This is a genomic window from Pseudarthrobacter sp. 05T312 (assembly GCF_056396685.1).
In genome coordinates this window covers 279191-394533 of record NZ_JBFTLY010000002.1, presented here as the reverse complement: position 1 = coordinate 394533, position 115343 = coordinate 279191, and the positions used below count along the sequence as shown (strand labels likewise).

Sequence of the window (115343 nt, the reverse complement as noted above, 5' to 3'; positions counted from 1 at the left end):
ACCGCCAAGTACCCGGGCATCAACACCACCCTCGGGGTCTCCAACGTCTCCTTCGGCCTCAACCCCGCCGCGCGCATCGTGCTGAACTCCGTGTTCCTGCACGAAGCCGTCCAGGCGGCCCTAACCAGCGGCATCATCGACGCCGCCAAGATCGTTCCGCTCGCCTCCCTTCCGGAGGAGCAGCGCAAGGTGGCCCTGGACCTGGTCTGGGACCGCCGCGAATACGACGCCGACGGCAACACCACCTACGACCCTCTGGCCCGCATGCTCGACATGTTCGCCGGCGTCGACACCGCAGCGCTCAAGGACCAGCGCGCCGCCGAACTCGCCGCGCTGCCCACGGGCGCCCGCCTGGAACGCCGCATCATCGACGGCGAAGGCAAGGGCCTCGAGGAGGACCTGGACCTGGCCCGCAGCGAAGGCATGACCCCGCTCGGCATCATCAACGACCACCTGCTCGAGGGCATGAAGGTGGTGGGCGAACGCTTCGGCGCCGGCGAAATGCAGCTGCCGTTCGTGCTGCAGTCTGCCGAAGTCATGAAGAACGCCGTGGCACTGCTGGAACCGCACATGGAGAAGTCGGACTCCTCCGGCAAGGGCACCATGGTGATCGCCACCGTGCGCGGCGACGTGCACGACATCGGCAAGAACCTGGTGGACATCATCCTCACCAACAACGGCTACAAGGTCATCAACATCGGCATCAAGCAGGGCATCGCCGAGATCATCGCCGCCGCCGAGGAGCATAACGCCGACGTTATCGGCATGTCCGGGCTGCTGGTGAAGTCAACCGTGGTGATGAAGGAGAACCTCGCGGAGCTGCAGTCCCGCGGTCTCGCCAAGAAGTGGCCGGTCATCCTGGGCGGCGCCGCCCTCACCCGCGCCTACGTGGAGCAGGACCTGGCCGAGCAGTTCGACGGCGTGGTCCGCTACGCCAAGGACGCCTTCGAGGGCCTCTCGCTCATGGAACCGCTGGTGCGCGTAGCCCGCGGAGAATCACCGGACGACGTCGGCCTGCCGCCGCTGAAGAAGCGCATCCACAAGGGCGGGGCGAAGTTCACCATCACCGAGCCCGAAGCCATGCCCGGCCGCTCCGACGTCGCCAGCGACAACCCCGTGCCCGTGCCGCCGTTCTGGGGTACCCGCATCGTCCGCGGCGTCTCGCTCCACGACTACTCCGCGTTCCTCGATGAGCGCGCCACCTTCATGGGCCAGTGGGGCCTCAAGCCCGGCCGCGGCGAGGACGGCGCCTCCTACGCGGAACTCGTGGAACGCGAAGGCCGCCCGCGCCTGCGCTACTGGCTGGACCGCATCCTCGGTGAAGGCATGCTGGACGCCTCCGTGGCCTACGGCTACTTCCCCGTGGTCTCCGAGGGCGAACAGGTGGTGGTCCTGCACCACGGCGAGGATCCCGACGGCGTCTTAGGCCAGGCAGGCCTGCTCGCCCCGGACGGTGGTTCAGGCGGACCCATCGGCACCGACCGCCTGCGGTTCGACTTCCCGCGCCAGCGCCGCGACCGGCACCTGTGCCTGGCAGACTTCGTGAAGTCCCGCGAGTCTGGCCAGATCGACGTGCTGCCCGTGCAGCTGGTCACTGCCGGCTCCAAGATCGAAGAGTTCACGTCCAAGATGTTCGCGGCCAACCAGTACCGCGACTACTACGAGCTCAACGGCCTGGTCATGCAGCTCACCGAGGCGCTGGCGGAGTTCTGGCACGCCCGTATCCGCAAGGAGCTCGGCTTCGCCGCCGAGGAGCCCAAGGACACTGCCGGGTACTTCAAGCTGGACTACCGCGGCGCCAGGTTCTCACTCGGCTACCCCGCCTGCCCGGACATGGAGGACCGCCGCAAGGTCACCGAGCTGCTGAAGCCCGAGCGCATGGGCGTCATCCTGAGCGACGAGCTCATGCTGCACCCCGAACAGTCCACCGACGCGTTCGTGTTCCACCACCCGGAGGCGAAATACTTCAAGGTGTGAGCTGGGCCGGGCCGTGGCCTGGCCTTCCTACCAGGCAGGGTTCGAGCCCCGAAAGGCTCGTGGAAGCCAAACGGCGGGCGGCTGTTGCAGGCGTCAAGGGGTTTGTCGCCTCAGTCCACCTCGAACAGCTCGTCGCGTCTAGTTCGGGCGCTGGAGCGCCGGCGCGATCGCGGTGTTGTGGGATGGTTCGGGCCACTCCAGGAGTGCGTAGGGGTTGATGGTCATCATGCGGTTGAGCTGTTCTTCTCCTGCCAGGTTTCGGGACCATACCAGGAGTTCCTGGTAGGTGTTCTCTTCATGTCGGGTGAACGGCCAGTCGCTGCCGAACACGAGGCGGTCGGGCGAGCCTTGCTCCAGCAGCCGGGAGAACATCACCGCGGCCTGATCATAGGAGGATCTGTACGGGGCGGAGACCTTGACCCAGGTCGTAGTCTTCCCGGCCAGGTCCAGCACGGCCTCGGTGGCTTCAGGGTGTTGGCTCTGGGGCAGTCCGAGGTGATCGATGACCAGTCTTGTTGGCCATGCGGCCAGTGCGGGGGCAAGGTCGAGCCACTGCTGCCCTGAGGCTTGAATTTCCAAGTGCCAACCACGGGCTGCCATCACCGAACCCGCCGCCTTCCACGCTGTGGAGAAGAGGTCGGGGACAGGGCGCCCGACAAGGTTCAACCGCACGCCCCGCACGCCGGTTTCGTGCAGAACGCGCACCCTCTCCTGGGAAAGTTCGCGCCGGAGATCGTCAGTGGACACCACGATCACGCCGCGAAGGGTGTCCGGGGCGACGGCAAGGCCGGCCAGAAGGTAGCTGTTGTCAGAGCCGAGGAAGCTTGGCTGAACGAGCACACCGCGACCCACCCCATTGGTGGCAAGGACGTTCAGGTACTGGTCCAGCGTCGCCTCATAGTCCGGGACATACCGTGCGCCATCGGTTACGCGAAGCCGTGGATGGAAAATGTGCGCGTGAGTATCAACCAGCGGGAGGCCGTTTCCGTTCATGGTCCCACCATAACCTGAGAACAATAAACCTTTATAGGACTAGACCTATAAAGGAATCTCGTTTAGGCTGTGAGGCATGACACAACCTTCCAGCTCCCCGGCTTTGGCTCAGACCGACCAGCGACTGCCGCTTCACGCCCGGGTCAAAGATGACCTGATCCGGCGCGTTCGGGCAAACGAATGGGCCAGCACAACACCGCTGCCGCCCGAGTCTGCCTTGGCTGAGGAGTACAGCATCTCGGTGGGAACGCTGCGGCGCGTCCTTGCGGAGCTGGCCGCTGACGGGATCCTGGAACGCCACCAGGGGCGCGGTACTTATGTTCGTCGGGCTACATTCCAGCACTCCCTGTTCCGTTTCTTCCGGATGCAGGGCGGCGCCGGACACGCCCCCGGCAGCCGCATCCTCGAACGGACCACGCAGGCCGCACCCATCCACGTCGCCGCCGCCCTGAACGTCCAGGAAGATTCCCCTGTCCTGCACCTTCATCGTCTTCGTTTGTGGCAGGACACCCCTTTCCTGGTCGAAGACATTTGGCTCCCGCTGCCGCAGTTTCAGCCGATCGCTGACGTTGATCTCGAGGAGCTCGGCAGCCTGCTGTATCCGGAATACGAAAACCGGATCGGCATCATTATTGGCTCGGCAACCGAGGAACTTTCGGTCACCCAGGCGGCAGGCGGCCAGGCCGCACTTCTGAACTGCAAAGGCGGGGACCCCCTCGTCAAAATCAACCGCACCGCACGAACCCACACCGGCGACGTCGCCGAGTACCGCGAGTCCTATGGGCTGGCATCATCATTCCGATACCAAGTGGAGATCAACTAAGCCATGCAAGAACTTGTGGCCGTTTCCGGCCTCGTCCTCATCTTCGGCCTCTCAATGTGGCGCAACATCAACATGGGCGCCGTCGCCCTGGTTGTTACCTTCCTGCTCGGCGTACTCTATTTCGGCCAGACGGCCTCCGATCTTGCATCCGGCTTCCCGGGCAGCCTCCTTATCACCCTGCTGGGCGTGACCTACCTCTTCGGCATGGCACGGGCCAACGGCACCATCGATCAGATCGTCGGAGGAGCCGTGGGAGCCGTGCGGGGACGGATCGCCCTGGTCCCATGGGTCTTCTTCATCCTCGCCGCCATTATTACCGGCTCCGGAGCGCTGTCTGCAGCCACCAACGCCATTCTTATCCCCGTGGGCCTCGCCTTCGCCCAGCGGTACAGGATTAACCCGCTGCTGGTCGGGCTGTGCATCATCAACGGCACCAACGCAGGCGGATTTTCCCCCATCGCCGTCTACTACAACATCGTCAACGGAGTCTTGGCGAAAGTTGGCGTCTCCGTGGACGCCGGTCAGCTCTTCCTCTGGACCTTCATCGCCAACGTTGTCATCAACGCTGTCGCGTTCATTCTGCTGGGGGGACCTGAACTGATGCGCCGCGGACGCGAAGAAGAGACCGCGGACACCACCACCTCATACCTCGGCGGCGGCACCGCAACCATCACCAAAACCGCTACCTGGACGGGCCAGAAAATCGTCACTGTGGTGCTCATGGTCAGCATCCTTGTCGGCGCCCTGGGCTTCAAGCTCGACGTAGGATTCCTCGCCCTCGCGGCTGCCGTGGTCCTTTCGGCACTGTACCCGCAGCACTCCAAGGAAGCCCTCGGCCACATTGGCTGGAACGTCATCCTGCTGATCGGCGGAATCGTCACCTACATCAGCATGCTCGAAAACGCAGGCGTCATCAAAGGCCTCGCCAACTCCGTCGCGGGCATCGGGACGCCGCTTCTCGCCGCACTCATGATGCTCGCAGTGGCCGGCGTCGTCTCAGCCTTCGCCTCCACCAACGCCATGTTCGTCGTCCTGGTCCCCCTCGCAGCCCCGCTGCTTGTCACAGGCTCCGTCGCTGTCCTGGGCTTCGTGATCGCGCTGTGCATCGCCGCCTCTGCTGTCGATTCCAGTCCCTTCTCCACCGGCGGGGCACTTGTCATCGCCAACACAGAGGAAGAAAAACGCGAAAAGACCTTCCGCGGCATGATGATCTGGGGCATGTCAATGATCGTCGCAGCACCCCTGCTGGCCAGGCTCCTGTTCGTAGTCATCTAACCCAGGACACCCAGGGAAGGCGGGCTGAGCTCTCAGCCCGCCTTCAGCAACTCCCGAGCTCCCAACAACGACGTGAGTATGAGTCCGCTGCACCGTCAGATCAGCACACTAAAGGATGACCATGCCAGCTCGCCGAACAGAACCAGTCCCGAACTGGACGAAACTGCGACTCGGCGATCAAATAGATGTTTACAAAAACGGGACATTATTAGCGTCGGGAATCGTCGACATGGTCGCCTTAGATGGCGCCGTCTTCTGGCTAACCCAAGACGGCGTCTCCGGCCGCAGCCTTTTCCTCCACGCCGACAAACTCACCGTCCTAAAACGACCTTAGAAATGCCATGATCCCGGTGCAGGGCCTCGCTTGCAACACCCCCAGACCCCAAAGACGGGATCTCCGCCCCGTTATTCAGGGCAATCAATTTCTCTGCCACGTCAATCCTCTCGTTTCCCACATCCCGTCAACCCGCTGGTTCGACTTCCCGGAAGGGCGGGATGAACAGCGGTCTGCCAGACCATCCCATCTCGGCCTCGAAACGCTTCGGATGGCCTGCGGTAGGAGGAAGCCACTTCGCATCGAGGTTCGCGAGTAGCGCGTCGAGGTTCCCGGACAGCGTGCGGGTTGGGATTCCCGTCGGTGTCCTCAGACCCCGAGGTGAAGCCGGTCCCTCGCCTGGCCGGATAGAGCTTGCGAAGGTGGCCCGCCCCCGCTTGACACCGGCTTCACCCGCCGGAGCGAGACGAGCACGGCACGCCCCACCACGGCGACGCCGATCACCGTGGTGATGGCTCGCAGGGTGTCCCAGCCCGCCGTCGACGTCAACAGCGAATACAGCAGGAAGCTGCTGAGGTTGGTGCCCAGCGGCGCGCCCGGAACGTAGGAGATGCCGGTGCCGCCGCCCACCGCAAAGGGCCAGAACCAGAGGTTCAGCAGTAGCCCGAACATGTAGGACGCCACCGCGCCGTAGGCCGCGAGCATCCACAGTTCGGCCCTGCCGCGCACCCGGCGGGGGAGCAGGCCGGCTCCGGCACCCACCCACGCGCAGGCGAAAATCTGGAACGGCGTCCACGGTCCGATGCCGCCCCACAACGCACTGGAAACGGCGATGGTCGTCGCACCGAGCAGCAGCCCGAACCGGGCACCGAACGCCCGCCCGGCCAGGATCAGCAGGATAAACACCGCTTCTACGCCGCCGACGCCGGTGCTCGCCACACGGACGGCGGAACCGACGGCGGCCAGGACGCCGAGCAGGGCCACGGTATGTGCCGAGCGGACCGATCCGTCCAGGGACACCACGACGGCGACCGCCGCCACGGGTGCGATGGCCAGCGCCGCGTAGGGCAGGGCAGCAGTGGCGTCCTGGGGGAGCGCCGCGGCGAGCAGCGGCCAGCAGAATGCTGCAAGGGACAGCAGGTTTGCGGCGGCGAGGACTGCCAGCTCGACCAAGCGCGGCATCCGGAGGCGGCGGGGCTTTACAGTGTCCCGGGAGTCAGCCCGCTCGTCGAGGGTCGCTGGCTGAGGCCCTGCAACTGCCGGCCGGGGTGGGAGGATAAGCAGCTCGGGGCTTATGGCTGGTTCGGCCGCCGGCGCCACACCGTCCCGCATCGGCAGGATCCGGGCGCCCAAGCCGTGGGCGAAATCGAAGTCGTGGGTGGCGATCAAGACTGCCGTGCCGTCGTCCGCCGCTGCCCGGAGTGCGGCCGAGACGGCTGTCCGGGCCGTGGGATCAAGGCCGCGGGTGGGCTCATCGATCAGCAGGACCTTCGGACGGTCCATGGTCTGCAGCGCGATGGCCAGGATCCTGCGCTCGCCTGCGGACAGGTCCCGGGGATGTTCGTGGCCAATGGGAAGGCGGCCATCTCCCCGCAGGAGGGCCAGCCGCGACGCCGCGCAGCCGGGCGCGATCGGCCCACCCTTTTTGCCCCGAGCCAGGCGCCGCTCGGCGGCGCGGAGCTCTCCCGCAACAGTGTCCCTGGTGAAAAGGTCGTCGGAGGCGTCCGGCACCAGGGCCACCCTACCGCCGTCGACCTTGCCTTCAACAGCTCCCTCACCCAGGGCCAGCGCCACCAGGAGGGACGACTTCCCGGCCCCGTTCGGGCCCACCAGCGCGACAATCTCACCGTGCTGCAGGGCCAGGGACGCGTCACGCACCAGCGGCTTGCCGTCGCGGTGCACCGAAAGGTTTGCAGCCGTGAGCACGGGCACGGAGGGCACCCGCTCCGGGGCCGGACCGGGCTGAGGATGGCCAGGAGCCGCGGACGGCGCAACGCCAGGCACCAGGGCATCGCGCTCGATGGTCCACCACGAATTGGCAATAGTGACCAGCGCCGCCGCGCGGTGCTCCGCCACGACGACGCACACCCCCTCCTCCCGGGCGAGGGCGCTGAGCACGGTGATGACGCGTGCGCGTGCCGGGGAGTCAAGGTCGGCCAGGGGCTCGTCAGCAAGGAGCAGTGCCGGATGATCCACGACGGCGGCGGCGATGGCCACGAGCGTCGCCTCACCGGCCGAGAGGGTGCTGACGTTGCGGTCCATCAGCGCGGACACCCCGACCCGATCCGCCACCTCTCGCACCCGCGCCTTCACAGCAGCGCTGGGTACGCCGCGCAGCTCAAGGGCCAGGGCAATGTCGTCGCGGACCCGGGTGGTGGCGAATGCGGCCCGGGGATTCTGCAGGACGACGCCAATAAGGCGGGCCGTGTCACGCGGCGGCGCAGCAGCGCGGTCCAGCCCGCCGACCCGTACGGTGCCTGAAACCTCTCCACCGTCAACGTGGGAGAGCAAGCCGGCGATCCCCCGCAGGATGGTGGACTTGCCGGAGCCGGTCGGCCCGGTGATGACGGTGACGGACCCGGCCTGCGGCACAAACCGGTCCACCTCTATGCACACGTCAGCGATCCGGAACCGTGCGTACCGGACCTCAAGCGGCGCGCCGCCGTCGTTCTTCCCCTTCTGCTGCGCTCCCCGGCTCCCGAAGCCGCGCAGCTCCAGTGCCGCGGCGACCCGCCCGGCGTGTTCGAGGGTGCGTTCCAGCACGGGCACCAGGGCACGGGGGCCAAAGCGTTCGCCCCGCAACCGGAACGCCAGGCGTACGGAGGCCACGGCGTCGGCCAGCGCAGGGAGCGCCGCCCACGCCACTACCAGCATGCGGGCCACGCCCTGCAGGGGACCGCCGCGGGCCAGGCGGACAAAGCCGCGGGACACATCCACCCAGGCGTTGAGCAGGCCGAAGCCGAGGATCGTTGCGGCTATGGGCAGGGCGGACAGCGCCGCCGCCCACAGTCCCGGCCCGGTGACCGGGCCGAGGAAGACTACATGGGCATAGGGGGCGGGAAGCCGCAGCGGCGGCAGGTCCAGCAGGACCGGGGCGCCGGTGGCCGCCCCGTTGAAAAGGGCCCGGTAGGCGACCCGCGCCGTGATGAACACAGCAGCGAGAACCGCCGCTGCGCGCAACGGCGCGGGCCGGAAGGTCATGCCGCGGGGGCGGCCGGCTCGCCGTCGACCGTGAAGAGCAGTTCCAGGCTCTCGCCCGGCTTGACCTGCTGGGTTGCCGCGCCTTCCTGCGCGTAGGCCCAGTCGCCCGAGGCCGGCTTGACCCACAGTGACCAGTAGGCGAAGGCCGCGGGCATGCCCTTGCACTCTTCGCGGTAGGTGCCGTCCTTGTGCTTGATGTCGAAGTCGGCCGCGGGAACGCCGTTCACGCGGCACACCAGTTCGTTGGGGTACTGCGTGGTGCCTTCGGTCTTGATCTTCGCCTGTTCGAGAACCTTGGCGGCCACGGTGGGTCCGTCCACGGATACGCAGGTGGAGGTATCGGCGGCGGACTGCTTCAGGGCGCCGGAATCGACGATGACCTTCACGCCGGCGCACGGGCCGGCAGAGGTCGAAGCGGCGCTGGCACTCGATGAAGCAGCGCTGGCCGAAGCCGATGCTGACGACGCGGGCGCAGAGGCACTTGGCTGGTTGGCGGCCGGCGTGGAACAGGCGGCGAGGGAAAGCAGGAGACCGGCGGCGGCGAGGGAGCCCGCGGCGGCGGTGCGGATCGTAGTCAAAGTCACCTGTCAAGGGTAGGGCGTTGCCGGTCCGGATCCGCTGGCCATTCCGTTGTGTGACGCCGGTTCTCAACATGACGGGGCTGGCAACGCGGAAAGGCCGACGACGGCACCCGGGTGAGTGCCGTCGTCGACCCTTAGATGCAGCGTTAGTTGGCCTCGGTTGCCATGACCGCGTTGGCCGGCACTGCTTCCTCCGGCGCGTCGTACCGCGGGTCGTTCGACGACGGGTGGGCGGCGACTGCCGCGGCGTGCTCGGCCAGCACCCCGGTCTGGTGGCGGATCTTCAGGCGGTAGAGCAGTGCCCCGCCAATCACCACGGCGGCCACGAAGAACACGCCGCCCCACTGCAGGTACCACTCGAACGGCGGCACCGAGTTGTAGATTTCCGGGCGGGGCCAGACCAGGTTCACCGTCATCGCCGCGCCCCACAGGACGGCGAGGATGTTCACGGGAAGGCCCCACTTGCCCATGGTGAACCCGGGCTCGGACCCGTCTGCGGCCAGCGGCCACTTCTTCAGGAACCGCTTGCGCAGCAGGGGAACCGTGACCAGGAGGTAGGACAGGTAGATCAGCACGATGCTGATGCTGGACAGGATGGTGAAGATGGCCGGCTGCATGACATTGACCAGCAGCGGGATGACGGCCAGGACGCCGATGACGATCGCCGCCACCGTGGGCGTCCGGCGGACCGGGTCCACCTTGCTGAGCTGCCGGCTGAAGGGCAGGTTGTTGTCCCGTGCCATGGCGAACATCATCCGGATGGCGGCGGCGTGCACGGCCAGGGTGCAGACCACCACGGCCACCACGATGCAGGCCAGGAAGGCCTTGCCGAACGGGCCGCCCAGGACGGAGAGCACGATGTGCTGCAGGCCGCCGTCGGGGGAGCCGATCTGCGGGTCGGTAAGGTCCGGTGCTGCCAGGATGCCGAACAGCAGAATTCCGCCGCCCAGCAGGAAGGACGCCGTAACAGCCCGCAGGATGGCCTTGGGAGCGGTCTTCTTGGGGTCCTTGGTTTCCTCGCCCAGCGAGCTGGCGGTGTCGAAGCCGTACATCACGTAGCCGGAGGCCATGGCACCGATCAGGAAGACGCCGAAGAAGCCCAGGTCCTTCCCTTCGCCGAAACCGGCCGTATCAAAGAAGACCTCCGGGCCGCGGACCACATGCCAGGCCAGAGCCAGGATCAGCAGCACCGCGGCGATCAGCTCCACGAAGACGCCGACGCTGTTGATCCGGGTCATCAGCTTCACGCCGAACGCGTTGATAAGGGTGGAGATGGTGATCATGATGGTGGCCAGCACCACGCCGTTCATGGCGAAGTCGTAAGGGCCGGTACCGTCACCGACGAACTGGAAGCCGGACCACAGCTGGGGGAGGGTGATCTGCAGGGCCAGTGCCACCGAGCCCAGCGCCATGATGGAGGACAGCAGGAGCAGCCAGCCGGCCAGCCAGGACGAGGTTCCGGAGGACAGCCGCTTGGCCCAGTTGTAGACCGAGCCCGCCACGGGATAGCGGCCGGCCAGCTCGGCAAAACAGAGGGCCACCATCAGCTGGCCGACGAACACGATGGGCCAGGACCAGGCGTACGCCGGGCCGGCCATGGAAAAGCCGAAGTAGAACAGTTGGAAAACACCGGTGAGGATGGAGATGTAGCTGACACCTGCCGCGAAGCTGGCAAACTTGCCGATGCTTCGATCCAGCGTCTGGGTGTAGCCAAATTCGTCCATGCCGCTTGAATCAATACTCTTGCTGGGTTCCAATATGGACTCCTAGTTCAGAAAAGCACGATGGGAACGGCCGCCCTGGGGTGCGGCGGGATAAACGTTCTGCGAGTGGGCCGCCGCTGTTGGGAACGCGGCCCCCTTTCTTCCTGCCGCTTAGGCGAGGGACGTGGTGAGCTCCTTCTCTTCCAGGGCGTCGGCGCCGGCATAGTCCGCCTTGATGAGATCGGCACAGCGCTCGCCGATCATCATGACGGTGATGTTGGGGTTGACGGTGACGTGTTCGGGCATGACGGACGCGTCGGCCACGCGGAGGCCGGTGACGCCCTTGACCCGCAGCTGGGGATCCAGCGGCGACATGTCGTCGTCGGCTGGCCCCAGGCGGACGGTGCCCACCGGGTGGTAGACGGTGTTGTGGGTCTTGCGGATGTAGTCCTGCAGCTCCTCGTCGGTCTGCGCCCCGGTTCCGGGCGAGAGCTCGCGGCCGGTCCATTCCGCCATGGCGGGCTGGGCGGCGATCTCGCGGGCCTTGCGGATGCCGGCCACCATGACGCGCATGTCGTGGCCGTCCGGGTCCGTGAAGTAGCGGGGGTCCACCATGGGCTTGTCGCGGAAGTCGCGGCTGCGCAGCCGGACCGTCCCGCGGGACCGCGCATGGGTGACATTGGGGGTGAGGCTGAAGCCGTTCTCCGTGGTGGGGTAGCCGTGGCGAAGGGTGTTCATATCGAACGGCACGGAGCCGTAGTGCATCATCAGGTCGGGGCGGTCCAGGCCGTCCTCCGTGGGGGTGAAGATGCCGATTTCCCACCACTGGGTGGAGGTCTGCACCATCGGCTGTTTGGCCTCGAACTGCACCACGCCTTCCGGGTGGTCCTGCAGGTTCTCGCCCACGCCGGGGGAGTCCACCAGCACCTCGATGCCGTGCTGGGCCAGGTGTTCCGCCGGCCCGATCCCGGAGAGCATGAGCAGCTTGGGGGAGTCGATGGCGCCGGTGGACACGATGACTTCCCGGTGCGCGGTGAGCCGGTGGGTCCGGCCAAATGCCCCGTCCACCACGTCCACGCCGGTGCAGCGCTTGTCCGCGTCGATCACCAGCTGGCGGGCGCGCAGGCCGGTCAGCAGGGTGAAGTTGGGGCGGTCCACAATGGGGTGGATGTAGGACACGGAACTGGAGGAACGCGTGCCGTCCGCGCGGCGGTTGATCTGGAAGAAGTTGGCGCCGTTGACCACGGTGGTGCCGGTGTTGAACTTGGCCCGCGGGATGCCGGCCTGTTCGCAGGCGTCCAGAAGCGCGACGCCGGCAGGATCCGCCGGGGGCACGTTCATCAGGTGCACGGGGCCGGAGTCGCCGTGGTGCGGTGCGTCCGGCCCGGCGTCCTGGTTGGTTTCCAGCCGCTGGTACAGCGGCCAGGCGGCATCGGCGTTCCAGCCGGCGGCGCCGTACTTGGACTCCCATTCGTCCAGGTCCTCGCGGGGCGCCCAGAAGGCGATGCAGGAGTTGTGGCTGGAGCAGCCGCCCATCACCTTGGCGCGGGCGTGGCGCATGAAGGAGTTGCCGTTCTCCTGCGGCTCGATGGGGTAGTCCCAGTCGTAGCCGGATTCCAGCAGCTCCATCCAGCGGTCCAGCTGCAGGATCTCGGGGATATTGCGGTCATCCGGGCCCGCCTCGACGAGGGCCACGGTGACGTCCGGGTCTTCGCTCAGCCGGGCGGCCACCGCCGCCCCCGCGGACCCGCCGCCGATGACGACGTAGTCGAACCCGCGTTCGGCCACGTCCTCGATGTTGTCGTAGTGCATCTAGTTCTCCTTGCCGTGGTCAGCAAACCAGCCGGTGACCTGTGGGCTGGTGTTCTGGTAGATGTGCTTGGCTTCCTGGTACTCGCCCAGGCCCGTGGGGCCCAGCTCGCGGCCGACGCCGGACTGGCCGAAGCCGCCCCACTCGGCCTGGGGGAGGTAGGGGTGGTAGTCGTTGATCCAGATGGTGCCGTGCCGCAGCCGGGACGCCACGCGCTGCGCCTTGCCGGCGTCCTGGGTCCACACCGCGCCGGCCAGGCCGTAGATGGTGTCGTTGGCGGTGGCCACGGCCTCGTCCTCGGTGCGGAAGGTTTCCACCGTGACCACCGGGCCGAACGCCTCGTCGGTGACCACGGACATGCCGCGGGAGACGCGGTCCAGGATGGTGGGCTGGTAGTAGAAGCCGGCGTCGTACTTCTCCCCGGAAGGTGCGGCGCCGCCGGTGCGGAGCCGGGCGCCTTCCTGGGTGCCGCGCTGGACGTAGGCGTGCACCTTGTCGCGGTGCGCTGCGGAGATCAGCGGGCCTGTTTCGGCCTCGTCATCGAAGGGGCCACCGATCCGGATGTTCTCTGCGCGGCGGACCAGTTCGTCCACGAAGCGGTCGGCGATGGACTCCTCCACCACCAGCCGGGCGCCGGCGGAGCAGACCTGCCCGGAGTGGACGAACGCGCCGTTCAGGGCGTTGTCCACGGCGGCGTCGAAGTCCGCGTCCGCGAACACCACGTTGGGGTTCTTCCCGCCGAGTTCCAGGGCCACCTTCTTGACGGTGGCGGCAGCGGAAGCGGCGATGCGCTTACCGGTTTCCAGGCCGCCGGTGAAGGAGACAAGGTCGACGTCGGGGTGTTCCGAGAGCGGGGCGCCCGCCTGTGCGCCGGCACCGGTGACGAGGTTGGCCACGCCGTCCGGCAGGCCGAGGTCCTGCAGCAGCTGCATGGCCAGGATGCTGGTGGACGGCGTCAGCTCGGAGGGCTTGAGGACGAAGGTGCAGCCGGCGGCCAGCGCGGGGGCGATCTTCCACGCCGCCTGGAGCAGGGGATAGTTCCACGGCGTGATGAGCCCGCAGACGCCCACGGGTTCGTAGACGATCCTGCTGACGACGGCGGCGTCCCCGGCGTCCACCACCCGGCCCGCCTGCTGCCCGGCGAGCCTGCCGAAGTACTCGAAGCAGGCGGCGATGTCGTCCATGTCGATGCGGCTTTCCACCATCCGCTTGCCGGTGTCCAGCGATTCCGCGCGGGCAAACTTTTCCCGGCGCTCCCGCAGTCCGGCGGCGACCTTCAGGAGGAAGGCGCCGCGCTCCGGTGCCGGGACGCTGGACCAGGCGCCGGAATCGAAGGCGGCCCGGGCCGCTGCGATGGCACGTTCGGCGTCTTCCCGGCCCGCCTCGGAGATGGTGGCCACCAGCTCCCCGTCTGCAGGGTTGCGGATTTCGCGCACCGCGCCGGACGCCGCCGGCTCCCACCTGCCGTTGATGAACAGGGAGGAGGCGGGCTTGGTTTCAGTGCTGCTGGCGGCTTCCGGGGCCGCTGTGGCGTAAGTCATAGGAAGGACAGTAATGCACGTTGAACGAGTGTTCAATACTTTTCTTGAACACTTGTTCAATGCTCATCGCGCGGCTACTGTTGCCCCTGGAGCGGCTGTTTCAGTGCTGTGAGGGGACCTGGCCGCCGCCGTTTTCGTCCGGAACCGCTGCGAAAGCGATCTGCTCCGTGCGCGCAATGCTCCGCTGGATGGAGGCCTTGTCCACGCCCAGCAGCGCGGTCAGCCACACGCCATTCTGGATGACCACGATGTCCGAGGCGCGCTCCCGGGACGCCTCCCAGGACAGCCCGGGCCTGGCGCTGGACACCAGCGCCGCGAGCCCGTCGATGTACCGGTCGAAGGCGGCGGCGTTGATCTGCGCGTAGTCCTCGTCCGCCTGGGCCAGGGCCCACAGGTGCAGCCGCAGCGACAGGTAGCGCGTGGTCAGCAGGTCTGCGCCCGCAACGCGCCGGAGCGCCCGGCGCAGCTGCTCATCGGGGGTAACCGACGGGTCCGGGGCGACAAGTAAAAGGTCATGCTCGTCCACCCGGCGCAGGGCGGCGCGGATCAGGGTGGTCTTGTCGTCGTAGTAATAGTTGACCAGGCCCAGTGCCACGCCGGCTTCCCGCGCCACGGCACGCATGCTCACGCCCGAAATCCCGTGGCGGGACAGCAGGTCCATAGCCGCTTCGAGGATGCGGGTCTGCCTGTCCACTTGTTCGCCGGAAGTCACGGCACTGGTCCCCATCTGGCCAGACTATTGCCTAACACTGCACGTGCCTAACGCGGTACCGCCACGCCCTCCCGGCGGCCGGATGGGCCTGCGGATGGTGTTTGAAGCGTTCGTCCGCAGGGCACGGTGGTTGTACAGCGGGATTGACCTGTACAGCTTGGAGAACGATGGAAAGCGCAAGCCTGATTGCCCTCCTATTCGCCGGCGCGTTCCGCGTTGGCGAATCCGCGCAGCCCCACGCGCCGCAACTCAGCGCCACGCCCGGGCGGAAGCGGACCGCATGGCTGGCGTTCAGGAGCAGGGCCGCGACTTCCCTGCACCGGCTGGCCTGGGCGCTGGAGCCGGACCCGCGCTGACGCAGAAAAAGCCCTGCCGGGCGCCGTAACATGCCCGGCCGCTCAGGGCTGGGCGTGGTCGGCGCGCTCCAGCAGGCGGGACACCCCGTAGCCAATCACCAGGCCCCAGAACGCTGCGTGGATGTTGAAGAGGTTCATGCCGGAGATGGTCACCACGAACGTCACCAGCGAACCCAGGGTGAAGCTGGTGGCGAAGGCCGTGACGAACGCCTGCTGGAGCGCCCGCAGCATCGCGATGCCGCCCAGTGCCAGGACGAATTCCTTGGGCGCGGCCAGCATCAGCCGGGTCAGCGTGGGGGCAAACGCTGCGAACACCAAGGCCAGCAGCCCGTACGCCACGGCAGCCGTGTACTGGCGCTCCCTCTTCCCGGACGAGGTCAGCAGGGCGTTGGTGGGGCCCGTAACGCAGGCCGACACGGCGCCGAAACCGGCATTCAGCACCGAAAAGGCGCCGGAAGCTATGGCGAAGGCATTCACCGGCGGACGGTGCCCGGCGGCGCGGAGGACGGCGATGCCCTGGCCGTTTTGGACGAACAGGACGGTGAGGGCCAGCGGAACCACCAGTTCGAGCTGGGCGGCCCAGGTGAATTCGGGGGCGGTGAAGACCGGGGTGGCCAGGAGCGGTCCGCCGGGCGGCAGGTTGAACTGGCCGCTGGCCGCCACGGCGATGCCGCCTGCCACCAGGGTGCCCAGGACCGGCGGCAGGTACCTGCCAAGCCTGGGAACCGCGGTGAGGACCAGGAACGCAGCCACCATCGGGGCAGCCACGGCCGGGTTGTCCTGGGTGGAGGTGACGATGTCCGTGCCGAACTTCAGGAAGACCGCGGCCACCATGGCCATCACCAGCGGCATGGGCACCAGTGCCATGGCTTTGCGCACCACGCCGGTGGCGCCGAGGGCGAGGATCAGCACGCCGGAGGTGAAGAAGGCCCCGACGACTTCGGGGAAGGCCAGGTGCTGCAGGGACGGTCCCAGGAGCACCGTGCCGGGGATGGACCAGGCGAAGCCAAGGGGCTGCCGGTAGACCAGTGACATCAGCAGCGTGGCGGCCCCGCCGGAAAACAGGATGCCAAAAACCCAGGACGACAGCTGGCCCTGGGTCAGGCCGCCGGCCGTTCCGACGGCCAGGGTGACGGCGATGGGCCCGGACGCCGCGAAGATGAGTCCTATGGCTCCGTTGGAGACATAGGACAGGCCCAGATCGCGAAGAATCCGGCGGGGGCCCGCAGGCCGGACCCCCGGACGTTCCAGCAAGGGTTCCGGCGCCGGTACCGGCGGGGCTGGCTCGACGGAGCTGGCGGTCGGATGGTGGCGGGGGTGGCTCATCGGGGCTCCTGGCTGGGGCGGAAAAACCGGAAGCGCTCCGAAGCATCAGCTCCGGAGCGCCTCCGTGCGGGGGTATCTCCCAGTTTGCGTGCTACTTCTTCTGGCCCTGCTTTGCCAGGACGTAGTCATAAACTACTTCCTCGCCCTTTCCGTCGGTTCGGGGGCGGGGGTCCAGCATCAGTTCAGGCTTCACTGCCGAGGCGATGTCGTCGGCGTTGTGGGGATCGCCGGGGAAGTAGAGCTGCTGGGTGACCGGCTCGTAGCCCGGTGCGGACACCTTGATGTGGATGTGCGCCGGACGCCAGGCGTGCCAGCCCGCGGCACTGATCAGCTGCCCGCAGGCCCCGTCCGTGGGGATCTGGTAGGGCGCCGGACGCATCGTGTTGATCTCGAACCGGCCGTCGTCCGAGGCCTTGACGGTGGCGCGGAAAAGCCACTCGGGCAGGCCCGGGGCGTACTGGGAGTAGAAGCCGGCGGCGTCAGCGTGCCAGATCTCCACCTGGGCGCCCTGGATGGGGTTGCCGTCGGTGTCGGTGAACTGGCCGCTGAAGCGCAGCGGGGTGCCCTCTTCGCCGTCGCGCATTTCAACCGTAGCGGGCGTCTGGAGTTCCGGGGAGTTGGGAACGTAGTAGGGGCCTTCAATGGTGCCCACGGTGCCGGGACGGTCCTGGGAGTTGACGTCCTCAACGGTGTGCTCAAGCCAGACGTCGAGGAACAGCGGCCATTCACCGTCCGTGCCGACCTTGATCAGCCAGGCTTTGAGCGCGTTGTATTCCTCGTAGGTGACCTGGTGTTCCTCGACGATGTCGTTGGCGGCCTTGATCAGCGCGCCGGCCAGCAGGCTCACCCGTTCCTTGGATACGTCCACCTTGGAGAGCTTGCCCGACGCTGCGAACCGCTCGGTTGCCTTGGTGCCTGCTTCGACGGCGGTGCCTTCGTTTTCCGTGCGGCTGTCCGTTGGGGTCTGGGTCATGACAATGTCCACCTTCCTCATTGAATGGGGACAGGAAGGGCTCCTGCACCCGACGCGGGCTGCGGGGCCAGTGGTTGGGCCCTGCGCCGCACCGCGTGATGTCGGTCTCAATCGTAGGCCCGCAGATAAGGACGCTACAAATATCAACTAGGCGTCTTTTGAGTCATTATCAGTACATAAAGACACCCTTGGTGGAACCTAGGTATTTGCCTGATGTGAGGCCAATCACGAGCGGCAAGAATTGCTGGACAACGTCCGCCGCAGAAGCCTCTTCCCGAGTGGACCTCCGCCCATCCGTCCAGCAATCTCCAATGAAGGAGCACGCCATGACCGAGAACCTGATCCATGCCCGCGAGGTCCTTGCCGACGCCGTGATCGACGACCGCGAGAACGGCGTCATCCGGGCCAAGCGCGAGATCTTCACCGACCAGGAGATCTTCGAACTCGAGATGAAGCACATCTTCGAAGGCAACTGGGTGTACCTGGCCCACGAGTCGCAGATCCCCAACGTGGGCGACTACTTCACCACCTACATCGGCCGCACCCCCGTGATGATCACCCGGGACAAGGACGGGCAGCTGAACTGCCTGGTCAACGCCTGTTCGCACCGCGGCGCCATGCTGTGCCGCCGCAAGACGGACAACCGCACCACCTTCACCTGCCCGTTCCACGGCTGGACCTTCAAGAACTCCGGCGAGCTGCTGAAGGTCAAGGATTCCCGGAACGCCGGCTACCCCGAGACGTTCAACAAGGAAGGCTCGCACGACCTCACCAAGGTGGCCCGCTTCGAGTCCTACCGCGGCTTCCTGTTCGGCTCGCTGAAGGCCGACGTGCTCCCGCTCGAGCAGCACCTGGGCGATGCCACCAAGGTCATCGACTCGATCGTCGACCAGTCACCCGAAGGCCTGGAAGTGCTGCGCGGCTCCTCCACCTACACCTATGACGGCAACTGGAAGGTCCAGGCCGAGAACGGCGCGGACGGCTACCACGTCACGGCCGTGCACTGGAACTACGCGGCCACCACCGCCCGCCGCAGCGCCGGAGACTCCGCCAACAAGACCAAGGCCATGGACGCCGGCAAGTGGGGCAAGGTCAAGGGCGGCTTCTACTCCTACGACCACGGGCACCTGCTGCTGTGGCAGGAATGGACCAACCCCCAGGACCGTCCGCTCTGGGACCGCCGGGACGAGCTTGTGGCCAAGTACGGCGAGGAGATGGCGAACTTCATGATCAACATCTCCCGCAACCTCTGCCTGTACCCGAACGTGTACATCATGGACCAGTTCTCCTCGCAGATCCGCCACTTCCGGCCCATCTCCGCGGACCAGACCGAGGTGACCATCTACTGCATCGCCCCCAAGGGGGAGTCCCAGGAGAACCGTTCCAAGCGCATCCGCCAGTACGAGGACTTCTTCAACGCCACGGGCATGGCCACGCCGGACGACCTGGAAGAATTCCGCTCCTGCAACAAAACCTACTGGGCCACCAGCGCCCCGTGGAACGACATGACCCGCGGCTCCACCCACGAGATCACCGGACCGGATGAGCAGGCGCAGGCCCTGGGCATGACCCGGGTGATCGCCTCCGGCGTGCGCACCGAAGACGAAGGGCTCTACCCCATCCAGCACGGGTACTGGAAGGAAGTCATGGACCGGGCCCTGGCGGAGGAAGAGGAGCGTTCCGCCCTGGAATCCGTTCCCGTCACCGCCTGAGAGAGCCCGCCGCAACCACAGAGAGCGCAGAACCCATGACCAACCTGACCCACACCGCCCCGGCCCTGAAGACCGCGGAGGAGATTGCAATCCTCGAAACCGTCCGGGCGTTCCTCTACCGGGAAGCCCGCCTGCTGGATGACCGCCAGTTCGATGAATGGCTGGAGTGCTACCACCCGGACTCCGAATTCTGGATGCCGGCCTGGGACGTGGACGACCAGCTGACGCAGGACCCCCAGAACGAGATCTCCCTGATCTACTACGACAACCGCGGCGGCATCGAGGACCGGGTGTTCCGGATCAAGACCGACAGGTCATCGGCCACCTCCCTCCCGGAGCCGCGCACGGGCCACAACATCACGGACGTCGAGGTGTTGTCGAACGACGGCGGCACGGTGGAGGTGCGCTTCAACTGGTTCACCCTTTACTTCCGCTACAACACCACGGACACCTACTTCGGCACCAGCTACTACACCCTGGACCTCTCCGGCCCGCAGCCGGTGATCCTGAAGAAGAAAGTGGTCCTGAAGAACGACTACATCCACCACGTGGTGGACGTCTACATGATCTGACCTGCCCGCAGCCGGCGCCCGGGACGAACGGGCGTCGCACGGCAGCTCCCACCCCTGTGCCCGACGGGCACGCCCCAACTTTTCCCCGGACGCGACGACGCGCCCGCCCAGTCAGGAGGACCCCATGGGCCACAAAGTAGCCCTCAGCTTCGAAGACGGCGTTACGAAAGTCATCAAGGTCGGCGACTATGAGACCGTCATGGACGCGGCCTACAAGGCGCGCATCAACATTCCGTCGGACTGCCGCGACGGCGCCTGCGGGACCTGCAAGGCGTTCTGCGATTCCGGCTCCTTCGACCCGGGCGACTTCATCGACGACGCCATGACGGAGGAGGAACTCGAAAAGGGCTACCTGCTCACCTGCCAGGCCGTCCCGGAGTCTGACCTCGCCATCCAGATCCCGGCCACGTCCGAATCGGCGAAGACGGCGGCCGCGTCCTTCACCTCCACCATCAAGGAGCTCAACCGGCACACCGACACCACCGTGTCCTTCACCCTTGAGGTGGAGAACCGCGACGCGCTGGCCTTCCTCCCCGGGCAGTACGTCAACCTCAAGGTCCCCGGCACCGACGCCGAGCGCTCCTACTCCTTCAGCAGCGGCCCCGAGGTCCAGGACGCGTCCTTCATGGTCCGGGTGACCCCGCAGGGCGCCATGTCCGAGTACCTCCGCGACCGCGCCGCGGTGGGCGACACCATCGACTTCACCGGCCCCTACGGCTCCTTCTTCCTCCGCGAACCGAAGCGGCCCCTGCTGCTTCTGGCCGGCGGCACCGGGCTGGCCCCGCTCCTCTCCATCCTGGAAAAGCTCGCCGAAAACCCGCCCTCCAGCCCGGTCCACCTGATCTACGGGCTCACCCGTGAGGCGGACATCGTCGGCCTGGACTGGCTCCGCGCCTACGAAGCGAAACTGCCCGGCTTCACCTGGGACTACATTGCCTCCGAGCCGGGCACCTCCGCTCCGCACACCGGCTACGTCACCCAGATCATCGAACCGAAGCACCTCAACGACGGCGACGTGGACATCTACCTCTGCGGCCCGCCGCCCATGGTCAACGCAGTCTCCAAGTGGCTGGACACCGAAGGCATCAAGCCAGCCAACTTCTACTTCGAACGTTTCGCACCGAAGGAAACCACCGGGGGCGACGCCGAAACGGGTGCCCCGGCTCCGGTTGAGAAAATCCAGGCCGAAGGCGACACCATGACCCGCGGCGAGGCCGTGTCCTCGCTGGAGACCGGCCGGCTGGATTTCCGCAAGGAGGACAGCTTCGCCCAGCTGGACGCCCGCATGGGCCTGGAGCTTGCGGTCAGCGAACTGCTGCTGGGAAGGCTCAGCGGGGAGCAGCTGCGCCAGTTCCGCCGCCTGGCCGAAGCCACCACCGGTTCGGTGCAGGAGGGGAACATCACCGATCCCGACGAGTTTGCACGCACCAACGAGGAATTCCACGAGTACCTCTTCACGATCTGTGACAACCCGATGCTCCTCGAGTCCTACCGCCGCCTGGACGTCCACGCCCAGATGGCCGCGGCCTTCGAAGCCGGCACGCCGATCTTCGAGCGCGTCACGCAGGACCACCTTGACGTCGTCGACGCCTTTGAACGCGGGGACAAGGCCAGGCTGCGCGAAGTCATCACGGCCCACGCCCAGGACGCCAAGGGAACCATGGTCGGGGCCATCGACGCCAAGGCTGCCCACTGATGGCTGCGCCGTACGCCGGGCAATACGTGACCCCGGGCAGGTTCGGCGGCAAGGTCGCCGTCGTCACCGGGGCTGCCCAGGGAATTGGCCAGAAGGTGGCTGAACGCATCGGCGCCGAGGGCGGCGCCGTGGTCCTGGTGGACCGCGCGGACCTGGTCCACGACGTTGCCCGCGGCATCGGGGAAGCCGCCAAGGCATCGGGTTCAGGAGGCTCGGCCACGGCCGTCACTGCGGACCTGGAGACCTTCGCCGGCGCCACCCAGGCCATCAAGGCCGCGCTCGCGGCCCACGGACGGGTGGACGTCCTGGTCAACAACGTGGGCGGCACCATCTGGGCCCGCCCCTACCAGGAGTACGACGAGGACAAGATCGAGAAGGAAATCCGCCGCTCGCTCTTCCCCACGCTCTGGACCTGCCGGGCAGTCCTGCCGGCCATGATCGAGCAGGGCTCCGGCACGATCGTGAACGTCTCCTCGGTAGCCACCCGGGGAATGCACCGGGTGCCCTACGCCGCGGCCAAGGGTGGCGTGAACGCCCTGACCCAGTCGCTGGCCATGGAGGTGGCCGGGGACGGCATCCGGGTGGTGGCCACCGCCCCGGGCGGCACGGAAGCCCCGCCGCGGAAGGTCAAGCGCGGGCCGGACGCCGAATCCGCCACCGAGAAGGACTGGTACCAGACCATCGTTGACCAGACGGTGGAGTCCTCGTTCATGAAGCGCTACGGCACCCTGGACGAGCAGGCGGCGCCCATCGTGTTCCTTGCCTCGGACGAGGCGTCCTACCTGACCGGCAGCATCCTCCCGGTGGCCGGCGGCGACCTGGGGTAGGGGCAGGTGCTCGACGCGCGGCACCAGGGGCGCCCGGGCCGCTCCGATAGGATGGCGGCCATGACAGCGGGCTCCACCCAGGGCGAGATGGCGGAGGACTTCCCGCTGGCGGGCCGGGCCGCGGCGTTCGAGCAGCTGCTGGAAATCCTCCGCACCGTCCGCAAGGGCAAGGTGGGCACCGTGGTCCTCTCCGGACCGTCCGGGTCCGGCAAAACCGCGCTCCTGGAACTCTTCCTTGACCACTGCCGCACGGCAGCCCGCGGCGTCCGCGTGCTGTCCGCCATGGGGGACGACTGGGAAGCCCAGTTCGCCCTGGCCGGCTACTCCCAGTTGATGCGGACCCTGCCGCTCCGGACGGCAAAGGATTACGACGGCGGCCCGGCCCCCGCGCCGGGGCCCGTCGCTTCCCTGACCCCCGACCAGGTGGTCAACTACGCCTCCACCCTCAGCACCCATCTCGAAGGCCTGCAGACGCACGGCAGCGTGGTGGTCGCCGTCGACGACGTCCACAAGCTCGATGAGGAGAGCCTGCGCATCCTCACCTTCGTTATGCGCAGGCTGCACGACAAGCGGGTCCTGTTCCTGCTGACCCTCAACCCTGTGGACGCGCCCCGTGTCCCCGCCGGCGTGCTCGACTTCCTCACCGGCCACCAGGTAGTCCGCATTCCGCTGGAGCCCCTCTCGCCGCAGCAGGTCCAGGACGTGGCCCGGAGCCTGTTCGGCCTGGACCTCAGTGCGACGGCGGCCCACGGCCTGGTGACACACACCGGCGGGATAGCCCAGTCCATCGTGGAGCTGCTCCGTGAACTGCCCCCGGAAACGTGGCAGTCGTGGTTCCCTTCCCTGCCGCCCACCTCCCGGGTGCGTGCCAGGGTCCGCAGCGTCCTGGCCGCCGCGTCCCCTGCCCTGGTGGCCGCCGCGGAAGCCGCAGCAGTGCTCGGCCCCGGCGCGGGACTGGCCGAGGTGGCCAGGGTGGGCGGCCTGGAATCCGTCATGCCGGCCCTCGATGAGGGCCACCGCGCGGGGTTGCTGGGCCTGTCCGTGGACCAGTCCCGCTCCGCCGTCGCCTTCCTCGAACCCGGCACGGCGGAGGCCGTTTACGAACAGATCGTCCCCAGCCGGCGCATTGCCCTGCACTGGAAGGCCGCCGAGGTTGTCCAGTCCGAGGGCGAACAGCTGGGCCACCGCGTTGCCGCCACCCCGGCCGCAGACGAAACCCTGGCCGCGGAACTGGAAGGGTTCGCCCGGCGGCAGGCCACGGTCGGTGCCTGGCAGGATGCCTCCACCGCGCTGTTCTCCGCCTCGCGGCTGTCCCCCGATATCCGTGCCCGGAACCTCCGGCTCCTGAAAGCCGTCGACGCCCTGGTGGGCTCCGGCAACGTGGCCCAGGCGCAGGCCTGGGCCGGGGCAGTGGATGCCCTGCCGCCGTCGCCCCTGCGCTCCTCGGTGCTGGGGTACCTGTCCACGGTGTCCGGCCAGAATGACAGCGCCCAAAGCCAGCTGGAGATGGCCTGGCGTACCAGCAATCCGCAGCATGAACCCGCTGCGGCAGCGCAGGTGGCCCAGCGGTTCGTCCTCCACGGGGTGGCCTCGTGGGACGGGCCGATGATCACCGGCTGGGCCGAACGCGCCATGGCCCTGACCGAACCCGGAACTCCGGCGCATATCGAGTCGGAGGCCATCTATGGCCTGGGCCTGTATGCCCAGGGCCGGATAGCGGACGCCGAGGCCTCCTACCAGCGGGCCTCTGCCCAGGCGGCCGAGAATGCCCAGAAGCAGCGGGTGCAGATGGGCGCCGGCTGGCTGGCCCTGCGCCTGGACAACGCCGAATCCGCGTTGGTGAACTTTGAGTCGGCCGCCCCCACCGAATACCGCGGGGGATCGCTGCGGATCTCCCTGTGGGCCGAGGCCTGGCTGGCCCGCACCCACCTTGTGCTGGGCAACTGGGACGCGGCCGCCGCCACCATCTCCCGGGCAAGCGTGCGGCTGGAGACCTCGCGGATGCCGCTGATCCGGCCGCTGCTGTACTGGACGGCCGCCGAACTGTGGTCCATGCGGGGCGACTGGGACCGGGCACGCTACTACGTTTCACAGGCCGCGGTGCAGCCGGGAACCTACCGGGCAATGCAGGTCCCGGCCAGCCTGGCCCGCGCCCGCTTCCACGAGGCGCGGGCCGACTACGAAAGTGCCCTGGCCGCCCTGCAGCCGCTGACCGAGCTGGACCCCTGGACCGATCAGCGCGTGTCCTTCTGGCCGTGGCAGGACACCTACGTCAATGCGCTGGTCATGACCGACAAGCTCGATGCCGCCGATACGTTCCTCACCGCGTTCGAAGGAGTGCACCGCGAGCGGGAAGTCCCCTCCGACCTGGCCCGCGTGGCGTGGGCCAGGGGCCGGCTGCTGGCCGCACAGGGGGACCCGGACACGGCGAGGGAGTACTTCGAGGCGGCGCTGGGGCACCTCCGCGGGCTCAACCGGCCCTATCTGCGGGCGCGGATCAGTTTCGCGTTCGGGCAAAGCATGCGCCGGGCCGGAAAGCGCCGCCTGGCGTCATCGGTGCTGCGGGCAGCGCGGGACCTGTATGACACCCTCGGCGCGGCAACCTACGTGGAACGGTGCGACCGTGAGCTGAAGGCCACCGGCCTGGACGTGGGGAACCTGCCCGACCCGGCTGACCCGGTGCTTTCTTCGGTGGGCAGCCACCATCAACAGCTCACCGCCCAGGAACAGGCCGTGGCCCAGCTGGTGGCTGCGGGGGCAACCAACAAGGAAGCGGCCCGGGCCCTGTTCCTGGCCGAAAAGACGGTGCAGTACCACCTCACGCGGCTGTACCGGAAGATGGGAATCCGGTCACGCAGCGAACTCGCCGCCGCGTTCCGGGCCAAGGACTGATCCGGCTACTTCACGTCCGAGGGGTGCTTGGCCAGCGGAACCACGGTGATGTCCATGTACGGGAACAGCGGAAGGCCCTGCAGGATGCCGTGCAGTTCGTCGTTCGATTCGACGTCGAAGATGGAGTAGTTGGCGTACTCGCCCACCACACGCCAAATCTCGGGCCATTTGCCGGAGCGCTGCAGTTCCTGGGAGTAGGCCTTCTCTGTGGCCTTGATTGCGGCGGCTTCGTCGGCGGGCATGCCGGCGGGCAGGTTGACGTCCATATGGACCAGGTACTTCATGGATGACCTCTCGTGGAAGGGATGGGTGTCAGTCGGTGCGGTAGTGGGCGAGCTTGTCGTCGTCCACGTCCGTGCCGGCGCCGGGGCCCTCGGGAACGTGGATCCGGCCGTCCGTGATGGCCAGCGGCCGGGCCAGCAGGTCATCGGTCATGTCGAGGTAGTTGGAGAGCTCCGCCGCGCGCTTGGCGGTGTGGGCGAAGGCTGCGCCGAACACCACGGAGGCCACGGTGCCCACCTGCGTGTCGATCTGGTTGCCGATGTAGACGTCGATGCCCATGCCCTCGGCCATGCCAACGATCTTGGCGGCTTCGGTGAAGCCGGACCGGGCGGTCTTGACGGACAGGAGGTTGGCCCCACCGGTGAGGATTTCGCGGGCAGCCTCGCCCAGGTTGGCGGCGGATTCGTCCGCGGCAATGGGGATGGGGGAGTTGGTGACCAGGCGGCGGCGGCCCATGACTTCGCGGGCGTCGTCCGGTTCCTCCAGGAACTGCAGGCCGAGGTCGGCGGTGCGGCGCAGCACCTCGGCGGCCTCGTTCGCTGTCCAGCCGCGGTTGGCGTCCATGTACAGCTCGGCGTCCTCGCCCAGCCCCTCCCGCAGCACCCTGGCGGCCTCGATGTCCAGGTTCAGCGGACGGCGGCCGGTCTTCAGCTTGAAGGTGTTGATGCCGTAGGTTTCCCGGAACTCCAGGGCCAAGGCCAGGAGCTCCTTGGCGGGTTTGAAGCCGAGCATGTGGGAGACGCGCAGCGAATCGGTGTAGCCGCCCAGCAGCTTGGTGACGGGCTGCCCCAGGGTCTTGCCGATGACGTCCCAGACGGCAATGTCCACTGCGCCCTTGGCCGTCTGGTTATGGATGGTCCGCGCCATCACGGCCTGGATCTTTTCCCGGTCAAAGGCATCGATGCCCACCAGCTGCGGGGCGAAGACATCCTGCACCACCGCGACGATGGACTTCTGCGTCTCACCGTAGGTGTACGGGCGGGGCGGAGTGTCTGCGGTCCCCACCACGCCGTCGTCGGTGTGGACGCGGACCAGGACATGGTCGGCCTCGTGCACGGAGCCGGAGGCGAAATGGAGCGGGTGGCGGTATGGGATCGAGTAGGGGATCGCCTCGATGGCTGCGATCTTCATGATGGGAGGAGCCTTTCAGCAGCGGGAGCGGGGGTGGCGGCATCAGCGGTTGCCGTCGCCACGATGTCCAGGAAGTTTTGCAGCAGTGCGGACCGGTGGCCGCGCAGCCAGGCGACGGCGAGTTCCACCGGGGGAACATTGTCGATTTCCCGGTACGCGACGCCTTCGAGCTGGAAGGCGCGCACACTGGAGGGCATGACGGCGATGCCGCCGCCCGCGGCCACGAACGCCAGCATCGTGGAGGTCTCACCCACCACTTGCGTGATCCGCGGCTGGAAACCCGCCTGGCGGCAGAGGTCCGAGGTGATGCGGTTCAGCACGGACTCCGGTGCGTAGGCGATGAAGTCCTGGTCCTGCAGTTCGTGCATGGCCACGGGACGGTCCACCGCCAGGGCGCTGAAGGAGGGAAGCGCGACGACGAGCGGCTCCTGGGTGACCACGCGGTAGTCGATTTCCTCGGAGGCGACGGGTGGACGCAGCAGCGCCGCGTCCAGGGTCCCGTTCCGCAGCCCCGCCTCCATGGACGGCGTCAGCATCTCTCCGTTCAGCGCCAGCGACAGGCCGGGAAGGACCTGTTTGGTGAGCCGCGCGATCCGCGGCATGACGCCGTAGGTTGCCGAGCCGGAGAACCCCACCCGCAGGACGCCGGTGGCGCCCTTGCCCACCTGGTAGACGTCCGCGCGGAGCGTCTCGACGTCGTTGACGATCTGGCGGCCGCGGTCCAGCAGGAGCTGCCCCGCCGCCGTCAGGTCCACCCGGCGGGTGGTGCGGTTGAGGAGCTGGACGCCCAGCTGGTCTTCCAGCTGGCGGATCTGCTGGGACAGGGGCGGCTGCGCCATGTGCAGGCGCTTGGCCGCCCTGCCGAAGTGCCGCTCCTCCGCGACCGCGATGAAGTAGTTCAGCTGGCGGATTTCCATCCGGTGCCACCTTTCCAACGGGCCGGGGGAGGCGCGGCGCGGCCTCATTGATTCATAGAATAACCATAAAAAGCCTTACTTAGATACTTTTTCGACGTAATCTTGCGGCTCTTCAACCGCGGGCAGTGCTTCCTCCAGCCCGTGCTGGCGCGGTACCAGGATGGTGACGGCGCCACCGAGCAGGGCCACCGCGCCGTAGATGTAGAAGGCTGTTGCCCCGCCGATCCCCGCCGCGGCCAGCCAGCCGCCGATGATCGGGCCCAGGACCCCGCCCAGCCGGCCGACGCTGGCACACCAGGCGACGCCGGCTGCCCGGGCATTGGTGGTGAAGTAGTTGGACTGGAAACCGTGGACCAGGACCTGGGTGCCCAGGGTTCCCACCCCCGCGGTGGCGATGAAGGTGAAGAGCAGTGGCAGCGGGAAGCTGAAGGTCATGAGTCCAAGGGAGATGGTGGCGAGGGCGAACGTTGCAGCGATGACCCGCTGGGGTCCGTTCCGGTCGGCCATCCGGGAGGCCACCAGTCCGCCCACCACGGCGCCGAGGTTCAGGGCCAGCGGGAAGAACAGGGCGTAGGTGCGGCCGTAGCCGTAGCCCTCCATGATCTTGGGAAGCCAGGTGTTGAGCCCGTAGGTCAGGAGGAGGCCGCAGAAGGACATCAGGCCCAGCAGGATGGATGCTGCGGCAAACTGGCGGGAGAAGACGGCGGCGAATCCGGACTTCCGTGGTGCGGCGCCGGCCTCCCGGATCACCTGCTCTTCGGCGAGCGGCACTCCGGTGCGCCAGGCAGCGGCCAGGGCTTCCTCTTCCCGGCCCCGGGCCAGCAGCCACCGCGGGGATTCCGGAAGCTTCCGCCAGGCAATGGGCAGGATGACCAGGAGGGGCAGGGATCCAATGATGAAGAGGCCGCGCCAGCCGATGCTGTCCAGGAAGGCGATGCCCAGGATGGAGGCCAGCACACCGCCCGCGGGGACCCCGGAGTAGACGATCGCGTTGTAGAACTGCCGCCGTCCCGCGGGTGCGAACTCGGCCATCGTGGCGCCGGCGCTGGCGATGACGACGCCCAGGCCCAGCCCGGTGGCAAACCGGAGGGCGCCGAAGGCGGTGACGTCCGTGGCCAGGGCGGTGGCGAACATGCCCAGGGAGAACCAGGCGATGCCCGCGAGCATCAACCGGCGGCGGCCGAAGAAGTCACCGACGGCGCCGCATGCCAGCGACCCCACCAGCACGCCAATGAGGGCCCAGGATCCCAGGAGCCCGGCAGTGGCCGCATCGAAATGACCGATTTGGTCCGCGTCCGCGAGCAGTCCCGGAAGGACGGTGCCATAGACCACCAGGTCGTAGCCATCAAACAGAAGGGCGGCGCAGATGACGAAGGCCACCCAGTTGGCTGTCCGGGTCTCCTTTCCCGGGTTTCCGGAGATCGTGGATGGGAGGTGCGGCAACGTCATGGCGCAGGTCCTTTCAGGGGAGCGGGTGTGGAGGCGTTGCGGTATTCGGATGGATCCGTACCGGGGCCCTCGGCAACCCAGCCTGACAGGCAATGTGACGCACGGCATATGAGGGGAATACCCGGTTTCCCGCCGGGGGTGCATTGTGCCGTTTCCGCATATCAAAGGGACTGTATTTGTGATGGATCCAGCGGGAGCAGGCCCAATGCGCCCGGCGGCATCGGCCCGCCGGCGGTGCCCGGACGACCAGCCATAGTCCATACGCGGCGGGTATGAACCAGGCAGGCCGTAACCATGGCCGGGGGCATGGCGCCCCGGTTAGGCTGGCGGAATGATCAATCCAGCACGGCTGCACTCAGACCTGTCCCGCCTGGGCCGGGAGACGGACATGTTCCTTGCCACGGTCTCCTCCTTGTCCGATGAAGAACTGGCTGCCCCTTCGCTGTGTGAAGGGTGGACCCGCGCGCATGTCATCGCGCACGTCGCATCCAGCGGACGTGCCCTGGTTGGGCTGATCGACTGGGCCACGTCCGGGGAGGAACGCCAGCTGTACGCGTCCCCTGAAGCGCGATCGCAGCCCATTGCCGCCCTGGCTGCCCTGCCGCGGAAGGAACTCGTGGCTGAAGTGCGGGCCTCGGCCGCCGCTTTCGCCGGTGAAGCCCAGCGGTTGACCGGTGAACTTGCGGCTCCGGAAGTAAAGGTGGGTGGCCGGGAACTGCCGGCCACGTCCATCGTGGCGCTGCGGATTGCCGAGGTGGTGGTGCACCACCACGACCTGGACACCGCCTGGACCATCGATGAGGCCGACCCCGATTCGCTGTTGAACGCCATCGAGGCCGTGGTCCGTGCCATGCGTGCCAAGGGGGCGCCGGGGATGACGCTGGTGACCGAGGAACGCGATGAATGGGTCATCGGTGACGGTGCCCTGCGGATTGAGTCCGACCGGGAGGGCCTCCTGAAATGGCTGGCACGCGGCGACGCAGATGATGTTGAGGCGGCAGGCCCGGTGCCCGCCCTGCCGGCCTGGTAGAGCCAAAGAAAAATCCCCGCCGGGCACACACGAATGTGCACCAGGCGGGGATTCCTTCGTCGGCGGGTGCCCTACGTCCTGGGCAGGCCCGCCGGGTTCAGTTCGGACTTCTGGATGGCCTCGGAGGAGAGGCCCCAGCGGTCCAGGATTTTGGCGTAGGTGCCGTCGTCAATCAGGTGGTTCAGCGCAGCCTGCGCCGCCACCGCCAGCCCGTTGCCCTTCTTGGTGGTAAACGCGATCTCGGCCTTCAGCGGCCAGCCGCCCTCCAGCGTGCCCACCTGCTTCGTCTTGCCGTCCTGCGCCGCCTTGTACGCGGCGGCTGCGTTGGGCCCAAACGTCAGGTCCGCCCGGCCTGACTGAAGGGCCAGGCTCGAGGCCGAGTCGTCGTCGTAATACTGGAACTGGACCGGCGCCAGGCCGGTCTTCCGGTTCTCCTCGTCCCAGCGCACCAAGATGGCTTCCTGGTTGGTGCCGGAGCCCACGATGATCCTCTTGCCGGCCACGTCCTTGGCTTCCTTGATCTTCCCGATGCCCGAATCACTCTTGGCGTAGAAGCCGAGGAGGTCGTTGCGGTAGGTGGCGAAGTCGAACTTTTCCTTGCGCGCCTCGGTGACGGTGACGTTGGAAAGCACCGCCTCGTATTTGGACGATTCGATGCCCAGCGGCCAGTCTGCCCACGCCACGGGCAGGACCTCGACCTGCAGGCCCAGCGACTCGCCCACGGCGTAGGCAATGTCCACCTCGCTGCCGATCAGGGTCTTGTTGTCGGTGGCGAAGAGGCTGAGCGGAGCCGCCCCGCCGGTGGTCACCACGGTGAGCTTGCCGTCGGCCTTGATCGCTTCCGGGACCAACGCGGCAGCGGCGGGGTCCGCGGAGACCTTGAAGCGGTCCTGCTCCGGGGACAGATTGAAGGTCTTGCCGGCGGAGTTCGTGGCGGACGCCGACAGTGCCGGCGCCGCCGAAGCGCCGGGATCGGAGCAGGCAGCCAGTCCCAGCAGTGCTGAAACGGTAAGGGCCACGACGGCGGCCGGCCTGGTGGTGATGGCCATGGTTCCTCCTTGGAACGGGGGTGGAAGATGCAACGGGGTGTGCGCGTTGCAGCCACTATCCGGCAGCTCCGGAGGCGGAACCAAAGGACGTGAAACCGGGGGATACAGGGAGTAACGACAGTTCACCGGAGGACCGCGGCGGTCATATTCATCGGCCATATCTCCGCCGGACACCCGCCCGTCACTCATCCAGCAGAAAGCGAGTACTGGGGCAAAAAAGACAAGTGGTGATTACGCGTGCCCTCCGCCCATGGCGACTCATACGGTGAAGTACGTTGCGGCCCGGGTGGGCCGCAGGCAAATGAGGGAGGCAACACATGAATCACTCGCCAGGCGGGAAAACTACTGCTGGGGGAACAGGCCTGCTCAGGCGAACCAGCACCAGGACAGCAGCGGCACTCGCTGCGGGAAGCCTGCTGCTTACGGGCGGCGGGGTGGCGTTCGCGGACGACATCTTCAACAACCTCGACGCCAGCATTGACTCGGTGGCAGAGGTCATGCCACTCAACGAGGGCGGTGCCAGCGGCAGCACCATTCTGGCGGTAGACCCCACCAACGACGATGTCAAAAACGGCTGCAACCTGACCGGGTCAACAACGCTGACCCTTGACCTGGTGTCCAGCAATCCGGCCGTCGCCACGGTTTCACCCTCCAGGGTCACCTTCGACTCCTGTGGCGCCCAGCGGACCCTGACCGTAACCCCTGTGGGTGCTGGTTCGGCCACGGTAAGCGCCAGGCAAGTCAGCAACAACACCGATGGTACTTTCAACCTTGCACCGGCCACATTCACCGTCAACGTGGCAGCGCCAGCGCCGTCCAACACGGCACCCAGGCTCAATATCACCGGCGTCACCGCTGGCGCCTTGTACACGAAGGGCGATGTCCCGGCAGCAACCTGTAATGTCACCGACACCGAAGACGGCCCAAGCTCCTTTCCCGCTGACGTCAGTGCCCTCACGGGACCTGACGCCGCCACCGGCATCGGTTCACAGACGGCATCCTGCCGCTACACCGACAAGGGCGGCCTGACCGCGTCAAGCTCCATCACCTACAGCATCACCGACGCCTCCGCGCCCAAGATCTCCTACACGCTCTCGCCCGCCAACCCGGACGGTTTGAACGAGTGGTACAAGAGCCCCGTGGTCCTGCACTGGATCGTCACCGAAGCCGATTCGCCCAGCACCCTCAAGCTGACTGGCTGCGAGGACCAGGCCATCACCGCTGACCAGGTGGCCACTGACTACAGCTGCTCCGCCACAAGTTCCGGTGGCACCGCAGTTCCAGTAACCGTGAACCTGGGGAAGGACGCCACGGCCCCCACGGTCGCGGCAAGCGGCGGGACGGGAACTGAGGGGAGTAACGGCTGGTACATCTCCGACGTCGTGGCCTCCTTCACCGGCACCGACGCCACCTCCGGGCTGCTCGCCGCAACCCAGACGGTCACTACGTCAGCCGAGGCCGCCAACGTCAAGGTGGATAGCCCGGCGTTCACCGACCTCGCCGGCAACACCACCGCGGCGGGCACGGCCTCGCAGGCCTTCAAGATCGATAAGACGGCTCCGGCGGTAAGCAACGCCGGTGCCACGACGAAGCCGAACGCCAACGGTTGGTACAACACGGACGTCACCGCGTCCTTCACCGCCACCGATGCCGTATCCGGCCCGGCCACGGCAACCCAGTCGGCAACCTCATCCGGGGAGGGTGGCGCGGTTGAGGTCCTGAGCCCGGAATTCAGGGACAACGCCGGCAACACCACGCCGGCGGGGACAACCTCCCAGGCCTTCAAGATCGACAAGACGGCCCCCACCGTTACCTTCGACTCGATCATCGCGGACAGCTACTTCGGTTCCACCGCTGCTGCTCCGACTTGTACGGCCACTGATGGATTGTCGGGCGTCTCGGGTAGCTGTGTGGTCGCCGGATACGGCACAGGAGTCGGCCCGCACACCCTGACGGCCACAGCCACGGACCTTGCCGGCAACAGCACCACGGTGACCCAGTCCTACACGGTCAAGGCCTGGACGCTGAAGGGCTTTTACCAGCCAGTCGACATGGGCGGTGTGCTGAACACCGTCAAGTCCGGCAGCACCGTTCCCGCCAAGTTCGAAATCTTCGCGGGTGACACGGAACTGACGGATCCGGCACTGGCCAAGTTCACCATGCAGCAGATCACCTGCTCGCTGACGTCTCCGACGGATGCGATCGAAACCACCGCAACGGGCAACACCTCGCTCCGGTACGACGCTACCGCCGGCCAGTTCGTCTACAACTGGAAGACGCCCACAGCGGCCGGAACCTGCTACAGGCTGACCATGACGGCGAATGATGGGACCTCCATCAGTGCCAACTTCAAGCTGAAGTAGCACGGGAAGCCGGCGCCCAACGGCGTGCGCCGAAAAGAGGGGACCAGTCCAACGGGCTGGTCCCCTCTTTTAGTGCGTCACGACCGGTTGCTTACGCCAGTGCCGCGAGGACTTCCTTTGCCACGTCCTCGCTTGACTGCGGGTTCTGCCCGGTGATGAGGTTGCCGTCCCGCACCACGTTGGAGGACCAGGTCGCGCCGTTCTCGACCACGGCACCCTTCTCCTTGAGCGCGTCCTCCACCAGCCACGGCGTGTTCTCGCCGGTGCCGCCGCCAAGCTCTTCCTCGTTGGTGAACACCGTCAGGCGCCTGCCCTTGAAAGTGAACCCGCCGTCGTCGTCCGTTGCGCTCAGCAGCCCCGCGGGACCGTGGCAGAACGGTGCAATGATCTTGCCGGCCTTGTTCGCTGCGACCAGCAGCCGGCCCAGGTCGGCGTCCTTGTACAGGTCCGCCATGGGACCGTGCCCGCCGGGCATCACCACGGCGTCGTAGCCGGCAATGTCGACGTTGGCAAGGACCAGTGGGTGCGCCAGCTCGCCGTCGATCTTCGCGATGTAGTCCCGGAAGCCTTGGGCGCGTTCCTCGCCGCCGGCCGACTCGGGAGCCAGGCTTACCTGGTCCACGGTGGGTTTCCTGCCGCCGGGGGTGGCGATGTGGACCGTGTTGCCGGCGTCGGTCAGGGTCTGGTGGGACACCACCAGTTCCTCCGCCCAGTAGCCGGTGGGGTGTTCGCTGCCGTCCTTCATGGTGAGGGAATCTGCGGCCGATACGACCATCAAAATGTTTGCCATGGTGTTTCTCCTGTCTTAGCTGACGTGAGTGGCTGGAAGCCGCTTGCTACTTTCCTGCTGCTTCCAGCTCAGCGTACGTGGCGTCGTCGAGCGTGATGCCCGCGGCGGCCAGGTTCTCTTCGAGGTGCTTCACCGAGCCCGTGCCGGGGATCGGCATCATCACGGGCGAGCGGCGCAGCAGCCAGGCCAGGGCCACCTGGGAGGTGGTGGCGCCCAGGCGCTTGGCCGCCTCATCCAGCGGGCCGCCCGGCTGGGCGAGTTCGCCCGCGGAAATCGGAGCCCAGGGGATGAAGCCGATGCCGTTCTCCTCGGAGTAGCGGAGTACGTCCTCGGAGCTGCGGTCGGTCAGGTTGTAACGGTTCTGGACCGTGGACACGGTGAAGTGCTTCCCGGCCGCTTCCAGCTGCTCTACGCTGACCTGCGACAGGCCCAGGGCCCGGACCTTGCCTTCGTCCTGGAGCTCGCGCAGCACGCCGAACTGCTCCTCGGCGTCCACTTTGGGATCGATCCGGTGCAGCTGCAGCAGGTCCAGGGTGTCCACCTTCAGCTTGCGCAGGCTCAGCTCGGTCTGCTGGCGCAGGTATTCGGGCCGGCCCACAGGCACCCATTTGTTGGGCCCGGTCCTGGTGAAGCCCACCTTGGTGGCGATCTTCAGCCCCTCCTTGTACGGGTGCAGGGCTTCGGCGATGATTTCCTCGCTGATGTTCGGTCCGTAGGAATCGGCGGTATCGATGAAGTCGACGCCGAGTTCGACGGCGCGGCGCACCACCGCCACGGCCGCCCGGCGGTCTGCGGGCTCGCCCCAGACACCGTCACCCACGATGCGCATGGCGCCAAAGCCAAGCCGGTGCACGGTACCCAGGTCCTTGAGCTCGATGGTTGCGGACAATTCCAGCTGGTTCGTTGAATCATGGCTCATAGGGGCGGCAACATCATCAGTGTGCTGAGTATTCCGGGAAAGACGAAATAACCCGGGCCCCGCCGTCGTTATGCCTCAAGTGCCCGCCGCGATCCGGCCGGCGATTCTTACGAAACGTTCCTGAAAGGCCGCAACTGACGTGACTCTTCCCCTTTCCATCCTTGACCTGGCAACCATCGGCAAAGGCCAGACGGCGGCGGAGAGCTTCGCGGGCAGCGTGGCCATGGCGCAGAGCGCCGAAAAGCTGGGCTACCGGCGCGTCTGGTACGCCGAGCACCACAACATGTCCTCCATCGCCTCCTCCGCCACCAGCGTGCTGATCGCGCACGTGGCCGCGCACACCGAAAGCATCCGGCTGGGCGCCGGCGGCATCATGCTGCCCAACCACTCGCCGCTGACCATCGCAGAACAGTTCGGCACCCTGGAAACCCTGCATCCGGGCCGGATCGACCTGGGGCTGGGCCGGGCGCCCGGCAGTGACCAGAACACCATGCGGGCGCTGCGCCGCGACCCGATGTCCGCGGACAGCTTCCCGCAGGACGTCCTTGAGCTGCAGGGCTACCTGACCGGCCCCACCCGCATCCAGGGCGTCGAGGCCACCCCGGGCAAGGGGACCAACGTCCCCCTGTACATCCTGGGCTCGTCCCTGTTCGGCGCCCGCCTGGCCGCTCAGCTTGGCCTGCCCTACGCCTTCGCCTCGCACTTTGCCCCGGCCGCGCTGCAGGACGCGGTGGCCATCTACCGGCGCGAGTTCAAGCCGTCCGACCAGCTTGACGCCCCGCACGTGATCGCCGGCGTCAACGTGATCGCCGCCGACTCCGCCTCCGAAGCGCAGGCCATGTTCCAGGCCACCAAGCGGGCGCGCGTCTCCCTGTTCTTCGGCGGCGGCCGCGAGTTCACCGACGACGAAGCGGACATGATCCTGGACTCGCCGCAGGGACAGCACATGGCACAAATGATGACGTACTCCGCCGTGGGGACGCCGGACGCCGTCATCGATTACCTGGAGGGCTTCGGCAAACACGCCGACGCCGACGAACTCATCGTGGCGCACCAAAGCCCCGGCACCCGGGACCGGCTGCGGTCCGTCGAACTGCTGGCGGAAGCCGCCGGGCTGGTCCGGGTCTGACATGGCGAACACAGCCACCGCAAAAGACGGCGTAGGGTTCCGGTCCGAGCGCGGGCCCATCCTCATCGCCCTGATGCTGTCCACGGGCCTCGTGGCCATCGATTCCACCATCGTGGCCACGGCAGTCCCCTCGATCGTCCGGGACGTGGGCGGCTTCGCATCCTTCCCCTGGCTCTTCTCGGCCTACCTGCTGGCGCAGGCGGTGTCCGTGCCCATCTACGGCAAGCTCTCCGACATGGCAGGGCGCAAGCCCATTATCCTGATCGGGATTGGCCTGTTCCTGCTGGGCTCGGTGCTCTGCGGGGTCGCGTGGAGCATGCCCTCGCTGATCGCCTTCCGGGCCCTGCAGGGGCTCGGTGCCGGTGCGGTACTGCCGGTCGCCGTCACCATCGCCGGCGACATCTACACCCTGCAGGAGCGCGCCAAGGTCCAGGGCTACCTGGCCAGCGTCTGGGCCATCTCCTCCGTGGTGGGCCCCAGCCTGGGCGGCGTTTTTTCTGCCCTCGGCATCTGGCGCGGCATCTTCCTGGTGAACGTGCCGCTCTGCCTGCTGGCCGGCTGGATGCTGATCCGCACCCTGCACGAAAACGTCGAACGGGCCACCCACAAAGTGGACTACGCCGGCGCTGTCCTCCTGGCCGGATCGCTGGGCCTGCTCATCCTCGGAGCGCTCCAGGGCGGCCAGGCGTGGGCCTGGAATTCGCCCATCGGTATCGGCGTCTTCGTTGTCGGGGCGGTGCTGCTGGTGGCCTTCCTGCTGGTGGAGCGGCGGGCGGCGGAGCCCATCCTCCCGGCGTGGGTGGTTTCCCGGCGCCTGCTGGCCACCACGGCGCTGGTGTCCTTCGGCGTGGGCGCCATGATGATCGGACTGACCTCCTACGTGCCCACCTTCCTTGAAGGCGCCCTGTCCTCCTCGCCGCTGGTGGCCGGCCTGGCGCTCGCCGCACTGACCCTTGGCTGGCCGCTCAGTGCCTCGCAGGCCGGGAAGTTCTACCTGCGGATCGGGTTCAAGTCCACCGCCCTGATCGGTATCGCCATCGCCGTGGCGGGGCTGCTGATCCTGTCGCTGACGGCCTCAACGCCCAACGTGGCGCTGATCGCGGTCAGTTGCTTCGTCGTCGGGCTTGGCCTGGGCCTGCTGGCCACCCCCACCTTGATCTCCGCCCAGTCCAGCGTTCCCTGGCACGAGCGCGGCGTGGTGACCAGCACCAACATGTTTGCCCGCTCCATCGGCAGCGCCTTGGGCGTGGCCGTGTTTGGTGCCGTGGCCAACTCCATCTACGGCGGCAGCAGCGGTGGCGACGCCGATCCCGCCACGGTCATCAGCGCGTCCGGTGCCGTGTTCCTGGCCGCGCTCGTGGCCGGCCTGCTCACGGTGGCAGCGGTGCTGTCCATGCCCGCCGTGAAGGCCGAAGACAGCGGCAATCCCGATGCGGAGCCGGTGCCCACCCAGGCGGAAGGCAGTTCCAGCTAAGCTGCCGCCCGCGGAGATGTTCCTACAGACAAGACCTGAGGGCGAATGTGTGTTTTCTGCCTTAGTGCTATTTGTTTTTTCCGCGAGCGGCTACGCGCCAGCGGTCCACGACCTTGCCGCCGCTGACGACGGTGATGTCGTCAACGAGATTCACGGCCACGCAGACGTGGTTCGGTATGACCCGTAACCGCTCTCCGAGAGGCGGGAGCTCTGCAGCTGCTGGCCAGACCACGGTCGCGTGATGTTCCGAGAGCGCAGTGATGCGTGCTTCGGGATAGTCGAGCAGCCGTCCAAAGCCGGTGGCCCACGCAGGCCGGTCGCCGCCCAGGATTTTGCTGCCGGAGTCCAGGACGATCCTTCGCGGTATGACGTCGTCGCCCTCATGCCGGCTTACCACTGTTGCGGCGACGGTCAGCGCGATGTCTTCAGCGGCGCATCGTTCCAGTTCCAATTGCTGGGCGTCATTGAAGACATAGACTCCCGGCCGGACCTCGGTGGCTGCGGAATCACCGGTGAGAGTGGCGGTGGGAGTTGAACCGCCGCTGCGATGCAGCATTTCAAAGCCTGCTTGCGTGAGCAGGTTCGAGGCCTGCGTGAGGGCCAACCGTTCTTCTTCGGCTGCTTTCAGGGGCATCCCGGGGGCGTAGCTGTGGCCCGGGAAGGTGAAGACGCCTATGACCCTCAGGCCGGCGCGTGCCGCGGCGTGGGCCACGTCAACCACCGCACCTGGGGCGATTCCGCTTCGGTGATGGCCACTGTCGATTTCCAGCAGCACGTCAAAATCGCCGGCCGCGTCACCCAAGGACGCTCCCATGGCTTGGGCGGCCTCCCGTGAATCCAGTCCCACTGAGATCTTTGTGGTGGCATCAAGCCGGCGCAGGCGTTCGGCTTGGCGGGGACCGACCCAGACGGGGTAAGCGATAAAGATGTCGGTCGCTCCCTGTCCTGCAAAGACTTCAGCCTCCCCGAGGGTCGCTACAGTGATGCCGACAGCACCCGCTGCCAGCTGCAGTTGCGCGATTTCGGGCACCTTGTGGGTTTTCACGTGTGGCCGGAGGCTCAAGCCTTTCGCATGGACGGCAGCGGCCATGCGGTCGATGTTCCGCTGGAGCACATCCCGGTCCACCAGGATCTCTGGAGTGTCGACTTCTTCTGGGATTGTCATCACTGGTTCTCTTTCTCTAGGTTGGGCCGCTAGCGGGACGCCCGGAAGATCGACGGCGCGGGCCGGGTCCCGGTGGCAAGGTCGGCCAGGATCCGCCCCACCACCGGGGTGAACTTGAAGCCGTGGCCGGAGAAGCCCGCACCGATCACCACGGGCCCGATGCGGTCCAGGACAAAGTCCTCGTCCGGGGTGGTGGTGTACGTGCAGCTGATGGCCTCGAACGAATCGGGGTCCACACCGGGCAGCCACTGCCGTGCATAATCCTGCAGGGCGGCGAGCTGTTTCGGTTCCGGCAAAAAGTCCCACTGGTCCGGGTCCACTACCGGGCCTACCCCGTGCCAGCCGGCCTTAATGCCTTCGCCGGGGGTCAGCATCCCGTACACGGGGGAGTACCAGCCCTGGTAATCCGGGCCCGGGTAGTGGTTGAAGCCGGGCCACACCGCGCCGGGGTCCGCCACCCGGAAATGCGCCGGCTGCTCCTGCGTCACCGTGAGCTTCGGAAGCCGCAACGCGCCGCCCGTGCCCGCAACGCGGGCCAGCAGCTTCTCCGTCCAGCCGCCGGCCGTGACCACGGCCTGGGCTGCGGTGACCACCTCCGAGCCCGCCGCCGATTCAAGCACCAGCCGCACGCCGTCGTCGAACACCTCGAAGTCCACCACCTTGGTGTGGTGCCTGATCTCGGCGCCGCGGGCTGAGGCCAGCCGCTGGAAGGCGGGCAGCGCCGCCTCCGGGTTGAGCTGGCCGCCGTCGGGCATATGCAGGACCTGCTGGTCGAACCGGATGCCGCGCCAGCGTTCGGCCGCCTCGGCAGGGTCCAGGAATTCGGCGCTGATGCCGGCCTCGGTGAGGGCCTCGGCAACCCTGGGGAGGTCGCCGCCCGGACCATGGGTTACCACGCCGGTGCGTGCCAGCAGCTGCACGCCGCTGTCCTGCTCCAGCTCGTCCCATAGGGCCAGCCCCTCTGCCAGCATCGCCACGTAGTCCGGCTGCTGGTAGCCCGGGTTGAGGTTCCGGGTGGCGCCGTGGGACGCGCCGATCTTGTGCCCGGGGCCGAACTGTTCCACCAGCGTCACCTGCCGGCCGCGGCGGGACAGGGCCCATGCGGCCGCCGAACCCATGGCCCCGCCGCCGATCACAACGGTATCCAGCACAGTATTCATCAGCCCTCCAAGCTGCAGGTAAATCTGTTTGCCGGCGCTCAGGCCAGCAGCAGGGCCACGCCGATCATTGCCGGCACCGCCACCACGGTGGTGATCAGCACGGTGTCCTTGGCGACGGTGAGGCCGGTCTGGTACCGGCTGGCGGCCACAAACACATTCTGCGCGGTGGGCAGCGAGGACGTCACCACCACCGCGAACAGGGCGTGCCCCTCCATCCCGAGCGCGAAGCGGGCAAAGGCATAAGCCAGGGCCGGCTGGACGGCGAGCTTGAAGCCGCTGGCCAGCAGGGTGTCCACGCGCCGCCCGGCGGAGGCCTGCAGCGGGCGGGTGCCGTTCAGGCTCATCCCGAACGCCATCAGCATGGCCGGAATAGCGGCCCCGCCGATCAGGTGGATCGGCTCCATGACCAGCGCCGGTACCTGGAACCCGGTGCCTGCCACCAGCAGCCCCAGTCCGGAGCCGACGATCATGGGGTTGCGCAGGATCATCAGGAAGAAGCCCAGGACGGTGGTCCGGTGCGTGCTGGTGCTCGAGTCCAGGATCATCAGGAACGCGGGCGTGAAGAAGGCCAGCTGGAAAATCAGCAGCGGCGCCACATAGCTCGCATCACCCAGGACATATACCGCGATGGGAATACCAAGGTTCGCCGAGTTGGCCAGGGACGCGGACATGGCGGACATCAGCGATTCCGGAAGGTCCCGCTTCAGCCAGAACCTGGCCAGGACCAGGTAGATCCCGGCCGTGGCAATGGCTGCCACCGCGGTGACCAGCAGCGGTTCGGCGAAAACCTCCTGCAGGCGGGCCTTGCCCAGGGTTTCAAAGAGGAGTGCCGGGCTGGCGACGAAGAACGTCAAGCCGCTCAGGACGGGTCGGGCGTTATCACCCAGGATCCGCTGCCGGCCCACGAACCATCCCACCAGGATGATGCACCACACGACGAAGAATCCCGCGAGCACCCCTAGCAAGGATCAGCCGTTCGGGCGCGGCGGAGGCAGGGACCGGGACGCACGCTCCGGTTACAGGGTGGCGTTGTTAAGCGCGAAAGGGGGGCGCATCATGCCGGGGGTGAGGCCTTCGGCGGGGTCATTGCCCAGCTGGATGATCCGGTTGTCCTGGTCGACGTGGACCACCTTGGGCTCATAGGCCCTGGCCTCTTCGGTGGTCATTTCGGCGTAGGTGATCAGGATGACGATGTCGTTCTCGTGCATCAGGTGCGCCGCTGCACCGTTGATGCCGATGACGCCGGAACCGCGCTCGCCGGCGATGGTGTAGGTTTCAAGCCGCGCGCCGTTGGTGACGTCCACGATGGACACCAGCTCGCCGGGCAGGATGTCGGCGGCCTCGAGCAGGTCGAGGTCAACGGTGACCGAGCCGACGTAGTGCAGGTCGGCGTGCGTGACGGTGGCCCGGTGGATTTTGGACTTGAACATTGTTCGATTCATAACGGCTCCAGTCTAGACCTGCGGCCCTTTACCCGCAGTGACGCACGAAACATACGGGCCGGACACGGCTGCGCGCGGACGACGGCGGCCGGTCACCCGGCGTCGTCCGTTGCCACCGCCGCGGCAGCCGCAGCCAGGGTCTCCCTCGCTGCCAGGATGGCCGGGCGCTGGGTGCTGGAGCGGCGCACCGACGTGAAGATGGTGCGGTGCGGCTTGCCCGGAAGCTCGATCAGTTGGGCCGTGGTGCCGCGGCCGGTCCACACCAGGTCCGGCATCAGGGCAACGGCGTTGCCGGACTCGATCAGGCGGGCCTGGGCCTGCAGGTCGGCGGTTTCAAAGCGGACGTCCGGCTCGAATCCTGCGCTGCGGCAGGCCTGTTCTGCCCAGTGGCGCGATGCGGCGCCGCGGGGTTCCATGACCCAGGCCAGCTCTGCCGTGTCCTCCAGGGAACGAATGGCAGGGCCGCCGCCGGATGCCGGGGGAACGGCCAGCCGGATGGCGTCGGTGGTCAGCTTCACCTTGTCCAGTTCCGGGTAGCGCGGGGCGGCGTGTCCCGGGTACTGCTCGGCGATCACCAGGTCGAAGTCGCGCGCCCACGTTTCATGCAGCGCCGTCTCGGGCTCCCGCTGGATCATCTCGATCCGGACCTCGGGGTATGTCGCAGCCATCCGCGTCAGGGTGTCCGGCATCAGTGCCAGGGCGGCGGACTGGAACACCGCAATCCGCACCGTCCCCGTCACCGTGGTCAGCGACGCGGCCAGGTCCGCTTCCGCCTGTTCCATGGTTTCCAGCAGCTGGGCGGTGTGGGCCACCAGCACCTCGGCCTGTGGTGTCAGCTGCACCCGCCGCCCCGTCTTCCGGAGCAGTTCCACGCCCACTTCCTTCTCCAGCAGGGCCAGTTGCTGCGATACCGACGACGGGCTGTACTGCAGTGCCTCGGCCACCTCTGCGAGCGTCCCGCGGATGCTCAATTCCCGGAGCAGCCGCAGCCGGCGTACGTCGAGCATGGTGGATTCCTAACTGAAACTAACGAATATAGGTTAGAAGTAGCCACTTTATCTAACGGAATTGCACACGCATACTGTTGAAACCGAGTTACCCCCGTCACAGCCAGGTTTCTTGGCGTGCCGCGGCGGGGTCGCACCCCAACCAGGAGTTCCTGATGAGCAGCAAAGATTTGAGCCAATCGATCATGCGGCGCAAGCCCATCGATGACATCGAAGAAGAGAGCAAGCACAGCGGACTTTTCAAGTCCCTCGGGCTGTGGCAGCTCACCGCCATTGGCGTTGGCGGGATTATCGGCGTCGGCATCTTCTCCCTTGCGGGACTGGTGGCCGCCGGCAGCGAAGGCAACCCTGGCGTGGGGCCGGCGGTGCTGATTTCGTTCCTGATTGCAGGCCTCGCCTCCGCGGCCGCCGCCCTCTCCTACGCGGAGTTCGCCGGCATGATCCCGCGCGCAGGTTCTGCCTACACCTACGGCTACGTTGCCCTGGGCGAGGTGATCGGCTGGTTTATCGGCTGGGACCTGCTGCTGGAATACATCGCCATCGTGGCCGTGGTGGCCATCGGCATCTCCGGCTACCTGGACGCCTTCCTGGCCGGCATCGGCATCCACATGCCCACCTGGATGACGTCCACATGGGATGAAGGCAAGGGCGGCATCGTCAACATTCCCGCCATCCTGGTCTGCCTCCTGGTGACCTGGATCCTGTCCCGCGGCACCAAGGCCTTCGGCAGGTTCGAACTCGTCGCTGTGGCCATCAAGGTGGTCCTGATCCTGTTCATCATCGGGCTGGGCGTCTTCTACATCGACACCAACAACTACAACCCGTTCATGCCCAGCGGCTTCGGGCCCGTTGTGGCCGGCTCCGCCACGGTGTTCTTCGCCGTGTTCGGCTACGACGCCATGAGTACCGCGGCCGAGGAAGCCAAGGATGGCAAGAAGCACATGCCTAAGGCCATCGTGCTCTCGCTCATCATCGCCATGCTCCTCTATGTTGCCGCCACCCTGGTCCTCACCGGCATGCAGAACTACAAGGACATCGACCCCAAGGCCGGGTTCGCCTCCGCCTTCACGTCTGTGGGCCTGCCCGTCATCGCCACCATCATTTCGGTGTTCGCGGTCCTGTCCATCCTTACAGTGATGCTCACCTTCCTGCTCGGCGTCACCCGGGTCTGGTTCTCCATGAGCCGTGACGGCCTGCTCCCCGGCTGGTTCGCCAAGACCGACCGCCACGGCACCCCGCAGCGCGTCACCTGGATCGCCGGCGTCGCCTCCGCCTTCCTGGCCGGCGTCTTCCCCATCAAGGCAGTCGCGGACCTTACCAACATCGGCATCCTGGCCGCGTTCGTCGTCGTCTGCCTGTCCGTGATCATCTTCCGTTACAAGCGGCCTGATGCTCCCCGTACGTTCCGCCTCCCCCTGATGCCCGCGATCCCGGCCTTCGGCGTCCTGGCCTCCGCCTTCCTGATGCTGCAGCTGCACTGGGAAACCTGGCTGCGGTTCGTGGTCTGGCTGATCATCGGCTTGGTCATCTACTTCGGCTACGGCCGCAAGCACTCGCTGATGAACCCCAACAGCCCCCGCCATGAGGAACTCGCAGAGCTGCACCGCCCGCTTTCCTGACCTCTCCCCGGACGCGCCATCACCTTCTGCCCGTTTTTCCCCAACGCCCCATCAGATAATGCGGCGTCCAGCCGAACCCTCTCCCACATTCCGTGGGGGAGGGTTCGTTGCTTTCGGCGGGAGGTGATGGGGCGTTGGCGGTTTGGGGGCGGGATGTGATGGGGCGTTGGCGGTTTGGGGGCGGGAGGTGATGGGGCGTTGGCGGGGTGGTGGCGGGAGGTGATGGGGCGTTGAGAGGTGGATAAAACATTGGGTTTCCTAACCTGTATTGGTTGGAAAAGATCGCTTTATCTTATGTGAGTTGAAGCTCATACTGGTGGAAAGACCTCCCAGAACACCAGAAAGATCGGGAAAACAATGACCCACGTTGCAATGGAACAGGCAGTCGCAAAGGCGGCCACCCCGCAGACTGTCGACGTCGACGTCCACCAGGCCAAGACCCTCGCCAATGAAGCGGTGGCCCTGGTCCGGCGCTGGCTCACCGAGGCCGCCAAGGTTCCGGTGGACCCCTCCGCCCAGCAGCTGGCCGGCGTCCTGAAGGACCCGAACGGCCTGGACTTCACCGTGGGCTTCGTGGACGGCGTGGTCCGCCCCGAGGACCTCAACGTCGCCGCCCGCAACCTCGCCAAGCTCGCGCCCAAGGTTCCCGCCTTCCTGCCTTGGTACATGCGCAGCGCCGTGGCGCTTGGCGGCACCATGGCCCAGGCAATGCCAAAGGTGGTCATCCCCATCGCCCGCAGGGTCCTCCGCGAAATGGTGGGCCACCTGATCGTGGACGCCACCGACGCCAAGCTGGGCCCCGCTATCGCCAAGATCAAGAAGGACGGCATCAAGCTCAACGTCAACCTCCTGGGCGAGGCAGTCCTCGGCGAGCACGAAGCCTCCCGCCGCCTCGAGGGAACGCACACGCTGCTGGCGCGGCCCGACGTCGACTACGTCTCCATCAAGGTCTCCTCCACTGTGGCCCCGCACTCCGCCTGGGCCTTCGACGAAGCCGTGGAACACGTCGTCGAAAAGCTCACCCCGCTCTTCCGGCGCGCCGCCTCCTACTCCGGCAGCGGACAGAAGAACAAGTTCATCAACCTGGACATGGAGGAGTACAAGGACCTGGACATGACCATCGCGGTCTTCACCCGGATCCTGGACAAGCCTGAGTTCCAGGACCTCGAGGCCGGCATCGTGCTCCAGGCCTACCTCCCGGATGCGCTGTCCGCCATGATCCGGCTGCAGGACTGGGCCGCAGAGCGCCGCGCCAACGGCGGCGCCGGCATCAAGGTCCGCGTGGTCAAGGGGGCCAACCTGCCCATGGAGCAGGTTGAAGCCTCGCTGCACGACTGGCCGCTGGCCACCTGGGGTTCAAAGCAGGACTCGGACACCAGCTACAAGAGCGTCATCAACTACGCGCTGCACCCCGAGCGGATCAGGAACATCCGGATCGGCGTGGCCGGCCACAACCTGTTCGACATTGCCTTCGCGTGGCTCCTGGCCAAGCAGCGCGGCGTTGAATCCGGCATCGAATTCGAGATGCTGCTGGGGATGGCGCAGGGCCAGGCCGAGGCCGTCAAGAAGGACGTCGGCTCCCTGCTGCTCTACACGCCGGTGGTGCACCCGTCCGAGTTCGACGTCGCCATCGCCTACCTGATCCGCCGCCTGGAAGAAGGCGCCAGCCAGGAAAACTTCATGTCGGCAGTCTTCGAGCTCAGCGAAAACGAAGGGCTGTTCGAGCGCGAGAAGCAGCGTTTCCTCTCCTCGCTGGAGGCACTGGACAACACCGTTCCCCTGCCCAACCGGCGGCAGGACCGGAACCTTCCCCCGGAGGCCATGCCGCACACCGGGTTCCGGAACACCCCGGACACCGATCCCGCACTGCCGGCCAACCGCACCTGGGGCCGGGCCATCCTTGAACGCGTCCCGTCCTCCACGCTGGGCGACGCCTCGGTGAAGGCTGCCTTCATCAATGACGAGGACACCCTCAACTCGGCCATTGCCAACGCCGTGGAGAAGGGCAAGGCCTGGGGCGGGCTGTCCGGCAACGAGCGCGCAGACATCCTGCACCGCGCCGGGGAGATCCTGGAAGCCCGCCGCGCCGACCTGCTCGAAGTCATGGCCAGCGAGACCGGCAAGACCATCGACCAGGGCGACCCCGAGGTCAGCGAGGCCGTGGACTTCGCCCACTACTACGCCGAATCGGCGCGCAAGCTGGACATGGTCGACGGCGCCACATTCGTCCCAGCCAAGCTCACCGTTGTCACCCCGCCCTGGAACTTCCCGGTCGCCATCCCGGCAGGGTCCACCCTCGCGGCACTCGCCGCCGGCTCCGCCGTCGTCATCAAGCCCGCCAAGCAGGCCGCCCGCAGCGGCGCCGTCATGGTCGAGGCGCTGTGGGAGGCCGGCGTGCCCAAGGGTGTCCTGACCATGGTGCAGCTGGGGGAGCGGGAACTCGGCACCCAGCTCATCAGCCACCCGGCCGTGGACCGCGTCATCCTCACCGGCGGCTACGAAACCGCCGAGCTGTTCCGGTCCTTCCGCAAGGACCTGCCGCTGCTGGCCGAAACCAGCGGCAAGAACGCCATCATCGTCACCCCCAGCGCCGACCTGGACCTCGCCGCCAAGGACGTGGCCTACTCAGCGTTCGGCCACGCCGGCCAGAAGTGCTCGGCCGCCTCGCTGGTGATCCTGGTAGGTTCCGTGGCCACCTCCAAGCGGTTCCACAACCAGCTGATCGACGCCGTCACCTCCCTCAAGGTGGGCTACCCGCAGGACCCCACCAGCCAGATGGGCCCCATCATCGAACCCGCCAACGGCAAGCTCCTCAACGCCCTCACCACCCTGGGCGAGGGTGAGAACTGGGCCGTTGAACCGAAGAAGCTGGACGATACCGGCCGGCTGTGGAGCCCGGGCGTGCGCTACGGCGTCAAGCGTGGCTCCTACTTCCACCTGACCGAGTTCTTCGGCCCGGTCCTGGGCGTGATGACCGCCGACACCCTGGAAGAAGCCATCGCCATCCAGAACCAGATCGAATACGGCCTCACGGCAGGCCTGCACTCCCTCAACTCCGAGGAGCTGGGCATCTGGCTGGACACCATCCAGGCCGGCAACCTCTACATCAACCGCGGCATCACCGGGGCCATCGTCCAGCGCCAGCCCTTTGGCGGCTGGAAGAAGTCGGCGGTCGGCGCCGGCACCAAGGCCGGTGGACCCAACTACCTGGCCGGCCTGGGCGACTGGCTCCCCGCAGAGGCATCCGCCAAGGCTCCGGTAGCCAACGCGGCCGTCCGCCGCATCCTCAACGCCGCAGGTCCCGCCCTTGCACCGGCGGAACTCGAGTCCGTCCAGCGCGCCCTGGCATCCGACGCCGAAGCCTGGGCTGACGAGTTCGGCACCGCCAAGGACGTCTCCGGGCTGGGCGCCGAGCGCAACATCTTCCGCTACCGCAGCCTGCCGGTCACCATCCGCCTCTCCGAAGGTGCGCCGCTGGCACAACTGGCCCGGACCGTGGCGGCCGGCGTGCTGGCCGGTTCGGCACTCACCGTGTCCACCGCCGTCGAACTTCCCGCCCAGCTGCGCTCTGTGCTCACCGCACAGGACATCGACGTGACGGTGGAGTCCGACGCCGGCTGGCTGGCTTCCGCCGGACACCTCGCCGCAGCGGGCAAGCTGTCAGGGGGACGCATCCGCCTGATCGGCGGCGACGCCTCCGCGCTCGCCGAAGCCACCGGCGGCCGTCCCGACCTGGCCATCTACGCCCACCCCGTCACGGAGGCGGGCCGCGTGGAGCTGCTGCCCTTCCTGCATGAGCAGGCCGTCAGCATCACCGCGCACCGGTTCGGCACCCCGAACCACCTCTCGGATGCCTTGATCTAGCGCCTGCGGGCACAAAAAAGTCCGGCGGTTGGGTTTGTTCTCACAAGCCCAACCGCCGGACCTTTTTGTATGTCAGCTAGCCCAGGTACCAGCCGGGTGGGGTCCAGGTAACCGGGACGCTGTGGGCGGAAAAGTCCTCGCAGCGGGTGCAGGTGTAGGCCACCTCGCCAAGGGTGGACACTGTTCCGTCGCGCCGGTAGGTGGGCGGGATGTACGACTCGAGGTAAACGAACTCGTCCGTACGGCACTTGTCGCAGGTGGGTTTCCCCACATATCCGGAGTCCACGGAGGCGTGGCCGGTTCCAAGGGTGTTCTTGCGGGTGGACGGCCGTGCGGTGGAGTACGGGCGTGCGTGCGCAGAACCTGGGTGGATGTTCCTGGCTGTCGTCATTGGCTGCCTGTCCCAAGCGGTGGTTTCCGGCATGCGGATACGCGCTTGCTTCGGTGAACCGGCCTGCTGCTTGACCTTGGAAAACCAGCATAGGTGATGCCACTTCCCCTATCAATGGACACGGCCCCCCTAACTCCCCTAAATGCTGGAATTTGGGCCGCTGGAGAGTTAAGTTTGGCGGTTAATGGTCCGTCCCACGATCGATTGGGTGAGGGCATCAATCACCTCGGCGTTGGCCAGCGGGTTGCGGATCAGGGTGAAGTCCACGTCCCCCACCGCGGGCAGGTCGAACCGCCGGGTGATGATCTTCAGGTCTTCGGGCACCAGCGACGTAGGCATGACCGCAACCCCGATGCCCGCCCTGACCGCCGCCAGGACCCCGCTGATCTGGCGGGTGGTGCAGGTGATCCGCCAGGTCCTGCCGTGGGCCTCCAACGCATCGATGGCCAACTTCCGGCTGAGGCTGGGCGCGGGATAGGCGATCAGGGGCACCGGACTGCCCGGTTCCATCACTGTCTGTTCCAGGCCCACCCAGGAAAACGAATCATGCTGGACCACCGTGCCGTCCTTGGCTCCGGCAACCCATTTGACGAAGACGAGGTCCAACTGCCCGGCGTTGAGCTTGCGGTACAGCTGGTCGCTCTGGCCCACCGTCAATTCCAGGTTGATCTGCGGATAGATCTGCCGGAACTCGCGCAGGATCCGGGGGAGTCCGGTGATCGCGAGGTCGTCAGCCGTTCCGAACCGCAGCCGCCCGCGCATCGCCGACCCCGAGAAATAGCGGGCCGCGGCGTCATGCGCTGACAGGATGCTGCGGGCAAAACCGGCCATGGCGTCGCCGTTGTCCGTAAGCCGGACGTCCCGGGTGTCCCTGGTAACCAGGCTGCGCTTGGCGGCGGCCTCGAGTTTGCGGATGTGCTGGCTGATGGTGGGCTGCGCCAGGCCCAGGCGGTCGGCAGCCTTGGTGAAGCTCAGGGTGTCGGCCACGGCCAGGAAGGACCGCAACTGTGCTGGGTCGAACATTTGTGGCTCCACTGTCCTTCCGGGCGGGCATCCATTGCGTTTCGCAATACGAGTTATAGGGACCATACCTCTCCATAATCGGCTCGGCCAGCCCTAGCGTTAAGGACATCCCAGACCGCCCGCAATTTTGAGGACACTCCTGTGGCACCGCCTCCCCCTTCGTCGGCATCCGTTTCCCAGCCAGTCATCGATGCGGCGGTTGCAGCGCCGCCGGAGAACCAAACCCAGCCGCTGCCAGTCGTCGCCGAGCGGCTGCCCTGGAAGCACACCTTCATCTCCTTGAAGGTGCCCAACTTCCGGATCTTCGCCGCCGGCCACTTCATCGCCGTGATCGCCATCTGGATGCAGCGGATCGCCCAGGACTGGCTGGTCCTGCAGCTGTCCGGGTCAGTGACGGCAGTAGGGGTGACCGTGGCACTGCAGTTTCTGCCGTCCCTGCTGCTGGGTCCGTGGGGCGGCATGATCGCGGACCGGTTCGCCAAGCGGAGGATCCTCATCCTGTGCCAGAGCGTGGCCGCCGTCCTGGCCGCGTCGTTGGCCACGCTGGCCCTGACCGGCGTCATCATGGTCTGGCACGTCTACGCCATCGCCCTGGTCCTGGGCCTGGTGACGGTCCTGGACCAGCCGGCACGCCAGGTGTTCGTCAACGAGCTGGTTGGTCCCCGGTATCTGCGGAACGCCATCAGCGTCAACTCCACCACGTTCCAGCTCGGCGGCCTGATCGGTCCAGCCATCGCCGGCCTGCTGCTGACCGCGGTGGGGGCCGGCTGGGCTTTCGCGGCAAACGCCGTGGCCTGCTGCTCAACGGTGGTGATGCTCCTGCTCCTGCGCAAGGACAAGTTGTACGTCAACGCGCCCACCCCCAAGAGCAAGGGAATGCTCCGGGAGGGCCTGCGCTATGCCCTCAGCAAGCCCACCATCTACTGGCCGTGGCTGATGGCCGGCTTCATCTCCGTTTTTGCGATGAGCCTGCCGGTGCTTCTGGCCGCCTTCGCTGACCACGTTTTCGAGGTGGGCGCCGGAGGGTACGGGCTCCTCAATGCCCTGGTGGCACTCGGCGCCCTGTCCGGCGCGGTGGCATCGACCCGCCGGAGGCAGTTGCGCCTGCGGTCAGTGGTGTTTTGCGCCGGCATGTACGGACTGATGCTCTGCCTGGCAGTCCTCGCCCCGTCCATGGTGTGGTTCGGCGCCGTCATGGTGCTGTCCGGCTTCTGGTGCCTGATGTTCCTGACCGGGTCCAACCAGCTGGTGCAGGTCAGTTCCAACATGGGGATCCGCGGCCGCGTGATGAGCCTGTACATCATGGTGCTGATCGGAGGGCAGGCGCTGGGCGGGCCCATGCTGGGGTGGATCGCGGAACACGCTGACCCGCGCGTGGCCCTGCTGGTATCCGGCGGCGTGCCCGCTCTCGCGGCCCTGACCGTAGGCGCGATCCTGGCACGGAAGGGTGGCCTGACTGTCAGGATGCATGTGAAGGACCGTTGGCCGTTGAGGATCGTCAGCAGGGAGGCAGGAGCTTAGGGAACGCCCCTGGGAGGCTCCACTGAGCGGGAGACACAAGACCCCGCCATCGGTTTCGATGGCGGGGTCTTGTGCGTGGGCCCAGCAGTTTCCTGGTGCTGGTTTACTTCTTCTTCGCCGCTTTAGTGGGTGTGGCGTCCAGGGAGCCGGCAGGGGCAGCTGCGGCCCTCTTGTCTGCGCGCTTTTCCTTGATGGACTTTCCGGACTTCTTTGATGCCGTTTGACGCGGGGACTTATCAGCCATGATTGCTCCTGTAGCGGAACCGCAAAAGGTTCCATACTGCAGACCATACACCTCGGCGGGAAGCCCTTGGGCGTGCGCTGCCGGAGGACCTGAAAGAGCGGCTGACGGGAATCGAACCCGCGTATCAAGCTTGGGAAGCTAGCGCTCTACCATTGAGCTACAGCCGCAATGCCCTCGCTCGCGCGGGGCAGAACTTAGCTTAGCGCAGATCTGCGGGCTCCCCGCCAACCCGGACCGACGGCCGCGCCGTGTCCCGCGAACCGCGGCGTCATCCAGTAACTCTTCAATAACGTCCGCGCTCCCGGCTAGGCCTCGGCGTTAGGCGGTGGCTAACCTGATCCGGGTAGCGGCCGCTTTGGGGGAGGCAGCTACTGCGGGCAGCCGACGTCAACCACAGGAATTTCTTCATGGCAATCGCAGAGCACGAGGTCCTCATAGAGCGCGACGCCATGGCCGTCTACCAGTACCTCCTTGACGCCACCAACCTTCCCGCCTGGCGTAGCGACGTCCGCAGCGTGAAGCTCGTGCAGGGCCCGGCCGAAGCCAGGGGCGCCGTCTACCGGAAGATGGTGGCCGGACGCTCCGGCCTGAGTATTCCCGCCGAGTTGGAGATCACCAATGTCCGGCCGGGCGCCGAGATTCAGTTCCACGTGATTTCCGGTCCTGCCACCCGGTGGGGCGGCTACTACCTCAGCACCGAGGAGGCCGGAACCCGGGTCCGGTTTTCCATGGAGGCCAAACGGGAGGGTCGGTTCGGGGCCCTCGGCAGGTGGCCCTTCTTTAACGGGATGCTCCAGCGCCGGGTCAGTTCCGATGTGGCCCAGCTGGACCGGCTGAAGAACGTGCTGGAGCTCCAGCCGGCCATCTGAGCCGATCCCCTTCGGCTTTACTGCGCCAGCCGCTGCCCGGTCCACGGCCCGGCAATGTTCGACGGCGACGCGAGGCTTCCGGAGCCCAGGTCCCAGTACTGCACAGTGTCATTGGCGCGGCGGAGTGCCACGCCCCTGGTGTTCATGCCGGTGGCATCACGCAGGGACCGGATTCCGGTGACGTCCGCCCAGCCGGTGGCAACCGTGGCCCGGGCCTCGGCGCGGAGGGCGGTGCTGCCCCACCCACGGTAGAGCTGCACAGTGCCGTCGGACCGCAGCCCCAGGATGTCCTGGAAGCCGTCGCCGTCGTAGTCCACCATCGCGAGCCGCGACGCATAAACACCAGTGGCCACCGTCACGCGTTCGGCAATATCGCCGGTGCCCTTGTTGCCGTAGAGGTAGAGGTTTCCAGCGCCGTCCAGGGCCAGGATCTGCGGCATCCGGTTGTTGGCGCACCAACCGCCCACGGCAAGGGTCAGGGTGTCCCATCCGCCCACGCCCAGGGTAATGGGCGACTGGAACCCGCCGCTGGGGATGCCCCGGTGAAGCGTGAGGTTGCCGTTGGCCCATTGGGTCAGGACGTCATAGGCGCCATCGCGGTCCCAGTCGGTGACGAAGACTTCCTTGGCGCCGCTAAAGCCTGCGCCGATTACCCGGGCCGCGGCATAGGTGCGGGGCCCGGTGGACGCCCGGTCCAGGAGCTGCCCGGCGGAGTCGATGGACACGAGGTCGGCAGGGCCGGTGATTGCGGCGGCGGCCAGGTTGAGGGTGGGCGGCATGTGCTTCACGGGAGCGTCGCACAGGCTTGGCGGTGACGGCGGGAAAGCATCGCCCGACGCCGAACCGCCCGGTGAATCGAGGGTGCCTGCCGGCAGTGTGGTGTACCCGAAGAAGTTCACCACACCCCAGATCTGGTAGGTGGAGTTGGTGTAGGAGATGCCGGCGCCCATCACGTTGAAGCGCGGGTCAAGGAGCATCGCGTTGTGGCCGGGTGAACCCTTCCACCATTCCACCAGCTGGGCTGCATCCCGGTCGGTGCGGATGGCGATGATCTCTCCGGCGCCGTTGTTGGGATTCAGGGCCCGGGGATCGGTCCAGAAGCTTGCCCGGTGCTCGACCACCTCACGGGTGGCGATGTTGTTGGACCACTCCTGTGACATCCCGGCCACGGTGGGGTGGTACTTCACCTTGTTCAGGCCGTTGGCCACGCGGTACTCGTTGATCTTGGTGAAGACGGTGAGGATGGCCGCTGAATTGTTGTCCGGAACCAGGGCTTCCGTGGACACACCCGGGGCGGCCGGTTCCGGGGCCGTGAGCCGGGTGGCCGGGGGTGACGCCAGATCCTGGTCCGGCGCCCAGAGCGGCGGGATGGATACGGTCTGGGGAGCGGACTCCACGGGGGATGCCACAGGTGCCGGCAGGGGCGCAGATTCGGTGGCGGCCTGGACCGCGGGTGTGGACGGGGCAGCAGGCGCGGGGGTGGGTGCCGGCGCGGGCGCGGCATCCGTCAGCGGCGAAGCCACCCGGATGTCCGGGTCCACGGCCGGGGTGAGGCGCCCGGTGGAAGCATCGCCAGCAGTGGAGGCACCGCCGCCATGCACCAGCGGAGCCGCAAGCGAAATGCTCGCCGCCCCCGCCTGGCCCAGCGGCAACGGCGAGGGTGGTGCGGTGGCTGAAGACGAGACCAGCGCCAACGCACAGAGCACGCCAAGAACAGACGGTGCCACTAATTTATTCACAACATCCCCAGCTCTGTTACGCCAGCCGGGAGACCATTCCGGCGGCTTTCATTCGCAACATTAGCCCCACGAGGCCACAGCAACAACGGGAAAGTGCAGGTGTGGATAACCGATACGGTAATTTGGGACGGTGCTGATCTCCGACCGCGACATTCGTGCCGAAATTGATTCCCAGCGGATCGTGCTGGAACCGTTCGATCCCGCGATGGTCCAGCCGTCGTCCGTGGATGTCCGGATCGACAAATTCTTCCGGTTGTTCGACAACCACAAGTACGCCCACATCGACCCCGCGCAGGAGCAGCCCGAGCTGACCCGGCTGGTGGAAGTGGAGCAGGACGAGGCGTTCATCCTGCACCCAGGGGAGTTTGTCCTGGGCTCCACATACGAGACGGTCACCCTGCCCGATGACATCGCCGCCCGCCTGGAAGGAAAGTCGTCCCTGGGCCGGCTGGGCCTGCTGACGCACTCAACCGCGGGCTTCATCGATCCCGGCTTCTCCGGCCACGTCACGCTTGAGCTGTCCAACATGGCAACGCTGCCCATCAAGCTGTGGCCGGGCATGAAGATCGGCCAGCTCTGCTTCTTCCGGCTAAGCTCTGCCGCCGAATACCCGTACGGCCAGGGCGAATACGGCAACCGCTACCAGGGCCAGCGTGGTCCCACCGCCAGCCGCAGCCACCTGAACTTCCACCGCACCAGCATCTAGCACCAACGCCGGCCGCATCAGGTCTGCGGGGCTACCGCGGGCCTTCGGACGAACGGCCTGGCCAGCGGTTCGACGTAGCGTGCGGCCAACGGGCCCACCACCGCCATCAGCAGCACGTAGGCGGTGGCCAGCGCCGCGAGCTCATGCTGGACTGCCCCGGACGCAACCGCCAGGCCTGCGATCACGATGGAGAATTCGCCGCGGGCAACGAGCGTGGCGCCGGCACGGAAGCGGCCGGGCCGGGCGATCCCTGCCCGCTTTGCCGCCCAGATCCCGGTCAGCATCTTGGTCGCCGCAGTGGCCACGGCCAGGACCAGTGCCCAGCCCAGGACCGGTGGGATGGATGAAGGGTCTGTGTTGAGCCCGAACGCCACAAAGAAGATGGCCGCAAACAGGTCCCGCAGCGGCTCGAGGATGCGGGTGGCGTTGTGTGCGGTGGACCCCGAGATGGCGATGCCCAGCATGAAGGCGCCGACTGCTGCCGAAACCTGCATGGCGGACGCCGCACCCGCCACCAGGAGTGCGGCGCCGAGGACGTTGAGCAGGAAGACTTCGGAGTTCTCGCTGTGCACCGCTTTGGAGACGTGGTGCCCGTGCCGCAGTGCCACCATGAGCACCACGCTTACCACGGCCAGGGCTATCCCAACCGTGGTGAGCCCGCCCAGGAAACCCACGCCCGCAAGCGTCGCCGTGAGGATGGGCAGGTACACGGCCATGGCCAGGTCCTCGAAGACCAGGATGGAAAGCACCACCGGGGTTTCCCGGTTGCCCAGCCGGCCCAGGTCCGTGATCACTTTGGCAGCGATGCCTGAGGAGGAAATGTAGGTCACCCCGCCCATGACCATGGCCCCCACGCCGCCCCATCCCAGGAGCAGGGCAAGGCCTGCGCCGGGCAGGAAGTTCAGGACGAGGTCCAGCGCGCCGGCCTGCCACGAGCGCCGCAGGCCGGTGAAGAGCTCGGCCGCTGTATATTCCAAGCCAAGCATAAGCAGGAGGAGGATGACACCAATTTCGCCCGACAGATGTGCGAACTCGTGCATACCTTCAAGCTTGATGATGCCGCCGGCGCCGAAGGCCAGCCCGCCCAGCAGGTAGAAGGGGATGGGAGACATGCCGATCCGCCCGGCCAACCTGGCCAGGAGGCCGAGGAAGAACACGACGGCCCCCAGTTCGATGAGGGTCTGGGCCAACGGGTCCATGGAAACTAGCCGCGGCGGAGGATATCGGCCGCTGAGTCGAGGCCTTCCTGGGTGCCGACTGCCACCAGCAGGTCACCGGCGTGGAGCACGACGTCGGGTCCCGGCGAAGGCAGCACCTCACCTTCCCGCATGATGGCCACGATCGAAACGCCGCACCGCGTGCGGATGGAGGCCTTGCCCATGGGTTGGTTCTGGAAAGGGGAGTCCGCCGCAATGGAGAACTGCCGGGTGACGATGCCAGGGACGTCCTTGTGCTCTTCCGCGAGCTTCATGGCCAGGTGCATGCCGCCCAGGAGGTTGCCCAGGGTGGCGGCTTCATCGCTGGTGAGCGGAATCGACGCCTGGCAGGTATCGGGGTCGTCCCAGGTGGAAACAATGAGTTCCGTCTGGCCTTCCCGGAGCTCCACGACGCCGATGCGGCGTCCGGAGGCGGTCATGAAATCCTTCCGGCGGCCCAGGCCGGGAAGGTTCGTTTCGTCCACGTTCATGACTCCAGCCTAGTCGGACTGGCAACACCGGGCGGCGGGCTGCGCCGGCAATGGAGGGTGGTCTCAGCTGGCCGGGACCACGGCGATGGGTGCCCGCTCCGGCGCCTTCACCGGCAGCAGCACCAAAAGCCCTGCGAGGAGGACCACCATGATGCCCAGGATGCCCCAGCGCTGTGCCTGCCCGGCCGGCACCAGTGGAGTTGCCACCGTGATGCAGAGCGTGAACAGGGCAGGCGCCAGGAAGCTGACGGCCCGCCCCGTGGTGGCGTACAGGCCGAAGAGCTCACCGGACTCACCGTGCGGTGCGAGCCTGGCCAGGTAGGCGCGGGAGGAAGACTGGGCGGGACCGACGAACAGGCAGAGGAACAGTCCGAAGACCCAGAACGTAGTGCTGCCGGCCCATTCCATGCCGAAGAAGGAATAGTTGCCGTTTCCCAGGGCCAGGATGGCGCTCCCGGCAATCAGAAGGCCCACCAGGGAACCGGTGATAACGGTCTTGGGGCCAACCGTGTCGTCCAGGAACCCGCCGAGGACAGCACCGACGGCGGCCACCACATTCCCGAAGATGGCGAAGAAGATGACCTGGGACAGGGCGAACCCGAACGTTCCGGCCGCGATGATGCCGCCGAAGGTGAAGACCGCCGCGAGGCCGTCCCGGAACACGGCGCTGGCCAGGAGGAAGTAGATGGTGTGCGGGCTGGTGGCGTAGATCGCCTTGATCCGCCGGAACAGCAGCCCGTAGCTGGCGAGGAATCCCAGCCGTGCGGCCGGGCCGGAGCGCGGTACCTCCGGGACGGCGAACAGGACGGGGAGGGCGAAGACGAAGAACCACAGGGCGGAGAAGACAGCCACCAGCCTGATGTTGAGGCTGTCCTGCGTGGAGGCGCCGAACCATTCGAAGGCAGGCTGGACGAACAGCTGCAGGACGATCAGGAGCGCAACGATGCCGCCCAGGTATCCGGCGCCCCAGCCGAAACCGCTGACCTTTCCAATGTTCCGCGGTGCGGATACCTGGGCGAGCATGGCGTTGTAGTTGACGCCGGCGAATTCGAAGAAGACGTTGCCCAGTGCAATCAGGGAGACGCCGAGGAGCAGGAATTCCGGGTGGGGGAACACGAAGAAGCACAGTGCGGTGAGGATGGCGACGGCGGCGGAGTTGACTCCCAGCCACAGCTTGCGCCGCCCTCCGGCATCCGAACGCTGGCCGGTGACCGGTGCCAGCAGTGCGATGGCGAACCCGGCGACCGCCAACGCTCCGCCCAGCACGGCCGAGGCGCTGTCCTCGCCACCGAAGGCGTTGGACGTCAGGTAGACCGTGAAGACAAATGTCGTCATGACGGCGTTAAAGGCCGCGGAGCCCCAGTCCCAGGAAGCCCAGGCCAGGACCTGCCCTTTGGAGGAACCGGTTCCGGCAACAAGATCCGAGGCGGGCTGCATCGCCCCCGGAGCGCTGGCGCTGTTCATAGGATGCATCGTATCCGCCCGTGGCGAACACGCAGGGGAGCGCGGGCCCTTGTCGCCAGGGATTCAGGCTGCTGTGGCCCGCAAAACCGGAAATGATACCGGACGCACCTTGGTAAACTATCCACTCCCGAACCTTACTTTTTGCCGCCTGCTCCAACTTTTGACAATCGAATCCCTGACGTTGCGGAGAATACAGTGATCACAGTCCTTGCCGTGCAGTTTTCGGTGGCTGTCCTCGCGCCCTTCCTTTTCCGGCTTTGGGGCCGCAACGCCTTCTATGCCTTGGCGGCTGTTCCGGCGGTTTCCTTCGGCTGGCTGATGTTCCAGCACAACCCCATCTACTCAGGCCCCGGCGCCATCACCGAGTCCTTCGAGTGGATCCCCGGCCTCCATCTGGAACTGGCCTTCCGAATGGACGCCCTGGCGTGGGTCATGTCCCTCCTGGTGCTCGGCGTCGGCTCCCTGGTGCTGGTCTACTGTGCGCGGTACTTCAAGCGGACGGACCAGGACCTTGGCGGCTTCGGCGCCCAGCTGCTGGCGTTCGCCGGTGCCATGTTCGGCCTGGTCACAGCGGATGACCTCCTGCTGCTGTTCATTTTCTGGGAACTGACCACCATCCTGTCCTACCTGCTGATCGGCTTCGCCCGGACCCGGCTTGCCGCACGCCGCTCCGCCCTCCAGGCGCTGATGGTCACCACCGCCGGCGGCCTGGCCATGCTGGTGGGCCTGATCATGCTGGGCACGGCCGCCGGCACCTACCGTCTCTCCGGCGTCCTGGAGCAGGCCCCCGCGCTGGCCGCCGGGACGTCCGGGGCCATGGTGAGCGCCGCCGTCGTACTCATCCTGGTGGGTGCCATCACCAAGTCGGCGCTGGTCCCGTTTCACTTCTGGCTGCCGGGCGCCATGGCCGCGCCCACCCCGGTCAGCGCCTACCTGCACGCCGCGGCGATGGTGAAGGCAGGCATCTACCTGGTGGCGCGGCTTGCCCCGGGATTCGCGGAGACTGCCTACTGGCAGCCCGTGGTCATGGGGCTGGGGCTGGCCACCATGCTGGTGGGCGGCTACCGTGCGCTGCGCCAGTCTGATATCAAGCTGATCCTGGCCTACGGCACCGTCAGCCAGCTGGGCTTCCTGACCATGGTGGTGGGCCTGGGAACGCCCGACGCCGCCCTGGCCGGCCTGGCCATGCTGCTGGCGCACGGGCTGTTCAAAGCCACGCTGTTCCTGGTGGTGGGCATCATCGACCACCAGTCCGGGACCCGCGACGTCCGCAAACTGTCCGGCGTCTTCCGCTCCTCGCGCGCCCTCGGCATCGTGGCCGGCATCGGCGCCGCGTCCATGGCCGGCGTGCCATTGCTGGCAGGGTTCGTAGCCAAGGAATCGGTGCTGGAAGCCTTCGTGCACCACGCCGCGGACCCGCATTCCGGTCCGTGGGGCATGGTGGTCCTGGTGGGGCTCGTGGTGGGCTCCATCCTTACCTTCGCCTACAGCGCCCGCTTCATGTGGGGTGCGTTCGCGGTCAAACCCGGGGTGGACTCCACGCCGTTCAAGGCCATCAGGCCTTCCTTCCTGGCCGCACCCGCCATCCTCAGCATCCTGACCATCGCCTATGGGCTCTGGCCGGTTCCGGTGGACGCCTGGATCCAGCCGTACGCCGCCCTGTTCGCGTCCACAGCGCCCGACGCCGGCGCTCCCGCAGCGCAGGCAGGCCACCTTGCGCTGTGGCATGGGTTCACTCCGGCACTTGGGCTGACGGCCATCACCTTCGTGCTCGGTGCCGCCATGTACGTTGGCCGCACCGCGGTGGCCCGCGTCCAGTCCCTGGTCCCGGCCTGGGTGGACGGCGACCGCGGCTACCAGCTGACTATCGGAGCACTGGATGACGCTGCCGTCTGGATCACCGGCCGGACCCAGCGCGGTTCACTGTACTTCTACCTCGCAGTAATCCTGAGCGTGGCATTCGTCCTGCCGCTGGTGGCAATGCTCCTGGGCGACAACGCACTCCCGCAGGACGTCTATTTGGTGGACCCGAATTCGCCGCTGCAGCTGGTTGCCGGCGTGGGCATCGTCATCGGCGCACTGGCAGCGGTCAAGGCCAACAAACGATTCCTTGCCGTGCTGATGGTCTCCGTGACCGGCTACGGCATCGCGCTGGTGTTCGCCCTGCAGGGCGCCCCGGACCTGGCCCTGACCCAGATGCTGGTGGAAACCATCATCCTGGTGGCCTTCGTCCTGGCCCTGCGCAGGCTGCCCCCCGAACTGCGCGACCGCACGGGCGGCAAATACCGGGTGCTGCGCGTCATCATCGGCGCCGGCTTCGGCATCACCATGGTTTTTGCAGCCATTTTCGCCATGGGTGCCCGGACGTCCATTCCCGTGTCACTGCAGTTCCCGCAGCTCGCCTATGAAGGCGGCGGGGGCCTGAACGTGGTCAACGTGACCCTGGTGGATATCCGCGCCTGGGACACGTTCGGTGAGATCAGCGTCCTGGCGCTGGCCGCCACCGGCGTGGCAAGCCTGATCTTCGTGCGCGGACGGGGAGACCGGCTGCAGGCGTCCGCGAGCGTTGCGGCGGGCACAGTGGGCCGGCACCCCGGTGTCGACCCCGGCTCCCGAGACGCTGCGGCGCTGGCCATCAGCCGGAGGTTTGCGGCCTCCACCCGGGACCCCTGGATTGTGGCCGGGCGGACCCTGGCCCCTGAACGCCGCTCGATCATCTTCGAGGTGGTCACGCGGCTGATCTTCCACTCGATGATCATCTTCTCGCTCTACCTGCTGCTGGCAGGGCACAACCTGCCCGGCGGCGGATTCGCCGGTGGCCTCACCGCCGGCCTGGCCCTGACCATCCGCTACCTGGCAGGCGGCCGCTTCGAGCTGCGGGAAGCTGCTCCGTTGAGCCCGGGCGCCCTCCTGGGCATCGGCCTGGCCCTCGCAGCCGCTTCCGGCATGGCGCCGCTGCTGCTGGGCGGGCAGGTGTTCCAGTCCGCCATCATCCAGGTATGGCTGCCCGTGTTCGGGGACATCAAGTTCGTCACCTCCACCATCTTCGATATCGGCGTGTACATCGTGGTGGTGGGCCTGGTGCTTGACGTGCTGCGCAGCCTCGGGGCCGAGATCGATGAACACCTCGAGGACCAGTCCGGGCCCGTCGGACAGGCGCCGGAACCGGGCCAGGAAGCCGACCAGGAGCGTGGCCTTGCCGGGGACGTGCAGGGCGCCGGGGAGCTGGAACAGGAACCGGACGGGATTCCTGCCGAGACCACCGCGAAGGGCCACGCATGAGCGTCAACCTGACCCTGCTGATTGTCATGGGAGCCCTGTACGCCTGCGGCATCTACCTGATCCTGGAACGCAGCCTCACAAGGGTGCTGCTGGGACTGATGCTGCTGGCCAACGCCACCAACCTGCTGATCCTGGCCACCGGGGGATACGCGGGACTGGCGCCGCTCTTCAGCAAGGACACGCCCGCCCAGGAATACAACGATCCGCTGCCGCAGGCCCTGATCCTGACATCGATCGTGATTTCCTTCGCGGTCACCGCCTTCATGCTGGGCATCATCTACCGCACCTGGGTGCTGGCCCGCCAGGACGACATCCAGGACGACGCCGAGGACCTCCGGGTGGCCGAGACCCCCAGCTTCGATGCTGAGGATGACGCCGAAGTCCCCGCGGAAACATCGGAGTTCCCGCTCACCATGCTCGGTTCCGACGGCCGGGATGTCACGGACCGCGGTGCTTCCGGCGGCGAGGCGGACCAGGACGCGGACCGGGTGGCCACGCTTGTGGCCGGCGGCCGGGAAATGCCCGCCGAACATGCTGCCGCGGAGGAAAAGCCCGGTTCCCTCAACGTTGACCACAGCCCGGAAGGAGGCGGAAAGTGAACATCGCAAGCTTTGCCCCGCTCGCCGTCGTACTTCCCATCCTGGGCGCCGCCCTGACCTTCCTGCTGATCCGGCACTCCCGGGCCCAGCGCGCGGTGAGCATCGGCCTGCTGTCACTGACGCTGGCACTCGAATGCCTCCTGCTGGCGTCGGCATGGAACGGCGGCACCGCCGCGGTGACCATCGGCGGCTGGATCCCTCCGTTTGGCATCGTCATGGTGGTGGACCAGTTCTCCTCCCTGATGCTGGTGGTGTCCTCCGCCGTCAGCCTTGCAGTGCTGGTGTACGCCACAGGCCAGGGCATGGCCGACGGCGACCACGACGCGCCGGTATCGATCTTCCACCCCACCTACCTGATCCTGGTGGCCGGGGTGTCCAACGCGTTCCTGTCCGGGGACCTCTTCAACCTCTATGTCGGCTTCGAGATCCTGCTGACTGCAAGCTACGTGCTGATGACCCTGGGCGGCACGGGCCCCCGGATCCGGGCCGGCGTCACCTACGTGGTGGTGTCCGTCGTGTCCTCGGTGCTGTTCCTGATTGCCATCGCCATGGTCTACGGGGCCACCGGAACCGTGAACATGGCGGACCTGGCCGTCAAGCTGGGCGAACTGGACCAAGGCACCAAAACCCTGCTGCACGTGATGCTCCTGGTGGCCTTCGGCATCAAGGCCGCCGTCTTTCCCCTGTCCTTCTGGCTCCCCGACTCCTACCCCACCGCCCCGGCGCCGGTCACTGCCGTGTTTGCAGGCCTGCTGACAAAGGTGGGCGTCTACGCGATGGTCCGCACCGAAACACTGCTCTTCCCCGGAGATACGTTGAACACGCCGTTGATGGTGGTGGCATTGCTGACCATGCTGGTGGGCATCCTGGGCGCCCTGGCCCAAAGCGACATCAAGCGCCTCCTCTCGTTCACCCTGGTCAGCCACATCGGCTACATGGTGTTCGGGCTGGCCATGTCCTCGGCCGTGGGCCTGGCGGCGGCAGTCTTCTACGTGGCCCACCACATCACCATCCAGACCAGCCTCTTCATGGTCACCGGCCTCATCGAACGGCGTGGCGGCAGCTCGTCCGTGGACCGGCTCGGCGGACTCGCCAAGCTCTCACCCATGCTGGCGCTGCTGTTCTTCATCCCCGGCATGAACCTGGCCGGCATCCCGCCGTTCTCCGGGTTCCTGGGCAAGGTAGGCCTGCTGCAGGCCGGCGTGGAGCTGGGCACTCCGCTGGCCTACGCACTGGTGATCGGCGGCGTGGTCACCAGCCTCCTGACGCTGCTGGCCATCGCCAGGGTGTGGAACCGCGCGTTCTGGCGGAAGCCGGAGGACGCCGAGCACCCGGACCCTGTGCTCCTTGCCCCTCCTGCCGCGAGGGTTTCCGGTCCGGGAGCCAAGGTGAACAACACCGTGACCCTCCTGCCGCGGACCATGGTGGGTTCCACGGCCGGCCTCGTGGTGCTCGGTGTCGCCCTGACCGTCTTCGCCGGACCATTGTTCGCTCTTTCCGACCGGGCAGCCCGGGACATGCTTGACCGGACGCCGTACATCCAGGCGGTGCTGGGTGAGGCTACCGCCGTTCCCGCCGCCACCGCCGTGGGAGGAGGACGATGAGCCGCAAACGCATTTCGCTGCGCCAGGAACTGCCGCTCCTGGTCTGGCTGGTGGTTGTGTGGGGCGCCCTCTGGCAGGATTTCAGCCCCGGCAACCTCCTCTTCGGGGCCCTGCTGGCCGTTGGCGTGGCCCGGCTCTTCTACCTCCCGCCGGTGGAACTCAGTGGCCGGTTCAATATCCTCTACGCCGTGCCTTTTGCGCTGGCCTTCGTGGGCAAGGTGGTGGTGGCCAGCGCCCAGGTCCTGTACCTGGCAGCGGTCCGCGGCCCCAAGGTGACCAATGCCGTGGTCGCGGTCAAGCTGCGCAGCCACCAGGACCTGATCGTCACTGCCACGGGACACGTGATTTCCCTGATCCCGGGCTCCCTGGTGGTTGAGGTGGACCGTTCCACGTCCACCCTGTACCTGCACGCACTCAACATCACCTCCGAGAAGGACGTGGAGGGCCTCCGGAACGAGGTCCGTTCCATTGAAGCGGGCCTGATCCGCATCATGGGCACCGCGGATGAACTCGAAGAGGTCCGTATGGAGGCCAGCGCATGATGCACGTTGTCCTGGCTGTCACAGCCGTCATTTTTTCGCTGGCGGCCGCCGGTGCCATTATCCGTATCGCCCGTGGCCCGTCGCTGCTGGACCGGGTGCTGGCTGCGGATGTGCTGCTCGCCATCCTGGCCGGGGCGCTGTGCATCGATATGGCAGTGAACCGGCACCTGAACAACCTGATGCTGGTGGTGGCCATCTCCATCATCGGGTTCATTGGGTCCGTGACCGTGGCCAGGTTCGTGGCCGACAGGAGGGTCAAACCCAATGAATCCTGACTTCTCCGGCCCCGACGCCTGGATCGACCTCGTCTCCGCCGTGTTCATGGTGGTGGGCGCCCTCATGTCCCTGGGTGCCTCGATAGGCCTGCTGCGGTTCCCGGACCTCCTGAGCCGCATGCACGCCGCCACGAAGCCCCAGGTCCTGGGCCTCTTCCTGCTGCTGGCGGCCATCGGGCTGCAGATGCGGACGTGGTGGGTGTGGCCGGTCCTGGTGGTGGCGTGGATCTTCCAGTTGCTCACGGTGCCTGTGTCCGCCCACATGGTGGGCCGTGCCGGCTACCGCACCAAGCACCTGCACCGGGAACTGCTCACCGCCGATGAACTCGAAGCCGTGGTGCAAAAAGCCGCCGCCGAGACTGCCCGGAAGGACAGCCCCGACGACGGCCGGTAACGCCAAGGGCAGGACGCTAGACGATGTCCTGGGTCTTCGCGAAGCGGGTGATGGCGCGCTGGGTTCCGCGGTTGGCCAGGACCTGGATGATGGCACTGACCGACGCCGAGATCAGCGCAAAGGTCAGCGCGGAACGCAGGCTGGTGGGTACGTCCTCGTGCTTGCCGGTGGGCGGCTTCTGTCCGGTGGTCTTTTCCCAGATGGCATTGACCAGCTTGGTGCCGGCGAGGCCTGCGCCGAGGCTCACGGCTGTCCCGAGCAGTTTGATGAGAAGGTTCATTCCAGGTACTCCTTGCGGGCGGAAAACGGACTGCCCCCAGCCTAGCCGGTCATATCCGGGGGATTGGCGCCCGCAGCCCGCAATCCAGCCCTGCCAGGTGTAAACTTGACCACGCCCAACAGGGCACAACAACAAGCGTTACCCACACGAAAAGCAACACTAAAAACGACAGGGGAGCGCCGCCGTCGGGCAACCTGGCATTAGCCGGGCACCGCAGGTGGGCGCTGAGAGTGCGGACAGCCGCAGACCCTCGAACCTGATCCGGTTAGTACCGGCGCAAGGGAGTCGAGTTCTCAAAGTGTCGCGGTTCCACGGCCACAGGCCGCCGGCCGGGTCCACTTTCCCCTCCTGTTTCCCAGGAGGATCACATGAGTACTGCAGCAATCAAGAAGACCACCAGCAAGTCCTGGCGCGTCGTGGACATCGTCGTCGCCGCGCTGGTGGCCATCGCGGGCGGCGTCATTTTCTGGGCCTGGGACCAGGGTGCCGCCGCCCTGTCCGCCCCCATGAACGCCGCCTACCCGCCCCTGACCGGCCTGCTCGCCGGCGGCTGGATGATTCCCGGCGTGCTGGGGATGCTCATCATCCGCAAGCCCGGGGCCGCCCTGTTCTGCGAGACCGTCGCAGCCACCGGCGAGCTGCTGATGGGTTCCCAGTACGGCGCCTCGGTCCTTTTCTCCGGTTTCATCCAGGGGCTGGGCGCGGAAATCATCTTCGCAATCTTCGTGTACCGGAAGTTTAACCTGCCCGTATCGCTGCTGGCCGGCGCCGCGGCCGGATTCTTCTGCGGCCTGAATGATTCGTTCGCACCGTGGGGCTGGAACATCGCCTACTCGGGCGCCGACAAGCTGGCCTACATCGTCCTCACCACCATTTCCGGGGCCATCCTGGCGGGCGCCCTGGCCTGGCTGGCCACCCGAGGCCTGGCACGCACCGGCGTGCTGAGCTCCTTCGCGTCCCGCAAGGCCGCAACGGAGCCCGTCTTCTCCTGATGGCACCCTCCCAGGACTCCGGCGCGGTCCGCCCCGCCGCCGTCACCGCCCGTGGCTGGGGCTGGCGGCATGCCGGCCGGCCCAAACCCGCCGTCCACGGCCTTGACCTGGACATCGCCCCGGGGGAGCGGGTGCTCCTGCTCGGGCCCTCCGGCGCCGGGAAGTCCACGCTGCTGCATGCGCTGGCCGGCGTCCTGGGAGACATCAACGACGACGGCGAGGCAGGCGACGCCGACGAGTCCGGTTCGCTCCTGGTGGACGGAGCCGCGCCCCGTGCCCGGCGCGGCCGCGCCGGGCTGATGCAGCAGGACCCCGAAACGCAGGTGGTCCTTTCCCGGGTGGGGGACGACGTCGCCTTCGGCGCCGAAAACCTCGCCGTGCCCCGCGACGCGATCTGGCCGCGCGTGCACGCGGCGCTTGCCGACGTCGGACTCTCCCACCTCCCGCTGGACCACCCGACGTCGGCCCTGTCCGGCGGCCAAAAGCAGCGCCTGGCGCTCGCCGGCATCCTGGCGATGCGCCCCGGCCTGATCCTGCTGGACGAGCCCACCGCCAACCTGGACCCGGACGGCGTGCTGGAGGTCCGCAACGCAGTGGCCCGCTCCCTGGACAAAACCGGCGCCACGCTGGTGGTGGTGGAGCACCGGGTATCCGTGTGGAAGGACATGGTGGATCGGATCATTGTCCTGCAGCCCGGCTCCGCCAGCGATCCTGCGGTGCTCCTGGACGGGCCCCCGGACCGCGTGCTCGGTGAGGCGCGGACCATGCTGGCCGCGGCCGGCGTGTGGGTGCCCGGGTATGTGCCCGCGACCCGTCCCCGCGCCGCCGTCCCGGCCGCGGGAACGGGGAACCTGTTGCTGGCGGCAGAGCAGCTGGCCGTATCCCGCGAACGCGCCCGCCGGCAGGGCTTTCGGAAAATTCCGCCGGTGCCGGTCCAGGAGGACGTGGCTGCACAGGTCCGCGCCGGGCAGGCCCTGGCCATCACCGGTCCCAACGGCGCCGGCAAGTCCACCTTCGCGTTGACCCTGGCCGGGCTGCTGGAGCCGGTGGCCGGAAAGGTGTCCGCCACCCTGGACCTCAGCCGCGGCGCCGGCATCGACCCCTACAAGTGGAAGGCCGAGCAGCTGATCTCGCGGGTGGGCACGGTGTTCCAGGAGCCGGAACACCAGTTCGTCACCGGGAAGGTGCTGGACGAACTGCAGTTCGGCCCGCGGCACCTGGGCCACGGCGGGGACAAGGTGGACGAACTGCTAGAGCGGCTGCGGCTCACCCAGTTGGTGGACGCCAACCCGTATACGCTCTCCGGCGGGGAAAAGCGGCGCCTCTCGGTGGCCACCGTCCTTGCCGCCAGCCCCCAGGTACTGATCCTCGACGAGCCCACGTTCGGGCAGGACGCCAATACCTGGGCCGAGCTCGCATCATTCCTGTCAGAGCTTTTGGATGCCGGCACGGCGGTGGTTTCCGTGACCCATGACGCCGAGTTCACCGGGGCCCTGGGCGGGACGGAACTGCGGATGGCTGCCGCGGAAGCGGTGGCACCATGAGGCAGCAACTCACCCTGAGCGGCAACCGCGCCCTCCTGGCCCGCGCCAATCCACTCAGCAAGTTCGCGGCGGTCCTGCTCATCACCGCGGTCCTGGCACTGTCCATCGACTGGGTGTCCGCCTCAGTGGCCCTGGTCTTCGAACTGATGCTCTTTCCCCTGGCCGGGCTGACCCTGTCCCTGCTGTGGCAGCGCGGATGGCCGCTGATCCTCGCGGCGGCCATCGGAGGCTGGAGTACCGCCATCCTGGCACCGGACAGCGGAAGGATCCTGCTCGACGTCGGCATCTGGAGCATGAGCGAAGGTTCGCTGCAGCTGGGCATCGGCTTCCTCCTGCGCGGCTTCGCGATCGCCCTGCCGGCAGTGCTCCTGATGAGCTGCACCGATCCCACGGATCTCGCGGATGCACTGGCGCAGAAGGCTCCCCTGCCACACCGGTTCGTCCTGGGCACCCTCGCCGCGATGCGCCTGGTGGGGCTCATGGCAGAGGAGTGGCAGACCATCGGGATGGCGCGCCGTGCCCGGGGCGTGGGCGCCCGCGGCAGCCTCGGCCAGCGGGTGAAGGCGACGCTGGGCCAGAGCTTCGGTCTGCTGGTGCAGGCCATCCGCCGTGCGTCCAGGCTCGCAGTGACCATGGAAGCGCGGGGATTCGGCGGCGGCCGGCGGACGTGGGCCAGGGAATCGACCTTCAGCCCGCTGGACTCCTGGGTGGTTGCCGGCGGTGTGCTGGTGGCCGGGCTTGCCCTGGCAGCAGCTGTCTCGGCAGGCACATGGAACATGGTGTGGCTGGGCAGCTAACGTCCGCCAAAAAAGCTACGCATACTTCCCTATCGCACCGAATGGGTAGGGCAGGGGTGACACCCCCCACTGCTCCCGAGCAAGGGGATCGATAGCTCATTTATGATATATTCGCGGTATGACTCAGGAAACCGCTGAACACGTTGCCGCCATGCTGAGGGACGCCCGGAGCGAGAAGGGGTGGACCCAGGGCCAGCTGGCCGCCGAACTCGGCACCAGCCAAAGCGCCGTGGCCCGGATGGAACAGGGCAAGCAGAACCTGAGCCTGAAAATGATCCAGCGGCTGGAAAACATCTTTGACCGCAGCATCGTGAACGTGGGCAAGCCCAAGATGACGCACCTGCGGGTGGAGGGCGGCCGCACCCTCTCCGGCGCCGTGGACGTCAACAGCAGCAAGAACGCCGGCGTGGCCCTGCTGTGCGCCAGCCTGATCAACCGCGGCACCACCGTGCTCCGCCGGCTGGCCCGGATCGAGGAAGTCAACCGCATCGTCGAGGTGCTCACCAGCATCGGCGTGGAGTGCACCTGGCTTAACGACACCGATCTCCGCCTGCGCCGGCCCGCCGTCCTGGACCTGGATGCCATGGACGTGGACGCGGCCCGCCGGACCCGCAGCGTCATCATGCTGCTCGGCCCCATGCTGGACGAGTCGCGGGAGTACCGCCTGCCGTATGCCGGCGGCTGCGATCTGGGCACCCGCACCGTGGAGCCCCACATGCAGGCTTTGCGTGAGTTCGGCCTGTCGGTGGAGGCCACCGCGGGTTTCTACACCGTCCAGGCCCCGGCCGCGGACGCCGAGGACCGTTCCTTCGTCCTCACCGAACGGGGGGACACCGTCACCGAGAACGCGATCATGGCCGCGGCGCACCGGTCGGGAACCACGGTGATCCGCAACGCCAGCCCCAACTACATGGTGCAGGACCTGTGCTTCTACCTGCAGATGCTCGGCGTCACCATCGAGGGTGTGGGCACCACCACCCTGAAGATCACGGGCCGGCCGGAAATCGACGCGGAGATCGAGTACTTCCCCTCCGAGGACCCCATCGAGGCCATGAGCCTGATCACGGCCGGCATCGTCACCAACTCCGAGGTCACGGTCCGCCGGGTCCCCATCGAGTTCATGGAAATCGAACTGGCCACGCTGGAACAGATGGGCCAGAATCTCGAAATCTCGGGCGAATACATGGCCCGCAACGGCCGCACCCGCCTGGTGGACGTCACCACCAAGCCCTCTGAGCTGCGTGCCCCCGAGGACAAGATCCACCCGATGCCGTTCCCCGGGCTGAACATCGACAACCTGCCGTTCTTCGCCGTGATCGCTGCGAACGCCCACGGTCAGACCATGATCCACGACTGGGTCTACGAAAACCGGGCCATCTACCTGACGGAGCTGAACCGGCTCGGCGCGCAGGTGCAGCTCCTGGACCCGCACCGGATCTATGTCAACGGGCCCACCAAGTGGCGCGCCGCGGAGGTCGGCTGCCCGCCGGCACTGCGCCCCGCCGCCTGCCTGCTGCTGGCCATGCTGGCCGCGCGGGGCGTGTCCGAGCTGCGCAACATCTATGTCATCGAGCGTGGTTACGAGGACCTGGCGGAGCGCCTGAACACCATCGGCGCCAAGGTGGAATACTTCCAGGACTAGGCATTCATCCTTCGTCATGAAGTGCGGCGCCCCTTTGAATGCCAGGCGGGCGCGGCAGAATATTCGTATGCGTACATTCGGCGTCGAGGAAGAACTCCTGATTGTTGATCCGGAGTCCGGGGAGCCGCTTGCCCTGGCCGACGCCCTCCTCGCCAGCCACCGCGTGGCAGCAGACGATGCTCCCGCGGAGCTGGACGGCAGGCATGCCGGCAACCAGGCGGATTACGACGACGAAATGGGCCTCAGTGCCGAGCTCAAGCTTGAGCAGATCGAGACACAGACCCGGCCGTGCACAGATTATGCAAGCCTGCTGGAGCAGATCCGGGCCGGCCGGGCGCTGGCGGACCAGGCAGCCCAAAAGCACGGGGCCCGGGTTGCGGCCCTCGCCACCTCTCCTGTGGCGTCGCCCAGCCACACCACGCCGGACCCGCGCTACGCCAGGATGCTGGAACGCTTTGGCCTCACCGCGCAGGAACAGCTGACCTGCGGTTTCCACGTCCACACCTTCATTGAATCGCCGGAAGAAGGCGTGGCCGTCCTGGACCGCATCCGCGACAAGCTGGCGGTGCTCACGGCGCTGAGTGCGAACTCGCCGTTCTGGAATGGCGTCCCCACCGGCTTCGAAAGCTACCGAACCCAGGCCTGGAACCGCTGGCCCACGGCGGGCCCGGCAGGCATTTATGGAACGTACCCTGCGTACCGCCGGGTGGTGACACGGCTGCTGGACAGCGGCGTCATGCTCGATGAGGGCATGCTGTATTTCGACGCCCGGCTCTCCCGGAACCATCCCACGGTGGAAGTGCGGGTGGCGGACGTATGCCTCCGTGCCGAGGACGCAGCCCTCATCGCCGTGCTGGTCCGCGCCCTGGTGGAATCCGCCGGCCGGGAATGGCGCGACGACGTGGATCCTGCTCCCGCACCCACCGTCCTGCTGCGGATGGCGTCCTGGCAGGCCAGCAGTGCCGGGCTGAGCGGCGAACTCCTGGACTTCGGCAACTTCAGGCCCGCGCCGGCTGCGGATGTGGTCCGTTCCCTGGTGGACTACCTGGCGCCCGTCCTGGCTGAACAGGGCGAGCTGGCCCTGGCCCGGCAGGGGGTGGAGGCCATCATCGCCCGCGGGACAGGGGCCGCTGAACAGCGCCGCGCCCGTGACAAAGCCCTGGCCGGGCAGCCGCCCGAGGACATGGGATTCGGTGCCGTGGTGCGGCAGGCCGTCCACCTGACGATGCGCGACGCGCTGGACCTGTCAGACGTGGCGGACACCCCCGAGTTGCTGCGCGTCCGGCAGGCCTGACGGGGCAAGAGCCGCCAGGCGCGCAGACTTGTGCAACGGCAGGTGTAGAGACCCACGGCGAAGCGGGTGCTAGGTAGCGAGGCGCTGTAGAAGGACCTGTTCCAGAGGGCTTGGTGGTGCCGGCAGGATGCCCGGGGGCCAGCGGGTTGGTTCTGAGTCCTGGTGTTCTGGGTTGTAGTGCCGTCCCGTGGGTGAGGTCCAGCCGGGCGGTCGGTTCTTGGTGGCCGGGTCGGGTGTCCATTGGCTGTGGTGTTTCAGTCGATGGTGTTTGGGGCAGAGCTGTGCGAGGTTGCTGGTTCCGGTGGTGCCGCCGTGTTGCCAGGCGGTGAGGTGGTCGGTTTCGTTGTCGGGGGTTTTGTTGGTGCAGCCGGGGAACGTGCATTTGGTGTCGCGCAGCCTGATCCAGCGTTTGATGGCCCCGGTGAGCCGGTAGTTTTTCCGGTCGATCTCCAACGGTGCCCCGTCCCGCGGGTCGACGAGGACCCGGTAGAACGAGTCCGCCCCGTCGGCGACCAGTCTCCGTGCCATGGACGCCGGGATCGGGCCGAAACCATCCAGCACGGCGGGTTCGTCGGTGGCACCGAGGAGCGCGAACACGGGCACGGTGACCAGCACGTCAGCCCGCAGGGTGGGGACCTGTCCGACCGTCGAGGGTTCTCCGGTCTGTGTGGTGTTCCCAGCCCCCAGCAGCAGGGACGCTGCGATGTCGGGGCGGAGCTGTGTAAGCGTGCGCTCTTCGTCGGGCCCCTGCAGTCCGCGGGCGGTCGCGGTGGTGCGGTTCCAGATGGCACACGCAATATCGCCGGGGAGGTAGAGGGAGATCCAGGCCATGCCGTCCCGGTCTGGGGTGTATTCCATCCGCCGGTCGGCCACTCCCTTTGCATGGCGTTTCTCGATCGATTCGGGGTGGTGGCGTTCCCGCCAGCCCCGGACCTTGGCCCGGAACCGGGACGGTACGAGGTCGCCAGGGGCCGCGCCGCGGGCGGGGTTGGCTGCGTCGGGGTCGAAGAAATGCGCCACTAGGGACGCCGCGCCCTCAGGGGTGAGGCTCTCGGTTTCGTCCGCAATGATGCGGGCGTGCTGCCACGACATCGCGCCCGCGGCCAGGGCGTTCATGACGGGCGGCAGAGAGCAGATCCGCCGTGACTGCTCCACCAACGCCCCCGCTGCGCCGGAGCTGATGGTCAGCACCCCAGCGATCTCCTCCACCACAGACATGTCTGTGTAAGTGCGGTCCTCGACCGAGGCGTTCGGCGGGGTCAGGGCGCGCTGGAACTCCACGGCCTCGGCAGTGTCCTGCGCCTGGTCTGCGCTGAGTTGCGCGGCAAGTCGGGACCGAAGTTCCAGCCGTTCCAGCCGGATTTCATACCGCCGCTGCAACACATCCACACCGGCACCAGCACCCGCCCCGGCAGCAAGGAAAGAGTCCTCACGGTTCAGCGAAGCAAGGGCGGCAACAGAGGCATCGATTGACGCCAGCACCACCCCGACACCACCGCTGGTTCCCATACCGACATCATCCAACGAGGCACTGACATCTGTATTTGGCCAGGCGGACCTGGTCCCGTCCCCGCTAGATCTGCTTCAGCGCCTGCTCGAGGTCGCGGAGGAGGTCTTCCGGGTCCTCGAGCCCCACCGAGAGCCTGACCACCCCGTCACTCAGGCCGATCGCGGCACGCCCCTCCGGGCCCATGGCGCGGTGGGTGGTGGTGGCCGGGTGCGTGATCAGGGACTTGGCATCACCGAGGTTGTTGGAAATATCGATGATCCGCAGCCCGTCCAGGAGGGCGAATGCCGCTTCCTTGCCCGAGCGCCCGCCGGTCGGGGCCAGTTCGAAGGTCAGGACCGTTCCGCCGGCACTCATCTGCTTCGCGGCCAGCCCGTACTGCGGGTGCGACTTCAGGAGCGGATACTTCACCCAGCCCACCGCCGGTTGTTCCTCCAGCCACTCGGCGAGGCGCAGCGCGGTGGCGGACGAGTGGTTGACGCGCAGGCCCATGGTCTCCAGGCCCTTGGTCAGGACCCAGGCGTTGAAAGCGGAAAGCGCGGGGCCGGTGTGCCGCATCAGCTGCTTCACCGGTCCGTCGATGAATTCCTTGGTGCCCAGGATGGCGCCGCCCATCACCCGGCCCTGCCCGTCGATGTGCTTGGTACCCGAGTAGACGATGACGTCGGCACCGAGGTCACCGCAGCGCTGCAGCAGGGGAGTGGCAAAGACGTTGTCCGCCACCACGGTGGCACCGGCCGCATGGGCCAGCTCACTGACGGCGGCGATGTCCACGATCTCCTGCATGGGGTTCGACGGCGACTCGAAGAACACGGCAGTGGTGGGCTTGGACAGGGCTTCGCGCCACTGGTCCAGGTCCGGGCCGTCCACAAAGACCGTCTCCACACCCCAACGGGGCAGGATCTCGTTCAGGACCACGAAGCACGAACCGAACAGTGACCGGGCGGCCACTACGCGGTCGCCGGCAGCCAGCAGGGCACCCAGCGCGGTGAACACGGCGGACATGCCCGACGCCGTCGCAAAGCAGGCTTCGGTGCCTTCCAGCAGCCTGAGCCGCTCCTGGAAGGTGGCCACGGACGGGTTGCCGTAGCGGGAGTAGACAAAGCGCTCGTCCTCACCCGTGAAGGCGCGTTCGGCTGCCGCAGCGGATTCGTAGACGAACCCGGAGTTCAGGAAGATGGCCTCGGACGTTTCCTGGAAGTTGGAGCGGTCCAGTCCTCCGCGGACTGCCTGGGTGTCGGGGTTCCAGCCGGGGGCGTCTGGGTTGAAGGTCACTTAGTTCTTTCCGAGGTTGGTGGGGAGGCCGCGGTTCTTCCAGCCGTTGACGGTGCGTTCGCCGTAGCGGTCCGGCTCGCCTTCGAAGCCCTCCAGCACGTTGTACGCGGTGAAGCCGGCCTGGGTGGCGGCCGAGGCAGCCGCGATGGACCGCTGGCCGGAGCGGCACAGGAAGAGCAGTTCCGCCTGGGGATCCTCCGGCGCCTGCGCCTGGAGGTCCTTGACGAAGTCGGGATTGGGGATGCCGCCGGGGAAGGTCCACTGGATGAACAGCGGATCGTTGTCAGTGGCCTTGGTGTCCGGGATGCCGATGTGGGCCCATTCGCCCTCGGTGCGGACGTCAACCAGGATGGCGCCCTCCTCCAGCTTGGCCCACGCTTCCTGCGGCGTCAGGTCTCCTGCGTAGCTCATGCGTGGCCCTCGCCGTCGAAGTCGCCCTCAAGGTCGGCGTCGAGCCGGTCCACCGCGGTGGCGACGGCGGCATCGGCTGAGGCGATCGCGGCCGGAAGGACGATTGCCTGCGCCACGATGACGCTGGTGCCGTTGAAGGTCGCCGCCGGGCTGCCGTGCAGGACGTAGCCGTCGGCGAGTGCGGCGGAGATCCGCTCGCAGAATTCACGGGTGTCCGCGCCGGTAATCAGGCGGTAGGACAGTCTTTCGTCAGGGGCGGGTGCGTCGGACACGACGGATCTCCTTCTTTCACGCTTGCAGCTCGAATCGGTCGATATGCCGAGTATTCACCTGAGGCACCCCGCCGCGAAAGGGAGGGTTGCCGACCGGCAAGTCAGGGCTTGGCGCCGGTACTCATTACTCCCCAAAAACGTAACACCTGCCGCGCCCAGCCGCATCGCCGCCGTCGTCATGTTCCGTCATTGAGCTGCCCGCCACGCGGCGCTGGGACTGCCGCGGACCGATAAAGTTCTTACGGGGGGCGCCGCCCCGTATCCAGAGCAATGAGTACCGGGGGTCCTTGTCAGCATGCGGGCACACGTATCGCAACACCACGCCGCCATCCGGCGTCACCGTCCGCGTTCCGCCGCGGCCTTCCTGGCCGCCGTTTTCATCGCCCTCCTGGCAGTGGTGGCCCCGGCGTCCCCGGCGCAGGCGGCCGGACCGACACCGGACAAGGGCAAACCCTGGCTGGGGGCGGTCCTCGAATGGGGTGAGGACACGGCCGCGGGCTTCAGCGACCGGCTGGGCGCAAGCCCGGCGCTCTTCGGCCACGACATCACCATTCCGTACCGCGAATCCGAGCGGAATGACATCGAGGGCTTCCTGCAGCAGACCGCAGCCAAGGGCGCCCACGCCATGCTCACGGTCAAGCCGTCGGTGCCGCTGGACCAGCTCGGCACCGCGGAGGCGGAAGCGTTCGCAGCGCAGGTGCATGACCTGACCTCGGGATTCAAGGGCCAACTCCTGGTCCGCTTCGCCCCCGACATGAATGCCAGCTGGGTGGCCTGGGGCCAGCAGCCGGCCACGTACCGGCAGGCCTTCCAGGCCGTGGCGGCAGCCTTCAAGAAGGACGACGGCGGCCGGGCCACCATGGTGTGGGCGCCGTACCTGGGGAAGGACTACCCCTTCGACCGGAACCGGAATGCGCCGCAGCCGGGAAGCGACGGCTTTGCCCTCCTGGACACGAACGGGGACGGAACCTGGAACGGAAGCGACAGCGCCTACGCTCCCTACTACCCGGGCGACGACGCCGTGGACTGGGTCGGGCTGGCGGCCTACCATGACGACACTGCCGGAGCGGCGGCCGTCAACTCCCTCCCGCATGCGGGCGAACTTGAAGACATGCTGACGGCCTCCGGCAGCGAAAACTTCTACGGCACCTACGCCGAAGGACACAAAAAGCCCTTCCTGCTCCAGACCTCAGCGTTCTACAGCCCGGCGTCCGGCGGGGCGCCCGAGCGGGACATCAAGACGGGGTGGTGGGACCAGGTAGTGTCAACTGCCACCTCTCCCGCTTTCGCCGGGACGGCCGCCGTGGTGTGGGACGAACGGACCAGCACGCGGGACACCGGCGTTGCAAGCATCAGCTGGCTGCTCACGGGAAGCCCGGACATCGCCAAGGCCGCCCTGGACCGGCTGAAGGCATCGCCCATTGTCACCGGCCCGGTCACGGACGTGGCATCCGCAGGCACGTACGTCCGCGCCAACACACTTACGGGGGCGGCCGCGTGGACTCTCGCTGCCGCCATGGTCATCCTCCTGGTGGCCCTGTGGCAGGTCCCGCGCCGGATCACCGCCGCCACGTCCTGGAGCTACCAGGATCCTTCCGCCAGGGATTCCCGGGTAGACCTGCTGCGCGGAATGGCCATTGTCTTCGTGGTGGTCAACCACCTGGGCTTGGCCTCGCTGTTCCAGCTGCTCACCCAGGAGGCGGTGGGTTTCGTGTCAGGCGCTGAGTTGTTTGTCCTGTTCTCCGGCCTGGTGGTGGGAATGGTGTACGGGCCCAAGGCCAAGGAGGATTTCGGCCGGGTGGTGGACCTGACGTCCCGCCGGGCCGGGAAGCTCTATGTCACTGCCCTGGCGGTGCTGGTCGGCGTCTTCCTGCTGTCCCTGCTCCCGTTCTTCCACACCGAGGCCCTGACCACGTTCGTGGACCAGGGAACCGGCGGCGCCGGACACAGCGGCGCGGGACGGACCTACGACCTCTACGCGGGCATGTCCTCGCTGTTCCAGTTCCCCGTGCCGCCCCAGGTGCTTCCGGCCATCGTGCTGCTGCAGTTCGGGCCCTGGCAGTTCAACGTCATGGGCCTTTACGTGGTGCTGCTGCTGGTCAGCCCCCTGATCCTCGCCGCCCTCAACCGCGGTAAGGCCATCTGGGTGTTGCTGGCGTCCTTCGCCGTGTATGCGGCCGGGGCGGTGACCAGGTTCCGGCTCCTGCCGTCGCAGTTCGAGGACTCGTTCCCCCTGCTGGTGTGGCAGGTGCTTTTCGTCCTCGGCCTGGTTGTCGGCTACCACCGCCGCAGCATCGTCGCGTGGCTCGCGGCGCACACCTGGGTGGTGGCCGCCTGCACCGCGGCGGCATTCGCACTGGCCTTCCTGTCCTGGGGCAACCCGTACCTGGCCAACAACTACGACGTCCGGCTGGCGCTCATGCCGGATGCCACCTACCGGGCCATGTATGACTCGCTGTTCGGCCGGACCTACCTGGCGCCCGGCCGCCTGCTCAACGTCCTGGTCCTGGTGGTAGCGGCCTACGCCTTCCTCAGCGCCTACTGGAAACCCGTACAGCGGGCCCTGGGCTGGTTCCTGATCCCGCTGGGCCGCGCCACGCTCTACGTGTTCATCATGCACGTGCTGCTGATCGCCGTCGTAGCCAACATCCCGGCGCTGCAGCAGCAGAGCATCTTCCTCAACACCGCTGCCTACGCCGTGGTGCTGGGCCTCCTGTGGGTGATGGTCCGGACCAGGTTCCTATTCCGGATCATCCCCACCTAGGCGGAGCAGCCACGTCGGCAGGAGGGGCTGCCCGGGCATGAAAAATGCTGCGGCACAAAAGTGCCACAGCATGTAATCCTGGGGGACCGGGTGCCCGGCGCCGCACTGGCAAGCCGTCGGGCTTAGACCAGCCGGGGATAGCTGCTCATGATGTAGTCCGCCGCGGCGGGTCCCTTCATGCGCAGCCCGTTGCGACGGGCCGAGACCCGGTGCTTCATGGCAGCCCAGAAGCTGGACTCGGTGCCGGCCCGCTGTTCGTTGACGTAGCACCAGCTGGTGTACAGCCCATACAGGCGGTCGCGGTCGAGGCTCGATTCGGAGGCCTGGTCGGCGTAGGTGGCTTCTTGGAGGAAAAGGTCAAACTGCGAATTGGCCATGTCGGCGTCCCTTCGCTCGGTGCGTGGTGCCGCCGGTAGGCTACAGCGGCGAACCTCGATGCCCTGCACAAGGTGGCAAAGGATTATGTAGTCGCCTTCCCGGAATTCCGGGGGAAGCACAGGTGCTGTCACCACAATGTCTACGATGTAGACTTTACCTGTAGACCAGATATGAGGCAACCGTCCCGTTTACCTCGGGAGGGGGCCGCAGTGAGGACCTCCACATGACTTCCACCAATACTTCCGGCCCCGGCTCGCCCAAGCCGAGGCTGAGCCGGGAGATCGTGCTGGCCAAGGCCCTGGAACTTGTGGACGCCGAGGGCCTGGACGCGCTGACCATGCGCCGCCTTGGGCAGGAGCTTGGCCGGGACCCCATGAGCCTGTACCGCTACGCCCAGAACCGTGCAGCCTTGCTGGATGGAGTTACGGAGTTGGTGCTCAACCAGCTCCGCATCCATCCGGAAGACCCGGACTGGAAGGCCCAGTTGCGCAAGATTGCCCATGGCCTGCGAACACTGGCCCTCCAGCACCCCAACATTGTGCCGCTGCTGGTCACCCGGCCCCTGTCCACGCCCCTCGGCCTCCGGCCGCTGGGCACGCTGCGCCCCTTGGAGCAGATCCTGTCCCTTCTCGGCACTGCCGGATTCGCTGCGGCCGATGCCCTCCACGTCTACCGCGCCTACTACGGCTTCCTCTACGGACACATCCTGAACGAACTGCAGGAGTACGTGGTGGACCCGGAAGAGAACGAGGCACTGCTGAGGCTGGGCCTCCACCGGCTGCCCGCGAAGGAGTTCCCCAAGCTCCGTGCACTGGCGCCGGCACTGGCTGAATACGACGGCGCCTCGGAGCTTGAACAAGGGCTCGGCATCCTGCTGTCCGGGCTGGAAACCCAGCTGTCACGCCAGGCGGCAGGCCCAGCCGCCTGACCTTCGGGTGGCGTCCGGCAGTTGGCTATGCCGGCACCTTATTCGAAGGAGGCCCGACGACGGTCCTGCAGGCGCGTGTTCCAGATGTCCGGCCGGTTGACGCGGAACCGGCGCCCCGTCAGGGCTTTCGCGTTGAGCCGGACGTAGTTGGCCTTTTCGCCGGGCTGCCACGGTTCCAGGCCCAGTCCGTCCACGGCATCCTTCACGCCCTTGTCCTCGATGATCTCCGTTTCACCGCGCACCACCACGCTCCAGGCCTGCTCCGAGGCGGGGTCGTAGCCGTCGATCTCCAGCGCTGCCGGACGTTCCATCCGGGCGCCCCACAGCTTTGAACCGGGTGCGGTGCGGAAGACGATGCTGCGCAGGTGGACAGCGTAGTTCACGGGGAAGATCTCGGGATGTTCGTCCACCACGATGGCCAGCCTGCCCACCGTGTCGTTGTCGAGGAGTTCCCAGCAGTCGTCGAAGGACAGGTTTTCAATCGGCAGGTTTCGCGAGTCCATGGTCCACACCTTACGGGTGATGCGGGAGCGGGAAAAGGGATTGCGTCCCTTGTTGCGCCGCTACTGGATGCCGGCGAAAAGCTCACCCAACTCGGCGGTCAGTTCCTTCTGGAGGGCAGGGGTGCCGATCTCCTTGCCATCGATCCGGTTCACGGGGGCAAGCAGGCGGACGCTCGAAATCAGCCAGACCGCGTCAGCGTCCATAAGGTCCCTGGGTTCCAGCGGGCCGTAGCCCAGTTCCCAGCCCGCTGCCTTGGCAGCCGCGAAAAGGGCACCCTGGGAGGTCCCGGCCAGGATGCCGCTGTCCAGCTGCGGGGTGATGAGGCGCTTCACCGTTGTGCCGTCGTCGGACTTTTCCACATGCGCGAGCAGCACCGTTGAGGTGGGGCCTTCCAGCACACGGCCATCGGAGGAGAAGAAGATGACGTCGTCGGCGCCCTGTTTGTGCGCGTGGCGCAAGGCTGCCATGTTGACGGCGTAGGAAAGCGTCTTGGCGCCGAGGAGCAGCCAGGGTGCCCGGTCGGCCACGTCGCTGTCATAGCCACGGTCCAGGAGGATGACGTCGATGCCCGTTTCACGCTGGCGCCGGCCCGCCGCTCCGGCCGGAGTGGCCTGCACCCAGGCTGTGGGGGCAGGCGCGCCTTCCACGCCCCGGGTGACCACCAGTTTGACCACCAGCTCATCGGCGGCCGGGTCTGCAGGCGGGTTCTCCAGCCGGTGCCGGGCCACCGCCGCCGCAATGACGCGCCGCCAGGCTTCCTGGTCCGGGATGTCCAGGTCCAGTGCGGCGGCGGAGCCGGCAAGGCGGTCCAGGTGGGCCTGCATTTTCCGTACCGTTCCGCCCACGGCCAGCATGGTTTCGAAGACGCCGTCGCCGCGCGTGACCCCCAGGTCGGTGACCAGCAGTTGGGGCTTGGAGGCATCGGCCACCCGGCCATCAGGGTAAGCGGGATCGAGGAAGGCGAGAACCACGGGGGCTGGAGAGCTCATGGCACCAGCTTAGTGCGGTACCGCGGATAAGCTGGGCAGAGTGCACCGGCCGGAAGCCGTCCTCCGGAGCCCGATCTCCCCGGGGGTTTAAGACGTGTTGTGGCCTTTTTCGCTTGCCGGCACCGCTCCGACGTGGGTGGTGGTGCTCCTGGGTTTCGCCGACCTGGTGATCAGGGTGCTCGCGCTGGGTATCATCCCCGGCAACCGGCGCCCCACCACAGCCATGGCCTGGCTGCTGGGCATCTTCTTCATTCCGTTCCTGGGCATCGTCCTGTTCCTGCTCTTCGGCAACTTCAGGTTGTCCAGCCGCAGGCGGGCGCAGCAGCAGCTGGTCAACGAACGCGTGCAGGCAGGCATCACCGCTCTCTCGGACGCGGAAAGCGACTACCCCGGCCCGGAATGGGTGAAGTCCGCGGCTGAACTCAACCGCACCCTCGGTTCCCTGCCGATGGTGGACGGCAACTCGGTGGACCTCATTCCCGGCTACCCCGACTCCATCCTGGAAATGACCCAGGCCGTGCGGAAGGCGAAGAAGTTCGTCAACGCCGAGTTCTACATCATGAGTTCGGACCATGTCACCAATGACCTGCTGACCGCCATGGAGGAGGCCGCGGAACGGGGAGTGGAGGTGCGGCTCCTGTTCGACCACATCGGAACCCTCCGCATCAAGGGGTACCGGAAGCTGCTCAATCGCCTCCGCGCGGGCAAGATCCAGTGGAAGCGGATGCTGCCGCTGCTGCCCATCCACGGGCAGTGGCGCCGCCCAGACCTGCGGAACCACCGCAAGATCATGGTGATCGACGGCGAGATCGCCTTCACGGGTTCGCAGAACCTGATCGAGCCCTCCTACAACAACCCGCGGCACCGCAAGGCAGGCCGCGAATGGGTTGAACTGATGGCACGCCTGCGCGGACCGATCGTGACCACCCTGAACGTCGTCTTCGCCACCGACTGGCTGAGCGAGACCGACGAGTCGCTGGAACACCAGCTGCAGCTCCCGGCGAATCCCGAGCCCGGAGATGTCACGGCCCAGGTGGTGCCCAGCGGCCCCGGGTTCATCACGGAAAACAACCTGCGGCTCTTCAACACGCTCATCTACTCCGCGCAGCATCGGATCTCCATCTGCAGCCCCTACTTCGTCCCGGACGACTCCCTGCTGTACGCCATCACCACCGCGGCGCAGCGGGGCGTTGACGTGGAACTGTTCGTCTCGGAGAAGGGCGACCAGTTCCTGGTCCACCACGCGCAGCGGTCCTACTACGAGGCGCTCCTGGAAGCCGGTGTGCGGATCTACCTGTACAAGGCCCCGTTCGTGCTGCACGCCAAGCACTTCACCATCGATGACGAGGTCGCGGTCCTCGGGTCCAGCAACATGGACATGCGGTCCTTCTCGCTGAACCTGGAAGTGTCCGTGATGCTGCTTGGCGAGGACATCGTGAACAAGATGCGGGCCGTGGAGGACACGTACCGGGACATTTCCCATGAGCTCAAGCTCGCGGACTGGCTCACCCGGCCCCTCGCCGCACGGTACGTCGACAACGTGGCCCGGCTGACGGCCACGGTCCAGTAGAAAAGCGTCGGTCCAGAAGTGGTCAGTCGGCACTGACGCGGGGGACGTCGTCGTGCCCTGCGTGCCCGGGCCAGCCGCCCTTACGGTAAGCGGGCGTTCCCAGGGCAAGTACCACCACACCCGCGGTGCAGCTGCCGATCATGACGGTGACCATCGAGAGCGAGTTTCCACCCAGGAGGCCCACCAGCGGGCTGACCAATCCCGCGACACCCGACTGCAGGGCGCCGATGACCGCCGCCGCCGTCCCCGCCATGTGGCCGTAGTCGTGGAGGGCCAGGACCGACGCGTTCGCCGGAATCATTCCCTGGGCCGACAGGACCAGCCACAGGCCTGCCACCAGCCCCACCGGTCCGAGGGCGCCCGTTGCCACCACGCCGAGCAGCACGATGGCCAGGCCCAGCTGGACAAGGAGGGCGGTGCGCAGGAGTCGGACCGGCGGAAACTTCCGGACCAGGGCGGCGTTGAGCTGCGCCGAGAGGACAAGGGCTGCACCGTTGAGGGCGAACACCAGGGCGAACTGCTGGGCGGTGAAGCCGTACTCGTTCTGGAAAACGAAGGGCGAGCCCACCACGTAGCTCATGATCAGGGCCAGCCCCAGTCCGGGGATCACGGCCAGGGCCATGAAATGCCTGTCCCGCAGCAGCGACCAGTACGCGCCTGCCACATACCGGGGGTGTCCCGGGCTGCGTCTGTCCGGCGGCAGGGTTTCCGGCATGAACCGCCAGACGATTGCCACCAGGGCCACCCCGATGAGCGCCAATGCGTAGAAGACGGCACGCCAGTCCCAGAGCCCGGCAATGGCCTGGCCCACGGTGGGGGCCAGCAGCGGGGCAACGCCAACGACCAGCATCAGCCGGGACAGCAGCTGGGCGGCGGCGGAACCGACGAACCGGTCCCGGATCACGGCCAGTGCCACCACGGCAGCGGCGGCGTTGAAGAACCCCTGCAGTACCCGCAGCCCGGTCAGTGTTTCGATGTTCGGCGTCACCGAACACAGCAGCGAGATGGCCACATGCAGGGAGATGCCGATGACCAGCGGCAGCCGCCGTCCGAACCGGTCCGAGAACGGGCCGATGACCAGCTGCCCGATGCCGGCCCCCACCAGTGTCCCGGACAACGTCAGCTGGACGGCGGCCTGGGTGGTGTGGAGATCGGCCTCCACGGTGGGCAGCGACGGCAGGTACATGTCCGTGGTGAGGGCGGGAAGCGCGGCGAGGGCGCCAAGCATGAGGATGTACTTGACGCTGCGCGGAGCCTTGCTGGTGCTGTGGATTGGGGACGGATCCGTCACGCGGCATACCTAACTTGTGGGGAAGCAGCCAGGGACGTGCCAGCCGCCCGGGTCAGCGCTTCGGCTAAGGTCAGGGGCGTACCCCCGGCGCCGGCATCCCAAACAGGTGTCCGCAGGCTGGATGCCCCCGGCTTCGGTGTGCGTCAGTCGCCGGGAAAGACCGCGCCGAGGGTGGAGAGCACCCCGTAGGCCTTGGTCCGGATTTCCTCGTATTCGTCGTCGGGCACGGAGTCCGAGGTGATGGCGCCGCCGACGCCGAGGGACAGTTCAGCGGTGCCGTCACCTTCGGTGCTGACCACCAGGGTCCGGATGGCGACGGCGAGGTCGGCGGCGGCATTGAGCGAGAAGTAGCCGATGGCCCCCGAATAGAGCCCGCGCGGCCCGGCCTCCAGCCGGTCCAGGATGGCCATGGTGCTGATCTTGGGGGCTCCGGTCATGGAGCCGGCCGGGAAGCAGGCAGCCACAGCCTCGGCCCGGGGTGCGCCCGGGAGGAGCCGGGCGTCGATGGTGCTGACCATCTGGTGGACCGTGGCGTAGCTCTCGATAGCGCAGAGCCGGCTCACCGTGACGGAACCGGGCTCGGCAAAATGGCTGAGGTCGTTGCGCAGCAGGTCCACGATCATGATGTTCTCGGCCCGGTCCTTCAGGGATGTGGCCAGGTCCTCGCGCAGCCCCTGGTCCTCCTGCGGGTCGGCAGCCCGACGGCGGGTGCCCTTGATCGGTTCGGCGCGCATGCCGCCGTCGGACGCGATCTTCAGGAACCGCTCAGGCGAGGTGCTGGCAACTGCGAGGTTTCCCAGCCGGAGGTAGCTGGCGAACGGCGCCGGGTTCCGGCGGCGCAGCGTCAGGTAGGTGGTCCACGGATCCAGTGTGCGGCCCGGCACCTTGGCTTCGAGCGTGGTGGTCAGGCAGACCTCATAGGTGTTGCCCTGGGCGATCTGGTGCTGGGCCGCCGTGATCTTCTCCCGGTACTGCGCACCCGTGTCCCGGCTGCGGAAAGCAGGCGGCGCGGGAAGGACGACGTCGGTGCTGCCGCCGGCTTGCGGTGCCGGGCCAGGCAGGGGCGGCTGGGCGCCGCTGCCGGCGGCTTCGACTGCGGTCCTGGCCCGGGCCAGCCACTCACCGGCGTCGGGGGCCTCCAGCGCGAGGAGCCACGCCGCGCCGTCAGCGTGGTCAAGGACCACAGCCCGGCCGGCAAAGATCAGGGCAGCGTCCGGAGTGGGTGCGGACAGGTCGCTGCCGCCGGTTTCGCGCTTCAGTTCGTAGCCCAGGCAGCCGAGCCAGCCGAGCGTGAACTCGCCGGGATAGCCATCGGGTGTGCGGACGGCACGGCGTCCCCAGACGGTATCCAGCCAGCGGAAAAAGGGGCCCGGTACTTTGGCCGTTGCGGAACCGGTGCTGACCTGGCTTATCCCCGCACGGTGCGTCACGAACTGTCCGAACGTGCCGGCGTCGTCCGCCATGATGCTGAACCGGCTGCGCTCGGCGGCCGTGCGGGCCTCCGGGTCCGTGCCGTCCTCCCGCTGCCCGGCGGCAACCGCCGCGGCGTCCGCATTGGAGGAATCCAGCCACACCGCGTTGGGTGAAGTTCCGTACAGCGCCTGGAACAGGGCCGGCGCGTCCGGGAGGGCGTCGATGCGCTCGGCGTGGAGCCGGAGGCCCCGGCGTGCGGACAGTTCGGGGGCCAGCACGGGCGCCAGCGCCGGCAGGCAGGGGAGGAGGTGCAGCAGGTCCGCGGGGGCCGAGCCGTCAGCCAGGTTCTGCACACGGAGGTCCGCGTTCCCGGGAACGTCGTCCCGGCCAAGCCACTCTTCCTCCTGGGCGGCCCACTGGTCCCAGAACGGCTCATAGGTGGCGCCGTCGCGGTTCAGCGCCCGGGTGCGGCGGACGTCGTCCGGAGACTCGGCCCAGATCACGGCGCCCAGCATGGGCCGGGCAGCTTCGGCGGCGGCCCCCACTCCCTCCACGATGACGATCTCGGCGGGCAGCGTGACCCGGGCTTCGCCGTCGTAATGGTTGTCCCAGTCCCAGCTGGTCCAGGTGGCCGCCTCGCCACGGCTCAGCGGGGTAAGCACCGTGGCGACATAGCGCTCCACGCCGGCCGCCAGGCCGTCCCACCCGGGGTAGATGTCTTCAAGATGGAACAGTGAGACCTTGTGGTGGGCGCGGAGCCGGGCCGCAAGTTCGACGGCGAGGGTGGTCTTCCCTGCGCCGGAACGCCCGTCCACGGCGATGATGACGGGGGCTGGGCTCATGGACTAGAGCGTACCGTTTTCCGTTGTCCGCTTTCAGACATGAAGTGCGCCCTGCCGCGACGCATGGCGGCCGCTGCTGAGGTGGCCGCCCAGGAAACCGCTCACCAGCAGCAGGACTGCTCCGGCCCGCCCCAGCCGGACGCCCAGCCGATGGTTGCCGCGGGAACGGGCCCGCCAGGAGGCGAAGTACACGGTGGTGGCTGCAACATTGGCTCCCGCGTGCACGATGCCTACGCGCTTCAAGGGCCGGTCCTTGCCGGACCAGGTCGCCCAGCCGGACAGGGCAGTGGGAACGGCGGCAATGACGCCGAGGGCCACCAGCCGCTGGGAGGAGCGGCGGGAACCGTCGTCATCAAAGAAATCCAGGAATACTGCCGACCACCAGGCGCCGAAGGGCCCGTCGGTGAGGATGGTGTGCAGCGGTATGCCGGTGGTGTCGCCGCGGACAATCGACCGGATCCGGGGCTGCGACATCAGCCGGGACGCCAGTGGTTCCGCTGCTTCGACAGCTGCGTCCAATGGTGTGGCATCTTCAAGGCTGCCAAGGAGGCGGGTGTACCTGCCGGAGCTGGAAGCGGCGTGCATGAGCACAAAATACTCCTGGTGCTGCCGTACCGCACCCGTTTTCTGCGCCCGGAGCCTTTCCCGGGCGCTTTCGGCTAGTGCGGCTGGAGCTGGGTGTTTTGCAGGACTGCTGATTTGATGTGCTGGACCAGGCCCGGCAGTGCCGTGTGGATCTGGTGCCAGACGGCGTCGAAGTCTGCGTGCCCGCCGTACCAGGGATCCTCAATGCCCTGGTCCAGCCGGTCCCGGTCCGCCATGGCGGGATCGAAACTGCGGAGCATCCGGATTTTGTCCAGGCAATCCTGGTCCGGTGCCGCTTCACTCAGCCAGGCATAGTGGTCGATGTCGAGCGCCAGGATCAGGTCGCGCTCGCGGAACCACTCCGGCTCCCACTCGCGGGCAACGTGGTGCTCCGAGGCCAGCTGGGTCACCGCCAGCCGGCGGGCAGCGCGGGGATCGATGGGCCGGCCGGCCTCGTACCCCGTGATGCCCGCGGAATCCACTTCCACCAGCCTGTCGAGGCCCTCGCGTTCAAGTGCTGCCTGGAGCATCAGCTCGGCCATGGGGGACCGGCAGATGTTGCCCGTGCAGACAGTGATGACGCGGTAGGCGCTCGACGTTGAGGTCATGGAACTAAGCATGCGCGCTCCGGCCACCTTTGGCCAGCCGCCTGTTCACAAAGTTTTACTGGGTTGTAAAGATGCATTACTCGGTATGAAAACGGGTACGGCCCACCTTGTCTGATTGGCGGAACCCCGCCGGACGCTAGTGGATCAGGGCCAGCAGAATGCCCACACCCACGAAGAGGACACCAAACACCCTGCTGAGGACCAGCTGGCCCCGTTCGGTGCTGGTGAAGCGTTGGAATGACCTGGCTGCCGCGGCAAAGAAGAACCACATCACCAGGATGTCGATGACCACAATGGTGGCCGTCAGCACGGCGTACTGCGTAAACAGGGGCTGTTCGGGCCGGATGAACTGGGGTGTGAACGCGAGGAAGAACACGACCGCCTTCGGGTTCAGCAGGTTGACCCAGAAGCCGCGCCGGAAAATGGACCATGCCGGTTCGTTGCGAAGGGTGGCAGCCTGCTCCTGCGCTGCGGAGGGCTTGCTGAGGAACTGGCGGACACCCAGGTACACCAGGTAGGCCGCACCCGCGTAGCGGATCACGTTGAAGGCAACCGGCGAGCTGGCCACCAGGACGCCGACACCGAGCGCGACGATCAGGACATGCACCACCAGGGCCGCCTGCTGCCCCAGGATTCCCCAGATGGAGCGGCGGAACCCGGCGTTCAGCGAGTTACTCATGGTGTTGATGGCCCCGGCACCCGGGGTGAAGCTGATCAGGGCGCCGGCGCCCGCCAGGGCCAGCCACAGGGAAAATTGCACTTGACAATCTTACGGTGCGGGGTCCTGCGGCTAGGCCCGCGCGATGACTTCCCCGTTGGGGATCAGGAACCAGCCGTCGTCCGTGGATCCCCAGCGGTGCCAGCCGGCAGAGATCCGGGCGAGGCCTGCCGCGTCGGCGAATCCGTACTCCAGCGCCTGCTCGGCGAAGGCCGAATGCAGTACCCGCTCGCCCCAGACCCGCGCCTGCCAGCGGCGCTGCTGCGCCGTGGCGTACAGCCAGTTGCTGCTGGTGGGCGCGACATCGGTGAAACCTGCGGCCTGGGCCCAGCTGACCAGCCGCCGCCCGGCGTCGGGCTCTGCTCCGTTGCGCCGGGCGATCCTCTGGTACAGGTCCATCCACTCATCCAACTCGGGGACGTCCGGAAACCAGCTCATGCCGTGGAAGTCGGCGTCGCGCACGGCCACGATGCCGCCAGGCTTCGCGACGCGCCGCATTTCGCGGAGTGCCTCGACGGGGTCGGTCAGGTGCTGGAGGACCTGGTGGGCGTGGACCACGTCGAACGTTTCATCGGCGAAGTCCAGGTCGTAGATGTTCCCTGCCACGAATTCGACGTTGGACACCTCGCGTTCGACGGCGAGCGCCTGGGCCTGGGCCACGATGTCCGGCGCGCGGTCGAGGCCGGTGACCTTGCCGGGGCTGACCAGGGGCGCGAAGTCGCAGGTGATGGTGCCCGGTCCGCAGCCGACGTCGAGCAGGGTGGACCCGGGAGTCAGGTAGGGAAGGACGAAGGCCGCGGAATTTTCGGCGGTCCTGGCGGCATGGGCACGGACCACCGACTCGTGGTGGCCGTGCGTGTAAACGTCGTCTTCCGGCTGCTGCGCACTCATAAGCAAACGCTACCCCCACCGGTGGCGCATTTACCCGGATTCTGTCCTTGCCGCAATGGTGGCTTCGATCATGGCGGTCATGAAGCGCGTGACAGTATCCAGCTCGGCTTCGGAGAAGCCGGCCAGGGCGCCCCCCATGTGCCTGGCCAGCGGGGCGAAGATGGCTCCACCCTCCCGGAAAGCCTTGGGGGTCATCTTCAGCTGGACCTGCCGCCGGTCCGTGCTGTGGCGTTCCCGGACCACATGGCCGGCGCTGTCCAGGCGGTCTATCAGGGCGGTCGTGGCGGGGGAACTCAGGTTCAGTTCCTTCCGCAGCAGCCCCGGCGTCACCACGTTGCCCCTGGCAGTGTGGCGCATGATCACAGCGAGGGCATTCATGTCCGTGCGGTGCATGTCCTTGCGGTCCCCGGCTGCATCCACGTAACGGTTCGCTTCGAGAGTGAACTCCTGCAGGATCCGGAGCAGCGGATGGCCGAACTCCGGTCCCGTCGGGGCGGAAGGGGATGTGCCGGGCGCACTGTTCCCTGCCATCTCCACCTCCCAGCTGCTAGCGCCTGGACCGCGTATTGGCCCAAGCGTACTGACGGATATTACTCCAGGCCCGGCTGGCCCGTGGTGACGCTGCCCGACTCCCGAAGAGGATACGAGCAAAAAAGCTTGACTGGCACTTATCTCTCTCATGGAGATAATCTATGCTGGAATAAATCCTACTCCCCCTGCTCACTACGGAAGGCATCATGAAACGCACAAAAGTTGGCCGGGAACGGGTTCCGTTCTGGCTGCGCTGGCTGGTCCCCGTTGTCCTGGTGCTGGCCTGGCTGGGGCTGGCCGGGGTTGGCGGCCCTACGTTCGGCCGCCTGGACGAAGTCTCGTCCAACGACCAGGCATCCTTCCTGCCCGCCAGCGCCGAGGCAACCGAAGCGCAGGACTGGCAGGTGAAGTTCCGCGACTCCGACGAGGTGCCCGGCATCATCGTCATCGAAAAGAATGAAGCCTTTACGCCCCAGCAGCTGGGCGGACTGGCCACCCTGAAGACAGACCTCGAGAACCTCAAGCTGGGCAGCACGGTCATCGGGCCGATCCCGTCCAAGGACGCCAAGGCCGTCCAGTTCGTTGTCCCCATCGGCTCGTCAGCGGAGATCAAGGATGCCGTCAAGGAACTCCGTGAAACGGTGAAGGGCGCGGCGCCGGAGGGTGCCCAGACCTTCGTGACCGGTCCGGCCGGGCTTGCGGCGGACCTCACCGCGGCATTCGGCGGCATCGACGGGATCCTCCTGCTCGTGGCCCTGTCCGCCGTTTTCGTGATCCTCCTGGTCGTCTACCGGTCCCTGCTGCTGCCCATCATGGTTCTGCTGACCTCGGTGTTTGCCCTGTGCGCAGCCATCCTGCTGGTGTTCGGTATGGCCAAGGCCGGCTGGATCCAGCTCAACGGCCAAAGCCAGGGCATCCTCTCCATCCTGGTGATCGGCGCTGCCACAGACTATGCCCTGCTGTTCGTGGCCCGCTTCCGCGAAGCGCTGACCCACATCACCAACCGCACGGCCGCCGTCCTGACCGCCTGGAAAGCATCCTTCGAGCCCATCCTGGCTTCCGGCGCCACCGTGATCATTGCGCTCCTGTGCCTGCTCTTCTCCGACCTGAACTCCAACAAGGCCCTGGGCCCGGTGGCAGCGGCAGGCATCCTGTGCGCCCTGTTCGCCGCCCTGACCCTGCTGCCCGCCCTGATGGCCCTGTTCGGCCGGGCCGCGTTCTGGCCTTTCCGGCCCAAGCTCCTGCCTGCGGACCAGCGCGAGCCCGAGCTGGTCACCGGCCTGGAAGGCCAGAAGGGCCTGTGGCGCGCCACCGGTTCGCTTGTCTCGCGGCGCCCCAGGACCGTCTGGGTTGCCTCGGTCCTCCTGCTGCTCGTTGCCGCGGGCGGCCTGTTCCAGTTGAAGGCCAACGGCGTGCCGCAAACAGACGTGATCCTCACGGCCTCCAACGCGGTGGACGGCCAGGACGCGCTGGCCCGCCACTTCGATGCCGGCAGCGGCAGCCCCGCCGTCGTGGTTGCGGACCAGGGCAAGGCAGCAGAGGTGCTGGACAAGGTGAAAGCCGACGACGGCGTGGGTGAGGCCTACCTGCTGGGCCGCGGCAGCGTGCCGGTCACGGGAGCCCCGGGTGCCCCTACCGCGCCGGACGTCCGGGACGGGAAGGTCCTGATCAACGCGACCCTGAAGAATGCCGCGGACTCGCTGGAAGCGGAAGAGACCATCAAGGCCCTGCGCACTGAAGTGAAGGCCATTGATCCCAGCGCCCTGGTGGGCGGCGTGACTGCCACCGCCCTGGACACCAACACCACCGCCCAGCGCGACCTGCTGGTCATCATCCCGGTGGTCCTGGCGGTGATCCTCTTCATCCTGATGCTGCTCCTGCGCTCCATCGTGGCCCCGGTGCTGCTGGTGCTCTCGGTGGTGCTGTCCTACGCGGCCGCGCTGGGTGTGTCGGCCTTTGTGTTCAACAACCTCTTCGGGTTCCCGGGAGCCGACGCCACCGTTCCGCTGTTCGGCTTCGTCTTCCTGGTGGCACTGGGCGTGGACTACAACATCTTCCTGATGAGCCGCGTCCGGGAGGAATCGCTTAAGCACGGCACCCGGCCCGGCATCCTTCGCGGCCTGGTGGTAACCGGCGGCGTCATTACCTCGGCCGGCGTGGTGCTCGCGGCAACGTTTGCCGCCCTTGGCGTCATCCCCATCATGTTCCTCGTGCAGCTGGCCTTCATCGTGGCCTTCGGCGTCCTGCTCGACACCGTGCTGGTGCGCTCGCTGCTGGTGCCGGCGCTGGCCTACGACATCGGGCCAAAGATCTGGTGGCCCAGCAAGCTGGGGCGGACTGATGGCCGGGACGCCGTGAAGCCGCGGGAGCCCGGCGTCGAGCCCCGGGAAGAGGTTCCCGCCCGCTGACTCCAGCGTCCCGCGCGGACTAGCGCTACTGCCGCCACCACTCCACGGTGGCGGCAGCAGCCGTTTCCAGGGGCGTCTGGCTGACTCCAAGTGCTGCTTCGGAAGCTGCGGAGTCCATGACGAAGGGCCGCTCGAACTGGTACAGCATCTCCGCCAGCTCGCGGGCGTCGGCGGAAACCAGTCCGGCCGCACGGAGCGCCCAGCCGGGGAGGGCCCGCACCTTCGGGGCGGACCGTCCCGCCGCCGCAGCGAAGGCCGCTGCAAGTTCCTTTTGCGTGAGGGCCGGCCCGGTAGGGGCGTGCCACACGGCATTCCAGGCGGACGGCCGGTCAGCTGCCGCGATCATGGCGGAGGCCAGATCGGCTATGTAGGTGAACGAGTGCGGCTGGCTGGCACTTCCCACCACGCTGACGTTCTTTCCCGCAAGGACCGCTTCGACCATGCGCTCGCCGGCGTGCGCCATCCGGACGCGCGGCCCAAAGAAATCGCCGGCCACCACGCTTGCCGTGGGCGTGGCCGAGGCCTCGCGGGCCTTCAGGAGGTCCGTTCGCACGCCACGCTTGCCCCCGGTTGCGAGGCGGGGGCTGCCCTCCATCATCACGCTGTCCGGTTCGCTGTACGAGTAGAGGCTTTCCGGAAAGACGACGACGGCGCCCACCTCCTGCGCGGCGCTGAGTACTGCCTGTTCGGCGGCAGGCAGCTCTGCCTGCCACGCGGCCGCGGTATATGACGAGCCGTGGATGCAGTGGAAGACGGCTTTGGTGCCGGCAAGGGCAGTGCGCAGAACCGCCGGGTCCTTCGCGTCCCCGCTGATGCGCTCGATGAGCGGGTGGTCCGGTCCGCTGCCGGACCGGGTCAGGATGCGCACCTGCCGTCCCCGGTCCGCCAATTGTTCCGCTACCGTCCACCCCACCGGTCCGGCCCCGGTCACCACATATACGTCAGGCACGCTGGTCTCCGTTTCTGTAAGTGAGAGCAGTGCTCTCGAAGACAAGGATGCTTATGCAGGGCCGCAAAGTCAAGAGCGGTGCTCTCTTCAGCTTCCGGCGCTCACGGTTATGGCATGCTGGGGACATGGACGACGCCCACGAAACAGGTGCTGACCGGTTGCAAACCTTGACGCCCCGGCAGCGCGCGCGGTCCCAGACCGTGGCGGACATTGTCCGGTTGGGCAGGCGGCACCTGGCCACCGATGGCGCTGCCGCCCTCTCCCTGCGGGCCGTGGCGAGGGACTTAGGAGTGGTGTCATCCGCCGTCTACCGCTACGTGGAGAGCCGGGATGAGCTCCTCACGCTGCTGCTGATCGATGCCTTCGGTGAGTTGGGCGATGAAGTGGACGCGGCCGTTGCGGCGGTGCCCGAAGGCGGCCATGTTGGCCGGTTCCTGGCCATCTGCAGGGCTGTCAGGGAGTGGGCCCTGCGCGAACCTGCCAGCTATGCACTCCTGTTCGGCAGCCCGGTTCCCGGCTACAACGCCCCGGCCGAACGCACCACGGGCCCCGGCACGCGCGTCATCGTCAGCCTCATTGGCGTACTGGACGCCGCCTCCCGGGCGGGGCAGTTGGCGGCTGCGGGACCATCCCCGCAGCTTCCGCCCACCCTGGCCGCCGATCTGGAGGCCATCCGCCGGGAATTCGGGCTGGCCATTCCGGACGAGCTGGTGGCGCGGGGCGTCCTGGTGTGGAGCTCCCTGTTTGGTGCGGTCAGCTTCGAGGTGTTCAACCAGTACGGCCCGGACACCTTCCGGGCACCGCAGGAACTCTTCGAACACCACCTCGCCGTCTTGGCGGGGATTGCGGGACTGCCGGTGCAGCCCTGCTGACGCAGCCCGCGCGGGCCCTGTTGGTGCGCCCGCCCCGTCGGTAGACTGCCAGTGCGCCCGGACGGACGCGGAGCCTCGAAGGAGAGATGCACCATGACCGAGAATCCTGAAGTTGCAGCCGAGGAACCCCGCAAGGGCGGCAGTGCCCCCGGACTGGAGGGGGAAGGCGGGCAGTACGTCGACGGGGATTACGGCGACGCCGGGACCCTCAACGAGCCCGACCGTGATGTTTTGGATGGCGAATACGAGGAAGGCGACTACGGCGACGCCGGCACCACCGGAGGCGCCCGGACCGAGCGTGCCGTCCGCGAGGGCCTCACCGACGGCCAGGTCCAGGCGACCGATGAGGAGCGCGGACCGCTCCATGGGCGCCCCGACTCCGGCCGGTAGGCACCCGCAGGGGTCCCCTTACCCGACGGCGTCCGCCGCCACCAGGCTGTCCTCCTTGGCGGGTTGGGCGTCCTTGCTGCGGGCGCGGCTGATGGCTGCCACCGCAGCCAGGACCGTCACCAGGCCGCCGTAGGCGTAGGTGGTGACCGGGAGGGACAGGATGGGGGCCAGCAGGCCTGCCAGCACCGCCGGAACGCCGAAGGCCGTGTAGGCCACGACGAAGAGCGAGGCAAAAGTCCCGGCGCGTTCATGATCCTCCACCAGGGGGCTGATGGACCGGATGACGCCCATGAAGGCAGTGCCGAAACCGGCGCCTGCCACCACCACGGCGGCCAGGAACAGGCCAAACGAATCCAGGCCGAGGGCCAGCAGCGACAGTGCAGTCCCCACGGCCAGCGCCGTGGTGCCGAAAATAGTGATGGTGCGGGCTCCAAAGCGGTGCAGGCAGGCCGCCGACGCGGCTCCGGTCCCCGCCAGGATGGTGATCACCATGCCCTGCCACAGATGCTCCCGGATGCCGAAAGTGGTGTGCACGATCGCAGCGCCAAGGGAGAGGTACAGCCCGCCCGTGGCCCAACCGGCAAAAACGGCCGGGGCGCCGGTGATGAATGCGCGGCGTGCGGCCGGCGGCAGGGTCAGGTGCGGCTTGAGTGACGCCGCCGCCCCGGACGTGCGGGGTGAGGTTTCCGGGCAGGCCCACACCAGTGCGGCGAACACCACGTACAGGACCGAAAGCGAGACGAACACCAGCACGCGGGGCTCCGCCAGGAGGTCCAGCAGCAGGCCCGATGCCAGCGCGCCCAGGGCCAGGCCGCCCAGGGGTGCCACCGTGTTCCAGGCGGCGCTGGAGCCCGGGTCATCCTCCGGTTCCAGATCGGCGATCGCCGCGGAGAGCGTGGTGAGGAGGATGCCGCTGGCCACCCCCTGGAGGACGCGGGCCGCCAGCAACATCGCCAGCGAATCCGCCGCCAGGAAGGTCACGACGCTGCCGGCGAGCAGGAGGAATGCCACGCTGATGACCGGCCGGCGGCCGAGGTGGTCGGAGATGGAGCCGAAGACCAGCAGGGCCGCCAGGAGGGCCACGGCGTAGACGGCGAAGATCCCGGTGGTGGCCACCGGCAGCAGGTGCAGCTGCTCCTGCAGGGTGGGGTAGAACGGGGACGGCGCGCTGGCTCCGGCCATCATCGCTGCCGTGGCGGCGGCAATGAGGACGAAACCCAGCCTCCGGTGCGACTCTCTGGGCCGGACTGCGGGTGGGTGCGTCACAACCTGATGAAGGTGCTCCGCGAGGCAGGCATCATCCGGAACGAGGCCAACGGGCGCGGCCGCAGGCTGACCCTGCGCGCCGAGGACCTTGATGCCCGGTTCCCCGGATTGCTCGCCGCGGTCCTGGACGCGCCCGGCGCGGACTGACGCCTCCGCCCCGCCGGCGCGTGCCGCCGTCGTGCGCTGCTGTACGCCCCGAGCAAAGTTGAGCGTAGTTCACTCAACTTGTGTTGACATCCTTTCACGGCTGAGTAAAGTTGAGTGCAGAACGCTCAATCATTGGGGCGCCAGCCAGTTTCCAAGGAAAGAAGGAAGCAACACATGTCACGTGCAGTAGGTATCGACCTCGGAACCACCAACTCCGTCGTCTCCGTTCTCGAAGGTGGCGAGCCCACCGTTATTGCCAACGCCGAGGGTGGCCGCACCACGCCGTCGGTCGTTGCATTCTCCAAGTCCGGCGAAGTCCTGGTTGGCGAAATCGCCAAGCGCCAGGCCGTCAACAACATCGACCGCACCATCGCCTCCGTCAAGCGCCACATGGGCACCGACTGGACCGTCGCGATCGACGACAAGAAGTACACCCCGCAGGAAATCTCCGCCCGTATCCTCATGAAGCTGAAGAACGACGCCGAGTCCTACCTGGGTGAAAAGGTCACCGACGCTGTCATCACCGTCCCGGCCTACTTCAACGACGCCGAACGCCAGGCCACGAAGGAAGCCGGCGAAATCGCCGGCCTCAACGTCCTGCGCATCGTCAACGAGCCCACCGCAGCAGCCCTCGCCTACGGCCTGGACAAGGGCAAGGAAGACGAACTCATCCTGGTCTTCGACCTCGGCGGCGGCACCTTCGACGTGTCCCTGCTGGAAGTCGGCAAGGACGAAGACAACTTCTCCACCATCCAGGTCCGCGCCACTGCAGGCGACAACCGCCTGGGCGGCGACGACTGGGACCAGCGCGTCGTCGACTACCTGCTGAACCAGCTCAAGGTGAAGGGCATCGACCTCTCCAAGGACAAGATCGCCCTGCAGCGCCTCCGCGAAGCAGCCGAGCAGGCCAAGAAGGAACTCTCATCCTCCTCCAGCACCAACGTCTCCCTCCAGTACCTGTCCGTCACCCCCGACGGCCCGGTCCACCTGGACGAGCAGCTCACCCGCGCCAAGTTCCAGGACCTCACCAAGGACCTGCTGGAGCGCACCAAGAAGCCGTTCCACGACGTCATCAAGGAAGCGGGCATCAAGCTCTCCGACATCAACCACATCGTGCTGGTGGGTGGCTCCACCCGTATGCCCGCCGTTTCCGAGCTGGTCAAGGAACTGGCCGGCGGCAAGGAGCCCAACAAGGGCGTCAACCCGGACGAGGTCGTGGCCGTTGGTGCCGCACTGCAGGCCGGCGTGCTGAAGGGTGAGCGCAAGGACGTCCTCCTGATCGACGTCACCCCGCTGTCCCTCGGCATCGAGACCAAGGGCGGCGTCATGACGCACCTGATCGAGCGCAACACCGCCATCCCCACCAAGCGGTCCGAGACCTTCACCACGGCAGACGACAACCAGCCGTCCGTGGCCATCCAGGTCTTCCAGGGCGAGCGCGAGTTCACCCGCGACAACAAACCGCTGGGCACGTTCGAGCTGACCGGCATCGCCCCGGCACCGCGCGGCGTTCCCCAGGTTGAGGTCACCTTCGACATCGACGCCAACGGCATCGTGCACGTCTCCGCAAAGGACAAGGGCACCGGCAAGGAACAGTCCATGACCATCACCGGCGGCTCCAGCCTCTCCAAGGAAGACATCGACCGCATGGTCAAGGACGCCGAGGAGCACGCAGCCGAGGACAAGGCCCGCCGCGAGGCGACCGACACCCGCAACACCGCCGAGCAGCTGGCCTACTCCGTGGACAAGCTGATCGCCGACAACGCCGACAAGCTGCCCGAAGAGGTCAAGACCGAGGTCCAGGCCGACGTCGACGCCCTCAAGAAGGCCCTCGAAGGCACCGACGACGCGGCAGTGAAGTCCGCATTCGAGAAGCTGCAGGCTTCCCAGACCAAGCTGGGCGAGGCCATCTACTCCCAGGCCGGTTCCCCGGACGGCGCAGCCGCTCCCGGCGCTGAGGGTGCCGCCGGAGCTTCGGCAGGTTCCTCGGACGAGGACATCGTCGACGCCGAGATCATCGACGAAGACGAAGCGAAGAAGTAACCCATGCCGCACCACGGTAACGAGGAAGAGCACAACGCATCGGCCGGCCAGCACAACGCGCACGGCAACGGCCAGGAGCCGGTCATCCGGGACAACCGCAAGGTTGACCCGGTGACCGGGCAGGCCCGGCATCCCGAGGGCGGCCAGTCTGCCCCCGGGGCCGGGTCCCAGGCCGGGGCCGCGGATTCCGACGGCGACGCGCTGGCCCAGGCCGAAGAGATCCTCAACGGCGTGGACGTGCCGGCCGAGGACTCCGTGGCCCAGGGGGCTCCGGCAGGATCAGCCGGCAACGCCGAGGCAGCCGAACTGCGCAACGACCTGCTCCGCCTGCAGGCTGAGTACGTCAACTACCGCAAGCGGGTTGAACGCGACCGCGCCGTGGCAGGGGAAATGGCCGTCATCGGCGTCCTGAACTCCCTGCTCCCGGTCCTGGACGACGTCGACGCCGCCCGGCAGCACGGCGACCTGGCCGACGGCCCCTTCGCGGCGATCGCCACCAAACTGGAGAACGCGCTGAAGACGTACGGCCTGGTCCGCATCAACGAGACCGGCGTGGAGTTCGATCCCACGATCCACGAGGCCCTGATCCAGCAGCCCGGCGAGGACATCGAGGTTGACACCGTCAGCCAGGTCCTCCGCTCAGGCTACAAATCAGGAGACCGCGTACTCCGCGCAGCCCAAGTGATTGTGGCTGTTCCGGCCTAGTCGGCGTTTACCTCCACGCCTCCGCGGATGAGGGGGCCCCGCCCCTACGCGTGGCGGCTTGGTCCTGCGGACCTAAGCCGCCACGCTTCGGCAGGCCCGAAGCCACTCCCGGGCCCCCTCATCCGCTCCGGCGTTCGGCGTTCGTGTCACCTAAGGTGAGATGACCACAAGCTCGGGGCCCATGCAGCGTGTAGAGCTTTAGTAAGTACAAGAAAGGAAACGCCATTGGCTAGCCAGGATTGGGTGGACAAGGACTTTTACAAGATCCTTGGTGTTGCCAAGGACGCTTCCGAAGCCGATATCAAGAAGGCCTACCGGAAGCTTGCGCGGCAGCACCACCCTGATACGAATGCGGGGAACGCTGCTTCCGAGAAGAAGTTCAAGGACATCTCAGAGGCTTATTCGGTGCTCTCGGATCCCGACGAGCGCCAGCAGTACGACGCCATCCGGGCCATGGGCAGCGGTGCCCGGTTTGCTCCGGGCGGTGCCGCGGGCGGCAACGGCGGGTTCGAGGACATGTTCGGCGGCCTGTTCACCGGCAACACCGGACGCCACGCGGGCGGGTTCAACCCCGCAGGCGGCGGCATCCCGCCCGAGTTCGCTGACCTCTTCGGCGGCTTCGGCGGTGCTCCCGGCTTCCAGCGCACCCCGCAAAAAGGTGCCGACCGTACGGCGTCTACCAGCATTTCCTTTGCCGGCTCCATCCGCGGGACCACCATCGGACTGCGCGAGCCCAGCGGCGAGGTCATCGACGTCCGTGTCCCGGCCGGCATCAAAGACGGCCAGAAGGTCCGCGTCCGCGGCAAGGGCCAGCCCGGGGCTGCCGGCAACGGCGACCTGGTGGTGTCCGTCTCGGTCCAGCCCCACGCCTTCTACACGCGCGACGGCGACAACCTCCGCATCCACGTACCCGTCACCTTCCCGGAAGCTGCTTTGGGAGCGGACATAGAAGTTCCCACCGTCGACGGCGAGAAGGTCAAGGTCCGCGTTCCGGCGGGAACGCCGTCGGGCCGTACCCTGCGGGTCAAGGGCAAAGGCGTGAAGACGTCCAAGGCCACGGGCGACCTCCTGGTGACCATCGACGTGGCGGTTCCCAAGAATCTCAACAAGGATGCCGAAGCTGCGGTCAAGGCGTTCGCCGAGGCCACGTCGTCGGCGGATGTCCGTGAGGGCCTGGCAGCCAAGGCCCGGCTCTAGGACCGGAGGTGAGCCGTGGACATCAGTGCTGACCAGCCGATCTTCGTGATCTCCGTGGCGGCCGAGCTGGCGGACATGCACCCGCAGACGCTGCGGCAGTATGACAGGCTCGGCATCGTCAAGCCCAGCCGTGCCCCGGGCAAGTCCCGGCGCTACTCGCAGCGTGACGTGAACATGCTGCGCGAAGTCCAGCGACTGTCCCATGAAGGTGTGTCGCTGGAGGGGATCAAGCGCATCCTGGAACTCGAAAACCAGGTGGCCGCGCTGCAAAGCCGGATCTCGGAACTCACCGAGGAACTCGGGCGCCGGCCGCGCACCGTGGAATCCCGGATCTTTGCCGCCGGCGCCGCCGGTGACGTGGTGAGCCTGGCGCGCGGGCAGCGGCCACGGCCCAGGTCCCAGGCCGTGGTGGTGTGGCGGCCGCGGGCCATCGGGCAGTAGAAGCCAGACCGGCAGGTACCGCCTACCGGCGTCCCGCGAAAATAGAGTACCCACTACTCGTGACGGAAGAGCCCCCCGAAACTTGAATGGAACCATCGCCGGATCAGCGGCGATGGTTCCGCTAATTCTGGGGGTTTTCCGTGTATAAGGTTCTCAGCAAAGCTCATAACAGCAAGGCCCGGCCGTGAGCCCGGGGATGGAAGCGGTCACCGCCTTCAGCGGCTCCATGCCGGGGCAGATCCTGCTGTCCATCGGGCAGGCCATCGTGGTGGTCTGCGTCTGCTTCGACATGGTCCGCGAGTTGTCCGTCCCAAGGTCGCACCGGCGCTTCGTGGCCAGCACCGTGTTCCGGACCCTGGCCATCCCGTCGGTCATGGCCAACGCGCTGACGGTCTTCATCGCGCTGGTGGTCTCGTCCTGGGTGGATGTGGTGATGGGCATGTTCGTGCTGGTGGCCATCGTTTTCCGCTTCCACTACAACAAGGACGAGGACAACTGGTGGAAGGGCAAGGGAAAGAAGCTCGCCCGCTGGGCCCGCCGGCAGTTCGCCGGCCGGACGTCCACTGCCCCGGCCATGGGCTAGCAATCCCAGGACCGGGGCAGTTTCAGGCCCAACCTTAGCCGTTAATGACCTGCGGGACGCCGAGCGCTTTGAGGCCTTCGACGCCGAACTCCACCCCGTAGCCGGACTGCTTGGCGCCGCCGAACGGGATGCGCGGGTCCACGGCGCCGTGCCGGTTGATCCACACGGTGCCGGCCTGGATGCGGGCTGCGACGTCGCGGGCGGCCTTCAGGTCGGGGGACCAGACGGAGGCGCCGAGGCCGACGTCGAGCCCGTTCGCCTTCTCCACTGCTTCGTCGATGGTGCTGTAGCGGATGATCGGCAGGGCCGGGCCGAACTGTTCCTCGGCCACCAGCGGGTTGTCGTTGTCGATGTCCGCCACGAGGGTGGTGGGGTAAAAGTATCCGGGCTGGCTGGTGTCCGGGTTGCCGCCGAGGAGGACGCGGGCGCCCGAAGCCTTCGCTGCCTCCACGAGGTTCGCCACGACGTCGTACTGGGCTTTGTTCTGGAGGGGTCCCAGCACGTTGTTCTCGTCCAGGCCGTTGCCCATCGGCATGGCCTTGGCCACGGCGGTGAGCTCTTCGCAGACGGCGTCGTAGATGCTGTCGTGGACGTAGAGGCGCTTGAGCGCTGCGCAGGTCTGGCCGGTGTTCAGGAACGCACCCCAGAAGACGTCCTGGGCAATGGCGTTGGGGTCGGCGTCCGGCAGGACGATGCCGGCGTCGTTGCCGCCCAGCTCCAAGGTGAGCCGCTTGACGGTGTCAGCGGAGGATTTGATGATGGCCCGGCCGCCTGCGGTGGAACCGGTGAACATGATCTTGCCGATCGCCGGGTGGTCGGTGAGCCGGGCGCCAACTTCGCGGCCGCAGGAAACCACCGAGAGGATGCCCTCGGGGAGTTCCTCGTTGAGGACCTTGACCAGGGCCAGCACGGACAGCGGGGTGTTGCCGGAGGGCTTGACCACCACGGCATTGCCCATCCGCAGGGCCGGGGCGAGCTGCCAGACGGCGATCATCATGGGCCAGTTCCAGGGCCCGATCGCGCCCACGACGCCGATGGGCCGGTAGTGCAGTTCGGCGCGGGTTTCGCCGTCGTCGACGATGGTCTCCGGTTCCAGCGGCAGGCCTGCGGTGGCGCGGAGCCACGCAACGCAGGCACCGACTTCGAAGCGGGCGTTGGGGCCGTTCAGCGGTTTGCCCTGCTCGCGGGAGAGCAGTTGGGCGAGTTCCTCGGCGGAGCGCTCGACGGCGTCGGCTGCTTTGAGGAGCGCGGCCGACCGGGCGTCGTGGCCCAGGGCAGCCCACGCGGGTTGGGCGGCGACGGCAGCTGCCACGGCATTTTCCAGGTAGTCGAGACCGTGGACGGGGGCCTCGCCCACGGCTTCGCCGGTGGCCGGGTCAAAGATGGTCCGGCCGGTGCCGGCGGCGGGGGCAATGGACGCGAGAAGCGCATCATAGGTTTCCAAGGGATACTCCACTTCGAGTAGGCAAGGACGCCAGCCGGTCGGCGTAGCGGGTTACTCCCAGTGTGGTTGTCGCCCCGGTCCAGGCTCTTGTCTTTGTGCGCAGGACAGTTGTGTGGGAGCGAACGCTGCCGCGCGCACACTGGCCCACTTTTCACCGGGATCTCCAAATTGGGGTCGCATGAGCATGGTCGCGCGCCCCCAAAGGTGGGCCACCCTGGCCGGCGGGCACCGTACCAAGCGTTGTGAAAGCGTTTTCTTTCTGCTTGAATCGATTCATCTTCGGGTAGGCGCCCAACCCTGTGTTCCACCAATGCTGGGGTGGCTGGGGCGCGAGGGAACCCGCAGGTGCGCCATGAATCGACATACAAAGGAGTCATGTCCGTGAAAAACTCGAAGCGTGCAGCAATGGCCGTCGCCGGTGCCTGCGTGTTGGGGGCCCTGGGCGTCACAGCCCCTGCCCATGCGGCCCCCGTGGATCAAACGCAGGATTCTGCCCTGTCAGTGCTGGGTGCGCTGAAGGCGGCGCCGCCTGCGGGTGCCCACGCCTATTTCATCTCACCAACCGGAAATGACAGCAATCCTGGAACGAAGGATGCCCCCTTCAGGACCTTGATGAAGGCGCAGTCGGCGGCGGCTGCGGGAGACGTGGTCTACATCCGCGGCGGCACCTACAGCCAGTTCGACATCCCCGAAACCAACAACCCGTTCGAAGATGTCTACCACTACGTCAATGACATCAATAAGAGCGGGATCACTTATGCCGCGTACCCGGGGGATCCCCGGCCCGTCTTTGATTTCAGCAACGTACCCACCGACCAGCGCGTTGCCGCGTTCTATGTGGAAACACAGGTCACCGACGTGAACTTCGTCGGATTCGATGTCACGGGCGTCAAGGTGGGCGACCAGAAGCAATCCGAGGCGTTCAGAATCGCCGGTGGTGCCAACTTCGTCAACATGGCTGCCCACGACAACGAGGCGATCGGGTTCTACTACACGCTGGACGGAACCGGGGTGGTACTGAACAGCGATGCGTACAACAACATCGGTCCCACCGCGAAGTCAGCCGGCAACACGGACGGGTTCGGTGCCCACGGAAAGAACGTCTGGTTCATTGGTGACAGGGCCTGGCACAACAGCGATGACGGCTTCGACAGCATCACTTCGCAAGGGCGGGTTACCTACGTCAACGACTGGTCCTTCGGCCACCACGGCAACCAGAACGGGGTGGGTGACCAGAACGGATTCAAGGTTGGGGGATACGCCTACCGGACCGACGGACTGCCCCAGCCCATCCCGCTGCACACCGTCATCAACTCCCTGGCCGCCGACAATGGCGCCAACAACTTCTATGCCAACCACCAGCCGGGCCAGTCGGCCTATTGGCTCAACAACACCGCCTACAAACCGGGCTACGGCGCCAACTTCAACATGCTGGAACGCGTAAGCCCCACAAATGCGGACAACATCGCCGGGTACCGGGAAGTCCTGCACAACAATGTGGCCTACACCGGGGCGCTGACGTCCAACGACAACACTCCGGCAGAGAACGAGACGAACAATTCGTGGACGGTCAACGGTGGTCTTGCCATGGCTGCGGAAGACTTCCAAAGCCTCGACATGCAGCAACTCACCGCTCCCCGCACCATGGACGGCGCCCTGCCCGATGCGTCGTTCCTGAAGCCGGTGGCCGGAAGCGAGCTCCAGAAGTATGGCCTGGGCTACCTTGCCGACAAGGGTGACACCTACGCAACCCTGCAGAAGCTCGTAGGTGTATATGCCACTTCGGGTGACATCGACAACCAGGGCCTCAGGGACAGCCTCGTGAGCAAGCTCGAGGACCACGCCCTGGCAGCCTTCATCCAGGAGCTCAATGCCCAGTCGCAAAAGCAGATCAGCCGCTATGCCGCCGATACGTTGATTCTGGTGGCGAACGCCTTGACCAGCTAGGAGCTGCTCCACCGATTGCGTTAAACAGCTGGCCGGGGCGCACTGTGCAAGTGCGCCCCGGCCAGCGGGCATCCTTGGCAGCCCTAGACCCGGCTGGTTGCCTCCACAACGCCTGCGGCCCCGGCCCGGCGCTTGTCGAACACCGTGGCGCCCACCTCCTGCTCCGCCTGATTGTTGATGCCAAGGTCGATGCCTTTGCGCTCCCGGATGGCCAGGACGGCGCCCAGAGACACGACTGCCACAATCAGCAGGTAGACCGAGACGGACACCGTGGTACCTGTGGCCTGGACCAGGGCGGTGGCGATCATCGGCGCGAAAGCCCCGCCAATGATGGCACCCAGCGCGTAGGAAATGGCCACACCGGAGAACCTGATGGATGCGGGGAAGAGCTCACTGTAGAGGGCCGCCTGCGGGCCGTAGGTCAGGCCCAGGCCCACGGTGAACAGCGCCAGGCCCAGGAACAGCGCCCAGATGTTGCCGGTGTTGACCAGCCAGAAGAGCGGGAAGACCGTGGCGATCAGGCTGCCGTAGCCGATGACGTAGGTCTTCTTCCGGCCGATGCTGTCTGCAAGGAAGCCGGCTGCCAGGGTGAAGATGAACCACAGGGCGCCGGAGGCCGTGACGGCAAGCAGCACCTCGGTACGGTCCATGGCCAGGCCCTTCGGATTGGTGGCGTAGCTGAGGATGTACCCTCCGGTGGTCATGTAGCCGGCAGCATTGTTGCCGGCGAAAACCAGTGCGGCGATGATCACCAGCAGCCAGTGCTTCTTGAACAGTTCCACCACGGGCACCCGGGTCTGCTGCTTCTTCTGCGCGATTTCCTCGAACACCGGGCTTTCTTCCACGCTGCGGCGCACCACGAAGCCCACGATGATCAGCACGAAGCTGAGCAGGAACGGGATCCGCCAGCCCCACTGGACAAAGGCGGCACCGGGGGAGACGACGCCGGACATCAGCGCCAGGACTCCCGATGCGAGCAGCATGCCGAGGGGAACGCCGAGCTGCGGGAAGGAGCCGAACAGTCCGCGTTTGTTCCGCGGTGCGTGTTCCACCGCCATGAGGACGGCGCCGCCCCATTCGCCGCCCGCGGAGATGCCCTGCAGGATGCGCAGGAGCAGCAGGAGGATGGGAGCCACGATGCCCGCCGTCTCGAACGTGGGCAGGACGCCAATCAACGTCGTGGCGGCACCCATCATGATCAGGGTCAGGACCAGCATGGCGCGCCGGCCCAGCCGGTCGCCGAAGTGGCCCGCAAGGAAGGCCCCGAGCGGCCGGAAGAGGAAGCTCAGGCCCACGGACGCGAACGAGATCAGGATGCCGATGTCGTTGCCGGCGGGCTCGAAGAAGAGCTTGGCGAACACCAGGCCTGCGGCGTTGGCGTAGATGAAGAAGTCATACCACTCGATGGTGGTGCCGATGATCGTGGCGAATGCCACGCGGCGGTCCGTTGCCCGGCTGCGCTGCTGAAGCGGCAATGCACTCATGGTGTTTCCTTACTATGGGACACGTCGGTGTGTCAGTTGGCGTAGGGGTCTGCGATGCCGATGTATTGGGTGGTGGTGTATTCGGTGATGCCTTCGGAGCCGCCTTCGCGGCCGAGGCCTGAGTGTTTGACGCCGCCGAAGGGTGCTGCGGCGTTGGAGATGACGCCGGCGTTGAATCCCACCATCCCGAATTCGATCTGCTCGGCGACCCGGAGGAGTTTGTTGAAGTCTCGGCTGTAGAGGTAGGACGCCAGCCCGTACTCGGTGTTGTTGGCCAGCTTGATCGCGTCTTCCTCGGTGCCGAAGGTGGTGATGGGGGCGACGGGGCCGAAGATTTCCTGGCCCAGGATCGCGGCGTTGTTGGGGACGTTGGCCAGGACGGTGGGCTCGTAGAAGTACCCGCGCCCGTCCACGGGGGCCCCGCCGGTCACGGCGACCGCCCCGGCGTCGATGGCCGCGGTGACGAGGGTGTGGACGTCATCGCGCGCACCGGCGTCAATCAAGGGCCCGACGGTGGTGCCGGGATCGGTGCCGCGGCCGGTGGTGAGGGCGCCCATCGCGGCGGCGAACTTGCGGGTGAACTCCTGCGCGACGGTTTCGTGGACGAGGAACCGGTTGGCGGCGGTGCATGCCTCGCCCATGTTCCGCATCTTCGCCGCCATGGCACCCTCGACGGCGGCGTCCAGGTCTGCGTCCTCGAAAACGATGAACGGTGCGTTCCCGCCGAGCTCCATCGAGGTGCGCAGGACGTTCTGGGCGGCGTCGGCCATCAGGCGCTTGCCGACCGGGGTGGACCCGGTGAAGGAGACTTTGCGGAGCCGGGAGTCCTTGAGCAGGGGACCGGAGATCCCGGAGGCGGAGGAGGACGCGACGACGTTGAGGACCCCTGCGGGGAGGCCGGCGTCGAGCATGGTTTGCGCGAAGTATTGGGCGGTGAGGGGTGTGAGTTTGGCGGGTTTGAGGACCATGGTGCAGCCGGCCGCGACGGCGGGCGCTACTTTGCGGGTGGCCATGGCAAGGGGGAAGTTCCAGGGGGTGATGAGCAGGCAGGGTCCGACGGGTTTGTGCTGGACCAGGATCTTGTTTTTGCCTTCGGGGGTGGTGAGGTAGCGGCCGTAGTCCCTTACGGTTTCCTCGGCGAACCAGCGCAGGAACTCCGCCCCGTAGGTGACCTCCCCGCGGGCCTCGGCGAGGGGTTTGCCCATCTCCAGGGTCATCAGCAGCGCGAAGTCCTCGGCCCGCTCGGTAACCAAATCAAAGGCGCGGCGTAGGATCTCGGCCCGCACCCGGGGCGCGGTCCGCGCCCACGAGGCCTGGGCCGCGTCGGCCGCGTCCAACGCGGCGACAGCGTCGGCGCTGGTGGCGGAGGCGAGGGTGGCGAGGACCTCCCCGGTGGCCGGATCATGCACATCGAACGTGCCGCCGTCGGACGCCCCCACCCACTCACCATCGATCAAAAGGCCAGTGGGCACCGAGGCAAGGAGCGTGGCTTCGCGCTCCGGTGTGAGGGCAGGGGGCAGCTCGGAAGTAACTGTCATGGGAAGTCCTTAGGAGAGGAAGGTCAGTAGCTGGCGGGGGCGTCGCCGCCGGCGGGTTTGATGTATTTTGCGGCGAGGGCTTCGGAGCCGCGGGCCAGGAGGGCGACGTCGGCTCCCACCAGGATGAAGTCGGCGCCGTTCGCGAGGTAGTGCTGGGCGGTGTCCGGGTTGAAGGCGTTCACCCCGGCGGGCTTTCCGGCCGCCCTCGCGGCGGACAGGCAGTGGTCGACGGCGGCACGCACCTCAGGGTGTTCCTGCTGTCCCAGCAGGCCCATGGAGGCGGCGAGGTCAGACGGGCCAATGAACACCGCGTCGACGCCGTCGACCTTGAGGATGTCCTCGACAGCCTCGACGGCAGCCGTGGATTCGATCTGGACGGTGACGCTGATGGTGTCGTTGGCGCGGGCCAGGTAGTCCGGGACCCGGTTCCAGCGGGCGGCGCGGGCCAGGGCTGAGCCCACCCCGCGGATACCCTGCGGCGGGTAGCGGGTGGCCGCCACCGCGGCTTCCGCCTCTGCCACTGAGTTGACCATGGGGACCAGCAGGTTCTGCACGCCGAGGTCCAGGTACTGCTTGATCACCACGGTGTCGTTGACGGGCGGCCGGACCAGGGTGTGGACCGGGTAGCCGTGGACGGCCTGGAGCTGGGCCAGGATGGATTCGAGCCCGTTGGGGCTGTGCTCGGCATCCACCAGGAGCCAGTCCAGACCGGACCCGGCGCACAGTTCGGCGACCAGCGGGCTGCCGGAGCAGACCCACATCCCGGCGAGCGGGCGGTCCGCCTGGGCCAAGGCGGAGCGGAAGGTGTCCTCTACTCGAAACGGCATGTCACGCTCCCCAGGGGACCGTAGTCGGCGTGGACGGTGTCGCCCTTGTAGACCCACATGGGCCGGGTAAAGGACCCGGCCAGGATGATGTCCCCGGCCTTCAGGGCGTCGCCGTGGGCGGCGATCTTGTTGGCCAGCCAGTGGACCCCGTTGGCGGGATGGTCCAGGACGCCGGCGGCCACGCCGGTTTCCTCCACGGTCTGGTTCTTGTACAGGATGGCGGAGACCCAGCGGAGGTCCACGGCGTCCGGCTTGACGGGGTTGCCGCCGATCACCATGGCGCCCATCGCGGCGTTGTCGGAGATGGTGTCCACGATGGTCCGGCCCTCCATCTCGATCCGGGAATCCAGGATCTCGAGGGCCGGAACCACGTAGTCGGTGGCCTTCAGGACATCGAAAATGGTGACGCCCGGGCCCTTCAGCCCATCCTTCAGCACAAACGCGAGCTCCACCTCCACCCGCGGGTGCGTGTACCTGTCCCACTCCACGGAACAGCCGGTGTCCAGCACCATGTCGTCGAAGATGGCGCCGTAGTCCGGTTCGGTAATGCCGGTAGCGGCCTGCATGGCCTTGGACGTGAGGCCGATCTTGCGCCCCACCAGGGTCCGGCCAGCGTCCTCGTTGCGGCGGCGCCACAGCTGCTGCACCGCGTAGGAGTCCTCCACCGTCATGTCCGGGTAGCGGTCGGTCAGGCGGGGGACAGGGGTGCGGGTCCGGCCGGCTTCCACCAGCTCATCCGCGATGGCCTCAATCGTCTTCGGCTCAAGCATGGTTAGACCTGCACTCCCAGCTTGAAGCCTTCAGCGGCTTCGCCTTCGGGCTTGCGGGTGTAGGAGAAGCCGTCGGCGCCCACGGTCACGGCCATCTCGGACTTCTCTTCGCGGACGATGACCGGCTGCGGGTTGCCGTCCAGGTCCAGGACCAGCGAGGCTTCGGTGTACCAGGACGGGACCACGGGGTTGCCCCACCAGTCGCGGCGCTGGTTGTCGTGGACGTCCCAGGTGATGGTGGGGTTGTCCGGGTCGCCGGTGTAGTAGTCCTGGGTGTAGATCTCGATGCGGTGTCCGTCCGGGTCCAGGATGTAGAGGTAGAAGGCGTTGGACACGCCGTGCCGGCCGGGGCCGCGTTCGATCCGGTCGCTGATGCGCAGGGCGCCCATCTTGTCGCAGATCTGGATGATGTTGTGCTTCTCGTGCGTGGCGAACGCGACGTGGTGCATGCGCGGGCCGTTGCCGCCGGTGAGGGCGGTGTCGTGGACGGTCTGCTTGCGGTGCATCCATGCGGCGTACGTGACGCCGTCGGAATCCTTGATGTCCTCGGAGACGCGGAAGCCCAGGTCCTCCAGGTACTTGCGGCCCTTGGGCACGTCCGGGGTGACCTGGTTGAAGTGGTCAAGGCGGACCAGCTCGCCGGCGGAGTAGAGGTCGTAGCGCTGGGTGAGGCGTTCCACGTGCTCCACCTCGTAGAAGAACTCGTAAGGGAAGCCCAGCGGGTCCTCCACGCGGACGGAGTCGCCCACGCCCTTGGTGAAGCCTTCCTTGCGGCGTTCCACCCGGCAGCCGAGTTCCTTGTAGTAGGCCTCGGCGGCATCCACCTCGGCGGGGGATTTCACGCGATAAGCGAAGGCGGCGACGGCGGCGACCGGACCCTTGCGCAGCACCAGGTTGTGGTGGATGAACTCCTCGAGGGAGCGCAGGTAGATGTTGTTATCGTCCTCTTCAGTGACATGCAGGCCGAGGACGTCCACGTAGAACTCGCGGGACTTGGCGAGGTCCGTGACCACGATTTCCATGTAGGCGCAGCGGACGATGTCCGGTGCCGGGACGGTGGGGGTGGGGACGAAGTTGGTCATTGGATTCTCTCTTCTTTGAAAGGGGGCGTGGAAGTACGACGGCGGCCGGTTGGCTTAGGCGCCGAATTTGGGGGTGTGGACGGTGCCGAGCGTGATGTGCACGGCCTGCTGGTCGGTGTAGAAATCGATCGAACGGTAACCGCCCTCGTGGCCCAAGCCCGAGGCTTTGACGCCGCCGAACGGGGTGCGCAGGTCGCGGACGTTGTGGCTGTTCAGCCACACCATGCCGGCTTCGACGTTCTGGGAGAAGTTGTGGGCGCGGGTCAGGTTCTGGGTCCAGATGTAGGCGGCCAGGCCGTATTTGGTGTTGTTCGCCAGGGCGAGGGCCTCGTCGTCGTTCTCGAACGGGGTGATGGCCACGACAGGTCCGAAGATCTCTTCCTGGAAGATCCGGGCGTCGGGGGCGACGTCGGCAAACACCGTGGGTGCGATGTAGTTGCCTTCGGGCAGGTGGCCTGGGCGGCCGCCGCCGGCCAGGAGCCGGCCCTCGGACTTGCCGATCTCCACGTAGGAGGCCACCTTCTCGTAGTGCTCGGGGTGGACCAGGGCGCCCACCTGGGTCTTGGGGTCGTGGGGATCGCCCACCACGATGTTCTTGGCCCGGGCGGCGTACTTTTCGCAGAATTCGTCGTAGATGGCGCGCTCAACAAGGATGCGGGAGCCGGCGGTGCAGCGTTCGCCGTTGAGGGAGAAGACGCCGAACAGCGCGGAATCGATCGCGGCGTCCAGGTCGGCGTCCGCGAACACGACGCAGGGGGACTTGCCGCCGAGTTCCATGGACAGGCCCTTGAGGTTCGCGGCGGCGTTGCGGAAGATCGTCTGGCCCGTGGTGGTCTCGCCGGTGAAGGAGATCAACGGAACGTCCGGGTGCTTGACCAGCGCGTCGCCGGCTTCCTCGCCCAGGCCGTTGACCAGGTTGAAGACGCCATCGGGCAGGCCGGCATCCTTGAAGATGGTGGCCCACAGGGAAGCGGAGAGCGGGGTGAACTCGGCCGGCTTGAGGACCACGGTGTTGCCGGTGGCCAGGGCCGGGGCCAGCTTCCAGGATTCGAGCATGAACGGGGTGTTCCACGGGGTGATCAGGCCAGCCACGCCGATCGGCTTGCGGTTCACGTAGTTGATCTGCGAGCCGGGAACCTTCATGGCGTCGTCGAACTGGGCCACGATGAGGTCCGCGAAGAAGCGGAAGTTCTCGGCGGCGCGGAGGGCCTGGCCCTTGGCCTGGGTGATCGGCAGGCCGGTATCGAAGGTTTCCAGTTCTGCCAGGCGTGCTTCCTGGGCTTCGACGGCGTCGGCGATCTTGTTCAGGACGCGGGCACGCTCCCGCGGTTTCATCTTCGGCCAGGGGCCATTCACGAACGCTTCGCGGGCTGCGGCGACGGCGAGGTCGATGTCTTCCTTTTGGCCGGCGGCTGCGGTGGCGTAGTTCCGGTTGGAGACCGGGTCCAGGACGTCGAAGGTCTTGCCGCCCACGGAATCAACGAACTGGCCGTTGATGTAGTGCTGGATGTGGGTGGGCAGGTCCTCGGGGACGTAGTGCTTGGCGGTTTCTACTGAGGTCGTCATCATTGAAGTCCTTACTGGTGCTTTGCTTGGGCGAGATATGCGTCGAGGGTTGCCGAGCGGTGGAGCCTGGCGGCTTTTTCGATCTGCTCTGCGTCGGCTCCTGTTTCGATGAGCTTCAGCAGGTTTTCGTGCTCGTCCACGGAGTCGCGGGCGCGGCCCGGGACGAAGCGGAACGTGGAGGACCGGATGGCTGCGAGCCGGTTCCAGCCGCGGTGCACCAGATCCAGGATGTGCGGGTTGGGGCAATGCTCGAACAGGACGCTGTGGAAGTCCTGGTTGAGCTGCGTGAAGCGGACCGGATCGAAGTGGTCCAGGCACGTGCGCATCTCTTCGTTCACGGCGCGGGCCCGGGCCACGGCCGCGGGATCGATCAGCGGCGCGGACAGCGCGGTGGCTGCGCCTTCCACGATGCTGAGGGTCTGCATGGTGTAGAGGTACTCGGTGGGGTCGATGCCAGCGACGGTGGCGCCCACGTTGCGTTCGAAGGTCACCAGGCCTTCGGCTTCGAGCCGGCGGATGGCTTCGCGGACGGGGACCACGCTGAACCCGAGGTCCTTGGCGATGGAGCCGAGGACAAGCCGGTAGCCGGGGGTGTAGGTGCCTTCGACGATCCGGGCCTTGACGGCCTGGTAGGCCTGCTCGGACTTGCTGCCGGCAACCATGGTGGCCTCAGTCATTGTGGTTTCCTGCTTCCCACTCCTGGAACCGGGCCTGCCATTCGGCGTTCATGGGGTAGAGGCCGTCAACGCTGTTGCCCTGCTTGACCATCTCGAAGATGAAGGTTTCTTCCCTCTCCTGCTGGATGCAGTCCGCCACCAGTTCTTCGGCGATGGCCGGCGGGATCACCAGGATGCCGTCGGAATCGGCCACGATGATGTCGCCGGGCTGGACGGTGGCGCCGCCGCAGGCGATAGTGATGTCCGTGTCCCACGGGATGTGGCGGCGGCCCAGCACCGCGGGATGCGGGTTGGCGAAGTAGGTGGGCATCTCCAGGCCGGCCACGGCGGAGTAGTCGCGGACGCCGCCGTCGGTGATGATGGCCGCGGCGCCACGGACCTGGGCGCGGAGGGCCAGGATGTCGCCCACGGTACCGGTTCCTTTTTCACCGCGGGCTTCCATCACCAGGATTTCGCCTTCATTGACGGAATCGATGGCCTTCTTCTGGGCGTTGAAGCCGCCGCCGTGGGTCTTGAACAGGTCCTCCCGGTTGGGGACGTAGCGGAGGGTGCGGGCCAGGCCCACCACGCGGCGGTCCGGGCGGGTGGCCTGCAGCCCGTCGATGCTGACGTTGTTAAGGCCGCGCTTGCGCATCTGGGAGGACAGGGTGGCGGTGGCGACCGACTCGAGCTTGGCTTTCAGTTCCGGGGTGAGGACGGGTTCGACGGCGGCGAGGCCCGCCGCTTCACGGGAACCGTAGGCTTCCTCCCGCTGCAGGTCATCGGCCTTGGGTTGGGCACCAAAGTCCGCGAACGCCGTCGTGCCTTCCACTACGGTGGTGGCCAGCCGCCCGGTGGACAGGCCGCCGTCCACCGTCTCCACTTCCACTTCCAGTACGTCGCCCGGCTTTGCGACCGAGGCGCCGGCCGGGGTGCCGGTGAGGATGATGTCGCCCTCCTCGAGGGTGAGGAGCTGGGAGAGGTCCGCCACGAGCCGGGCGAACGGGAAGAGCAGGTCTTCGGTGGTGTCGTCCTGGACCAGATCGCCGTTGTGCCAGGTGCGGATGCGCAGTTTGGCGGGGTCGACGGCGTCTGCCGGGATCAGTGCCGGGCCCACCGGGGTGAACCCGTCGCCGCCCTTGGAGCGGAGGTTGGAGCCCTTGTCGGCATAGCGGAGGTCGTACACGCCAAGATCGTTGCTGGCGGTGACGGCTGCAACGTGGCTCCAGGCGTCCCCGATCGAAACGCGGCGGGCGGCCTTGCCGATCACCAGGGCGATCTCGCCCTCGTAGCCAAGCAGTTCGCAGCCGGCGGGCCGCTCTACAGGGCTTCCGCCCAGGGCCAGCGAGCTGGAAGGCTTGAGGAAGTAGGAAGGCTGGGCCGGGGTGCGGCCCCGCTGTGCCGCCCGGCTGGGGTAGTTGATGTGCACTGCGATCACCTTGCGTGCTGCCGCCAGGGTGTCGCCGTTGACCTGCTCCAAAGCCATCTCCTCATCAGGTACGAAATCGTATACGATCACTATCACCCATTCGGCGCGGGTCGTCAACCCCTTATTTTTCGGGCTTTTGGCGGCCGGCCCGACGGCACTTGTCGCCCGGATCACATCGAGCGTACAGTTGAAGCCAAGCTCCAATTTTCGATTATCGAACCTTGTGTTCTCATATAGAACACGTTTAGCGATTGCCATCCACAACGAAGTGAGGAAAGCCCGTGCAGTTCCACCACCACGGATACGTATCCGGTGACCCGCGTGTCCAGCCGGCAGCCGGCGTCGGCCTTAACCGCCCCGAGGAACTTCCCGACGAAGTGGACGTCCTCATCGTGGGTACCGGCCCCGCCGGGATGCTCGCCGCGGCCCAGCTGTCCATGTTCCCCAACGTGACCACCCGCATCGTCGAGCGCCGCCCCGGCCGGCTCGCGATCGGGCAGGCAGACGGAATCCAGGCGCGCAGCGTGGAGACCTTCCAGGCCTTCGGCTTCGCGGAGCGGATCATCGCCGAGGCGTACCGCATCACCGAGATGGCCTTCTGGAAGCCGGATCCCGCCAACCATGCGAACATCATCCGGTCTGCCCGGGCCGTGGATGACGAGATGGGCATCAGCGAATTCCCGCACCTGATCGTCAACCAGGCCCGCGTGCTGGACTACTTCGCGGAGTACATGGCCAACGCTCCCACCCGGATGAAGCCTGACTACGGCTACGACTTCCAGGGCCTCACGGTGACCGGTGAGGGCGATTACCCGGTGACGGTGACGCTGCGGCACACCTCGGGCCCGAATGAAGGCCAGGACCGCGTTGTCCGCGCGAAGTACGTCGTGGGCGCGGACGGTGCGCGCAGCAAGGTGCGCCAGGCCATCGGCTGCACCCTCGCCGGCGACCAGGCCAACCATGCCTGGGGCGTCATGGACGTGCTCGCCGTCACCGACTTCCCGGACATCCGGACCAAGTGCGCCATCCAGGGTGCCGAAGGCAGCATCCTGCTGATCCCGCGCGAAGGCGGCCACCTCTTCCGCATGTACGTGGACCTGGGCGAAGTGGACCCGGCCAGCCAGCACTCGGTCCGTGAGACCACCATCGAGCAGATCATCGCCAAGGCCAACGCGATCCTCCACCCCTACACGCTGGACGTCCGGAACGTCGCATGGCACAGCGTGTACGAGGTGGGCCACCGGCTAACGGACCGGTTCGACGACGTCCTGCCGGGTGAGCGCGGCACGCGCACCCCGCGGGTGTTCATCACCGGCGACGCCTGCCACACCCACAGCGCCAAGGCCGGCCAGGGCATGAACGTGTCCATGCAGGACGGCTTCAACATCGCCTGGAAGCTGGGCCACGTGCTGGAGGGCCGCAGCCCCGAGAGCCTGCTCACCACGTACTCCGAGGAACGCCAGGTGGTGGCCAAGAACCTCATCGACTTCGACAAGGAATGGTCCACCATGATGGCCAAGAAGCCGGAGGAGTTCGAGCACCCCTCCGACCTCGAGGACTTCTACGTACAGACCGCGGAATTCCCTGCCGGGTTCATGACCCAGTACACGCCGTCCCTGATTGTGGGCAGCAGCGAGCACCAGGACCTGGCCGCAGGATTCCCCGTGGGCAAACGCTTCAAGTCCGCGCCCGTGGTCCGCGTGGGGGACACCAACCCGCTCCATCTGGGCCACCACGCCACCGCTGACGGCCGCTGGCGGATCTACGTCTTCGCCGACCCCGCGCTTCCCGGTACCAATTCGGCCACCGACAAGCTTGCCGCCTGGTTCACGGACTCCCCGGAGTCCCCGCTGGCCGCCACCCCTTCCGGCGCCGACCCGGATGCGTGGTTCGACCTGAAGGTCATCTACCAGCAGCCACACACCGCCGTCGACATCAAGGCCGTTCCCGCAGCCTTCAAGCCCCTGGTGGGCCCGTTCAAGCTCACCGACTACGAGAAGGTGTACGCCACCGATCCGAAGGCCGACATCTTCGACCTTCGCGGCGTGGACCGGTCCGGGGCGGTGGTGGTGGTCCGTCCGGACCAGTACGTGGCCAACGTGCTGCCGCTGACGGCAACCGCGGAACTCGGTGCGTTCTTCGCACCCCTGCTGACCGCCCGGCAGGCCCAAAAGGTGTAGGTGCCGCCCTCCCGGTCCCGCTCCGCCTGGCCCCGGCCCGGAGGCCGTGTACTACCATTGGCATGCAGCCCGCACGGCGAGTGCCCTTCTGTGCACGGCCTCCCTCCTTTCCCGGACCGGGGTCTCCTGCGGCCACCCGACACGGGTGCCCGGCCGGCCCGCTGCCGATCGGAGGAGGACTTCATTGGCCGAAGAAAACGCACGCCACCCAGGGGACCAGCAGCCGACGGCGATTGTTCAACGCAGCCAGCTGGGCGGGACCGAGCGGCGGCGCCCTGCCCCTGACGGGGAAAACCGCGCACCCGTCTCCAGCAGCGAACTAAGCAAGGCTCCCGGCGAGCTCGTCGAACAACCCAAGCCCAGGGTCAACTGGCGGGTGTTCATCATTTCATCGGCCATCATTTTGGCGTTCTCGGCTTGGGCGATGCTGGTGCCGGCGAACGCCCAATCCACCATGAAATCCGTGGTGGCCTGGATCGCAACCAACCTTGGCTGGTTCTATGTCCTCACCGTCACCGTCGTGATCGGATTCGTCCTGTGGGTGGCGCTGTCCAAGGAAGGGAAGGTCCGGCTGGGACCGGACCACTCCAGGCCCCAATACAAACTCTTCACCTGGGTGGCCATGCTGTTCGCGGCCGGAGTGGGCATCGACATGCTCTTTTACTCCGTCACCGGCCCCATCACCCAATACGTGAAGCCCCCGGCAGGCGAGGGGCAGACCGCGGCAGCAGCCCAGGACGCCGTGGTGTGGACCATGTTCCACTACGGTATCGCCGGCTGGGCAATGTACTCGCTCCTTGGCATGGCCATGGGGTATTTCGCCTACCGGTGGGGCATGCCGCTCTCCATCCGCGCAGCCCTGTACCCGCTCCTGGGAAAACGCGTCCGCGGGGGAGTGGGCGACACCATCGATGTCGTCACCCTGGTAGGCACCGTCTTCGGTGTGGCCACATCCATGGGCATCGGCGTTGTCCTGCTCAATGTCGGATTTTCCATCCTGTTCGGCCTGCCGGAGGGCC

98 protein-coding genes, 1 tRNA gene and 2 riboswitches (2 of these 101 running past the window's edge) are annotated in these 115343 nt (G+C 67.0%); of the genes, 44 read left to right on the top strand and 55 right to left on the bottom strand.

Annotated features, from left to right (window positions below):
• Positions 1-1977, top strand: partial view of a methionine synthase gene (gene metH / locus AC1DIP_RS05910; RefSeq protein WP_477733200.1) — the 3' portion only. Its footprint begins 1668 nt before the window's first position; 1977 of the gene's 3645 nt are visible here — the last part of the coding sequence; the start codon falls outside the window, past its left edge; it ends in the stop codon at positions 1975-1977.
• A gap of 138 nt (positions 1978-2115) precedes the next feature.
• On the opposite strand, the gene AC1DIP_RS05905 is transcribed toward metH, so the two are convergent.
• Positions 2116-2970, bottom strand: a complete 855-nt coding sequence (locus AC1DIP_RS05905) for an amidohydrolase family protein (protein ID WP_476207804.1) — start codon at positions 2968-2970, stop codon at positions 2116-2118.
• Positions 2971-3046: 76 nt separating this feature from the next.
• Here AC1DIP_RS05905 and AC1DIP_RS05900 point away from each other — a divergent pair, with 76 nt between their 5' ends.
• Together AC1DIP_RS05900 and AC1DIP_RS05895 are read left to right on the top strand one after the other, a co-directional pair.
• Positions 3047-3793 carry a GntR family transcriptional regulator gene (locus AC1DIP_RS05900; RefSeq protein ID WP_477733199.1) on the top strand — a complete coding sequence of 249 codons (747 nt, stop codon included), beginning with the start codon at positions 3047-3049 and terminating at the stop codon, positions 3791-3793.
• A 3-nt stretch (positions 3794-3796) separates the two neighbouring features.
• Positions 3797-5068: an SLC13 family permease gene (locus AC1DIP_RS05895; RefSeq protein WP_477733198.1), complete on the top strand. Its 1272-nt coding sequence runs from the start codon at positions 3797-3799 to the stop codon at positions 5066-5068.
• A gap of 643 nt (positions 5069-5711) precedes the next feature.
• Here AC1DIP_RS05895 and AC1DIP_RS05890 read toward each other — a convergent pair.
• From AC1DIP_RS05890 to AC1DIP_RS05865, 6 genes are all read right to left on the bottom strand, one after another.
• On the bottom strand, positions 5712-8543 hold the full coding sequence (locus tag AC1DIP_RS05890; protein WP_477733197.1) for an ATP-binding cassette domain-containing protein: 2832 nt from the start codon (positions 8541-8543) through the stop codon (positions 5712-5714).
• Positions 8540-9127, bottom strand: a complete 588-nt coding sequence (locus AC1DIP_RS05885; protein ID WP_477733196.1) for a hypothetical protein — start codon at positions 9125-9127, stop codon at positions 8540-8542. The genes AC1DIP_RS05890 and AC1DIP_RS05885 overlap by 4 nt, the downstream gene beginning before the upstream one ends.
• Positions 9128-9270: 143 nt before the next feature.
• Entirely contained in the window at positions 9271-10848 is a 1578-nt protein-coding gene (locus AC1DIP_RS05880) for an APC family permease (RefSeq protein WP_477733209.1), read from the bottom strand.
• 150 nt (positions 10849-10998) lie between these two features.
• Positions 10999-12639: a GMC family oxidoreductase gene (locus AC1DIP_RS05875; RefSeq protein ID WP_477733195.1), complete on the bottom strand. Its 1641-nt coding sequence runs from the start codon at positions 12637-12639 to the stop codon at positions 10999-11001.
• Positions 12640-14178 (bottom strand): aldehyde dehydrogenase family protein, encoded by a 1539-nt coding sequence (locus AC1DIP_RS05870; RefSeq protein ID WP_477733194.1) that lies wholly within the window; start codon positions 14176-14178, stop codon positions 12640-12642.
• A 100-nt stretch (positions 14179-14278) separates the two neighbouring features.
• Positions 14279-14905 (bottom strand): TetR/AcrR family transcriptional regulator, encoded by a 627-nt coding sequence (locus tag AC1DIP_RS05865; protein ID WP_477733193.1) that lies wholly within the window; start codon positions 14903-14905, stop codon positions 14279-14281.
• 152 nt (positions 14906-15057) lie between these two features.
• Here AC1DIP_RS05865 and AC1DIP_RS05860 point away from each other — a divergent pair, with 152 nt between their 5' ends.
• The gene (locus AC1DIP_RS05860) at positions 15058-15246 is read left to right on the top strand and encodes a hypothetical protein (RefSeq protein WP_477733192.1); all 189 of its coding nucleotides are present in this window, start codon (positions 15058-15060) and stop codon (positions 15244-15246) included.
• A 42-nt stretch (positions 15247-15288) separates the two neighbouring features.
• On the opposite strand, the gene AC1DIP_RS05855 is transcribed toward AC1DIP_RS05860, so the two are convergent.
• Together AC1DIP_RS05855 and catA are read right to left on the bottom strand one after the other, a co-directional pair.
• Positions 15289-16572, bottom strand: coding sequence for a benzoate/H(+) symporter BenE family transporter (locus AC1DIP_RS05855; protein ID WP_477733191.1), 1284 nt, complete (start codon positions 16570-16572; stop codon positions 15289-15291).
• A gap of 91 nt (positions 16573-16663) precedes the next feature.
• Positions 16664-17545, bottom strand: coding sequence for a catechol 1,2-dioxygenase (gene catA / locus AC1DIP_RS05850; RefSeq protein WP_476207789.1), 882 nt, complete (start codon positions 17543-17545; stop codon positions 16664-16666).
• A 326-nt stretch (positions 17546-17871) separates the two neighbouring features.
• On the opposite strand from catA, the gene benA reads away from it, so the two are divergent.
• From benA to AC1DIP_RS05825, 5 genes are all read left to right on the top strand, one after another.
• Positions 17872-19257, top strand: coding sequence for a benzoate 1,2-dioxygenase large subunit (gene benA / locus AC1DIP_RS05845; protein WP_476207787.1), 1386 nt, complete (start codon positions 17872-17874; stop codon positions 19255-19257).
• A 35-nt stretch (positions 19258-19292) separates the two neighbouring features.
• Positions 19293-19829, top strand: a complete 537-nt coding sequence (gene benB / locus AC1DIP_RS05840) for a benzoate 1,2-dioxygenase small subunit (RefSeq protein ID WP_477733190.1) — start codon at positions 19293-19295, stop codon at positions 19827-19829.
• A gap of 124 nt (positions 19830-19953) precedes the next feature.
• A complete protein-coding gene (gene benC / locus AC1DIP_RS05835) occupies positions 19954-21525 on the top strand; it encodes a benzoate 1,2-dioxygenase electron transfer component BenC (RefSeq protein WP_477733189.1) in 1572 nt (523 codons plus the stop codon).
• Positions 21525-22352, top strand: a complete 828-nt coding sequence (locus AC1DIP_RS05830) for a 1,6-dihydroxycyclohexa-2,4-diene-1-carboxylate dehydrogenase (protein WP_477733188.1) — start codon at positions 21525-21527, stop codon at positions 22350-22352. Before benC ends, AC1DIP_RS05830 begins: the two co-directional genes overlap by 1 nt.
• A 60-nt stretch (positions 22353-22412) precedes the next feature.
• On the top strand, positions 22413-25244 hold the full coding sequence (locus tag AC1DIP_RS05825; protein WP_477733187.1) for an AAA family ATPase: 2832 nt from the start codon (positions 22413-22415) through the stop codon (positions 25242-25244).
• Between the two features lie 5 nt (positions 25245-25249).
• Here the strand turns inward: AC1DIP_RS05825 and catC are convergent, their stop codons facing one another.
• From catC to AC1DIP_RS05805, 4 genes are all read right to left on the bottom strand, one after another.
• On the bottom strand, positions 25250-25528 hold the full coding sequence (gene catC, locus AC1DIP_RS05820) for a muconolactone Delta-isomerase (protein ID WP_477733186.1): 279 nt from the start codon (positions 25526-25528) through the stop codon (positions 25250-25252).
• 28 nt (positions 25529-25556) lie between these two features.
• Positions 25557-26657 (bottom strand): mandelate racemase/muconate lactonizing enzyme family protein, encoded by a 1101-nt coding sequence (locus AC1DIP_RS05815; protein ID WP_477733185.1) that lies wholly within the window; start codon positions 26655-26657, stop codon positions 25557-25559.
• A complete protein-coding gene (locus tag AC1DIP_RS05810) occupies positions 26654-27574 on the bottom strand; it encodes a LysR substrate-binding domain-containing protein (protein ID WP_476207777.1) in 921 nt (306 codons plus the stop codon). Before AC1DIP_RS05810 ends, AC1DIP_RS05815 begins: the two co-directional genes overlap by 4 nt.
• Before the next feature lie 75 nt (positions 27575-27649).
• Positions 27650-29023, bottom strand: a complete 1374-nt coding sequence (locus tag AC1DIP_RS05805; protein WP_477733184.1) for an MFS transporter — start codon at positions 29021-29023, stop codon at positions 27650-27652.
• 331 nt (positions 29024-29354) lie between these two features.
• Here AC1DIP_RS05805 and AC1DIP_RS05800 point away from each other — a divergent pair, with 331 nt between their 5' ends.
• Positions 29355-30053 carry a maleylpyruvate isomerase family mycothiol-dependent enzyme gene (locus AC1DIP_RS05800; protein WP_477733183.1) on the top strand — a complete coding sequence of 233 codons (699 nt, stop codon included), beginning with the start codon at positions 29355-29357 and terminating at the stop codon, positions 30051-30053.
• Between the two features lie 71 nt (positions 30054-30124).
• Here AC1DIP_RS05800 and AC1DIP_RS05795 read toward each other — a convergent pair whose 3' ends face one another.
• Positions 30125-31102, bottom strand: a complete 978-nt coding sequence (locus AC1DIP_RS05795; RefSeq protein WP_477733182.1) for an ABC transporter substrate-binding protein — start codon at positions 31100-31102, stop codon at positions 30125-30127.
• Between the two features lie 317 nt (positions 31103-31419).
• On the opposite strand from AC1DIP_RS05795, the gene AC1DIP_RS05790 reads away from it, so the two are divergent.
• Entirely contained in the window at positions 31420-33465 is a 2046-nt protein-coding gene (locus AC1DIP_RS05790; protein ID WP_477733181.1) for a PxKF domain-containing protein, read from the top strand.
• A gap of 91 nt (positions 33466-33556) precedes the next feature.
• Here the strand turns inward: AC1DIP_RS05790 and AC1DIP_RS05785 are convergent, their stop codons facing one another.
• Together AC1DIP_RS05785 and AC1DIP_RS05780 are read right to left on the bottom strand one after the other, a co-directional pair.
• Entirely contained in the window at positions 33557-34255 is a 699-nt protein-coding gene (locus tag AC1DIP_RS05785) for a type 1 glutamine amidotransferase domain-containing protein (RefSeq protein WP_477733180.1), read from the bottom strand.
• Between the two features lie 46 nt (positions 34256-34301).
• The gene (locus AC1DIP_RS05780; RefSeq protein WP_477733179.1) at positions 34302-35174 is read right to left on the bottom strand and encodes an aldo/keto reductase; all 873 of its coding nucleotides are present in this window, start codon (positions 35172-35174) and stop codon (positions 34302-34304) included.
• A gap of 139 nt (positions 35175-35313) precedes the next feature.
• On the opposite strand from AC1DIP_RS05780, the gene AC1DIP_RS05775 reads away from it, so the two are divergent.
• The gene (locus AC1DIP_RS05775) at positions 35314-36303 is read left to right on the top strand and encodes an LLM class flavin-dependent oxidoreductase (protein ID WP_477733178.1); all 990 of its coding nucleotides are present in this window, start codon (positions 35314-35316) and stop codon (positions 36301-36303) included.
• Position 36304: 1 nt separating this feature from the next.
• Complete coding sequence (locus AC1DIP_RS05770; RefSeq protein ID WP_476207763.1) at positions 36305-37777, top strand: MFS transporter; 1473 nt, start codon at positions 36305-36307, stop codon at positions 37775-37777.
• A gap of 67 nt (positions 37778-37844) precedes the next feature.
• Here AC1DIP_RS05770 and AC1DIP_RS05765 read toward each other — a convergent pair whose 3' ends face one another.
• From AC1DIP_RS05765 to AC1DIP_RS05745, 5 genes are all read right to left on the bottom strand, one after another.
• A complete protein-coding gene (locus AC1DIP_RS05765; protein WP_477733177.1) occupies positions 37845-38945 on the bottom strand; it encodes a D-TA family PLP-dependent enzyme in 1101 nt (366 codons plus the stop codon).
• Positions 38946-38971: 26 nt separating this feature from the next.
• A complete protein-coding gene (locus tag AC1DIP_RS05760) occupies positions 38972-40102 on the bottom strand; it encodes an FAD-dependent oxidoreductase (protein ID WP_477733176.1) in 1131 nt (376 codons plus the stop codon).
• A 38-nt stretch (positions 40103-40140) separates the two neighbouring features.
• Complete coding sequence (locus AC1DIP_RS05755; RefSeq protein ID WP_477733175.1) at positions 40141-41067, bottom strand: AEC family transporter; 927 nt, start codon at positions 41065-41067, stop codon at positions 40141-40143.
• Between the two features lie 51 nt (positions 41068-41118).
• Complete coding sequence (gene panD / locus AC1DIP_RS05750) at positions 41119-41544, bottom strand: aspartate 1-decarboxylase (protein ID WP_440166843.1); 426 nt, start codon at positions 41542-41544, stop codon at positions 41119-41121.
• Between the two features lie 92 nt (positions 41545-41636).
• Positions 41637-42551: a LysR substrate-binding domain-containing protein gene (locus AC1DIP_RS05745; protein WP_476207755.1), complete on the bottom strand. Its 915-nt coding sequence runs from the start codon at positions 42549-42551 to the stop codon at positions 41637-41639.
• 155 nt (positions 42552-42706) lie between these two features.
• Here AC1DIP_RS05745 and AC1DIP_RS05740 point away from each other — a divergent pair, with 155 nt between their 5' ends.
• The gene (locus AC1DIP_RS05740) at positions 42707-44170 is read left to right on the top strand and encodes an amino acid permease (RefSeq protein ID WP_477733174.1); all 1464 of its coding nucleotides are present in this window, start codon (positions 42707-42709) and stop codon (positions 44168-44170) included.
• Positions 44171-44527: 357 nt separating this feature from the next.
• The gene (locus AC1DIP_RS05735; protein ID WP_477733173.1) at positions 44528-48034 is read left to right on the top strand and encodes a bifunctional proline dehydrogenase/L-glutamate gamma-semialdehyde dehydrogenase; all 3507 of its coding nucleotides are present in this window, start codon (positions 44528-44530) and stop codon (positions 48032-48034) included.
• A 76-nt stretch (positions 48035-48110) separates the two neighbouring features.
• Here the strand turns inward: AC1DIP_RS05735 and AC1DIP_RS05730 are convergent, their stop codons facing one another.
• Entirely contained in the window at positions 48111-48425 is a 315-nt protein-coding gene (locus AC1DIP_RS05730; RefSeq protein ID WP_477733172.1) for a hypothetical protein, read from the bottom strand.
• A 168-nt stretch (positions 48426-48593) separates the two neighbouring features.
• Positions 48594-49448 carry a LysR substrate-binding domain-containing protein gene (locus AC1DIP_RS05725; RefSeq protein ID WP_476207749.1) on the bottom strand — a complete coding sequence of 285 codons (855 nt, stop codon included), beginning with the start codon at positions 49446-49448 and terminating at the stop codon, positions 48594-48596.
• 141 nt (positions 49449-49589) lie between these two features.
• Between AC1DIP_RS05725 and AC1DIP_RS05720 the strand changes: the two genes are divergently transcribed.
• Positions 49590-50969 carry an MFS transporter gene (locus AC1DIP_RS05720; protein ID WP_477733171.1) on the top strand — a complete coding sequence of 460 codons (1380 nt, stop codon included), beginning with the start codon at positions 49590-49592 and terminating at the stop codon, positions 50967-50969.
• Between the two features lie 103 nt (positions 50970-51072).
• Here AC1DIP_RS05720 and AC1DIP_RS05715 read toward each other — a convergent pair whose 3' ends face one another.
• Both AC1DIP_RS05715 and AC1DIP_RS05710 read right to left on the bottom strand, forming a co-directional pair.
• The gene (locus AC1DIP_RS05715) at positions 51073-51213 is read right to left on the bottom strand and encodes a hypothetical protein (protein WP_476207747.1); all 141 of its coding nucleotides are present in this window, start codon (positions 51211-51213) and stop codon (positions 51073-51075) included.
• 96 nt (positions 51214-51309) lie between these two features.
• Positions 51310-51380, bottom strand: a tRNA-Gly gene (locus AC1DIP_RS05710).
• 240 nt (positions 51381-51620) lie between these two features.
• Between AC1DIP_RS05710 and AC1DIP_RS05705 the strand changes: the two genes are divergently transcribed.
• On the top strand, positions 51621-52082 hold the full coding sequence (locus AC1DIP_RS05705) for an SRPBCC family protein (RefSeq protein ID WP_476207746.1): 462 nt from the start codon (positions 51621-51623) through the stop codon (positions 52080-52082).
• Positions 52083-52099: 17 nt separating this feature from the next.
• Here AC1DIP_RS05705 and AC1DIP_RS05700 read toward each other — a convergent pair whose 3' ends face one another.
• Complete coding sequence (locus AC1DIP_RS05700; RefSeq protein ID WP_477733170.1) at positions 52100-53809, bottom strand: CAP domain-containing protein; 1710 nt, start codon at positions 53807-53809, stop codon at positions 52100-52102.
• Positions 53810-53951: 142 nt separating this feature from the next.
• Between AC1DIP_RS05700 and dcd the strand changes: the two genes are divergently transcribed.
• Positions 53952-54527 (top strand): dCTP deaminase, encoded by a 576-nt coding sequence (gene dcd, locus AC1DIP_RS05695; RefSeq protein WP_018769967.1) that lies wholly within the window; start codon positions 53952-53954, stop codon positions 54525-54527.
• Between the two features lie 17 nt (positions 54528-54544).
• Here the strand turns inward: dcd and AC1DIP_RS05690 are convergent, their stop codons facing one another.
• The 3 genes from AC1DIP_RS05690 to AC1DIP_RS05680 form a co-directional block, all read right to left on the bottom strand.
• Entirely contained in the window at positions 54545-55726 is a 1182-nt protein-coding gene (locus tag AC1DIP_RS05690; protein WP_476207742.1) for a cation:proton antiporter domain-containing protein, read from the bottom strand.
• A 5-nt stretch (positions 55727-55731) separates the two neighbouring features.
• On the bottom strand, positions 55732-56214 hold the full coding sequence (locus tag AC1DIP_RS05685) for a cation:proton antiporter regulatory subunit (protein ID WP_141159065.1): 483 nt from the start codon (positions 56212-56214) through the stop codon (positions 55732-55734).
• 63 nt (positions 56215-56277) lie between these two features.
• Entirely contained in the window at positions 56278-57678 is a 1401-nt protein-coding gene (locus AC1DIP_RS05680) for an MFS transporter (RefSeq protein WP_477733169.1), read from the bottom strand.
• A 195-nt stretch (positions 57679-57873) separates the two neighbouring features.
• Here AC1DIP_RS05680 and AC1DIP_RS05675 point away from each other — a divergent pair, with 195 nt between their 5' ends.
• The 6 genes from AC1DIP_RS05675 to mnhG are packed head-to-tail and all read left to right on the top strand — an operon-like array spanning position 57874 to position 64374.
• The gene (locus tag AC1DIP_RS05675; protein WP_477733168.1) at positions 57874-60960 is read left to right on the top strand and encodes a Na+/H+ antiporter subunit A; all 3087 of its coding nucleotides are present in this window, start codon (positions 57874-57876) and stop codon (positions 60958-60960) included.
• Entirely contained in the window at positions 60957-61559 is a 603-nt protein-coding gene (locus AC1DIP_RS05670; RefSeq protein ID WP_476207736.1) for a Na(+)/H(+) antiporter subunit C, read from the top strand. The genes AC1DIP_RS05675 and AC1DIP_RS05670 overlap by 4 nt, the downstream gene beginning before the upstream one ends.
• Positions 61556-63163, top strand: a complete 1608-nt coding sequence (locus AC1DIP_RS05665; RefSeq protein ID WP_477733167.1) for a Na+/H+ antiporter subunit D — start codon at positions 61556-61558, stop codon at positions 63161-63163. Before AC1DIP_RS05670 ends, AC1DIP_RS05665 begins: the two co-directional genes overlap by 4 nt.
• A complete protein-coding gene (locus AC1DIP_RS05660) occupies positions 63160-63705 on the top strand; it encodes a Na+/H+ antiporter subunit E (protein WP_476207733.1) in 546 nt (181 codons plus the stop codon). Before AC1DIP_RS05665 ends, AC1DIP_RS05660 begins: the two co-directional genes overlap by 4 nt.
• Positions 63702-63980: an MrpF/PhaF family protein gene (locus AC1DIP_RS05655; protein ID WP_387561462.1), complete on the top strand. Its 279-nt coding sequence runs from the start codon at positions 63702-63704 to the stop codon at positions 63978-63980. The genes AC1DIP_RS05660 and AC1DIP_RS05655 overlap by 4 nt, the downstream gene beginning before the upstream one ends.
• Complete coding sequence (mnhG, locus tag AC1DIP_RS05650; protein ID WP_477733166.1) at positions 63970-64374, top strand: monovalent cation/H(+) antiporter subunit G; 405 nt, start codon at positions 63970-63972, stop codon at positions 64372-64374. Before AC1DIP_RS05655 ends, mnhG begins: the two co-directional genes overlap by 11 nt.
• 16 nt (positions 64375-64390) lie before the next feature.
• On the opposite strand, the gene AC1DIP_RS05645 is transcribed toward mnhG, so the two are convergent.
• Positions 64391-64654 (bottom strand): DUF4235 domain-containing protein, encoded by a 264-nt coding sequence (locus tag AC1DIP_RS05645; protein WP_476207729.1) that lies wholly within the window; start codon positions 64652-64654, stop codon positions 64391-64393.
• Positions 64655-64814: 160 nt separating this feature from the next.
• A riboswitch (TPP riboswitch) is annotated at positions 64815-64955 on the top strand.
• A gap of 67 nt (positions 64956-65022) precedes the next feature.
• On the opposite strand from AC1DIP_RS05645, the gene AC1DIP_RS05640 reads away from it, so the two are divergent.
• From AC1DIP_RS05640 to AC1DIP_RS05620, 5 genes are all read left to right on the top strand, one after another.
• The gene (locus tag AC1DIP_RS05640) at positions 65023-65646 is read left to right on the top strand and encodes an ECF transporter S component (protein WP_387561444.1); all 624 of its coding nucleotides are present in this window, start codon (positions 65023-65025) and stop codon (positions 65644-65646) included.
• Positions 65646-67190: an ABC transporter ATP-binding protein gene (locus AC1DIP_RS05635; RefSeq protein ID WP_477733165.1), complete on the top strand. Its 1545-nt coding sequence runs from the start codon at positions 65646-65648 to the stop codon at positions 67188-67190. The genes AC1DIP_RS05640 and AC1DIP_RS05635 overlap by 1 nt, the downstream gene beginning before the upstream one ends.
• Entirely contained in the window at positions 67187-67987 is an 801-nt protein-coding gene (locus tag AC1DIP_RS05630) for an energy-coupling factor transporter transmembrane component T family protein (RefSeq protein ID WP_477733164.1), read from the top strand. The genes AC1DIP_RS05635 and AC1DIP_RS05630 overlap by 4 nt, the downstream gene beginning before the upstream one ends.
• A gap of 118 nt (positions 67988-68105) precedes the next feature.
• Entirely contained in the window at positions 68106-69629 is a 1524-nt protein-coding gene (locus tag AC1DIP_RS05625) for a UDP-N-acetylglucosamine 1-carboxyvinyltransferase (protein ID WP_477733163.1), read from the top strand.
• Between the two features lie 67 nt (positions 69630-69696).
• A complete protein-coding gene (locus AC1DIP_RS05620) occupies positions 69697-70923 on the top strand; it encodes a glutamate--cysteine ligase 2 (protein ID WP_477733162.1) in 1227 nt (408 codons plus the stop codon).
• Between the two features lie 69 nt (positions 70924-70992).
• On the opposite strand, the gene AC1DIP_RS05615 is transcribed toward AC1DIP_RS05620, so the two are convergent.
• From AC1DIP_RS05615 to AC1DIP_RS05600, 4 genes are all read right to left on the bottom strand, one after another.
• A complete protein-coding gene (locus tag AC1DIP_RS05615; RefSeq protein ID WP_477733161.1) occupies positions 70993-72432 on the bottom strand; it encodes an HNH endonuclease signature motif containing protein in 1440 nt (479 codons plus the stop codon).
• Between the two features lie 64 nt (positions 72433-72496).
• Positions 72497-73705 carry an O-succinylhomoserine sulfhydrylase gene (locus AC1DIP_RS05610; RefSeq protein WP_476207719.1) on the bottom strand — a complete coding sequence of 403 codons (1209 nt, stop codon included), beginning with the start codon at positions 73703-73705 and terminating at the stop codon, positions 72497-72499.
• The gene (locus tag AC1DIP_RS05605; RefSeq protein WP_477733160.1) at positions 73706-74116 is read right to left on the bottom strand and encodes a rhodanese-like domain-containing protein; all 411 of its coding nucleotides are present in this window, start codon (positions 74114-74116) and stop codon (positions 73706-73708) included.
• Entirely contained in the window at positions 74113-74388 is a 276-nt protein-coding gene (locus AC1DIP_RS05600; RefSeq protein WP_476207715.1) for a DUF1737 domain-containing protein, read from the bottom strand. Before AC1DIP_RS05600 ends, AC1DIP_RS05605 begins: the two co-directional genes overlap by 4 nt.
• A 13-nt stretch (positions 74389-74401) precedes the next feature.
• Positions 74402-74517, bottom strand: a riboswitch (SAM riboswitch).
• Positions 74518-74683: 166 nt separating this feature from the next.
• On the opposite strand from AC1DIP_RS05600, the gene opgC reads away from it, so the two are divergent.
• Positions 74684-77152, top strand: a complete 2469-nt coding sequence (opgC, locus tag AC1DIP_RS05595; protein ID WP_477733159.1) for an OpgC domain-containing protein — start codon at positions 74684-74686, stop codon at positions 77150-77152.
• 122 nt (positions 77153-77274) lie between these two features.
• Here opgC and AC1DIP_RS05590 read toward each other — a convergent pair whose 3' ends face one another.
• The gene (locus tag AC1DIP_RS05590; protein WP_476207711.1) at positions 77275-77529 is read right to left on the bottom strand and encodes a hypothetical protein; all 255 of its coding nucleotides are present in this window, start codon (positions 77527-77529) and stop codon (positions 77275-77277) included.
• A gap of 224 nt (positions 77530-77753) precedes the next feature.
• On the opposite strand from AC1DIP_RS05590, the gene AC1DIP_RS05585 reads away from it, so the two are divergent.
• A complete protein-coding gene (locus tag AC1DIP_RS05585) occupies positions 77754-78458 on the top strand; it encodes a TetR/AcrR family transcriptional regulator C-terminal domain-containing protein (protein WP_476207709.1) in 705 nt (234 codons plus the stop codon).
• 38 nt (positions 78459-78496) lie between these two features.
• Here AC1DIP_RS05585 and AC1DIP_RS05580 read toward each other — a convergent pair whose 3' ends face one another.
• Together AC1DIP_RS05580 and AC1DIP_RS05575 are read right to left on the bottom strand one after the other, a co-directional pair.
• Positions 78497-78961 carry a pyridoxamine 5'-phosphate oxidase family protein gene (locus tag AC1DIP_RS05580; protein ID WP_476207707.1) on the bottom strand — a complete coding sequence of 155 codons (465 nt, stop codon included), beginning with the start codon at positions 78959-78961 and terminating at the stop codon, positions 78497-78499.
• Between the two features lie 60 nt (positions 78962-79021).
• Entirely contained in the window at positions 79022-79951 is a 930-nt protein-coding gene (locus AC1DIP_RS05575; protein ID WP_477733158.1) for an aminodeoxychorismate lyase, read from the bottom strand.
• Positions 79952-80045: 94 nt separating this feature from the next.
• Here AC1DIP_RS05575 and cls point away from each other — a divergent pair, with 94 nt between their 5' ends.
• Positions 80046-81521 carry a cardiolipin synthase gene (cls, locus tag AC1DIP_RS05570; protein ID WP_477733157.1) on the top strand — a complete coding sequence of 492 codons (1476 nt, stop codon included), beginning with the start codon at positions 80046-80048 and terminating at the stop codon, positions 81519-81521.
• Positions 81522-81543: 22 nt separating this feature from the next.
• Here the strand turns inward: cls and AC1DIP_RS05565 are convergent, their stop codons facing one another.
• The 7 genes from AC1DIP_RS05565 to AC1DIP_RS05535 form a co-directional block, all read right to left on the bottom strand.
• Positions 81544-82812: a multidrug effflux MFS transporter gene (locus AC1DIP_RS05565; RefSeq protein WP_477733156.1), complete on the bottom strand. Its 1269-nt coding sequence runs from the start codon at positions 82810-82812 to the stop codon at positions 81544-81546.
• A 143-nt stretch (positions 82813-82955) separates the two neighbouring features.
• Positions 82956-85067: an aminodeoxychorismate synthase component I gene (gene pabB, locus AC1DIP_RS05560; RefSeq protein ID WP_477733155.1), complete on the bottom strand. Its 2112-nt coding sequence runs from the start codon at positions 85065-85067 to the stop codon at positions 82956-82958.
• A 33-nt stretch (positions 85068-85100) separates the two neighbouring features.
• Positions 85101-85652, bottom strand: coding sequence for a DUF2231 domain-containing protein (locus AC1DIP_RS05555; protein WP_476211805.1), 552 nt, complete (start codon positions 85650-85652; stop codon positions 85101-85103).
• Positions 85653-85726: 74 nt separating this feature from the next.
• Positions 85727-86260 carry an arsenate reductase/protein-tyrosine-phosphatase family protein gene (locus AC1DIP_RS05550; RefSeq protein WP_476207698.1) on the bottom strand — a complete coding sequence of 178 codons (534 nt, stop codon included), beginning with the start codon at positions 86258-86260 and terminating at the stop codon, positions 85727-85729.
• Between the two features lie 136 nt (positions 86261-86396).
• A complete protein-coding gene (locus tag AC1DIP_RS05545; RefSeq protein ID WP_477733154.1) occupies positions 86397-87020 on the bottom strand; it encodes a LysE family transporter in 624 nt (207 codons plus the stop codon).
• Between the two features lie 30 nt (positions 87021-87050).
• Positions 87051-87869 (bottom strand): methyltransferase domain-containing protein, encoded by an 819-nt coding sequence (locus tag AC1DIP_RS05540; protein WP_477733153.1) that lies wholly within the window; start codon positions 87867-87869, stop codon positions 87051-87053.
• 30 nt (positions 87870-87899) lie between these two features.
• Positions 87900-88400: a MarR family winged helix-turn-helix transcriptional regulator gene (locus AC1DIP_RS05535; RefSeq protein ID WP_477733152.1), complete on the bottom strand. Its 501-nt coding sequence runs from the start codon at positions 88398-88400 to the stop codon at positions 87900-87902.
• Between the two features lie 206 nt (positions 88401-88606).
• Between AC1DIP_RS05535 and AC1DIP_RS05530 the strand changes: the two genes are divergently transcribed.
• Positions 88607-90808, top strand: coding sequence for an MMPL family transporter (locus AC1DIP_RS05530; RefSeq protein WP_477733151.1), 2202 nt, complete (start codon positions 88607-88609; stop codon positions 90806-90808).
• A 25-nt stretch (positions 90809-90833) separates the two neighbouring features.
• Here AC1DIP_RS05530 and AC1DIP_RS05525 read toward each other — a convergent pair whose 3' ends face one another.
• On the bottom strand, positions 90834-91757 hold the full coding sequence (locus AC1DIP_RS05525; RefSeq protein WP_477733150.1) for an NAD-dependent epimerase/dehydratase family protein: 924 nt from the start codon (positions 91755-91757) through the stop codon (positions 90834-90836).
• Positions 91758-91882: 125 nt separating this feature from the next.
• Between AC1DIP_RS05525 and AC1DIP_RS05520 the strand changes: the two genes are divergently transcribed.
• Entirely contained in the window at positions 91883-92629 is a 747-nt protein-coding gene (locus tag AC1DIP_RS05520) for a TetR/AcrR family transcriptional regulator (protein WP_477733149.1), read from the top strand.
• Between the two features lie 93 nt (positions 92630-92722).
• The gene (locus AC1DIP_RS05515) at positions 92723-93019 is read left to right on the top strand and encodes a hypothetical protein (RefSeq protein WP_477733148.1); all 297 of its coding nucleotides are present in this window, start codon (positions 92723-92725) and stop codon (positions 93017-93019) included.
• A gap of 18 nt (positions 93020-93037) precedes the next feature.
• Here the strand turns inward: AC1DIP_RS05515 and AC1DIP_RS05510 are convergent, their stop codons facing one another.
• Positions 93038-94285: an MFS transporter gene (locus AC1DIP_RS05510; protein WP_477733147.1), complete on the bottom strand. Its 1248-nt coding sequence runs from the start codon at positions 94283-94285 to the stop codon at positions 93038-93040.
• Between AC1DIP_RS05510 and AC1DIP_RS05505 the strand changes: the two genes are divergently transcribed.
• From AC1DIP_RS05505 to AC1DIP_RS05480, 6 genes are all read left to right on the top strand, one after another.
• Positions 94277-94432: a hypothetical protein gene (locus AC1DIP_RS05505; RefSeq protein WP_477733146.1), complete on the top strand. Its 156-nt coding sequence runs from the start codon at positions 94277-94279 to the stop codon at positions 94430-94432. The two genes, AC1DIP_RS05510 and AC1DIP_RS05505, sit on opposite strands and share 9 nt — an antisense overlap.
• A gap of 174 nt (positions 94433-94606) precedes the next feature.
• Complete coding sequence (dnaK, locus tag AC1DIP_RS05500; RefSeq protein ID WP_476207679.1) at positions 94607-96475, top strand: molecular chaperone DnaK; 1869 nt, start codon at positions 94607-94609, stop codon at positions 96473-96475.
• Between the two features lie 3 nt (positions 96476-96478).
• Positions 96479-97180: a nucleotide exchange factor GrpE gene (locus tag AC1DIP_RS05495; RefSeq protein WP_476207677.1), complete on the top strand. Its 702-nt coding sequence runs from the start codon at positions 96479-96481 to the stop codon at positions 97178-97180.
• 225 nt (positions 97181-97405) lie between these two features.
• Entirely contained in the window at positions 97406-98377 is a 972-nt protein-coding gene (locus tag AC1DIP_RS05490) for a DnaJ C-terminal domain-containing protein (protein ID WP_476207675.1), read from the top strand.
• Between the two features lie 15 nt (positions 98378-98392).
• Positions 98393-98818, top strand: coding sequence for a heat shock protein transcriptional repressor HspR (locus AC1DIP_RS05485; protein ID WP_477733145.1), 426 nt, complete (start codon positions 98393-98395; stop codon positions 98816-98818).
• A 196-nt stretch (positions 98819-99014) separates the two neighbouring features.
• Entirely contained in the window at positions 99015-99401 is a 387-nt protein-coding gene (locus AC1DIP_RS05480) for a hypothetical protein (RefSeq protein ID WP_477733208.1), read from the top strand.
• 34 nt (positions 99402-99435) lie between these two features.
• On the opposite strand, the gene AC1DIP_RS05475 is transcribed toward AC1DIP_RS05480, so the two are convergent.
• Positions 99436-100845 carry an aldehyde dehydrogenase family protein gene (locus AC1DIP_RS05475; protein WP_477733144.1) on the bottom strand — a complete coding sequence of 470 codons (1410 nt, stop codon included), beginning with the start codon at positions 100843-100845 and terminating at the stop codon, positions 99436-99438.
• 381 nt (positions 100846-101226) lie between these two features.
• On the opposite strand from AC1DIP_RS05475, the gene AC1DIP_RS05470 reads away from it, so the two are divergent.
• On the top strand, positions 101227-102792 hold the full coding sequence (locus tag AC1DIP_RS05470) for a right-handed parallel beta-helix repeat-containing protein (protein WP_477733143.1): 1566 nt from the start codon (positions 101227-101229) through the stop codon (positions 102790-102792).
• 83 nt (positions 102793-102875) lie between these two features.
• Here AC1DIP_RS05470 and AC1DIP_RS05465 read toward each other — a convergent pair whose 3' ends face one another.
• Genes AC1DIP_RS05465 through AC1DIP_RS05430 form a run of 8 tightly spaced genes read right to left on the bottom strand, consistent with a single transcriptional unit; the run spans position 102876 to position 112201 of the window.
• Positions 102876-104276 carry an MFS transporter gene (locus AC1DIP_RS05465; protein WP_477733142.1) on the bottom strand — a complete coding sequence of 467 codons (1401 nt, stop codon included), beginning with the start codon at positions 104274-104276 and terminating at the stop codon, positions 102876-102878.
• A 32-nt stretch (positions 104277-104308) separates the two neighbouring features.
• Positions 104309-105814 carry an NAD-dependent succinate-semialdehyde dehydrogenase gene (locus tag AC1DIP_RS05460; RefSeq protein ID WP_477733141.1) on the bottom strand — a complete coding sequence of 502 codons (1506 nt, stop codon included), beginning with the start codon at positions 105812-105814 and terminating at the stop codon, positions 104309-104311.
• A gap of 23 nt (positions 105815-105837) precedes the next feature.
• On the bottom strand, positions 105838-106641 hold the full coding sequence (locus AC1DIP_RS05455; protein WP_477733140.1) for an HpcH/HpaI aldolase family protein: 804 nt from the start codon (positions 106639-106641) through the stop codon (positions 105838-105840).
• On the bottom strand, positions 106626-107411 hold the full coding sequence (gene hpaH, locus AC1DIP_RS05450; RefSeq protein ID WP_477733139.1) for a 2-oxo-hept-4-ene-1,7-dioate hydratase: 786 nt from the start codon (positions 107409-107411) through the stop codon (positions 106626-106628). Before hpaH ends, AC1DIP_RS05455 begins: the two co-directional genes overlap by 16 nt.
• 2 nt (positions 107412-107413) lie before the next feature.
• The gene (gene hpaD, locus AC1DIP_RS05445; RefSeq protein ID WP_477733138.1) at positions 107414-108493 is read right to left on the bottom strand and encodes a 3,4-dihydroxyphenylacetate 2,3-dioxygenase; all 1080 of its coding nucleotides are present in this window, start codon (positions 108491-108493) and stop codon (positions 107414-107416) included.
• Between the two features lie 54 nt (positions 108494-108547).
• Positions 108548-110059 (bottom strand): 5-carboxymethyl-2-hydroxymuconate semialdehyde dehydrogenase, encoded by a 1512-nt coding sequence (gene hpaE / locus AC1DIP_RS05440; RefSeq protein WP_364402052.1) that lies wholly within the window; start codon positions 110057-110059, stop codon positions 108548-108550.
• Between the two features lie 11 nt (positions 110060-110070).
• Entirely contained in the window at positions 110071-110736 is a 666-nt protein-coding gene (locus tag AC1DIP_RS05435) for a GntR family transcriptional regulator (RefSeq protein ID WP_477733137.1), read from the bottom strand.
• Entirely contained in the window at positions 110729-112201 is a 1473-nt protein-coding gene (locus AC1DIP_RS05430; RefSeq protein ID WP_477733207.1) for a fumarylacetoacetate hydrolase family protein, read from the bottom strand. Before AC1DIP_RS05430 ends, AC1DIP_RS05435 begins: the two co-directional genes overlap by 8 nt.
• Before the next feature lie 224 nt (positions 112202-112425).
• Between AC1DIP_RS05430 and AC1DIP_RS05425 the strand changes: the two genes are divergently transcribed.
• Entirely contained in the window at positions 112426-114324 is a 1899-nt protein-coding gene (locus AC1DIP_RS05425) for an FAD-binding monooxygenase (protein ID WP_477733136.1), read from the top strand.
• 184 nt (positions 114325-114508) lie between these two features.
• A protein-coding gene (gene betT, locus AC1DIP_RS05420; protein ID WP_477733135.1) for a choline BCCT transporter BetT crosses the window boundary here: on the top strand, positions 114509-115343 show its 5' portion. The gene runs 1400 nt beyond the window's last position; 835 of the gene's 2235 nt are visible here — the first part of the coding sequence; it begins with the start codon at positions 114509-114511; its stop codon lies off the right edge, out of view.

Excerpts from the sequence above, each read along its gene's own strand:
- AC1DIP_RS05615 (WP_477733161.1), bottom strand. The coding sequence starts at position 72,432 with ATGGGAACCAGCGGTGGTGTCGGGGTGGTGCTGGCGTCAATCGATGCC.
- AC1DIP_RS05725 (WP_476207749.1), bottom strand. The coding sequence starts at position 49,448 with ATGTTCGACCCAGCACAGTTGCGGTCCTTCCTGGCCGTGGCCGACACC.
- AC1DIP_RS05715 (WP_476207747.1), bottom strand. The coding sequence starts at position 51,213 with ATGGCTGATAAGTCCCCGCGTCAAACGGCATCAAAGAAGTCCGGAAAG.
- AC1DIP_RS05495 (WP_476207677.1), top strand. The coding sequence starts at position 96,479 with ATGCCGCACCACGGTAACGAGGAAGAGCACAACGCATCGGCCGGCCAG.
- AC1DIP_RS05760 (WP_477733176.1), bottom strand. The coding sequence starts at position 40,102 with ATGAATACTGTGCTGGATACCGTTGTGATCGGCGGCGGGGCCATGGGT.
- AC1DIP_RS05875 (WP_477733195.1), bottom strand. The coding sequence starts at position 12,639 with ATGCACTACGACAACATCGAGGACGTGGCCGAACGCGGGTTCGACTAC.
- AC1DIP_RS05555 (WP_476211805.1), bottom strand. The coding sequence starts at position 85,652 with ATGCACGCCGCTTCCAGCTCCGGCAGGTACACCCGCCTCCTTGGCAGC.
- AC1DIP_RS05770 (WP_476207763.1), top strand. The coding sequence starts at position 36,305 with ATGGCGAACACAGCCACCGCAAAAGACGGCGTAGGGTTCCGGTCCGAG.
- AC1DIP_RS05690 (WP_476207742.1), bottom strand. The coding sequence starts at position 55,726 with ATGGACCCGTTGGCCCAGACCCTCATCGAACTGGGGGCCGTCGTGTTC.
- AC1DIP_RS05515 (WP_477733148.1), top strand. The coding sequence starts at position 92,723 with ATGACCGAGAATCCTGAAGTTGCAGCCGAGGAACCCCGCAAGGGCGGC.
- AC1DIP_RS05795 (WP_477733182.1), bottom strand. The coding sequence starts at position 31,102 with ATGGCCATCACCACCAGGCCGGCCGCCGTCGTGGCCCTTACCGTTTCA.
- panD (WP_440166843.1), bottom strand. The coding sequence starts at position 41,544 with ATGAATCGAACAATGTTCAAGTCCAAAATCCACCGGGCCACCGTCACG.
- AC1DIP_RS05880 (WP_477733209.1), bottom strand. The coding sequence starts at position 10,848 with ATGGACGAATTTGGCTACACCCAGACGCTGGATCGAAGCATCGGCAAG.
- AC1DIP_RS05785 (WP_477733180.1), bottom strand. The coding sequence starts at position 34,255 with ATGGCAAACATTTTGATGGTCGTATCGGCCGCAGATTCCCTCACCATG.
- AC1DIP_RS05740 (WP_477733174.1), top strand. The coding sequence starts at position 42,707 with ATGAGCAGCAAAGATTTGAGCCAATCGATCATGCGGCGCAAGCCCATC.
- AC1DIP_RS05865 (WP_477733193.1), bottom strand. The coding sequence starts at position 14,905 with ATGGGGACCAGTGCCGTGACTTCCGGCGAACAAGTGGACAGGCAGACC.
- AC1DIP_RS05860 (WP_477733192.1), top strand. The coding sequence starts at position 15,058 with ATGGAAAGCGCAAGCCTGATTGCCCTCCTATTCGCCGGCGCGTTCCGC.
- AC1DIP_RS05625 (WP_477733163.1), top strand. The coding sequence starts at position 68,106 with ATGACTCAGGAAACCGCTGAACACGTTGCCGCCATGCTGAGGGACGCC.
- AC1DIP_RS05655 (WP_387561462.1), top strand. The coding sequence starts at position 63,702 with ATGATGCACGTTGTCCTGGCTGTCACAGCCGTCATTTTTTCGCTGGCG.
- AC1DIP_RS05535 (WP_477733152.1), bottom strand. The coding sequence starts at position 88,400 with ATGGCAGGGAACAGTGCGCCCGGCACATCCCCTTCCGCCCCGACGGGA.
- AC1DIP_RS05520 (WP_477733149.1), top strand. The coding sequence starts at position 91,883 with ATGGACGACGCCCACGAAACAGGTGCTGACCGGTTGCAAACCTTGACG.
- AC1DIP_RS05800 (WP_477733183.1), top strand. The coding sequence starts at position 29,355 with ATGATCAATCCAGCACGGCTGCACTCAGACCTGTCCCGCCTGGGCCGG.
- AC1DIP_RS05685 (WP_141159065.1), bottom strand. The coding sequence starts at position 56,214 with ATGAACGTGGACGAAACGAACCTTCCCGGCCTGGGCCGCCGGAAGGAT.
- AC1DIP_RS05580 (WP_476207707.1), bottom strand. The coding sequence starts at position 78,961 with ATGGACTCGCGAAACCTGCCGATTGAAAACCTGTCCTTCGACGACTGC.
- AC1DIP_RS05590 (WP_476207711.1), bottom strand. The coding sequence starts at position 77,529 with ATGGCCAATTCGCAGTTTGACCTTTTCCTCCAAGAAGCCACCTACGCC.
- AC1DIP_RS05530 (WP_477733151.1), top strand. The coding sequence starts at position 88,607 with ATGAAACGCACAAAAGTTGGCCGGGAACGGGTTCCGTTCTGGCTGCGC.
- AC1DIP_RS05790 (WP_477733181.1), top strand. The coding sequence starts at position 31,420 with ATGAATCACTCGCCAGGCGGGAAAACTACTGCTGGGGGAACAGGCCTG.
- AC1DIP_RS05705 (WP_476207746.1), top strand. The coding sequence starts at position 51,621 with ATGGCAATCGCAGAGCACGAGGTCCTCATAGAGCGCGACGCCATGGCC.
- AC1DIP_RS05585 (WP_476207709.1), top strand. The coding sequence starts at position 77,754 with ATGACTTCCACCAATACTTCCGGCCCCGGCTCGCCCAAGCCGAGGCTG.
- AC1DIP_RS05460 (WP_477733141.1), bottom strand. The coding sequence starts at position 105,814 with ATGACAGTTACTTCCGAGCTGCCCCCTGCCCTCACACCGGAGCGCGAA.
- AC1DIP_RS05645 (WP_476207729.1), bottom strand. The coding sequence starts at position 64,654 with ATGAACCTTCTCATCAAACTGCTCGGGACAGCCGTGAGCCTCGGCGCA.
- AC1DIP_RS05435 (WP_477733137.1), bottom strand. The coding sequence starts at position 110,736 with ATGACTGAGGCCACCATGGTTGCCGGCAGCAAGTCCGAGCAGGCCTAC.
- AC1DIP_RS05550 (WP_476207698.1), bottom strand. The coding sequence starts at position 86,260 with ATGACCTCAACGTCGAGCGCCTACCGCGTCATCACTGTCTGCACGGGC.
- AC1DIP_RS05480 (WP_477733208.1), top strand. The coding sequence starts at position 99,015 with ATGGAAGCGGTCACCGCCTTCAGCGGCTCCATGCCGGGGCAGATCCTG.
- AC1DIP_RS05680 (WP_477733169.1), bottom strand. The coding sequence starts at position 57,678 with ATGAACAGCGCCAGCGCTCCGGGGGCGATGCAGCCCGCCTCGGATCTT.
- AC1DIP_RS05905 (WP_476207804.1), bottom strand. The coding sequence starts at position 2,970 with ATGAACGGAAACGGCCTCCCGCTGGTTGATACTCACGCGCACATTTTC.
- AC1DIP_RS05825 (WP_477733187.1), top strand. The coding sequence starts at position 22,413 with ATGACAGCGGGCTCCACCCAGGGCGAGATGGCGGAGGACTTCCCGCTG.
- AC1DIP_RS05870 (WP_477733194.1), bottom strand. The coding sequence starts at position 14,178 with ATGACTTACGCCACAGCGGCCCCGGAAGCCGCCAGCAGCACTGAAACC.
- benC (WP_477733189.1), top strand. The coding sequence starts at position 19,954 with ATGGGCCACAAAGTAGCCCTCAGCTTCGAAGACGGCGTTACGAAAGTC.
- AC1DIP_RS05900 (WP_477733199.1), top strand. The coding sequence starts at position 3,047 with ATGACACAACCTTCCAGCTCCCCGGCTTTGGCTCAGACCGACCAGCGA.
- AC1DIP_RS05670 (WP_476207736.1), top strand. The coding sequence starts at position 60,957 with ATGAGCGTCAACCTGACCCTGCTGATTGTCATGGGAGCCCTGTACGCC.
- AC1DIP_RS05430 (WP_477733207.1), bottom strand. The coding sequence starts at position 112,201 with ATGGCTTTGGAGCAGGTCAACGGCGACACCCTGGCGGCAGCACGCAAG.
- AC1DIP_RS05465 (WP_477733142.1), bottom strand. The coding sequence starts at position 104,276 with ATGAGTGCATTGCCGCTTCAGCAGCGCAGCCGGGCAACGGACCGCCGC.
- AC1DIP_RS05455 (WP_477733140.1), bottom strand. The coding sequence starts at position 106,641 with ATGCCGTTTCGAGTAGAGGACACCTTCCGCTCCGCCTTGGCCCAGGCG.
- benB (WP_477733190.1), top strand. The coding sequence starts at position 19,293 with ATGACCAACCTGACCCACACCGCCCCGGCCCTGAAGACCGCGGAGGAG.
- AC1DIP_RS05805 (WP_477733184.1), bottom strand. The coding sequence starts at position 29,023 with ATGACGTTGCCGCACCTCCCATCCACGATCTCCGGAAACCCGGGAAAG.
- hpaH (WP_477733139.1), bottom strand. The coding sequence starts at position 107,411 with ATGCTTGAGCCGAAGACGATTGAGGCCATCGCGGATGAGCTGGTGGAA.
- AC1DIP_RS05830 (WP_477733188.1), top strand. The coding sequence starts at position 21,525 with ATGGCTGCGCCGTACGCCGGGCAATACGTGACCCCGGGCAGGTTCGGC.
- AC1DIP_RS05605 (WP_477733160.1), bottom strand. The coding sequence starts at position 74,116 with ATGAGCTACGCAGGAGACCTGACGCCGCAGGAAGCGTGGGCCAAGCTG.
- hpaE (WP_364402052.1), bottom strand. The coding sequence starts at position 110,059 with ATGACGACCTCAGTAGAAACCGCCAAGCACTACGTCCCCGAGGACCTG.
- AC1DIP_RS05815 (WP_477733185.1), bottom strand. The coding sequence starts at position 26,657 with ATGAAGATCGCAGCCATCGAGGCGATCCCCTACTCGATCCCATACCGC.
- benA (WP_476207787.1), top strand. The coding sequence starts at position 17,872 with ATGACCGAGAACCTGATCCATGCCCGCGAGGTCCTTGCCGACGCCGTG.
- mnhG (WP_477733166.1), top strand. The coding sequence starts at position 63,970 with ATGAATCCTGACTTCTCCGGCCCCGACGCCTGGATCGACCTCGTCTCC.
- AC1DIP_RS05780 (WP_477733179.1), bottom strand. The coding sequence starts at position 35,174 with ATGAGCCATGATTCAACGAACCAGCTGGAATTGTCCGCAACCATCGAG.
- AC1DIP_RS05730 (WP_477733172.1), bottom strand. The coding sequence starts at position 48,425 with ATGACGACAGCCAGGAACATCCACCCAGGTTCTGCGCACGCACGCCCG.
- AC1DIP_RS05630 (WP_477733164.1), top strand. The coding sequence starts at position 67,187 with ATGAGGCAGCAACTCACCCTGAGCGGCAACCGCGCCCTCCTGGCCCGC.
- AC1DIP_RS05635 (WP_477733165.1), top strand. The coding sequence starts at position 65,646 with ATGGCACCCTCCCAGGACTCCGGCGCGGTCCGCCCCGCCGCCGTCACC.
- AC1DIP_RS05540 (WP_477733153.1), bottom strand. The coding sequence starts at position 87,869 with ATGAGTGCGCAGCAGCCGGAAGACGACGTTTACACGCACGGCCACCAC.
- pabB (WP_477733155.1), bottom strand. The coding sequence starts at position 85,067 with ATGAGCCCAGCCCCCGTCATCATCGCCGTGGACGGGCGTTCCGGCGCA.
- AC1DIP_RS05735 (WP_477733173.1), top strand. The coding sequence starts at position 44,528 with ATGACCCACGTTGCAATGGAACAGGCAGTCGCAAAGGCGGCCACCCCG.
- opgC (WP_477733159.1), top strand. The coding sequence starts at position 74,684 with ATGCGGGCACACGTATCGCAACACCACGCCGCCATCCGGCGTCACCGT.
- AC1DIP_RS05660 (WP_476207733.1), top strand. The coding sequence starts at position 63,160 with ATGAGCCGCAAACGCATTTCGCTGCGCCAGGAACTGCCGCTCCTGGTC.
- dnaK (WP_476207679.1), top strand. The coding sequence starts at position 94,607 with ATGTCACGTGCAGTAGGTATCGACCTCGGAACCACCAACTCCGTCGTC.
- AC1DIP_RS05895 (WP_477733198.1), top strand. The coding sequence starts at position 3,797 with ATGCAAGAACTTGTGGCCGTTTCCGGCCTCGTCCTCATCTTCGGCCTC.
- AC1DIP_RS05855 (WP_477733191.1), bottom strand. The coding sequence starts at position 16,572 with ATGAGCCACCCCCGCCACCATCCGACCGCCAGCTCCGTCGAGCCAGCC.
- AC1DIP_RS05640 (WP_387561444.1), top strand. The coding sequence starts at position 65,023 with ATGAGTACTGCAGCAATCAAGAAGACCACCAGCAAGTCCTGGCGCGTC.
- AC1DIP_RS05745 (WP_476207755.1), bottom strand. The coding sequence starts at position 42,551 with ATGCTCGACGTACGCCGGCTGCGGCTGCTCCGGGAATTGAGCATCCGC.
- catC (WP_477733186.1), bottom strand. The coding sequence starts at position 25,528 with ATGAAGTACCTGGTCCATATGGACGTCAACCTGCCCGCCGGCATGCCC.
- hpaD (WP_477733138.1), bottom strand. The coding sequence starts at position 108,493 with ATGACCAACTTCGTCCCCACCCCCACCGTCCCGGCACCGGACATCGTC.
- catA (WP_476207789.1), bottom strand. The coding sequence starts at position 17,545 with ATGACCCAGACCCCAACGGACAGCCGCACGGAAAACGAAGGCACCGCC.
- AC1DIP_RS05620 (WP_477733162.1), top strand. The coding sequence starts at position 69,697 with ATGCGTACATTCGGCGTCGAGGAAGAACTCCTGATTGTTGATCCGGAG.
- AC1DIP_RS05810 (WP_476207777.1), bottom strand. The coding sequence starts at position 27,574 with ATGGAAATCCGCCAGCTGAACTACTTCATCGCGGTCGCGGAGGAGCGG.
- AC1DIP_RS05575 (WP_477733158.1), bottom strand. The coding sequence starts at position 79,951 with ATGAGCTCTCCAGCCCCCGTGGTTCTCGCCTTCCTCGATCCCGCTTAC.
- AC1DIP_RS05890 (WP_477733197.1), bottom strand. The coding sequence starts at position 8,543 with ATGACCTTCCGGCCCGCGCCGTTGCGCGCAGCGGCGGTTCTCGCTGCT.